The organism is Paracoccus sp. PAMC 22219, from assembly GCF_000787695.1.
Lineage (GTDB): Bacteria > Pseudomonadota > Alphaproteobacteria > Rhodobacterales > Rhodobacteraceae > Paracoccus.
Window position 1 is genome coordinate 1 of sequence record NZ_BBPH01000002.1, and the last position, 86,576, is coordinate 86,576.

At 61.8% G+C, this 86,576-nt stretch carries 79 protein-coding genes, 1 tRNA gene and 5 pseudogenes; 49 read left to right on the forward strand and 36 right to left on the reverse strand.

Annotated features, from left to right (window positions below):
• Positions 1–94 precede the first annotated feature (94 nt).
• Positions 95–835 (reverse strand): AraC family ligand binding domain-containing protein, encoded by a 741-nt coding sequence (locus tag TY51_RS00755; RefSeq protein ID WP_042244608.1) that lies wholly within the window; start codon positions 833–835, stop codon positions 95–97.
• 44 nt (positions 836–879) lie between these two features.
• Here TY51_RS00755 and pobA point away from each other — a divergent pair, with 44 nt between their 5' ends.
• From pobA to TY51_RS00775, 4 genes are read left to right on the forward strand one after another with little or no spacing between them, the layout of a single operon-like run.
• A complete protein-coding gene (gene pobA / locus TY51_RS00760) occupies positions 880–2,046 on the forward strand; it encodes a 4-hydroxybenzoate 3-monooxygenase (RefSeq protein ID WP_042244610.1) in 1,167 nt (388 codons plus the stop codon).
• 44 nt (positions 2,047–2,090) lie between these two features.
• On the forward strand, positions 2,091–3,125 hold the full coding sequence (locus TY51_RS00765; RefSeq protein ID WP_156117811.1) for a TRAP transporter substrate-binding protein: 1,035 nt from the start codon (positions 2,091–2,093) through the stop codon (positions 3,123–3,125).
• The gene (locus TY51_RS00770; RefSeq protein ID WP_042244614.1) at positions 3,122–3,655 is read left to right on the forward strand and encodes a TRAP transporter small permease; all 534 of its coding nucleotides are present in this window, start codon (positions 3,122–3,124) and stop codon (positions 3,653–3,655) included. The genes TY51_RS00765 and TY51_RS00770 overlap by 4 nt, the downstream gene beginning before the upstream one ends.
• Entirely contained in the window at positions 3,645–5,006 is a 1,362-nt protein-coding gene (locus TY51_RS00775; RefSeq protein WP_042244617.1) for a TRAP transporter large permease, read from the forward strand. Before TY51_RS00770 ends, TY51_RS00775 begins: the two co-directional genes overlap by 11 nt.
• 156 nt (positions 5,007–5,162) lie before the next feature.
• Here TY51_RS00775 and TY51_RS20660 read toward each other — a convergent pair whose 3' ends face one another.
• The 4 genes from TY51_RS20660 to TY51_RS00790 form a co-directional block, all read right to left on the reverse strand.
• Positions 5,163–5,441 (reverse strand): SH3 domain-containing protein, encoded by a 279-nt coding sequence (locus TY51_RS20660; RefSeq protein WP_081994633.1) that lies wholly within the window; start codon positions 5,439–5,441, stop codon positions 5,163–5,165.
• A gap of 114 nt (positions 5,442–5,555) precedes the next feature.
• Positions 5,556–6,572 (reverse strand): NAD(P)-dependent oxidoreductase, encoded by a 1,017-nt coding sequence (locus TY51_RS00785; protein WP_307533721.1) that lies wholly within the window; start codon positions 6,570–6,572, stop codon positions 5,556–5,558.
• Positions 6,573–6,604: 32 nt separating this feature from the next.
• A complete protein-coding gene (locus TY51_RS21525) occupies positions 6,605–6,763 on the reverse strand; it encodes a hypothetical protein (protein WP_156117812.1) in 159 nt (52 codons plus the stop codon).
• 713 nt (positions 6,764–7,476) lie between these two features.
• On the reverse strand, positions 7,477–8,682 hold the full coding sequence (locus TY51_RS00790) for an amidohydrolase family protein (RefSeq protein WP_042244622.1): 1,206 nt from the start codon (positions 8,680–8,682) through the stop codon (positions 7,477–7,479).
• A gap of 83 nt (positions 8,683–8,765) precedes the next feature.
• Here TY51_RS00790 and TY51_RS00795 point away from each other — a divergent pair, with 83 nt between their 5' ends.
• The gene (locus TY51_RS00795; protein ID WP_042244625.1) at positions 8,766–9,167 is read left to right on the forward strand and encodes a nuclear transport factor 2 family protein; all 402 of its coding nucleotides are present in this window, start codon (positions 8,766–8,768) and stop codon (positions 9,165–9,167) included.
• Here TY51_RS00795 and TY51_RS00800 read toward each other — a convergent pair whose 3' ends face one another.
• The gene (locus TY51_RS00800; protein WP_197054588.1) at positions 9,168–9,833 is read right to left on the reverse strand and encodes a GntR family transcriptional regulator; all 666 of its coding nucleotides are present in this window, start codon (positions 9,831–9,833) and stop codon (positions 9,168–9,170) included.
• 207 nt (positions 9,834–10,040) lie between these two features.
• On the opposite strand from TY51_RS00800, the gene TY51_RS00805 reads away from it, so the two are divergent.
• The 9 genes from TY51_RS00805 (at position 10,041) to TY51_RS00840 (ending at position 22,169) form a co-directional block, all read left to right on the forward strand.
• Complete coding sequence (locus TY51_RS00805) at positions 10,041–10,889, forward strand: ABC transporter ATP-binding protein (protein WP_042244629.1); 849 nt, start codon at positions 10,041–10,043, stop codon at positions 10,887–10,889.
• A complete protein-coding gene (locus TY51_RS00810) occupies positions 10,886–11,659 on the forward strand; it encodes an ABC transporter permease (RefSeq protein ID WP_042244631.1) in 774 nt (257 codons plus the stop codon). Before TY51_RS00805 ends, TY51_RS00810 begins: the two co-directional genes overlap by 4 nt.
• Positions 11,660–11,675: 16 nt before the next feature.
• Positions 11,676–12,368, forward strand: a complete 693-nt coding sequence (locus tag TY51_RS00815; RefSeq protein WP_231558830.1) for an ABC transporter substrate-binding protein — start codon at positions 11,676–11,678, stop codon at positions 12,366–12,368.
• On the forward strand, positions 12,365–12,691 hold the full coding sequence (locus TY51_RS22985; protein ID WP_231558831.1) for a hypothetical protein: 327 nt from the start codon (positions 12,365–12,367) through the stop codon (positions 12,689–12,691). Before TY51_RS00815 ends, TY51_RS22985 begins: the two co-directional genes overlap by 4 nt.
• 23 nt (positions 12,692–12,714) lie before the next feature.
• Complete coding sequence (locus tag TY51_RS00820) at positions 12,715–14,229, forward strand: gamma-glutamyltransferase family protein (protein ID WP_081994643.1); 1,515 nt, start codon at positions 12,715–12,717, stop codon at positions 14,227–14,229.
• Between the two features lie 694 nt (positions 14,230–14,923).
• A complete protein-coding gene (locus TY51_RS00825) occupies positions 14,924–16,399 on the forward strand; it encodes an ATP-binding protein (protein WP_197054589.1) in 1,476 nt (491 codons plus the stop codon).
• 4 nt (positions 16,400–16,403) lie between these two features.
• A complete protein-coding gene (locus tag TY51_RS00830) occupies positions 16,404–19,145 on the forward strand; it encodes a Z1 domain-containing protein (protein ID WP_042244636.1) in 2,742 nt (913 codons plus the stop codon).
• The gene (locus TY51_RS00835) at positions 19,138–20,085 is read left to right on the forward strand and encodes a PD-(D/E)XK motif protein (protein ID WP_042244638.1); all 948 of its coding nucleotides are present in this window, start codon (positions 19,138–19,140) and stop codon (positions 20,083–20,085) included. Before TY51_RS00830 ends, TY51_RS00835 begins: the two co-directional genes overlap by 8 nt.
• Complete coding sequence (locus tag TY51_RS00840; RefSeq protein ID WP_042244639.1) at positions 20,085–22,169, forward strand: AIPR family protein; 2,085 nt, start codon at positions 20,085–20,087, stop codon at positions 22,167–22,169. Before TY51_RS00835 ends, TY51_RS00840 begins: the two co-directional genes overlap by 1 nt.
• A gap of 6 nt (positions 22,170–22,175) precedes the next feature.
• Here TY51_RS00840 and TY51_RS00845 read toward each other — a convergent pair whose 3' ends face one another.
• Positions 22,176–23,666, reverse strand: coding sequence for a DNA cytosine methyltransferase (locus TY51_RS00845; protein WP_042244642.1), 1,491 nt, complete (start codon positions 23,664–23,666; stop codon positions 22,176–22,178).
• A gap of 90 nt (positions 23,667–23,756) precedes the next feature.
• Here TY51_RS00845 and TY51_RS00850 point away from each other — a divergent pair, with 90 nt between their 5' ends.
• Complete coding sequence (locus TY51_RS00850; protein ID WP_042244645.1) at positions 23,757–24,221, forward strand: very short patch repair endonuclease; 465 nt, start codon at positions 23,757–23,759, stop codon at positions 24,219–24,221.
• 337 nt (positions 24,222–24,558) lie between these two features.
• On the opposite strand, the pseudogene TY51_RS00855 reads toward TY51_RS00850, so the two are convergent.
• Positions 24,559–24,760: pseudogene (locus TY51_RS00855) on the reverse strand (glutaredoxin); the annotation flags it as partial.
• A 1,113-nt stretch (positions 24,761–25,873) separates the two neighbouring features.
• On the reverse strand, positions 25,874–27,448 hold the full coding sequence (locus TY51_RS00860) for a gamma-glutamyltransferase (protein ID WP_042244649.1): 1,575 nt from the start codon (positions 27,446–27,448) through the stop codon (positions 25,874–25,876).
• A gap of 338 nt (positions 27,449–27,786) precedes the next feature.
• Here TY51_RS00860 and TY51_RS00865 point away from each other — a divergent pair, with 338 nt between their 5' ends.
• Positions 27,787–29,100 (forward strand): MFS transporter, encoded by a 1,314-nt coding sequence (locus TY51_RS00865; RefSeq protein WP_042244650.1) that lies wholly within the window; start codon positions 27,787–27,789, stop codon positions 29,098–29,100.
• A 125-nt stretch (positions 29,101–29,225) separates the two neighbouring features.
• Here TY51_RS00865 and TY51_RS00870 read toward each other — a convergent pair whose 3' ends face one another.
• The 3 genes from TY51_RS00870 to TY51_RS21535 form a co-directional block, all read right to left on the reverse strand.
• The gene (locus TY51_RS00870; RefSeq protein ID WP_042244652.1) at positions 29,226–30,005 is read right to left on the reverse strand and encodes an isocitrate lyase/phosphoenolpyruvate mutase family protein; all 780 of its coding nucleotides are present in this window, start codon (positions 30,003–30,005) and stop codon (positions 29,226–29,228) included.
• Positions 30,002–30,664: a GNAT family N-acetyltransferase gene (locus tag TY51_RS00875; RefSeq protein WP_042244655.1), complete on the reverse strand. Its 663-nt coding sequence runs from the start codon at positions 30,662–30,664 to the stop codon at positions 30,002–30,004. Before TY51_RS00875 ends, TY51_RS00870 begins: the two co-directional genes overlap by 4 nt.
• A gap of 111 nt (positions 30,665–30,775) precedes the next feature.
• Positions 30,776–31,723 carry a GlxA family transcriptional regulator gene (locus TY51_RS21535; protein WP_042244656.1) on the reverse strand — a complete coding sequence of 316 codons (948 nt, stop codon included), beginning with the start codon at positions 31,721–31,723 and terminating at the stop codon, positions 30,776–30,778.
• 99 nt (positions 31,724–31,822) lie between these two features.
• Here TY51_RS21535 and TY51_RS00885 point away from each other — a divergent pair, with 99 nt between their 5' ends.
• From TY51_RS00885 to TY51_RS00895, 3 genes are all read left to right on the forward strand, one after another.
• On the forward strand, positions 31,823–32,746 hold the full coding sequence (locus tag TY51_RS00885) for a 3-keto-5-aminohexanoate cleavage protein (protein ID WP_042244659.1): 924 nt from the start codon (positions 31,823–31,825) through the stop codon (positions 32,744–32,746).
• Positions 32,743–34,161, forward strand: coding sequence for a carnitine 3-dehydrogenase (locus tag TY51_RS00890; protein WP_042244661.1), 1,419 nt, complete (start codon positions 32,743–32,745; stop codon positions 34,159–34,161). The genes TY51_RS00885 and TY51_RS00890 overlap by 4 nt, the downstream gene beginning before the upstream one ends.
• Before the next feature lie 75 nt (positions 34,162–34,236).
• On the forward strand, positions 34,237–35,190 hold the full coding sequence (locus TY51_RS00895) for a GlxA family transcriptional regulator (RefSeq protein ID WP_231558837.1): 954 nt from the start codon (positions 34,237–34,239) through the stop codon (positions 35,188–35,190).
• Here TY51_RS00895 and choX read toward each other — a convergent pair.
• Positions 35,158–36,096 carry a choline ABC transporter substrate-binding protein gene (gene choX, locus TY51_RS00900; RefSeq protein WP_042244664.1) on the reverse strand — a complete coding sequence of 313 codons (939 nt, stop codon included), beginning with the start codon at positions 36,094–36,096 and terminating at the stop codon, positions 35,158–35,160. The genes TY51_RS00895 and choX overlap by 33 nt on opposite strands.
• Positions 36,097–36,429: 333 nt before the next feature.
• Here choX and TY51_RS00905 point away from each other — a divergent pair, with 333 nt between their 5' ends.
• Positions 36,430–37,449 (forward strand): purine nucleoside permease, encoded by a 1,020-nt coding sequence (locus tag TY51_RS00905; RefSeq protein ID WP_052649633.1) that lies wholly within the window; start codon positions 36,430–36,432, stop codon positions 37,447–37,449.
• Positions 37,450–37,670: 221 nt separating this feature from the next.
• Here the strand turns inward: TY51_RS00905 and TY51_RS00910 are convergent, their stop codons facing one another.
• Both TY51_RS00910 and TY51_RS00915 read right to left on the reverse strand, forming a co-directional pair.
• Positions 37,671–38,147 carry a nucleoside deaminase gene (locus TY51_RS00910; protein ID WP_042244666.1) on the reverse strand — a complete coding sequence of 159 codons (477 nt, stop codon included), beginning with the start codon at positions 38,145–38,147 and terminating at the stop codon, positions 37,671–37,673.
• Positions 38,148–38,281: 134 nt separating this feature from the next.
• Complete coding sequence (locus TY51_RS00915; RefSeq protein WP_042244742.1) at positions 38,282–38,938, reverse strand: SOS response-associated peptidase; 657 nt, start codon at positions 38,936–38,938, stop codon at positions 38,282–38,284.
• 160 nt (positions 38,939–39,098) lie between these two features.
• Here TY51_RS00915 and TY51_RS00920 point away from each other — a divergent pair, with 160 nt between their 5' ends.
• The gene (locus tag TY51_RS00920) at positions 39,099–39,857 is read left to right on the forward strand and encodes an ImuA family protein (protein WP_042244669.1); all 759 of its coding nucleotides are present in this window, start codon (positions 39,099–39,101) and stop codon (positions 39,855–39,857) included.
• Entirely contained in the window at positions 39,775–41,295 is a 1,521-nt protein-coding gene (locus TY51_RS00925; protein ID WP_042244671.1) for a DNA polymerase Y family protein, read from the forward strand. Before TY51_RS00920 ends, TY51_RS00925 begins: the two co-directional genes overlap by 83 nt.
• A gap of 192 nt (positions 41,296–41,487) precedes the next feature.
• Here TY51_RS00925 and TY51_RS00930 read toward each other — a convergent pair whose 3' ends face one another.
• The 6 genes from TY51_RS00930 to TY51_RS00950 all read right to left on the reverse strand — a co-directional run bounded on the left by TY51_RS00930 (position 41,488) and on the right by TY51_RS00950 (position 47,055).
• Positions 41,488–42,447: a YihY/virulence factor BrkB family protein gene (locus TY51_RS00930; protein WP_042244674.1), complete on the reverse strand. Its 960-nt coding sequence runs from the start codon at positions 42,445–42,447 to the stop codon at positions 41,488–41,490.
• 788 nt (positions 42,448–43,235) lie between these two features.
• The gene (locus tag TY51_RS00935; protein WP_081994634.1) at positions 43,236–43,811 is read right to left on the reverse strand and encodes a thermonuclease family protein; all 576 of its coding nucleotides are present in this window, start codon (positions 43,809–43,811) and stop codon (positions 43,236–43,238) included.
• Between the two features lie 158 nt (positions 43,812–43,969).
• Positions 43,970–44,362 (reverse strand): DUF4112 domain-containing protein, encoded by a 393-nt coding sequence (locus TY51_RS20670; RefSeq protein ID WP_081994635.1) that lies wholly within the window; start codon positions 44,360–44,362, stop codon positions 43,970–43,972.
• 240 nt (positions 44,363–44,602) lie between these two features.
• Complete coding sequence (locus TY51_RS00940) at positions 44,603–45,067, reverse strand: VanZ family protein (protein WP_052649638.1); 465 nt, start codon at positions 45,065–45,067, stop codon at positions 44,603–44,605.
• 398 nt (positions 45,068–45,465) lie between these two features.
• The gene (locus TY51_RS00945; protein WP_156117815.1) at positions 45,466–45,984 is read right to left on the reverse strand and encodes a hypothetical protein; all 519 of its coding nucleotides are present in this window, start codon (positions 45,982–45,984) and stop codon (positions 45,466–45,468) included.
• 285 nt (positions 45,985–46,269) lie between these two features.
• On the reverse strand, positions 46,270–47,055 hold the full coding sequence (locus TY51_RS00950) for an SDR family oxidoreductase (protein WP_042244678.1): 786 nt from the start codon (positions 47,053–47,055) through the stop codon (positions 46,270–46,272).
• Between the two features lie 372 nt (positions 47,056–47,427).
• Here TY51_RS00950 and TY51_RS00955 point away from each other — a divergent pair, with 372 nt between their 5' ends.
• The 3 genes from TY51_RS00955 (at position 47,428) to TY51_RS00965 (ending at position 49,818) form a co-directional block, all read left to right on the forward strand.
• On the forward strand, positions 47,428–48,747 hold the full coding sequence (locus TY51_RS00955) for a sodium:proton antiporter (protein WP_042244680.1): 1,320 nt from the start codon (positions 47,428–47,430) through the stop codon (positions 48,745–48,747).
• A 170-nt stretch (positions 48,748–48,917) separates the two neighbouring features.
• A complete protein-coding gene (locus tag TY51_RS00960; protein WP_042244682.1) occupies positions 48,918–49,313 on the forward strand; it encodes an Imm8 family immunity protein in 396 nt (131 codons plus the stop codon).
• A 55-nt stretch (positions 49,314–49,368) separates the two neighbouring features.
• The gene (locus TY51_RS00965) at positions 49,369–49,818 is read left to right on the forward strand and encodes a hypothetical protein (RefSeq protein WP_042244684.1); all 450 of its coding nucleotides are present in this window, start codon (positions 49,369–49,371) and stop codon (positions 49,816–49,818) included.
• A gap of 332 nt (positions 49,819–50,150) precedes the next feature.
• Here TY51_RS00965 and TY51_RS00970 read toward each other — a convergent pair whose 3' ends face one another.
• From TY51_RS00970 to TY51_RS00980, 4 genes are all read right to left on the reverse strand, one after another.
• On the reverse strand, positions 50,151–50,453 hold the full coding sequence (locus tag TY51_RS00970; protein ID WP_042244686.1) for a hypothetical protein: 303 nt from the start codon (positions 50,451–50,453) through the stop codon (positions 50,151–50,153).
• 60 nt (positions 50,454–50,513) lie between these two features.
• Complete coding sequence (locus TY51_RS00975) at positions 50,514–50,813, reverse strand: hypothetical protein (RefSeq protein WP_197054590.1); 300 nt, start codon at positions 50,811–50,813, stop codon at positions 50,514–50,516.
• 111 nt (positions 50,814–50,924) lie between these two features.
• The gene (locus TY51_RS21545; protein ID WP_156117817.1) at positions 50,925–51,281 is read right to left on the reverse strand and encodes a hypothetical protein; all 357 of its coding nucleotides are present in this window, start codon (positions 51,279–51,281) and stop codon (positions 50,925–50,927) included.
• 55 nt (positions 51,282–51,336) lie between these two features.
• Complete coding sequence (locus TY51_RS00980) at positions 51,337–52,086, reverse strand: SDR family oxidoreductase (protein ID WP_042244690.1); 750 nt, start codon at positions 52,084–52,086, stop codon at positions 51,337–51,339.
• A 226-nt stretch (positions 52,087–52,312) separates the two neighbouring features.
• Here TY51_RS00980 and TY51_RS21550 point away from each other — a divergent pair, with 226 nt between their 5' ends.
• Both TY51_RS21550 and TY51_RS00990 read left to right on the forward strand, forming a co-directional pair.
• Complete coding sequence (locus TY51_RS21550; RefSeq protein ID WP_156117818.1) at positions 52,313–52,474, forward strand: hypothetical protein; 162 nt, start codon at positions 52,313–52,315, stop codon at positions 52,472–52,474.
• Positions 52,475–52,705: 231 nt separating this feature from the next.
• The gene (locus TY51_RS00990) at positions 52,706–53,014 is read left to right on the forward strand and encodes a DUF1153 domain-containing protein (protein ID WP_042244695.1); all 309 of its coding nucleotides are present in this window, start codon (positions 52,706–52,708) and stop codon (positions 53,012–53,014) included.
• A gap of 35 nt (positions 53,015–53,049) precedes the next feature.
• Here TY51_RS00990 and TY51_RS00995 read toward each other — a convergent pair whose 3' ends face one another.
• A complete protein-coding gene (locus tag TY51_RS00995; protein WP_081994636.1) occupies positions 53,050–53,880 on the reverse strand; it encodes a TRAP transporter large permease subunit in 831 nt (276 codons plus the stop codon).
• 490 nt (positions 53,881–54,370) lie between these two features.
• Between TY51_RS00995 and TY51_RS21555 the strand changes: the two genes are divergently transcribed.
• The 9 genes from TY51_RS21555 (at position 54,371) to TY51_RS01035 (ending at position 61,926) form a co-directional block, all read left to right on the forward strand.
• A complete protein-coding gene (locus TY51_RS21555) occupies positions 54,371–55,036 on the forward strand; it encodes a hypothetical protein (protein WP_156117819.1) in 666 nt (221 codons plus the stop codon).
• Positions 55,037–55,433: 397 nt separating this feature from the next.
• Entirely contained in the window at positions 55,434–55,619 is a 186-nt protein-coding gene (locus tag TY51_RS20675) for an AlpA family transcriptional regulator (protein WP_081994637.1), read from the forward strand.
• Positions 55,619–56,725, forward strand: coding sequence for a helix-turn-helix domain-containing protein (locus TY51_RS01005; protein WP_042244700.1), 1,107 nt, complete (start codon positions 55,619–55,621; stop codon positions 56,723–56,725). The genes TY51_RS20675 and TY51_RS01005 overlap by 1 nt, the downstream gene beginning before the upstream one ends.
• A gap of 521 nt (positions 56,726–57,246) precedes the next feature.
• Positions 57,247–57,699 (forward strand): DUF2924 domain-containing protein, encoded by a 453-nt coding sequence (locus TY51_RS01010; RefSeq protein WP_042244702.1) that lies wholly within the window; start codon positions 57,247–57,249, stop codon positions 57,697–57,699.
• Positions 57,696–59,018 carry a recombinase family protein gene (locus tag TY51_RS01015; RefSeq protein WP_042244704.1) on the forward strand — a complete coding sequence of 441 codons (1,323 nt, stop codon included), beginning with the start codon at positions 57,696–57,698 and terminating at the stop codon, positions 59,016–59,018. The genes TY51_RS01010 and TY51_RS01015 overlap by 4 nt, the downstream gene beginning before the upstream one ends.
• Entirely contained in the window at positions 59,015–59,410 is a 396-nt protein-coding gene (locus TY51_RS01020) for a hypothetical protein (protein WP_042244706.1), read from the forward strand. The genes TY51_RS01015 and TY51_RS01020 overlap by 4 nt, the downstream gene beginning before the upstream one ends.
• Positions 59,411–59,562: 152 nt before the next feature.
• Entirely contained in the window at positions 59,563–59,877 is a 315-nt protein-coding gene (locus TY51_RS01025; RefSeq protein WP_197054591.1) for a hypothetical protein, read from the forward strand.
• Between the two features lie 140 nt (positions 59,878–60,017).
• Positions 60,018–60,695, forward strand: a complete 678-nt coding sequence (locus tag TY51_RS01030) for a UPF0149 family protein (RefSeq protein ID WP_042244710.1) — start codon at positions 60,018–60,020, stop codon at positions 60,693–60,695.
• A 163-nt stretch (positions 60,696–60,858) separates the two neighbouring features.
• Entirely contained in the window at positions 60,859–61,926 is a 1,068-nt protein-coding gene (locus TY51_RS01035) for a nitronate monooxygenase family protein (protein ID WP_042244711.1), read from the forward strand.
• A 578-nt stretch (positions 61,927–62,504) separates the two neighbouring features.
• On the opposite strand, the pseudogene gfa reads toward TY51_RS01035, so the two are convergent.
• Positions 62,505–63,068: pseudogene (gene gfa, locus TY51_RS20680) on the reverse strand (S-(hydroxymethyl)glutathione synthase); the annotation flags it as partial.
• Between the two features lie 396 nt (positions 63,069–63,464).
• Complete coding sequence (locus tag TY51_RS01045; RefSeq protein WP_042244715.1) at positions 63,465–64,556, reverse strand: aldo/keto reductase; 1,092 nt, start codon at positions 64,554–64,556, stop codon at positions 63,465–63,467.
• A 98-nt stretch (positions 64,557–64,654) separates the two neighbouring features.
• Between TY51_RS01045 and TY51_RS01050 the strand changes: the two are divergent.
• Both TY51_RS01050 and TY51_RS23860 read left to right on the forward strand, forming a co-directional pair.
• Positions 64,655–65,209, forward strand: a pseudogene (locus tag TY51_RS01050) (LysR family transcriptional regulator); the annotation flags it as partial.
• 43 nt (positions 65,210–65,252) lie between these two features.
• Positions 65,253–65,531: a LysR substrate-binding domain-containing protein gene (locus tag TY51_RS23860; RefSeq protein WP_255351374.1), complete on the forward strand. Its 279-nt coding sequence runs from the start codon at positions 65,253–65,255 to the stop codon at positions 65,529–65,531.
• A 291-nt stretch (positions 65,532–65,822) separates the two neighbouring features.
• Here the strand turns inward: TY51_RS23860 and TY51_RS01055 are convergent, their stop codons facing one another.
• Together TY51_RS01055 and TY51_RS21560 are read right to left on the reverse strand one after the other, a co-directional pair.
• On the reverse strand, positions 65,823–66,809 hold the full coding sequence (locus TY51_RS01055) for a cation diffusion facilitator family transporter (protein ID WP_042244716.1): 987 nt from the start codon (positions 66,807–66,809) through the stop codon (positions 65,823–65,825).
• Entirely contained in the window at positions 66,809–66,979 is a 171-nt protein-coding gene (locus tag TY51_RS21560) for a hypothetical protein (RefSeq protein WP_156117820.1), read from the reverse strand. The genes TY51_RS01055 and TY51_RS21560 overlap by 1 nt, the downstream gene beginning before the upstream one ends.
• Before the next feature lie 123 nt (positions 66,980–67,102).
• On the opposite strand from TY51_RS21560, the gene TY51_RS20685 reads away from it, so the two are divergent.
• The 4 genes from TY51_RS20685 to TY51_RS01070 all read left to right on the forward strand — a co-directional run bounded on the left by TY51_RS20685 (position 67,103) and on the right by TY51_RS01070 (position 72,449).
• Entirely contained in the window at positions 67,103–67,477 is a 375-nt protein-coding gene (locus tag TY51_RS20685; protein WP_307533769.1) for a MerR family DNA-binding protein, read from the forward strand.
• A gap of 355 nt (positions 67,478–67,832) precedes the next feature.
• The gene (locus tag TY51_RS01065; RefSeq protein ID WP_042244719.1) at positions 67,833–68,756 is read left to right on the forward strand and encodes an HNH endonuclease; all 924 of its coding nucleotides are present in this window, start codon (positions 67,833–67,835) and stop codon (positions 68,754–68,756) included.
• Between the two features lie 307 nt (positions 68,757–69,063).
• Positions 69,064–69,945, forward strand: a complete 882-nt coding sequence (locus TY51_RS20690; protein WP_081994640.1) for a putative phage abortive infection protein — start codon at positions 69,064–69,066, stop codon at positions 69,943–69,945.
• A 320-nt stretch (positions 69,946–70,265) separates the two neighbouring features.
• Complete coding sequence (locus tag TY51_RS01070) at positions 70,266–72,449, forward strand: AAA family ATPase (RefSeq protein WP_081994641.1); 2,184 nt, start codon at positions 70,266–70,268, stop codon at positions 72,447–72,449.
• A 740-nt stretch (positions 72,450–73,189) separates the two neighbouring features.
• Here TY51_RS01070 and TY51_RS01075 read toward each other — a convergent pair.
• The 4 genes from TY51_RS01075 to phaC form a co-directional block, all read right to left on the reverse strand.
• Positions 73,190–73,279 (reverse strand) — tRNA-Ser (locus tag TY51_RS01075).
• 42 nt (positions 73,280–73,321) lie between these two features.
• Positions 73,322–73,900 (reverse strand): polyhydroxyalkanoate synthesis repressor PhaR, encoded by a 579-nt coding sequence (gene phaR / locus TY51_RS01080; RefSeq protein ID WP_042244723.1) that lies wholly within the window; start codon positions 73,898–73,900, stop codon positions 73,322–73,324.
• A gap of 138 nt (positions 73,901–74,038) precedes the next feature.
• On the reverse strand, positions 74,039–74,494 hold the full coding sequence (locus tag TY51_RS01085) for a hypothetical protein (RefSeq protein WP_042244725.1): 456 nt from the start codon (positions 74,492–74,494) through the stop codon (positions 74,039–74,041).
• A 176-nt stretch (positions 74,495–74,670) separates the two neighbouring features.
• Positions 74,671–76,563, reverse strand: a complete 1,893-nt coding sequence (gene phaC / locus TY51_RS01090) for a class I poly(R)-hydroxyalkanoic acid synthase (protein ID WP_081994642.1) — start codon at positions 76,561–76,563, stop codon at positions 74,671–74,673.
• Between the two features lie 134 nt (positions 76,564–76,697).
• Here phaC and phaZ point away from each other — a divergent pair, with 134 nt between their 5' ends.
• Both phaZ and TY51_RS01100 read left to right on the forward strand, forming a co-directional pair.
• Positions 76,698–78,044: a polyhydroxyalkanoate depolymerase gene (gene phaZ / locus TY51_RS01095; RefSeq protein ID WP_042244727.1), complete on the forward strand. Its 1,347-nt coding sequence runs from the start codon at positions 76,698–76,700 to the stop codon at positions 78,042–78,044.
• 90 nt (positions 78,045–78,134) lie between these two features.
• Positions 78,135–78,608, forward strand: coding sequence for a pyridoxamine 5'-phosphate oxidase family protein (locus TY51_RS01100; protein WP_042244730.1), 474 nt, complete (start codon positions 78,135–78,137; stop codon positions 78,606–78,608).
• On the opposite strand, the gene TY51_RS01105 is transcribed toward TY51_RS01100, so the two are convergent.
• Complete coding sequence (locus TY51_RS01105) at positions 78,590–79,339, reverse strand: carboxylesterase (protein WP_042244732.1); 750 nt, start codon at positions 79,337–79,339, stop codon at positions 78,590–78,592. The genes TY51_RS01100 and TY51_RS01105 overlap by 19 nt on opposite strands.
• Complete coding sequence (locus TY51_RS01110; RefSeq protein ID WP_231558834.1) at positions 79,336–80,202, reverse strand: MFS transporter; 867 nt, start codon at positions 80,200–80,202, stop codon at positions 79,336–79,338. Before TY51_RS01110 ends, TY51_RS01105 begins: the two co-directional genes overlap by 4 nt.
• Before the next feature lie 538 nt (positions 80,203–80,740).
• On the opposite strand from TY51_RS01110, the gene thrS reads away from it, so the two are divergent.
• From thrS to TY51_RS01135, 5 genes and pseudogenes are all read left to right on the forward strand, one after another.
• Positions 80,741–82,687, forward strand: coding sequence for a threonine--tRNA ligase (gene thrS / locus TY51_RS01115; protein WP_042244734.1), 1,947 nt, complete (start codon positions 80,741–80,743; stop codon positions 82,685–82,687).
• A 191-nt stretch (positions 82,688–82,878) separates the two neighbouring features.
• Positions 82,879–83,085, forward strand: a complete 207-nt coding sequence (locus TY51_RS01120) for a cold-shock protein (protein ID WP_042244736.1) — start codon at positions 82,879–82,881, stop codon at positions 83,083–83,085.
• A 74-nt stretch (positions 83,086–83,159) separates the two neighbouring features.
• A pseudogene (locus TY51_RS24435) lies at positions 83,160–84,622 on the forward strand (AMP-binding protein).
• The gene (locus TY51_RS01130; RefSeq protein ID WP_042244738.1) at positions 84,619–85,248 is read left to right on the forward strand and encodes a DsbA family oxidoreductase; all 630 of its coding nucleotides are present in this window, start codon (positions 84,619–84,621) and stop codon (positions 85,246–85,248) included. The pseudogene TY51_RS24435 and the gene TY51_RS01130 overlap by 4 nt, the downstream one beginning before the upstream one ends.
• Positions 85,249–85,303: 55 nt before the next feature.
• A pseudogene (locus TY51_RS01135) lies at positions 85,304–86,523 on the forward strand (multidrug effflux MFS transporter).
• Positions 86,524–86,576 lie beyond the last annotated feature (53 nt).

The following is an 86,576-nucleotide window of genomic DNA, read 5'->3' on the forward strand; positions in this document are numbered from 1 at the left end:
CTTCGCCTTGAACTCAGGGGCGTGCTGCTTTCGTTTCGACATCGTCGATCTCCCTCGTGATGAAGATCAGCAGACAGCAAAAACAGAGCTTACGTCAGTGTCCAGATTTCGGGGGGCACCTCAGACCGGTGGTTTCGCGGCAAATCCGAGCCAGGTTTCTAACCGATACTCCCAACTCAGATGAGTATCGCTGGATCGTCCAATGACTGACATGGTGGCGGGCCACCAAGTCGAGGAACGAGGCCAATCTTGGGTCGCGGCGGCCCAGCCCCATTTGCTGCTGCGCCTGCGCCAGAGGCTCAAAAATGGTGCAGAAAATCTGCGCCACTACCGCACGCAGCCGCAGATGCCGCAATAGCTTCCTGCCGTGCCACTCCTCGAAAAGGGTCGGAAACAAGGACGAAAGTCCGGCCGGAGCTGTCGCGTTGAAGTGCCGGCCGACAAAAGACGCAAGCTCGCCATTGTCGGCAAAAAGCTCAGGGTGAGCATCGATGGGCAGGGTCAGAACCCAGCCTTCGGTCCCTGCATCGAAGGTGAAGCCGTGAACTGTGCCGGGAGGGATGTAGAGGATGCAGGGCGGCTCTGGCCGGTTTGTCCCTCCTTCGATCTCCACTCGGGTCACGCCGCGCTCAAGCAGAAACACCTGTGCAAGGTGCGCATGGCGGTGCGGACCGATGTGCCAGTCAAGACCGGCTGCGCGATCCACGATCCTCTCGAGGTGCATCACATCCGGGAATGGCGTGTTCTCGCCATAGAGGTGCCACGCGGGAATGGATGTCACAATAAGGCCTCCATGGCTCAAAAGTGCCAGAAGTTTCCCGATTTGTCCATTCATCTGGGTGGAACTGTCGCCTAGCCTTTTTTGAGGGAGAACGGAACATGCGCACGCAGGTTATCATCATCGGCGGCGGCCCATCGGGTCTGCTGCTGTCGCAACTGCTGAACCGTGCCGGTGTCGCCACCGTGGTGCTGGAACGGCAAAGCCGGGATTATGTCCTTCAGCGCATCCGCGCGGGTGTTCTGGAACGTGGCACCGTCCAGCTGCTGCACGACGCCGGTGCGGGTGCGCGTATGGCCGCCGAGGGGCATCCGCATCACGGGTGCTACCTTACTCAGGATCAGCACCTGTTCCGCGTGGATTTCACCGAACGCTGCGGCCACGCGGTGATGGTCTATGGCCAGACGGAAGTGACGCGCGACCTCTATGATGCTCAGGACGCCATCGGGGCCACGCATATCCACGGCGTCCAGAATGTCACGCTGCACGATCTGAAGACGACCGCGCCCTCTGTCACCTTCGAAAAGGATGGCATGCAGCATCGGATCAATGCGGATTTCGTCGCAGGCTGCGATGGTTTTCACGGTGTCAGCCGGGCATCGATTCCCGAGGGGGATCGATGCGAATACGAGAAGGTCTATCCCTTCGGATGGCTGGGGGTCCTGTCGCGCACCCCGCCAGTGATGGACGAACTGGTCTATGCCAACCATCCACGTGGCTTCGCTTTGGCGTCGATGCGCAACGAAACCCTGTCGCGGTACTATATTCAGGTGCCACTGACCAACCGGGTCGAGGATTGGTCCGACGACGCGTTCTGGGCAGAGTTGCGCGCACGGCTGCCGCAGGAGGTGGCAGAACGGCTTATCACCGGTCCCTCGATAGAAAAATCAATCGCACCGCTGCGCAGCTTCGTGTCCGAGCCAATGCGGTGGGGGCAGCTGTTTCTATGCGGCGACGCGGCGCATATCGTGCCGCCGACAGGCGCGAAGGGGCTGAACCTGGCGGCCTCGGATGTCAAATATCTTTCTGACGGACTGATCGCGCATTACGCGGGCGATGACAGCGGCATCGACGGCTATTCGGACCGTGCGCTACGGCGGGTCTGGAAAGCGATGCGCTTTTCCTGGTCGGTGACCACGATGATGCACCGCTTTCCTGACCAGAGCCCTTACGACCAGCGCATGCAGCAAGTGGAACTGGACATGCTGGCCACCTCAACCGCGGCCCGGCAGGTTTTTGCAGAGAATTACACCGGGCATGATTTCTAGCACAGACTGCGCGACACACAGGACCATCAAGGGAGGAACCGATGATGATACACTCGAAAGCCAACATAGCGGCACTGCTGGGGGGCGTGCTTTTGGCACTTCCCGTGACCGCGCAGGAATTCACCCTGACGCTGCACCATTTTCTGGGCGCGCAGGCACCGGCGCATATCCAGATGCTGGAACCTTGGGCCGAGCGGATTGCAGAGGCCTCGGATGGGCGGGTGCGGATCGAAATCTATCCGTCGATGACGCTTGGCGGGCGCCCGCCCGAACTGATCAATCAAGTTCGCGACGGCGTCGTCGACATGGTGTGGACGCTGAACGGTTATACGCCCGGCCTGTTCCCGCGTTCTGAGGTGTTCGAGCTGCCGAATGTCTTCGAGAACGATCCCGTCGCAATCAATCTGGCGATGCGCGCCATGATGGCCGATATCGAAGAGGATTTTGCCGGAACCGAGGTGATGTTCCTGCACACCCATGCCGGAAACGCGATCCAGACAGGCAGCACCGATGTGCGCGCACCCGCCGATCTGGTGGGGCTGGATCTGCGGACCCCGTCGCGCACGGGTGCATGGGCCATCGAGGCGCTTGGCGGCAATGCCATTGCCATGCCGGTCCCGGAATTGCCTCAGGCCTTGCAACGCGGCACCGTCGCCGGTGCGCTGATCCCGTGGGAAATCATCGCGCCGTTGCAATTGCAGGAGCAGACCGACTTTCAGATCGAGGGCCATGACGGCTACCGGATCGGCACGTCGGTCTTTCAGGTGTCGATGAATCAGGCACGGTGGGAGGAGCTGCCCGAGGACATCCAGCAAATCTTCCGCGACAATTCGGATGAGGCGTGGCTGGCCGAAGTCGGCCAGATCTGGCGCGCCGCCGACGACTACGGGATTGGCCTCGCCACGGAGGCCGGTAACACACACGTCACCCTGACAGAGGATGAGACCGCTGCGTTTCGAGACGCTTTGGAGCCGGTCGTGCAGCGTTGGATCGACGACGTGACGCCTCAGGGCGTGAACGGTGCGGCCCTTGTTGCCAATGCACGCGACACCATCGCGGCGCAGGCCAGCGCGCAATGAGTGAAGGTCGCCGCCAGCACCCCGGCCAATTTCTGGCTGGGGTGCTGCGCCGCGCGATCACGGGCTGGGCCCTGATCGGCGGCATTCTTCTGCTTGCACTGGTCGCCGTGAACGTGACGGCCGTAGGGTCGGGCATCGTCGGTTACCGCATCACCGGGGATTTCGAGATCACCGAGATGCTGGTCGCCATCGCCGTGTTCTGCTTTCTGCCCTACTGCCAGATGACAGACGCCAACGTTACTGCTGACATATTCACCGCGCGGGCATCTGCGCGTTGGGTCGCAGGCTTTCGACTTGCCGCTTCGCTGGTCGCACTGTGCTTCGCGCTGCTGCTGTTCTGGCGCATGGGGCTGGGCCTAGGTGATCAGCGCCAGTTCGGTTACCGCACCACGATCCTGCAGATCCCGATCTGGTGGGCTTTCGTGCCGATCCTCGTTTCACTCGCGCTGCTGGTCGCAGCTGCGGCGCTGACGGTTCTGGATAGCGGTCGCCATGTCATCCGGCCGGAAAAGGCGCCCCATGTTCAGTGATCCCATCCTTCTCGGCAGCCTTGGGCTTGTGGCGCTGCTGATCCTGATCGCACTCCGCATGCCGATCGGCTACGCGATGATTCTGGTCGGCGCAGGCGGGCTGTCGCTGGTCACCGGTCCGACGCTAGTGCTGAACCAGCTCAAGACACTCGCCTACGGGCAATTCGCGACTTACGATCTGTCCGTCATTCCCATGTTCATCCTGATGGGTGCGCTGGCGACAAAGGCCGGCTTCTCGCAGGCTCTGTTCCGCGGCACGAATGCCTGGTTCGGCTGGATGCGCGGGGGCACCGCAATGGCGGGGATCGCGGCCTGCGCCGGGTTCGGCGCGGTTTCCGGCTCGTCACTGGCCACGGCCTCGACGATGGGCAAGGTCGCGCTGCCAGAGTTGCGCCGCTATAATTACTCCGGCGCGCTGGCCACGGGCTCTCTGGCCGCCGGGGGCGTTCTGGGCATCCTGATCCCGCCGTCGGTCGTGCTGATCATCTATGCTATCCTGGTCGAAGCGAACATAGTCACCTTGTTCATGGCGGCACTGATCCCCGGTCTTCTGGCAGTCGTTTTCTTTCTGGTGACCATCGCGATCTATGTCACGATCGTCCCCGAGGCGGGACCCGCCGGCGGCGCGGCAGACCGCGCCGAGTTTCGCGCAGCGTCCATCGGTGTCCTGCCGGTGCTGCTGATCTTCGCGCTGGTCCTGGGCGGGATTTATGGCGGCCTCTACAATCCGACGCCTGCGGCGGCGATTGGTGTCTTCCTGGTCTGGCTTTTCGGTCTGATCCAGGGCCGGATCACGTGGGCGGGCATCCGTGACTCGCTGATCGAGACCGCCTCGACGACCGGAATGATCTTCCTGATCCTGCTTGGCGCCGAGTTGATGAAGATCTTCATGTCGCGGGTTCGGCTCCCGCAATACACCGCAGAATGGATCGGCACCGTGGGAATGGAGCCGTTCACGATCCTGCTGCTTCTTCTGCTGGCGCTGGTGCTCCTAGGGTGCATGATGGACAGCCTGTCGATGATCCTTCTGGTGATCCCTTTCTTTTGGCCGGTCCTGGTCACGTTGAATGGCGGTCCGATGCAGGGTGCCGAAGGCTCAGGCTTCGGGATGTCCACGGACGATCTCAAGATCTGGTTCGGGATCCTTGCGCTGGTGGTCGTCGAATTGGGTCTGATCACACCGCCCGTGGGCATGAATGTGTTCGTCATCTCGGCGCTCGCGAAGGATGTCCCGATGAGCGAGACCTTCAAGGGCGTCATGCCGTTCTTTCTGGCCGAAATCGTTCGCGTGGGGTTGTTGCTGGCGTTCCCGGCGCTGGTCCTGTGGTTGCCCAGAGTGCTGTCGGGCTAAATCATGCTGAGCATAGCCGACGGGGCACTGGCAGGATCTCGACATGTCACACGCGGGCTGCGCATGTGCTGCTGCTGTCTCGAACGACCCATTCCAAGGTTGTCAGTTCAGCAAATGACAAGAGTAACGAACGACGTACACGGGCAGATGTCGCTGTCAGCGATGCCCCAGATATTCTGCGGAGACATAGCCCGATATGCCAGGCCTGTCGGTGAGAGCGACGCGGCACCAGACCTTACCGTTGTTCGTCACGCAATTCTGGCGGGTCAGGCGCGTTCCGTCTGGCAGGCCGATGATGATGGCGTAATCGAGACCGGGGCCTTTGCGAAGCTTCAGGAGATCGTCTGGCCCAGCGCCCTCGACTACAGCACCAGAACCAACTGCGCATCCCGCGGCAATCAGGAGAGCGAGAAGCGCAGCAAAATAAGTTCGCATTATATGACCTGCATCGTTTTGCTGTTCCTACGGCACATTTACGATGGATAACAGCAGGTCTGCAGGCGCTTGGTCAACCGGGGTATCGCAACCGCAACGCCCCGGTAGATCGGATCATACGTCCACGTAGTTCCGCCACGGGTGTGCCTCTTGAAACCCTAGCACCTCGCGGATCTTGCGATTGGACAGCGGGGCCTCGTCCTTGCCCATCGGTCGGGTGATCGGCGTATTGGGCGCATATTTGGCTAGAAACTCTGCCGTGGGCATGGTGGCGGTGATGGTGTCGTTCACCGCATTGAACACCTGATAGCCAAGCCCGTCCTTCTGCAGGCAAAGATGCACGATCTCGCCCAGATCACGGGCATCGATATAGCTCCAGGCGTTGCGCTTGCGGCTCATCGGGTCGGCCAGGTAGGCGGGAAAGTTGTCGTATTCATGCGGCTCGATGACGTTGCCGATCCGCAGGGCATAGACATCGGCGCCATAGCGCATGGCAAAGGCGCGGCCGGTCTTTTCGTTGACCACCTTTGACAGGCCATAGCTGTCCATCGGGTCGCTGTCGTAATCTTCTTCCAGCGGAAATGAATGATAATCCTTGTCGCCCTCGGCAAAGCAGACGCCATAGGTGGTTTCCGAGCTGGCGAAGATCACCTTGCGCACCCCCAGCTTCATCGCCGCTTCCAGCACGTTGTAAGTGCCGACGGTGTTCTGCGCGAAGGTGGTGTTGTCGGGATTGATCATCACCCGCGGCACGGCCGCGAAATGCACGATGGCGTCGGGGGCCTTCGGGGGTGCGCCTTCCTCAAAACCATCAAAGCCGAAATGGGTGGTAAGGGCGTTGAAGACCTGGCCGCTGTCGGTGATGTCGGCGATCAGCGTGTTCACCCCCGGAAGGTCGAGCGGCTTGAGATCGACGTTCAGTATCTTGTAGCCCCTTGCCAGCAGATGGGGCACGGCATGGCGACCGGCCTTGCCTGTGCCGCCTGTAAAAACGATGCGTTTGGTCATGTGTCTCTCCGCGTCCATGCGTCCATCTGATAGCCCTGCTTGGCACGTGCAGGCCAGCATTACCCATTCCTTCGTAGCATCGGCGCGAAAAAGCACTCCGCTGATGCGGCCGTTCTTCAGCATGAACGCTGCGCCATTGACTGTGGAGACATTCCTCAGAGGGACCGGAGGACACCCGTCACTACAGTTTTCTGGAAACTCTCGATTTCGCAGGAGCGTTGTTCAAAAAGGGCGATTTCGCTGTTCGGGCCCAACTGCCAGGCGATGTCCACAGGCGTCGGCACGGCATCTCGGTCGTGCAGCTGCACTGCCATGGGGTCAACCTCACCCGGATTGCGCGCCAGGCCCTGGTCAATAACATCATTCGCCTGATGGGCTGTCGAGGCAACGTTTTCACACAAGGACAACTCGGGGTGATACGGGACGCCCTAGAAGGTGCCGTTCGCGTGGCGGTTCTCGACGGCCTCGATCAGTATGTCGGGGCTTGCGGCCAGACTGCACCCGCCCGGGGGGCAGGCGGATCACAATGCTGGAATGCCTTGGCAGGCGTCGCCGTCCAAGTGGTGGGCCTGCCGTCAGGCATTGGATACCTTGCGTCCGCTTCGGGCCTGGTGCAATCGCGGGCAACGGTGATCTCGGCGCCCGGGGGCGGCGCGGACCGGTTCAGTGCCCCGCAATGTACGAGGCCGTGTCCAACGCGATCCTTGGCCGCCGGCGGCGCAAGGCCGCACGATAGCTTTCCTGCGAAACCTGCCTGGCATAACTGCGGCGCTGGTTCCAAAGCGCCGGCGTCTAACCGCATACGACAAGTGTGATACGGCACAATGGCGGGCCAGTACTGACGAACACGTTAGAAAAAACCCGTTGCAGGGCCTCGCGCCCGCCGCTGTGTCCATCGGCCACTCACGGCGCGATGCTGGTGCCGGCGAATGGGGCATTTGCGGCGATCAAGCGTTCTCCTAAGCCGCCGAAGCATTCCATGCTGACGGCAATTTCGCGCATGAACGTCACTGGAGCGATCCCGGCTTCAGGGACGCAGCAATCGCGCAGCGGGTCGATCAAAGCTTTGGCGGCCAGCCTTGAAGCCCATGATGGGAGAGGCAATTGTGGCAAGGCCCTCGTCGGCGCTCGCGACGTCTAGCACGATCAGGTCGGCGTGATGCCCGACCGAAAGCCCATAGTCCGCCAGCCGCAAAATGCGGGCCGGGCCTTCGGTGATCATCCGCAGACAGGCCGGGAAATCACCCGCCCCCAGATGCATGAGATTGGCATAAAGGTTCGCCATCCGCAGCAGAGAGCAATCGCCATAGGGGGTGAACGGATTCATCACGTTGTTTGTCGCGACCGCAACCGTGACGTCGTCCAATAGATGCAGGGGCGCCACGCCCCGGGGGGCGCGGTGGCCCTGATCCATGCCGTTCAGATAAAGATCGGTCGCGGGCAAGGCGGTCACGGCCACATTGGCCTTTGCCAGCATCCCGGCATGCGTGGCCAGAGAATGGTCTTCCATCACCGCCAGCTTGGTCACATGCCCCAGATTCACGCGCCCTTGCCAGCCCTGCCGGATCGTCCGGTCGCAGATCGCCCGGATATGAGAGCCTTCGGGATCCAGATCGAAATCCAGATGAAAATCCAGATCGACATCGTGCCGCGCGGCCATGTCGAACAGGATATCGATCTGTGCCATGGGATCGATGTCCGTGTAGGGGCAGCCCCCCAGCAGGTCGGCGCCCAGGTCCAGCGCCTGTTCTAACAGGGCCCCGGTTCCTGGATCGTTGGTCAGACCCTCCTGCGCAAAGGCGCAGACCTGCAGATCCAGCGCAAAGGCATATTCGGCACGCAGCGCCAGCACCGCCTGCAGGCTTCGCAGCCCGGCACGGGGATCGACCTCGACATGGCTGCGCATATGCATGGTGCCCTGGCTGATCGCGGCCTCGATGACCCGTGCCCCGCGGGCATGGACGTCGGCCACGGTGAAGTCGCGCTTGAGGGTACTGACAGCGGCAACGGCCTGTTGCACGCTGTCGACCTGTCCGCAGCGACACAGCAACCCGGCCTTGTCCAGATGGATATGCGCTTCGACCAGACCCGGCAGGACAGTGCGACCGCCGAGGTCACGAACCTCTCGTGCCTTACCGAGGTTGTGGCCAAGGGCTGCGATGCGCCCGTCGACAATACCGATATCTGACGCACCTTGCGGCAAACGGGCGTTGGTCAGGATGAGGTCGAGCATGGTTCTTGAATCCGGGGGGAGCTTCTGTATTCTTCTACTGTATGCACTTACACGACAGGCTTACAACAAGAGAGCGGCCCGGAATGGATCAGAACAGTGAACGCGACCTGCAGGCGGTCAAGGATTACCTGGCGGCCTCGATGGCTCCGGACCCAGTGCGGGCGGCACAATTCGTGGCGCCGGGGTTTGTCTGCCGCTTCACCGGTGGGCGCCGGTTCGACACGCCCTCGGGTCCGACCGGTTTCAATGCCACACGCTATGCCTGGGTCAAAAAGCGGATCGAGCGCTATGACGTCGTGCCGGCGGGAGACAAGACGATCGTTTACAGTCTGGGCTATCTGTATGGAGAGTGGCCGGACGGGACGGGTTTTGACGGCAATCGCTATATAGACCGCTTCACGGTGCAGGACGGGCTGATCCTAGATACCGATGTCTGGAACGACAGTGCGGAATGGATTCTGGACCCCTCTATCGCCAAATCCTGATCAGCCCTTTGCATAGGGCTGCAGGATATTGACCAGATCGCGGCTGCGGCTGCGATCGCCTGACAGCAGGGCACGCGTGGCCACCGCCTCCAGATGCTCGGCCATCATGTCGGCGGCCTTGTCCGCAGGGCCACGCGCAATAAGGTCGATCAGGGCCAGGTGCTCGCTGATGGCGCATTCCGACGAATGGGGCCGGGCCAGCGCTGCAAGGGAAAGCCCGGCCCGATAGCAGATTTCCGTCACATAGCGCACAAGGATCGGCTTGCTGGTCATCTCGGCCAGACGGATGTGAAACTCGGTCGCCAGACGGATAGAGGCGCCATCCGGCCCGTGCCGCGCATCGTGTTCCTGCTGCACGATGTCCTTCAGCACGGCGACCTGATCTGCGGACAGATGCCCCGCCAGATGCTGCACCACCTGCCGTTCCAACGCCACGCGGATGTCAAATATGTCGCGCGCATCGGCAGGCGTGGGTGCGGTCACGGTCGCGATGCGATTGCGGCGCAGATCGACCAGCCCCTCGGCCGCCAGCTGTCCCAGGGCGTGTCGGGCGATGGTGCGGCTGACGCCAAAGCTTTCTCCCAGGGCATCCTCGGGCAGGCGGTCGCCGGGCAGCAGCGCCCCCTCGATGATGGCGCGGCGGATACCTTGGCAAATGGCCGCCATTCGGTCACCGCCGACAGTGCGGGCGCCAGTCGTCATAAGATCGCCCTCCATTCCGGCAAGCTCTCCAAAACTGCGGAAAGTTTCAGCATCGGCGCTCTGACCATCATGAAGCGGCATTCCCGGATTTGCGGGATTGCCGATTCGCCAGCTAAGTCTGCGCTATAAAGTGTATGCACTTTTGCCATGCACCTTTGACAAGGGAACCTTATGAACCCGGATTCTGCACAGATCGCTCCGGAACGAAAGCGAGCAGCGGTCGAACTGTCGCGCGCCTCGGTCGACTTCGGACAGGGCGCGGATCGCGTTCAGGCGTTGCAGCCGACGGATCTGCATTTGGACGAAGGCGAGTTCCTGGCGCTGGTTGGTCCGTCCGGATGCGGCAAATCAACGATTTTGAAACTGGTCGGCGGCCTGACCCGCCCATCCGGAGGAGAGATCATCGTGGGCGGACGCGAGGTCGCGGCCCGGGCGCTACGGGTCGGCATGGCGTTCCAGAACCCCACATTGCTGCCATGGCTGACGATCGAAGAGAACGTCATGCTGCCACTGAAGATCGTGCGCCCGTTCCGTCAGGACTACGCCCGCAAGAAGCGTGGCGAATACCGCGACCGCGTCCACGCGTTGCTGGCCGATGTCGGTCTGGAGAAGTTCGCAGGTCACTACCCGTGGCAGCTGTCGGGCGGCATGCTGCAGCGCGCAAACCTGTGCCGGGCGCTGATCCACGAACCCAGCCTGCTGCTGCTGGATGAACCTTTCGGTGCGTTGGACCAGTTCACCCGCGAGGAGCTGTGGGGCACCATGCAGGATCTGTGGATCAAGCGGCGCCCCACTGTGATGTTGGTCACGCACGACCTCAAGGAGGCCGGGTTCCTTGGCACCAGAATCTGCGTGATGAGCGCGCGCCCCGGCCGCATCATCGACGACAGCCCTGTCACATTCCCTCGTCCGCGCACGGTCGAGATGACCTTTCAACCCGAATTCGTTGCCCTGAACCAGCGCCTGCGCGAACGCATCATCGATGCCCGCGGCGAATCCGCCCAGAAGGTCGCATTATGAAATACGCCATTCGTCGTCGCATGTGGTCCGCCGCCCTGATCGTAGCCTTTTTCGTGGGGTGGGAGGTGCTGTGCTTGGCCCTTGGCGTTTCCGACCTGGTGGTGCCTCGCCCTTCACAGGTGATGGCGACGCTGATCGCGCGCTTCCCGGTGCTTTGGCCGCATATCCTGCAGACGCTGTGGACGACCATGATCGGGTTTGGCCTGGGGGTGGTCGTTGGGGTGGTGATCGGCGCACTGATCGGCACATCGCGTGTGGCCTATGACACTGCCTATCCGCTGTTGATCGGGTTTTCGTCGATCCCAAAGGTCGCGGTGGTTCCGATCTTCGTGCTGTGGTTCGGCGCGGGGCCGGTCCCCGCGGTCCTGACCGCGTTGGCCATGTGCTTCTTTCCGATCGTTGTAAACATCGCCACCGGCCTTGCCACCACCGAGCCCGAGATGGAGGACGTGTTGAAATCTCTGGGCGCCAGCAAGATGGACCTGCTGCTGAACGTGGGGCTGCCGCGCACCATGCCTTTCTTCTTCGCCTCGCTGAAGATTGCGGCCACCTATGCCTTTGTCGGCACCGTGCTTGCCGAGACCGTCGCCTCGAACAAGGGCATCGGCAACGTGATGATGAGCGCGTCCTCGAACTTCGACGTGCCGCTGGTCTTTGCCGGATTGTTCATCCTCGCCTTCCTTGGGGTCGCCCTCTACGTCCTGTTCTCGCTGATCGAGGGCCGGGTTGTGGGCTGGGCGAACCGCCGCACCGACCTGTCCCCCTCCTGATCCGAAAGGTTTTCCGATGCTGAAATCCCTGCTTGCCGCCGCATCCCTGATCGCGCTGGCCTCCCCCGCGCTGGCCCAGACCGACATCCGCTTCACCCTGGGATGGAAGACCCAAGGGTCGGACGCGCCCATCCTGCTGGCCCAGCAAAAGGGCTATTTCGAGGAGGAGGGCCTGAACGTCACCATCGACCAGGGAGAGGGTTCCGCCGCTACCGTCACCCGCATCATGTCGGGCACCTATGATGCGGGCTTTGGTGATATCAACGCCATCATCCAGAACGCGGCCGAACGTCCCGACCAGACCCCGGTCATGGTCTATCAACTATGGAACGATCCGCCCTTCACGATCGTAACCCGCAAGGAAAGCGGCATCGAAAGCCCCGCGGACCTGGAGGGAAAAACCCTTGGCGGTGCTCCCGGCACGCCCACGACCAAGCTGCTGCCAGTCTTCGCGCGCATGAATGACGTCGATCTGGACAGCATCATCATCGAAAGCCTGGCTCCGAACCTGACCGAACCCATGCTGATCCGCGGCGATATCGACGGCGCGATGGTGTTCAACATCACCGCCTGGTTCAACCTGATCAACAACCGCCAGGATCCTGCCGCCGATTTCAATTGGCTGAATTTCGGCGATCACGGCCTCGACCTCTATGCCAACGGGGTCATGGTCTCTCAGGCGATGATCGCCGACAATCCGGACGCGTGACCGGCCTGGTCCGCGCGATCAACCGCGCAGCGGTCGAGATCGCGCAGGACCACGAGGCTGGGGCTGATGCCGTCCTGGCGTTCGACAACCTCGCGAACCGCGATCTGGAAATGGCGCGGATGATGTTCTCTTACGAAAACCTGATCGCGTCGGACGAGGTAACCCGGATCGGCTTGGGTGACCTGGACGACGACCGCCTGTCACGCGCGATCGACATCGTCGCCGAGGGCTATCAGCTGGAAACGAAGCCCGATGTCGCCCAGGTTTTCGACCGCAGTTTCCTGCCCCCGCAGGACGACCGTCAACTGGTTCTGGCCGACTGATCATGGTCGCCGCATTGCAGCCAATGGTGACCAGCCCGCACCCCCTTGCGACCAAGGCCGGGGCGGATGTCCTGCAGCGCGGCGGCACCGCGGCCGAGGCTGCGGTGGCGATGGGCGCCGTTCTGACGGTGGTCATGCCACATTTCTGCGGCTTGGGCGGCGATGCGGTTTGGCTGCTGGCCGACCGCGACGGCTGGTCGACCACCCTGATGGGCATCGGCCAAGCGCCCGCCGTTTTGCCGGATCTGCCGGACGCGCTTCCCTTGCGGGGGCCGGGCGCGATGCTGACGACCGCCTGCGCGGTCGACAGTTGGGACCACGCGCTGCGGCTGTCGGCCGCGCGATGGGGCGGAACCATGACTCCGGACGCGTTGCTGGCAGCCGCACTGACCCTCGCTCGCGATGGATACAGACCCGGTGCCAGCCAGAGGTTCTGGCTTGATTTCCGAGCCGCGGACTGGCCGGACTGGCCGGGCTTTGCGGAGCAGTTCGCCACCGGCGGGGACGATCTGCTGCGGCAACCGCAGCTGGCCGAGATCCTGTCCCTGCTGATCCGCGATGGGCTACGCAGCATCTATGACGGGCCGGCCGCGCAGCGCATCGCCCAAGGCTTGGGACACGCTGGTGCGGCGCTGACCGCTGCCGACCTTGCTGCCACGCGATGCCGCGAGGCGCAGCCTCTGGCCCAACCCTATCGAGACCTGACGCTGCTGGCGCCGCCGCCACCCACGCAAGGTGTGACGACACTGGCGATCATGGGCATCCTCGACCGGCTGCCGATGCCATCCGACCCTGCCGCCCGCACGCATCTGCTGGTCGAGGCCGTCAAGCAGGCCTTTCTGGATCGCGACCAGATCGCCGATCCCGATCATGCCGACGTTGATCCGCTGGCCATGCTGGCAGCGCCGAGACTAGACGCCAAGGCCGCCGCAATTTCCACCGGTAGGGCGCTGGCATGGCCGCAGACCTTCAAGCACGGCGACACCGTTTTCTTCGCCGCAACCGATGCAAAGGGATGCTGTGCAAGCGTTCTGCAAAGCACCTACTTTGATTGGGGCAGCGGCTGCGTGATCGGTGATACGGGGATCATCTGGCACAATCGCGGTGCCAGCTTCTCGACCAGTTCGGGCCATCCAAACGCCATCGTACCGGGAAAGCGGCCATTCTACACCCTTAACCCCGGTATCGCGCTGAGACATGGAATGCCGCATCTGCTTTACGGAACACAGGGCGCGGACGGTCAGCCCCAGACGCTGGCCGTCCTGTTGACGGCTCTGATTGATCTCGGGCTCAAGCCGGCCGAAGCACTGGCACAACCGCGATTCCTTCTTGGCCGTACCTTTTCCGACAGTCGCGATAGTCTCAAGATCGAGGAATCCTTGGGCTCGGCAGTCATTTCAACCCTGACCGTTCTTGGCCATGAGACCGCCGCATTGCCCGCTCTGTCCCCGATTTTCGGCTGTGCGGGCGCGATTCACATCGATGTGACGGGTAGCTCAGGGGCGCATGACCCGCGTGGAGAAGGGACTGCGCTCTGACAAGTCATCGTTCAAAAACGACGCCAGAGATTAACTTCGCTGCGCCAATACCTCTGTCCGAGCGGGGCGCTATCCTAACTGGAAATGCATCCGCAAGCCCGCCGAAGTCCCCTTCGCCGGCCACCCCAGCTTTAGCGCCAAGACCCGCAATGCACTACGACTGAAACCGGACCACCCGATAGGGGCAGGCCATCAATATGGACCGATATGCTCAAAGTAAGGGCCCCCGAATCTTGTCGCTCGCATCCGGCACCCTCGATACAAACCAAAGGTCCTCCGATCACGGATGCTGCTAATACGTCAAAGACAGAGCCATCCTCACCATCAACGGTCAGACCCTTGATGCTGGCACGCCGGTTGATGACTATTTTCTCCGGTTCGCCCTCCATTTCTTGCTTCACAATGCTCCAACGGGTGTTTTGATAGAGAGCGTCATCCATATTCCCAAAGGGTTGTATTGGTTCGGCAACCGCGTCGCGTCGGACCCAAGAATTCCGCACAGGTGATGCTGCATCCCTCGGGTATGCGGAACTGGCTGGTCAGGACCTGCTCCGGACGCAGGGCCGGCGAGGGTCAGGGTGGGCAGGCTTGACAGACATGATTTGTACTTGAAGCAGATTCGACCCAAGAATTGCTTGACGCAGCGGGCCGAGATGAGGAACGTCGGGTATCGCTCATACAAATGATTCATGACATGAATTTAAAGAGTCTGGCGGACGCTACTCCGCATGCCGCCTCCCTGATAGAGGGGATGCGAGATTTCGGCTATACACTTGAGACGGCGATGGCAGATGTCATCGATAACTCGATCACCGCGGGAGCGACGGCGGTCCATATCGTCGCTGACACGATATCCGACGCCCCATGGATCGCGATTGTCGATGACGGGTCGGGAATGACGCGGGAGGAACTGATCGAGGCGATGCGGCCTGGATCGCGCAACCCTCTCGAACAGCGCTCGACACACGACTTGGGCCGCTTCGGTCTCGGGCTTAAGAGCGCGAGCTTTTCGCAATGCCGGATGCTGACAGTCGCAAGCCGACGGAATGGCACCACCACCGCCGCGACATGGGACCTTGACGAGGTGTCCAGGAGCAACCGTTGGGAGGTGCAGGTAGAGGGGGACCCCGTCTCCTTGCCAGCGATCGAGCAACTGACCGAAAGCGGCACCATCGTTCTCTGGCGCAAGCTGGACCGCCTGTCGACCAACGTCCGTCACGAAGCCAAGAGGCGCGCGTCGGAGATCAATGCCGCCCTGTCCGGCGCGGAACACCATCTGCGCCTGTGCTTCCACCGATACATGGAGGGGTCGAAGCCGCAGCTGAAGCTGTTCCTGAACGGTCGAAGGCTGGTGCCGCTGGATCCGTTCGCATCGAAGCACCCCGCAACGCAGGCCGGTGAGATCGACCCGATCCCCTATGCGAACCAAACGATCTTCGCCCAATGCTTCACGCTGCCGCATCATGGTCGGATGACGAAAGCCGAGTGGGGTCAGATCGGCGGACCGGAAGGTCATCTGCGGTCTCAGGGATTCTACATATATCGCGAGCGCCGGCTGATCATCGCCGGGGGGTGGCTCGGGCTTGCCCGCGCGAGCGAGCTGACCAAGCTGAGCCGCGTCCGGGTCGACATCCCGAACACGATGGATGCCGACTGGAAGATCGACGTGCGTAAGGCATCGGCGCAGATGCCACCCGTTGTCCGCGATCGGTTGAGACGTATCGTCGAACGAATGCAGGGCACGTCCAAGCGGACCTATCAGAAGCGCGGTCGCAAATTGGTGGACGAGGCGAACATGCCGCTATGGAACCGGTTCCAGAAGGACGGAAGCATCATCTATCGTCCCAATGCCGATCATCCGGCCATCGAGGGGTTCGCGCAGGCCCTGCCCGAGGAGTTTCGCAACGGCTTCCGCACCTGCATCAGGCTGCTCGGTGCCGGATTGCCAGTTCCCGCGCTCCACGCCGACATGCTGGGTGGCGCCGAAAGCGTCGAGGCGGATCAGACGGAGTTCGAGGATGTCGCGGAGTCGGTGGAACAGGCCGTCAGGACACTTCTGGCGACCGGCATGACCGGAAACGACGTGCTGCAGGTGCTATGTTCGACCGAGCCGCTCATTCGTCACAAGGACCAGATTCGCGCGATGCTCGACGGGATGCAGGAGAACTGAGGACATGACCAACCAGATCGCTCACCTCGACTCGGTGATCTCTCAATCGCTGGCGCATCACCGCAAGACGGGCGATGAATTGCGGGGCATGATTGCCAACTTCAACGTCCTTCTGGGCATCGGCGCGGACGAAGCGGCCCTTGAGCAGCTGGCCCGGGACATCGAAAGCCGGTTCAGCGTCACCATGGGCCTCGGGGCGATGGTCGCCGACGCGGACTTTCAGCCGTGGCTCGACGACGCGAAGGCCTCGATCGCGCCATTTTACTGGGACCGCTACAAGAAGCTGCTGCTGAAGAACGGCCTTCCTCAGGACGTGGTGACATCCACCGACGCCATCACGGAACGGATCCTCGGCCGGCTGGGCAATCCGCGGCTGGAGGAGCAATGGGACCGACGCGGAATGGTCGTCGGGCATGTCCAGAGCGGGAAGACCGCGAACTACACCGGCCTGATATGCAAGGCAGCCGATGCAGGCTATCGGTTGATCATCGTCATCGCGGGCATTCACAACAACCTCCGCAACCAGACCCAAGAGCGTATCGACGAAGGCTTCATCGGCCGCGATACCGGCCGCACGGGGCAGAAGGGAAACCATGCGATAGGGGTCGGCCTCTTCGACGACCGTCACGTCCCGGTCAGCCTGACCAACACCAAGCGGGACTTCCACAAGGAGACCGCGTCGACGAACACCAGCCAGATCGATTCCTACAAGGTCCCGGTCGTCCTGGTGATCAAGAAGAACCCGAGCACGCTGAAGAACCTTCTCGACTGGCTCAAGGACAACAGCGCGAGGGGCGACGAACAGATGATCGATCAGCCGATGCTGCTGATCGACGACGAGGCCGACAACGCCTCGATCAACACGAAATACGCCAAGGAGGAGGTGACGAAGATCAATGGGCAGATCCGCGATCTTCTCAAGACCTTCCGCCGCAGCTGTTATGTCGGATACACGGCGACGCCCTTCGCGAACATCTTCGTCGACCCCGACCAGTATGACGACGCGCTGAAGGAGGATCTGTTTCCCAAGCACTTCATCATCGGCCTCGATGCCCCTACGAACTACTTCGGCGCAAGCAAGGTCTTCATCGACGGACTGCCCGAGGACGGTCCTCCGGTCTGGCTGCGGCACATCACGGACAACGCGGATGTCCTGCCCGTCAAGCACAAGATCGACCAAGACATCGCCGATCTTCCGCCTTCGCTCATCGAGGCGCTGCGCGCATTCCTCATCGCGCGCACGATCCGCAACCTCAGGGGCCAGGCGTCGAAGCACTGCTCGATGCTGGTCAATGCGAGCCGTTTCACCGCCGTCCAAGGCAGGATCCGCAACCGCATCCACGAACGTCTATCCGACATCCAGAACGCGGTCCGGATCAACGGATCCTTGAGCACCCGAGGGCTGGCCGATCCCGAGATCGCAGCCCTGCATGATGTCTGGCGTAGGGAATACGCAGACACCGGGTTCGCGTGGGACGACGTCCAGGCGACGCTGCTGGATGCCATCGCCGCGGCCAAGGTCGTGGAGGTCAACAGCCGGGGCAACGGGCTGGACTATGCGCCAACCGGCGAGATCGGTCAGACAGTGATCGCCGTAGGCGGCTATTCCCTGTCGCGCGGCCTGACGCTCGAGGGGCTGACCGTCACGTGGTTCCTGCGGAATACCATGATGTATGACACGCTGATGCAGATGGGGCGTTGGTTCGGATATCGAGGCGGCTACGAGGACCTCTGCCGGATCTGGATGCCGACAGACGCGATCGACTGGTATGCCCATATCGCCGAGGCTTCGGAGGAACTGCATCTCGAGCTCAAGAGCATGGAAGACGCCAAGCTTACACCTGCCGATTTTGGGCTGGCCGTCCGTAGCCACCCGTCCGCTCTTCTCGTGACTGCGCGCAACAAGATGGGGTCAGGGCAGAAGGTCGTTCATATCGGCCTCTCGAATGCTTGGGTCGAAACTGCCAAGCTGGGCGTCGGGGATGTTGATGCCAACCTAGACCTTGCGAAAAAATTCCTTGATCAGCTGTCCGCAGCCGGGTTCGGACCCGATAAGGCGGAGGATCCGAGTGGTGGGCGTTTGCTACGGGAAGTGCCTGTCGATCTGATCGAGCGGTTCCTCCTAGGATGGCGCAATCATGAGGCTGCGTTCCTGACACAGACCGCGCCGATCCGACGCTACATCGATGCCCGCAAGGACAACGAGCTGAAGCATTGGGACGTATTGATCGCAAGCGTCAAGGGGGAAGAACTGCCGTTTATTCACTCGAACTGGAGCATTGGGCCCCAAGTTCGGAAGATCGATCTTGGCGATCTTGAGAAAGGCCTGCTGTCGATCAGTGGCAAGAAGGCCAGAATCGCGTCAAGAGGTGTGGAGAAGATCGGCGTTTCAGCTGACGCCACTACCGCGGCCGAGGCAGCTTATCGCAAGACTTTTAACAAAAAAGAGAGGGACGAGAGCAGCAGCATCAACTATCCGGATAAGATCTATCGCAAAGTGCGCGAGCAGCCGCTGTTTGTGCTCCAGATCGTTAAACTGCGCGATAAATACTACGGCAAAGATGACAAGCTCCTGCTGTCTCTTCCAAGCAACTTTCCCAAATCCGTCGTGGTGGGCTGGGGGATGAGCCTGCCGATCTCCAGCATTCCGGGAGAGCGCGTCGAATATATTGTCAACGCGCAGAAGTTCCGCGAGCTCTATGGAGATGACGACGATACCGACGACGAGGGCCTCATCGATGGCTGAGACCCCTTGGGACGACCTGGCCCCCGACGCCGGTCGCCGGTTGGACGGCCGTGGCCGTCACGACATCTTCTGGGCGAGAATGCCGGACGGTGCGCCTGGACTCGTGCTGAGGCTTGGCGAGGGAGTGGACGAAGTCCACCCGCTTCCGCAGATGCGGAACCTGACGCTTTCCTACCGGACGCTCGAAGGGCGCGGCAATCTCTGCATCTCTCTTTCGGATCGGGGTCAGGTCGACATCTTCGAGACACTCTGCCGCGACGTCGCCGCCGCGGCCGAAGCGACTGACAGCCCCACCGCCGCAGTGTCGCGCGCCGTCCAGCGCACCCTGCGTTGGCACCATCTGCTGCGCAGTGGCAGCGCGGGCGGCCTGACCTTGGAGGAGCAGCGGGGCCTCGTCGCCGAGCTTGCGGTGCTGCGCTACCTGGCCCGGTCATGCGGTCCCTTGGCAGCGGCCGAAGCCTGGAAAGGCCCCGAGGGGAGCGCCAAGGATTTCGAGCTCGCCTCGATGCACGTCGAGGTCAAGGCAAGACGCGGGGCAGCCCATCCGAAGATTGCCATATCCTCGGAGGTGCAGCTTGAGGCGGTCGAAGGATTCGCACTGTATCTGCATGTGATCGACGTGGACACGGCAATGGCGACGGACGGGCTGTCATTGGCCGACCATGTCGAGATGACGGGAGCCCTTTTAGCGTCGGATCCGGCAGCCGTCGACATGTGGGAGCGGCGCATCGCTGCGACAGGTTTCCGCCCGGAGGACGTCGATGAAAGACGCGTGTGGAAGACCGGCACATCTCGGACATACGAGGTCCGTGACGGCTTTCCCCGTATGACCCCTCCGCTGCCGCTCGGCGTGGAGAACCTGAAATATTTCATCAATCTGCACGCCTGCGCGCCTTTCGAAGTCACCCAAGACGTGCTGTCGCCCGCGAGGATCGCCTGATGTCGGATCTTGACGAATTCCACCGGAGCTTCATCGCCGACATCCAAGGCGATGCGGATGCGTCCGGGACCTATACGCAGGAAGCCTTCTTCGAACGGATCGGCGAGTTCCTGACCGAGGCCGGCGAGATCGATCAGGCGGACTACGCCCATTATGAGTGGACCGATAGCTTGGATGACGAAATTCAGGTTACGGGTTCGGGCGGAGATCCAACTGAATCCGAGGGTGTTCTTGCACTTATATTGTGTGATTTTCAGATCACCCCGGAGGTGAGAACGACGCGTGCCGTCGACCTGAAAGGACAGTTCAAAAAACTTGTATCTTTTTTGCGTAATGCCCGGTCCGATCAGTTCCGGGACCAGATGGAGGAGACGAGCCAAGGAGCCGGTCTTGCCGATCTCATCGCGACGCGGTGGGGTCGGATAGTCAAGATCAAGCTGATCTACGTCACGAATTCGGATAATCGTGCGCGCGTCGACGCGACGCCTGCGGGCGAGATCGACGGCAAGCCCGTGACCTACAACGTCTGGGACCTCAAGCGACTGCAGGGATACGCCGAGCAGGGCAAGGCACGTGCCGACATGACCATCCGGTTCAGCGAGGATTTCGGTGCCGGCGTGCCGGTCCTGAAGGCGTCGGGATCGGACGCCGCGCTGGAGAGCTACATCGCCGTGATTCCCGGGCGTCAGCTTGCGGAGATCTACGATGTCTGGGGCGCGCGCCTGCTGGAATCGAACGTCCGCAGCTTTCTTCAGGCAAAGGGCGGGGTGAACCGGGGCATCCGCAGGACGATCCTCGAGGAGCCGCACATGTTCCTGAGCTACAACAACGGTCTTGCCGCCACGGCCGAGGAGGTCGAGGTTGAGCAGACCGACGATGGTCTGCTGCTCAGGTCGGCATCCAACCTGCAGATCGTCAACGGAGGACAGACCACGGCATCACTGCATGCAGCAGCCAAGGCCGCTGGTGCCGGGATGGATGACATCTTCGTCCAGATGAAGCTGAGCATCGTTCCCCCGATTCTCTCGGAGAACGTCGTCCCGCGCATCTCGGAATACGCGAACAGCCAGAACAAGGTGAACGCGGCCGACTTCTTCGCGAACCATCCCTTTCATGTTCGTATCGAGGAGCTGTCGCGGAAGCTGCTCGCGCCCTCCGGGGATCGTGGATATCGCGAGACGAAATGGTTCTATGAGCGCGCGCGGGGACAGTATGCCGATGCGCGCGGCAAGATGACCGAGGCCGGGAGGAAGCGGTGGGACGCCGAGTTCCCCCGGTCGCAGTTCTTCAGCAAGACCGATCTCGCCAAGTTCGAGAACACGTGGAATGGCCAGCCGTTCATCGTCAGCCAAGGGGCGCAGAAGAACTTCGCGGCCTTCGCACGCTCGATCGAGAAGGTGTGGGGCAAGAGCGGTGACAGGGTCGATGATGGCTGGTTCAGGCACCTGATCGCAAAGGCGATCATTTTCCGGAAACTGGAAAAGCTCGTCTCGGCCCAAGCCTGGTATGAGGGCGGTTACCGGGCGAACATTGTGACCTATGCGATCGCAAAGGTCGCCGCCGACATGGCTGCGCGGGACAAGGTGGTGGATCTTGCGCGGGTCTGGCGCACGCAGGACGTGCCGCCTGCGCTGGAGGAAGCGTTGCTGACGGCGGCTGCCGAGGCTCAGGAGGTGATCACAAGCCCACCCGCCGGAGTGCGCAACATGAGTGAATGGGCCAAGAAGCAGGCGTGCTGGGAACAGTTCCGCAAGCGGAAGCTGTCCTATCCCGAAGGCCTCGAGGACATGATCGTCGATCCGGAGGAGGTCAAGGAGACGGCCCGGGACGAGAAGACCGACCGCAAGCTCTCGGAGGACCTCGTCGATCAGGTTCGCGTGCTGGAGCTGGGCGGGGAGTTCTGGGCCAAGGCGCAGGCTTGGGGGCGGGAGCGGCGACTGCTCAGCCCTGCAGAGTTCGGCGTGCTGGGAATCTGCGCCAAGATGCCCTCGCGCCTTCCGACCGAGCGGCAAACGAGCATGGCGGTCTCCGTCCTCGCGCGCCTCGAGGACAACGGCTTCATCCGCGACGCTGCGGACGCCTGACACGGTTCAGGGCAGCAATGCCCTGACCGCCTTGGCGATCTGCCACGCCAGGTATGGGGGGACGGCGTTGCCGACCTGATGATATTGCATCGTCCGCGGCCCGCAAAAGAAGTAGTTGTCGGGAAAGGTCTGAAGCCGCGCCGCCTCGCGGACCGTCAGCGACCGGCACTGGGTCGGGTCGGGGTGGATGAAGTAGTGTCCATCCTTGGAGATGTGGCTGGTGACGGTGGTGGATGGCCTGATCCCGGCTTGGGTCCTGAAGCGGTCGGCGAAATCTCCGCTCTCACGGTTCCTGTGCTCGGGCTGCAGCCAGTCCGGGAACTCCGACAGCTTGGGCGCGCGCCCGGTGACCTTCGTAAATGTCGAGGAGAAGAGGTAGCGCCCTAGATCTGCGGGTATATGCCCCCGCGTGTCGTGATGCAGGACAACGTTCAGGTGCGGGTCGCAGAGCCATCCGTCCAAGGGCGCAGGCGGCCTCTCGTCGCCGGGCCGAATGGCAACGCGATGATCCGGCAGCGAGTTGGACCGTGCGACCTGGCGCAGCAGTCGCGCAAGATCCGGGGACAGGGTGTCGAGTGCGGCGATCCGTTCGGCATGATCGCGGACGGCCCTCTGCCAAGCAGCGCAGCTGTCCTCCTTTGAGAGACCGCTGCGCAGCGCGGGCATCCCGCGAAGGGCCTCATCGACCGTCACCGCGCCGGAATGAGCCAGAAGCGTCGCTCCTGAGAAAACCCGCGTAAGGACATCCCTGCGGACGCCCAGGATGATGACCCTGTGGCGCGCCTGCGGAACACCATGCTCTTCGGCACGCACGAGAAAGTCACGTGCCGGAGCGCGGGAGCCGTCCGCCGGAGAAGGCACCGTCAGCGGCAGCAGGCGGTAACCGTCCGCAGCCCCCTCTAGATCGTCAAGGACGCGCGTAAATATCCCGCCGCCGTCCACCTTGCTGGAGAGCATACCCTTGACGTTCTCCATGACGAAGGCGGCAGGTCGTAGACGTTCGAGAATGCGGACGTATTCGCGATAGAGATAGTGCCGTTGATCGTCCTCGGCGACATAGCCCTGCTTGCCCTTGTTCCGCGATCGACCAGCCAGCGAATAGGCTTGGCACGGCGGACCACCGATGAGGATCGTGTTCCCGCCGAACTCCTCCCGCGTTTTGTCCAATGTATGGGCGATGCTCTCGAACACGCCCGGTTTGCCCAGCACGAGCTGTCTGACCTCGCTGCAGGCGGCCTGCCAACGATCGGGATGGCGCTGCAGCATGGGCCCAAAACCTCCCCCGCCTTCGAGTGCCCGGTAATATTCATCTGGCAACCCGTCCTCGAAGCATCGCAGGAACGATCGGAGACGCAGCGTGGCAACCGCATGCTGGTCCATCTCGACCGACATGCGGATCTCCATCGGCATCCCCGGCTCTCGGCCAGCCCGGGAGAACCCTTCCCCTAGGCCACCGGGACCGGCGAACAGATCAATGATCCCGTAATTGATGGTCATGGCATCCCCCGCTTTTCGATGCCGTCATAGCGGAAAAGTTCATGCCCGCGCCAGGTGGAAACGACGGACCGGAAGCCCCATGTCGGACATATGACCGACGTGATGGACAGACAGACCCGCTCCAAAGTTATGGCAAGGATCCGTGGACGTGACACCAGGCCCGAGTTGCTCGTTCGCAGGTCTCTTCATGCCATGGGGTTCCGCTTCCGGCTCAATCAGCGCAGGCTCCCGGGCTCACCAGATATCGTGCTAACGAAGTGGCGCACCGCGATCTTCGTCCACGGATGTTTCTGGCACCGACATCACGGCTGCCGCAAAGCGACGACTCCGTCGACGAATGTGGACTTCTGGGTTGCCAAGTTCGAGGCGAACATGGCCCGGGACCAGCGGGCCCTCGATGCATTGGCGGCCTTGGGCTGGAGGACTGCGGTGGTCTGGGAATGCGCCGTGCAGAGGTCCAGTGCGCCATCCACGCTAAGCAGTCTTGTCGATTTCATAAGAGATGGCACGGCCGACAGGATCGACATCGGTGGTGCCGGCGCACCCGTTTCCTGAACCGGCGGCTAGAGAACTTGCGCAGCGAGGTGGCTGCTGCAGGTGCTGACCTAAAACATCAAGCGGATGGTGGCGCTGATCGGCATCCGATTGCCGCTTCGTATCCTCTTGCTGTGCCGCCGGGACGCTCACTCCCGACTTCCGGCTCGAACCACAGGGCCAGTAGCCAAAACAGACAGCAATACTATAACTCCCCGGAAGCGCACCGCTGCGTTGGTCGGTTTTGAAAAAGCCCCAGCCGTTAGCTTCGCTTGTTGGCCGGCATGCGGCTGCACTACATGCTGTTGTCTCCAACCCACGTGAGCAGTCGGCGGCAGAACTGTGAAAGGCACCCTATTCAGTCTCCGAAGGCCATGAGCGTGACCAGCATCCAGATCGCCATGGCGATCACAATCAGGTTCTCAATCAGTGAGACGAAGCCCAAGGGCACGTTGCTGTCGCCGCCGACGCAGGGGCATCTGATCTCGCGCCTGTCGACATAGACCACCTTGCATACCGACACCGCGCCGACGGTGCCGCTGGAATAGCGCGACCGGGATCCACAAGATCCTGACACCCCGGAGCTTCGACAGGCGTGAGGCATAGGGCATTTCTCCGACGAAGGACGGAGCATCCCGATCGACATCGACGGCGCTGTTGGGCTGGCCCCTAATGATGACCGGCCGTTCGGGCCGCATAGCCGGGGCAGAACCAATGAAAGCGAGGTAAGCAAGCCGCGCGTTTCCCTTACTCGACGCAGGGACCGACCTGACAAGCGGTCGTTCCCTGCCCTTTCCGGACCACCGGGATCACGGACAACGGGCCACAACATGGATTTTGGCTGCACCCGGCCGAAAGGGGCTGCCGCCGAAAAGTAGCCGAGGCCACTTGTGCTTAGTCTGAAGAGAACGCCGTGACAAAGCAGGCGTTCATTTTGCTCTCATGCTCTATCAGGTCTCAAAGCCGCCAACGTGTTAAATTTGGCCCGACGACAACAGCGGCCAGGAACCGGCCTTCGTGCTTCCATCGTCAGATACTGTCTTTCGAGACGCCATATCGTGCTGCGACCTGTTCGACAGTCAGGAAGAGGTTGTCGGGCGAGACCTGCATGTTCATCGTGTGATTGCTCCTTGCGATTTCCAAGGCATGACCTTCCTACCTAGGGGTCATAGGCCGCAATCCAGAAACCCTCGTTTGGAACCCTCAACTTATTCCCACCAGCCTCGGAACGGGGGGCGAACCGGAAGCATCACCAAACGATGTTGGTAAGGACGTTGATATCCGAAACTCCCTACGTAGGAAACCTGGCAGTAACAAGTATTTATAGAGTTCTTGGCGGAGGGATTGGTACGGATATCAAACTCTCTTTAAGGGCAGGGTTGGCTGCGGACTTGTCCGTCTTCTAGTTGGTCGAACCAACGGATTGAGGCGCGGTTCATTCTCAAAAGGGGAATGATGTACTCGTTGTACGAGTCATCGAAAATGCGCCACGAGATGCACGCCGTTATGGAACGACACGCCATAATCGTCCATCGGTGGAGGAAACGGCTCTTGGTCGATTTCTTGACTACTGCCCCCTCGGCGATCCCTTCCGATGATATGAATTAGCGCGTAGTGCTGGCTGATGTGACATGTTTCCAGCTTCGCAATCTGCATGGAACGGATAGTGCCAATCATCTTACATGCTCGTGGACGGCATCGCCCCATGGGCTCATGATTTCAGTTGCGCCGCAGTTGCGTCCCGCCTGGCGCATCACACCTGCGGGCACGGCAAAGGCATAGGGATGGACCGTCCGCTTGGCGGTCGTCACCGGACCAAAGGCGGCCAGTGCCTGCGCCACTTCCGGTGGCAGATCCTCGTCTAGGACCGTGCCTGTCGCGGCAGAGGCATCGATGCGGGGGGTGTGGAACGCCTCCTCCAGGTCCATGCCGAAATCCACCATGAAGCTTACCAGGTTGGCTACCGCGGGCAGGATCTTGCGGCCGCCCGATGCGCCGATCGCAAACATCCGGTCGCCCACCTGCCCAACGGTCGGACAGACATTCATCAGGCATCGCTTTCCCGGCGCCAACGAGTTCGGTTTACCCGGTTCGGGATCGAACCACATAATACCGTTGTTCAGCAGCATCCCGGTCTGTCCAGACACGACATGACTGCCAAACATCGACAGCAGCGTCTGCGTCACATTCACCATGTTGCCGTGCCGGTCCACCACACTGAAGCTGGTGGTACATGCCGGGGCGCGCGGGCTTTCGCCCGTATCGCCCGCATGGGCAAGACGATCGCGATAGGCATTGCCCAACCCCGACGCCAGCGCCGCATAGCTTGCCGCAGATGGCGCATCGCCTGGATCGAACGCGGCCTGCATCTGCTGCAGCGCCTTGACCAGTTCGGCCCCGGCGGACAGGCCCGACGGGGCATGGATCACCGCATCCCTATAACGAACCGTCCGCGGCGCAGCTGCCTGTGCCTGATAGGTGCTCAGATCCTCCATCGACAGGCTGCCGCCCTTGGCCCGCACATCCTCGACCAGCATACGGGCAATGTCGCCGTGATAGAAATCCTGAGCGCCGTGATCGGCCATCCGCCGCAGCGTGGCAGCGTGGGCACGCTGGTCCAGCCGCGCCTCGGATGCCGTGGTCCAGCCTGAGATGTCAGGCCATTGCCCATCCGCTAGAAACATTGCTGCCGCATCAGGGTCCTGCGCCAGCTGACGAGCGGTGGATGCGATCAGCAGGGAGGAATACCAATCGAGCAACATCCCCTCCTCTGCCAGCGCCACGGCGGGGGCGAGCAGATCGGCCCAGTCGCTTTTGCCGTAACGCTGATGGGCCAGCGCCATCCCCGCGACTGTCCCAGGCACAGCGACGGAGGTCGCGCCATAGATGTTGCGGTCGTCCTTGACGCGCGTCCAAGGGAACAGGTCAGCGGCCTGTCGCCCGGGCTCCAGCGGATAATCGGCGACCTCCAGACCGACGGGCGCACGCATCCCGAATTCGATTGTCTCAGCCCGCTGCTCGTCCGCGCGCCACAGTGTCATCATGCCGCCGCCCATCGGCCCCGACATCCACGGCTCGACCACGCCCACGGCAAAGGAAGTCGCGACCGCCGCGTCCATCGCGTCGCCCCCGGCGGCCAGGACGGCGGCACCCACTTCAGCTGCCTTGCGGTGCTGGGAGGCGATGACGCCGCCATCGGTCCAAACGACCTCCTTGCGGATGCGCTGCGTTCTGGAAAAATTCGTCATGCTATAGCCTTGTGTTGTCAACGACGCGGCGGACGTGGGACGCCCCCCTGCACCACCTGACCGCGTCAGACCGCGTCATGCAAGGTCGAGCGTGGCAGGACCGGCGTGTTGGACATGCGCGGCAAGGTCTATGGCGGCAGAGGTAAGGGCACGTACGCGCCGTCCCTCGCTGAACTTGACACTCGCGGACGCACGGTTGATTGAGCACCCGCCGTTCACGAAGGAATGGTAGCACAATAACCTCCCCCGTCCGGGCCCGCGCAAGGGTTGCATCATTGGCGCCGGTCAAGACCGCACGGGGCGAATGTTCCTGAAATCCTCCGCCTTATGGACCCGTCATGAAATCCGACCCAAGACAAGCCTCGCAGCCGGGAGCGTCAACCCGCCCGGCTCCCATCAACACGCCAGCCCAAGTCCTGACTGCCAGCGTCATTGGCACGACGATCGAGTTCTTCGACTTTTATATCTATGCCGTAGCTGCGGTTCTGATCTTTCCGTCTCTGTTCTTTCCGGGGTCCGATCCCACAACGGCATTGCTGGCCTCCTTTGCCACCTTCTCGATCGCGTTCTTCGCCCGACCCCTGGGAGCAATCGTCTTCGGCCACTACGGCGACCGCATTGGCCGCAAGGCGACGTTGGTAGCCGCGCTGCTGACGATGGGCGTGTCAACGGTCACCATAGGCCTGCTGCCAACGTACGAGCAGATCGGCGTCTGGGCACCCTTGCTGCTGGCGCTGTGCCGCTTTGGCCAGGGTTTCGGGCTGGGCGGCGAATGGGGCGGTGCGGTTCTTCTGGCGACGGAAAACGCACCCGAAGGCAAACGCAGCTGGTACGGGATGTTCCCGCAGCTGGGTGCGCCCGCGGGCCTCCTGCTGTCATCTGGCTTCTTCTGGGTCCTGCTGCACTTCATCACGCCTGAAGAGCTGCTGGCCTGGGGCTGGCGGTTGCCGTTCCTGTCGTCGATCCTATTGGTCGGGATCGGCCTGTGGATCCGCCTGTCGATTACTGAAACGCCCGAATTCGCCGAAGCCGTGAAGAAGGAAAAGCGCGTTGCGGTCCCCATTGCCGAGCTATTCCGCAATCACAAGCTGAGCCTGTTCCTGGGGACATTTGCAGCATTGGCAACCTTCGTCCTGTTCTACTTGGCGACTGCCTGGCTCTTGTCGTACAACGTGAAGGTCTTGCAGATCCCGTTCAAGGATGCGCTGCTGATCCAGATCTACGGATCGATCGTCTTTGGTCTGACGATCCCCTTCGCCGGAAAGATCGCCGACCGCACGGGACGCTATGGCTTCCTGATCGTCGTCACGATCCTGATCGGTGCATTTGCCCTTTCGTTTGGCCAGCTGATGCAGGGCAGCGCCGAGAACGAAGCGAGCATCTATCTGTTCGTCACGATCAGCCTGGTGCTGATGGGCCTGACCTATGGGGTGATCGGGGCGGCGCTGGCGGCACCGTTCCCGGCACAGGTACGCTATACCGGATCGTCGCTGACGTTCAACTTTGCCGGCATCTTCGGCGCGTCGCTGGCCCCTTACGCGGCAACGTGGCTGCAGATGAACTATGGCATGGCCGAGGTGGGCTATTACCTGCTCGCGGCGGCGGTGATCTCGCTGGTCTGCATCGTGGCAACGGGTCGCGACAAGATTTGATTCCCACGGGATGATACTGCACCTCGCGCGGAGGCGCGGGGTGCAAACGAGGCGCGGTCCATCCTGCGGGTACCTGCTGTCAGCAGTGCGGGCGTCCGCAATCTGCACATTCATATTGATCGTCGTCAGCGCGCCGTGCGAAGGGCGTCGGCCTCGCAACGCTGCAAGATCGCGGTCGCGTCGTCTACGGCTGCCCATGCGCGCTTTGCGAGGCTGCCGCCGACACTACATCGCCGGACCCCAAGCGCTGCCAAGTTGCGGATGCCATCATCGTAATCGTGCACGACAACGTTAACTGGCTTCGGCGCAATGGCGGCAACCAGTTCCGAGACCGCCCCCGCATCTCGGATGAACGGTACGAACAGGCAATCCGCACCCGCATCGGCATAAGCCACCGCCCGGGAGATGCTGTCTGCGACCGACATGCCGGGCACCCGAAAGTTCTCGTTGCGGCCAATCAGCATGACCGTGGGATCCAAGGCGTCAATGGCCGCACGCGCGGCACGAATACGTTCGACCGCCACGGGGGTGTCGTACATCGAGGTGCCGGACCAGTCCTCGATCGACAGGCCCGCGATGCCCGTCGCGACGGCGCGGGCGACGTTACGCGCGACGTCCTCGGGGTGATCCGCGAAACCGTTCTCGAAGTCGGCGTTCACCGGCAGCGGCGTGGCGGATACAAGGACACGCAGATGTTCCAGCGTCTCTTCCAGGCCAAGCGCACCATCGTCCATGCCCGCGGCCCAAGCCGCACCGGCGCTGGTCGAGGCGATGGCGCGAAACCCGGCCCTTGTCAGGCGGACGGCGCTGCCGGGATCCCAGGCATTGGGCAACAGGAAGAAACCACCGTCGTGCAGGCGCCGGAACGTGGCGCGTCTTTCGGTGATCGTCGGAGCGATGGTCATCGCAGGAACTCCTCCAGCTTGCGCAACTGATGGCCTTGGGCGTCGAAATTGCCCGGGGCCAGCCACGCCAGGTAACCGGGGCGCAGATACTGCCAATCCCGATCGGTTATCGCGAACCATGCGGTGTCGCGACTGGCGCCCTTGACGACCATGTGCTGGCGGAACACGCCCTCGGGGCGAAACCCAAAGCGCAGGGCGGCACGCTTGGATGGCACATTCTGATCGTTGCATTTCCATTCGAAGCGACGATAGCCCAAGGTGAAGACGTGGTCCGCGAACAGGAACAGCGCCTCGGTCGCCATGCGCGACCGCTGCAGCGCGGGGCCCCACATGATGCTTCCGATCTCCATCACGCCGTGGGTCTGGTCGATCCGCATCAACGCCTGCCGGCCTTCGGTGCGGCCAGTGGATGCGTCGGTGACTGCGAAGAACATTGGATCGATGGACGCCGAGGCCGTCCCGATCCAATCCGTGAATTCTGCGCGGCTTTTCGGAGGGGCCTCGAACAGCCAGCGAAATCGGTCCTCCGCGCCCTCGGCCGAAGCAGCCTCGTAAAGCGTATCCGCATGGCGCGGCTGCAGCGGCTCCAGCCGCACGTATCGCCCGGCAAGGGGCGCGTGTTCGGGACGCGGGGGTGATGACCAGTCCGTCAGTTTCATGTCCCTTACCCTTTCCGTGCAGTGCCGCATCGTGACCCATGCCGGACTATTGTTCCACCCTGCGCGGATGCCAAGCCGTGGCCCACGCACGTGCATGGCTGACGGAACCGTTCAGGACGCGCGACCGGGATCGCCGGGGCGGCGATGACGAGCCCGGCCGATCGGATGGCCATAGGCCCGGCGGAAAGCCTTGCTTAGCGCCGCGGCATCGCAATACCCGCAGCGCAGGGCGATGTCGTTCAGGCTCAGCGTCGTGCCACTTGCCAGATCCTGGGCGCGGGCCAGCCTGAGCATCCTGAAGAACGCCCCTGGAGGCATGCCCGCATCGGCACGGAACAGGCGGTCCAACTTGCTTACCGACATGCCCCCCCTCTCTGCCAGAGTGGACAGCGAGGCAGGGTCGTCCACGGTTTCGACCATCAGGTCGATGACCTTGCGCAGGCGCACCGATCCGGCGCGCGCCACGCGCAACAGGTCGTCGGGCACATCGCCCCGCGGGTTCCGGTGATCGTGCAGGAACATCGACGATGCGGCGAACGCGTCGGTCTTACCGAACCGCTGTGCGATCAGCGACAGCATCAACGCAAAGGCATCGGACGCGCCCCCGCAGGTCCACACCCGACCGGTCGTTACGTGGCCGACGGACATGACCTGCACTTGGGGAAACGCCTCGGCAAACTCGGGAAGCAACGACCAGTGAAGGGTCGCCGCTTGACCGTCAAGCAGCCCCGCCGACGCCAGGACCCACGGCCCGGTATCCGCACCGATGATCTGCAGGCTGCGGCGCGTGAGATCGCCAACCTGTCGCCGCGTCGAACCTTCGGCGTGGGCGCGGTGGCCATAGCCCGCCACGACGATCAGCACGTCAATGGTACCCGGATACGGCGGATCCGGCGTGACCAGCAATCCGCTGGAGGATCGCGCCGGCGCGTCGCCTGCCGTCAGGATCTGCCAGCCGAGATCCGCCTGTCCCCGATCGCGGACAGCGCGCAGAGGTTCCAGCAAGCACGAAAGCACCATGTTGGAGAAACCGTCAAACAGAAGAAAGGTGACACGCATGGCAAATGATGACGTTCCCGGACAATGCGGTGACAGACTAGGACATGCGGCGTGCGTATGAAAGCCATAGCCTTGGCGTCGACGGAACAGGAGCCTGCAATGCCGCTTGCCATGACCAAGGACGTTTTCATCACCTGCGCGGTGACCGGATCGGGAGCGACCCAGGATCGCTCGCCCCATGTGCCACGCAGCCCACGCCAGATCGCGGACAGCGCCATCGCTGCGGCCAGAGCGGGTGCGGCGATCGTCCATTGTCACGTGCGCGACCCGGACACCGGCGCACCCTCGCGTCGTCTGGATCTCTATCGCGAAGTCACCGACCGCATCCGCGACGCGGACGTTGATGTTGTCCTGAACCTGACGGCGGGCATGGGCGGGGATATTGTCTTCGGCCCGACTGAGGCCCCGTTTCCCGTCAACGCGCAGGCCACCGACATGATCGGCGCGACCGAGCGGATGGCCCATATCGCCGAATGCCTGCCCGAGATCTGCACCCTCGATTGCGGCACGATGAACTTTGCCGAGGCCGATTACGTCATGACGAACACGCCCGGCATGCTGCGGGCGATGGGGGCGATGATGACCGCCTTGGGCGTCAAGCCCGAGATCGAAGCGTTTGATACAGGTCACCTGTGGTTCGCCAAGCAGCTGGTCGCGGAAGGCACGCTGACCGGCCCGGCGCTGGTGCAGCTGTGCATGGGCGTGCCGTGGGGCGCGCCCAATGACCTGAACACCTTTCTGGCGATGATAAACGCGGTGCCGTCGGACTGGTGCTGGTCGGCGTTCAGCCTCGGGCGCGACCAGATGCCATATGTCGCAGCCGCTGTGCTGGCGGGCGGCAACATCCGCGTAGGGCTGGAGGACAACCTGTGGCTTGGCAAGGGACAACTTGCCACGAACGCCCAACTGGTTGAGCGCGCGGTCACGATCACCGAAAACATGGGCGCCCGGATCATCGGCCCGCAGGCTGTGCGGGAAAGACTGGGGCTGGTCAAGCGCGCGCCTGCCGGGGTGGCGGCATGAAGGCCGCGATTGTCGGCGGCGGCGTCATCGGTGGTGGGTGGGCTGCGCGGTTTCTGCTGAACGGCTGGGACGTCGCAGTTGCGGACCCCGACCCGCAGGCGGAACGCAAGATCACCGCGGTGCTGGACAACGCCCGGCGGGCGCTTCCCGCGCTTTATGACCGCGCCTTGCCCCCCGAAGGACGTCTGACATTCCATGCCGATCTGGCTACGGCGGTCGCCGGCGCGGACTGGGTGCAGGAAAGCGTTCCCGAGGTCTTGGAGGTCAAGCACCGCATCCTGCCGATGATCGCGGAGGCGGCTGGCCCGAATGCGATCATCGGGTCCTCCACCTCGGGCTTCAAGCCGTCCGAACTGAACGCGGTGGGCACCGGGGCCATCGTCGCCCATCCGTTCAACCCGGTCTATTTGCTGCCGCTGGTCGAATTGGTCGGTGATGCAGACACCTGCGCTCGGGCAGCGGACATCCTGCGCGGTATCGGCATGTATCCCCTGACCGTCCGCCAAGAGATCGACGCCCATATCGCCGACCGCCTGCTGGAGGCCGTCTGGCGCGAGGCACTGTGGCTGGTCAAGGACGGCATCGCCACCACCGCTGAGATCGACGAGGCGATCCGTATGGGCTTTGGCATCCGCTGGGCGCAGATGGGCCTGTTCGAGACTTATCGCATCGCGGGTGGAGAGGCAGGGATGGCGCATTTCATGGCCCAGTTCGGCCCTGCCCTGTCCTGGCCCTGGACCAAGCTGATGGACGTGCCGGAGTTCAACGATGATCTGGTCGATCTGATCGCCACGCAGTCCGACGCGCAATCGGGCCACCTGTCGATCCGTGAACTGGAACGCCTGCGCGACGACAACGTAGTCGCCATGATCCGCGCCCTGCGCCGCACCGGCAGCGGCGCGGGGGGCGTCGTCACGGCGCACGAAGCCGCCTTGCCCGATGCAGGGGAGCGGGACGGCCTGCCCGTCACCGTCACGCGGCAGGTTCCCTCCAGCTGGACCGATTACAACGGCCACATGAACGAGACCCATTACCTGGAGACGTCATCTCTGGCGACCGACCGCTTCATGCAGATGATCGGGGCCGATGCGGATTACATCGCGTCCGGCCGCAGCTATTTCACGGTCGAAAGCCATGTTTGCCACCTGAACGAGGTGCACGCGGGCGATCGCCTGACGGTCACCACGCAGGTTTTGGCGGGCGCTGGCAAGCGGTTGCACCTGTTCAACCGGATTTGGCGTGACGACGTCCTGGCCGCCACGGTTGAGACGATGCTGCTGCACACCGATCTGTCCACGCGGCGCACCTCGGACCCGGATCCGGCGGTGGCGGCACGCCTGTCGGACTGGGTCGCCCGCCATGCCGCGATGCCTGCCCCCAAAGGAGCGGGCAGGTCCGTGGGTCAGCGGCCTTGAGATCGGCACAGGACAGGATGGTCCGGAAGTAGGCCTTGGATGGTGTTCCAGCGAAGCGACCAACCCTTGACGGCGATGATCCTGATCCTGCCAGACGCCTCGCTGATGAGCGTGGCGGCGACGCTTGACCCGATGCGCGCGGCCAACCGCGTCTTGGGGAAGCAGCCCTATCGCTGGCGGATCGTGTCAGTCGACGGCGCACCTGTCCGCACAAGCTGTGGGCTGACCCTGCAAGTCGAGGGTCCGCTAGCCACGCAGAGCGATTGCGACCTGCTGATCGTGGTCGCGGCCTTCAACGTTGCGCATCATGCGACGCCCGCCCTGTTGGCGACTCTGCGTCAGGCTGCACGGCGCGCCCGAATGGTCGGCGGCATAGAGGCCGGCAGCTGGGTCCTGGCAATGGCCGGACTGCTGGATCAGCGCAATGCCACGACCCATTGGGAGGATCTAGAGGATTTCGCCGCCCGATTTCCGCAGATCCGCGTGATCCCGGACCGATGGGTGGTGGACGGGCCGGTCTTTACCACAGGGGGCGCCGCCCCGGCGCTGGATTTCATGCTGGCCCTGATCCGGGCGCGGCAAGGGACCAGTTCGGCGCTGAACGTGGCCAGCGTCTATGTCTATGACGAGGTGCACCTGTCAACCGACGCCCAGCCGCTTGTCTCGCTTGGCCGCAACAGCCACCTTGACCGGCGGCTGGCCCGCGTTGTCGCCATCATGGAACAGCATCTGGACAACCCGCTGTCGATCCGTGAGATCGCCGGCCGCACTCGATGTTCGACCCGCACGCTGGAAGGGCTGTTCCGTAATCTCGTCCAGACCTCGCCTGCCGCCTATTATCTGGCGCTGCGCCTGCAATCGGCGCGCAGGCTGGTCGCGGACACCAACCTGCCCATGGCCGACATCGCCGTGCGTACGGGGTTTTCGTCAATTGCATCGCTGTCGCGCGCCTTCAGGCGGCGGTTCGGGCAGCCGCCGACGGCTGCCCGGCGCGGATCAAAGATCCAGAGCAGTCGTCACGGCGGCTAGTCCAGGCTGACCGTCGACGGTCGTGACACCTTCCAGCCAGCCATCCAGCACGGCGCCGTTTTCTGTCAGCCAGCGCGTGGCCGCGTCGCGCGGCTCCAGTCCCTCGTCGAGGATATAGGACATCATGATATCCTCGGCCTCGACAGTGAAGGCCAGGTTGGCCAACAGCACGCCCAGGTTGGGACATTCGGCGGACAGACCCTTTCGAGTGTTGGTCAACACCGTCGCCTCGCCATCGTTGGGTCCGAACATGTCGTCGCCGTCGGTCAGGTATTCCAGGTCATAACGTACGTTCATCGGGTGGGGCCGCCAGCCAAAGAACAGGATCGCATCCTCGGATCCGATGGCGCGCTGCACCTGCGCCAACATGCCCTGCTCGCTGGATTCGACAAGTTCAAACTCGCCCAGGCCAAAGCTGTCATCCTCGATCATCTTCAGGATCGTGGTATTGGCGCTGCTGCCCGCCTCGATGCCATAGATCTGACCGCCCAGCTGGTCCTGGAACTCCGCGATGTCGGCATAAGTCTTCAGCCCCGCATCATAGGTGGCCTTGGGAACGGCAAACCCGATCAGCGCGCCTTCAAGATTGGGTCGGATCACCTCTATGTCGCCGGCATCGACCAAGGGTTTTTGTTGCGGCTCCTGCAAGGGCATCCAGTTCCCCAGGAAGATATCCGTGTCGCCCTGTTTCAGCGATTCAAACGTCACCGCGACCGACAGGATCTGAATTTCCGGTGTGTATCCCAACGCTTCCAAGACGATTGCTGCAGCGCTGGTCGTCGCAGTGATGTCCGTCCAGCCGACATCGGAAAAGCTGGGTGCCAAGCATGCTTCAGGCTCGGCCGCATGGGCAGTCGACAGCGTCGCGACCGAGACGAGCGTTGCAAGAATGACCGTGTTTTTCATGATGTGCTTCCTCCTGTGGTGGCTGACTTCGTGAGAAGTGCCTGTTGGCTATCGTGAGACAGTAGCGCATTCGGCTTGAACGACTTATCACTGAGCGAACCATATTTGCCCAAACGCGAAGAACTAGCTCTGTCGACACTTAACTGGTGAGGAACGAGTGACGATGTTTCGGGGAGTTAGGCTTTGTAGCCGTCAAAGCCGCCCGAGATTTGCACAAACTGCAAAGAAAATGGCCATCAGTGTGACGTCGACGGGTTGCGGTATGCGCTGGTTCTGGCTTGTCCGACCGGACAGGGCTAGGCCCATCGAGATATCTGGACCAGGAGATGCGCCATGACGCCGACCACCCTTACCTGCAGCGCTGCCATCGTGGCGGCGCTGTCTGCGGTCCCCACACTGGCCGCTGCAGAGGCATTCGCCCCGAAAGTCTTGGTCATGGCCATGTTCGAGGCGGAAGCAGCCCCGTGGTTGAAGACCCTGGATCTGCCCAACACGATCACCGTTCCCGGCCTGCCCAAGGATCATGATGCGCTGTCCTGCAACGCGGATCTGTGCGTCATGACCACAACGATGGGCTATGCCAACGCAGCCAGCTCAGCCATGGCGGTCGGGTTCTCGGATCTGCTCGATTTGTCGCAGACCTATGTGTTGATCGCGGGCATTGCCGGCGTGGACCCGGAGAACGGCACGCTTGGCTCAGCGGCGTGGGCGGATCACGTTGTGGATGCGGGGTTGGTCCATCGCATCGACAGCCGCGATGCACCTTCCGACTGGACTAGCCAGATCGTCGAGCTGGGCGCCAAGGTGCCTGGCGAGAAGCCGGGCTGGACAGCGGGGAGCGAGGTTTTCACGCTGAATCCGGCTCTGGTTTCTGCTGCAATGGATGCAACGCGCGACGTCGAACTGGCGGACAGTGACGATGCGGCGGCCTATCGGGCGAATTACACTCAGAATGCCGCAAAGGGGGCGCCGCAGGTGATGGTTTGCGCCTCGGTCTCGGCCGACACCTACTGGCATGGCGATACCATTGCGCAAGAGGTCGCCGACCACACCGCCCTGCTGACCGACGGGGCTGCCGATTACTGCATGAGCCAGATGGAGGACAACGCCACCCTGACCGCACTCACGCGTGCAGCTGAAGCGGGCCGGCTGGACATGGACCGCGTGGCGATCCTGCGGACAGCCTCGAACTTTGACCGCGCGCATGACGGGCAGGACACCGCCGCATCGTTGTCGGCAACCTCAGGGGGCTTTGGACCCGCCACCGAGAATGCTTTTCGCGTCGGAAACGCGTTCGCATCGCTGATTATCGAAGATTGGGACCGCTTTGCAGAAGGCGTTACCGCAGATTGATCATGGCGGTGGCGGACGCACAAAGTTGCGTCCGCTGCGCTTCCGCTATGCCCCGCATAAGGAGGAACTCATCCAAACTGATCTGGCGATAAAGGCCACACGCAGTCTGGCAGGTCATTTCTTGGCCGCCAATGGTTGAGGAGGGTTTGGTTGCGCGACCGTCACGGGTCAGTTTGCCCCTACGAAACCAGCGGCGGCGTGATCGGCGCTCCCCTTCAGCTTTAGCCGGAATGTGACCGGATATGGAGAGCGCGGACCTGCATCGCAAACTCCTCGAAAGGGCCTTCCACAATCGTACCACTGATCACCTCGCTGATTGGCAGCGGCCGGACCCGGAACGTAGGAACTCCCAGTTCGGCAAGCCATTCCGTCATCTGGGCTGCCGAGCTTGCATAAACGATCCGCCCAAGTCCAACCCAGCCATGGGCGGCCGCGCACATGGGGCAGTGTTCGCCCGAGGTATACACCGTGGCCGTGGCACGATCCTTGGCATCCATGTTGTTCGCAGCCCATCGGGCGATGGCGAACTCCGGGTGCTGCGTGTGGTCGCCCCCTCCGATGCGGTTATGGTCTTCGAACAGAACATGACCCTTAGAGGACACAAGCACCGAGCCGAATGGCTCATTACCGCTGTCCAGCGCTTCAGACGCAAGGTCGACAGATCGCTGCAGGTGCTTTCGGTCCGTATCGTGGATCATGGGTCTTCCTTCTCGTGCGCTGAACTGAATTTCACGGAGACCTTGCTGCTGGTACAGCAATGCAAGCCAGGCGATGGCCAATTGACGTTACTGCGTCCCTCGCTCTGTGGATCCACAGACGTCACCCGATAAGATTACACGCCCTTACGGCATTGGACCAGATTGCCATCCGCCAACGGCCTCTGCAACGCCTTGGCGTCTTTCCAGTCCGCCGTGAGCCAGACCTCGATTTCCTGCGGCGTCGTCAGGATCACCGGCATCGCTTTCGGATGGACCGGCTTCACCACCGCATTCGGCTCGGTCGTCAGGAACCCGAACAGCCGGTGCTCACCCGGCCTCGGGCTGCGGTTCGACCCGCGCGTTCCATGCCATGTCGTCCAGATCCCGGCGAAAACGAACAGTGGCTGCGTTTCATCCAATGCGAACCAGCACAGAGGTTTGCGCCTGGTCACAGGATCAGGGATCTGACCGTATTCGGAGAAGGCGGTGGCCGGGATCACGCATCTGTTCTCGGGGCCAAGCCAGCGGCGCCAATGCGGGCTTGTCGTGTTGCGAATGTTGGTCACGCCGGTATCGGGCGCGTCCGGTGTCTTCAAAAATTGCGGCGGGGTGGGCATCCCCCAGGTCATCCGCGACAACTCCCGCCCCGCCGCCGTCTGCCGGACCACCGGTGCCGCGCGATCGGGATAGACATCGAGATCAGGTTCAAGATTGCCGGCGGCATCATAGGTGATCCTCACGAAGTCCCGGATCGCCTGCTGGTTTGTCGTCAGATTATAGAGATTGCACACGATCCTGGTCCCCTTTTCCATCGATCAGCATAGCGGAATTCAATGCGCTCGCACGTCCCCGATCACGATGCTCTCCCCGGCGGTTGACACATTGTCGCAATAGGAACAAAACAGGAACTATGATTCCGCAACTATGACGTGAAAAGCAGCCTAACTTACTATGACCGACGCCGTTCCCCGTCCCAACATTGCCGCCCTGCGGGCCCGCATTGCCCATCTGGAGGGTGCGGAAACGCATGCGCGCAAGGTGCTGCCCTTCGGCGTCGACGCGCTGGACGGCCGCCTGCCGCAGGGTGGACTGGAGATGGGATGCCTGCATGAGGTGGCGGGCGGCGGCAGGGGAGCGCTGGACGGGGCGGCGGCAGCCTGTTTCGCGGCGGGCATTGCGGCCCGGCAGCCTAGGCCCGTGCTGTGGTGTGTGACGCAGGCGGATCTCTTTGCACCGGGGCTGGAGCAGGTGGGCCTGTTCCCCGATCGGGTGATCTATGTCGAGGCGGGGGATGAGAACGCCGTGCTTGCCTCCATGGAGGAGGGGCTGCGGCATGGTGGCCTCGGCGCTGTGGTCGCCGACGTTGCAAGTCTGTCGATGACAGCCTCGCGTCGATTGCATCTTGCAGCCAAGGCCTCGGGAACCATTGGCATCGCGCTCCGCCGCTGGCGGCGGGAAGCGGATGCCAGCGATTTCGGCCAGCCCACAGCCGCGATGACGCGCTGGCGGGTCTCGGTGCTGCCCTCAGCGCCCTTGCCCGTACCGGGCATCGGCCGGGCACGCTGGCTGATCGAGCTGATCCGCGCGCGGGCCGGCGAATCCTTTGATCTCGAGCTGGAGGGCTGCGATGGCACGGGTCATCTCGGTCTGCCTGCCCCTGTGGCCAATCGACCGGCGACGCAGGCAGGCAGACAATACGGCCTCGGCTGAGGCGCCGCTCATTCTTGCAGGACGTGTTGGCAACCGCCGCGTGATCACGGCGGCATGCGAGCTGGCCATTGGTCAGGGGCTCCGCATCGGCATGCCGGTCAGCAAGGCGCAGGCAATGGTTCCAGACCTGCGCATCGAAGCAGCTGATCCGGCGGCTGATCATCAGTCCCTTGAGCGGCTGGGCCTATGGCTCTTGCAACGCATCGCGCCCATCGTCGCAGTCGATCCTCCGGATGGCGTGGTTATCGACGTCACCGGCGCAGATCATCTGCATGGCGGCGAGGAGGCGCTGTTGGAGATGCTGCTTGGTCGCCTGACCCTGTCGGGGATCACCGCGCATCTTGCCATCGCTGATACCTGGGGCGCGGCCCATGCTCTCGCCCGTCACCACCGCAAGACCAAGGCGTGTATCGCCCTGCCCGGCTCCACGGCATCAGTGCTGGCCCCGCTGCCTCTGGCGGCTTTGCGGTTGCCACCAGCCACCGTGGCGGGGCTGCTGGATCTGGGTTTCGCCACAATCGGGGATCTGATCGATACGCCCCGGGCGCCGCTGACACTACGCTTCGGGCCAGACCTTTGCCGCAGGCTGGATCAGGCGCTGGGCGCTGTTGGCGAGCCTATCGATCCCCTGCGCCCTGAGGGGCTAATCGAGGTGCGCCGCAGCTTTGCCGAACCCATCGGGGCTGCCGAGACCATCGCCCGCTCTATCACCAGGCTGGTGACCGACCTCTGCACGGCACTGGAGGCCCGGGGTGAAGGGGCCCGGCGGCTCGACCTGCTGTGCTGGCGCGTCGACAACCGGATCGAGACGGTCCGAGTTGGATTGGCCGTGGCGCAACGCGACCCCAAACGCCTGACCCGGCTCCTCTGCAACAAGATCCCGAGCATCGATCCGGGCTTTGGGATCGAGATCATGACGCTGACGGCCGCCTTGGCCGAGCCACTGGTCCCACGGCAGGCCACCACCCTTCTGGAACAGGCCCCGCCCGACATCACCGATTTGGTCGACATGCTGTCCAACCGCGTCGGCCACCGTGCTGTCTATCGTCTGGCGCCCGTGGCGAGCGACGTACCGGAACGATCGGTTACACGGATCGGCGCGCTGTCGCCGGATCAGGGCATCGGCTGGCCCGGGCATTGGCCACGTCCCTCGCGCCTGCTGCCTCGGCCCGAGCCTATCGATACGATGGCACTGATGCCCGACCATCCCCCAAACTGGATCTCGTGGCGCGGTATTCGCTACCGGGTAGTCCGCGCCGACGGGCCGGAGCGGATCTTCGGCGAGTGGTGGAAACGCGATGCCGAGGCCAAAGCCGTGCGCGACTATTTCTGCATCGAGGACGAAGCTGGCCACCGTTTCTGGATCTTCCGCGCCGGGGACGGAGAGGACGCGACCACAGGTTCTCACTGCTGGTTCATCCATGGAGTGTTCGGATGAGCAGAGCACCTTGCGTATGTCGTTCCTACGCCGGGCATCTTCAGCCGAGGAACTGTTCGCTGCTGCAGCGTTCTTGGGCTGCCAAGCGATGGCCTTGGCCAACAGAAACAGCTTGGCCGATATCGATTGGGCGCATGAGGCGGCCAGGAAGTGCGCCACTTCGCTATCAGACATCACGCCATGTAAGACCGATCATGCCTCGTCGTGTTTCGTATCAGCATCGCGAAGGACGCGAGCGAGCCGCCGGATACGGAGCGCGCGGTTGAACTCTCCACCAAAGATCAGGACCAGGGCGGCGAGATACATGAAGTAGAGGGCAGCAACGATACCGGCCAAGCCGGCGTAGTAGCTTGCATAGCTGGCGAAGCTGCGCAGGTAGAACGAAAAACCCGCTGCGAGGGCTGACCAGATGGCGAGGGTCAGCAGGACACCGGGCCATATGTTCGAGAAGCGGGTGCGGCGCGCTGGGAGGAGCACATGCGCCCCGAAAAGCGCTGCCATCAGGATAAGTCCCGCCGCCGGATATCGGATCAGCGTGAAAGTCACCGATGCCGGCTCGAACCCAGGCATGAGTGTGTGCAGGATAGAGCCAACCCGTGGCGCAATGACCAAAAGGTAGCCTACCAGAACGAGAACCAGACTGGTCAGGATGACGACCACCACCTGCACTGCGAAGAGCAGGAGTACCGAACGGGTCTCGCGAATCCCGTAGGCCCGGTTCAGCCCCACACGCACGCCGTCCACCCCACCAACGGCAAACCAGATCGTCAGCAGGATACCGAGGCTGAGCACGCCTCCTCGCGGCACGGTCATGACTTGCTCCACCTCGGATACAATCGGCCCGGCCAGCGAATGCGGGATGATTGCAATCAGAAACTCGATCAGACGGTCGGCCATCGACCGATCGCCGATGTAGGCAGTGAGTGAACTGGTAAAGATAAGGAACGGAAAAATCGCAAGAAGCGCACGGAATGCCACGTTACCTGCCAATCCGAATGCGTCGTCGCTCCAGAGCCTGAGGACCGCCTCGCGTAGGACTGCTCTGACGGCGCGCCAGCCGGTGCCGTGTAACAGATCCTCCGGATGCTCGGTCAGAACGCCGTGTGTCAGGACTTTGTCGCGCCCAGCCTCATGACCCGACTTTGCGTTCATGCATCGGCTCCCGTCTGCAACCTGCGTGCCTTAAGACTTACCGTGATATCTCTTAATCCGCCACTGCTTGAAGACGAACCGGACGTGCGCAGCACATTTTACTGCTTTTGATTGGCAGGATCATGGGCGAGTGCTGATGCTGCTTGTTCCGCACCGCTCGCCAAAGTGGAACGGCCCCTACTCGCATTGTGCAGGAGTGATCGCCGAGCCCGCCAACCAGATCGCCCTTGAGATCAACATCTCCTCCGGTGACCGACCACTAGGGAATGCACATATATAACTGCGGTTCTAGAAGAGGAACGGAACGGTCTGTAGCCAGCGCTTCCCGATCTGGTGCGCGGCAGAAGAACGCGCACGTTGGGAGGATAAGCAGGCGTGTCTAGTGATGATTGCAAAGCCTTCTCCCTGAAGGATCAGAATGCTGCCCATCTTGGGTCCTTCCGGTGCAGTGTCATATGCGGCGGGCTTAGGCGCGTAAGAGCTTCAGTTGCAGAGAAAATAACGGGGTTCGCACCTGAAGTTCGCGGTTCGCGCTTCTCACACGCACACGAAACTAGGCGTCGCGCCGTGACTGGAACCGTCCCCACCGTGACCAGCAGGGCCTCTCTTCTTTTCGGCACGCAGGCAGATCTGACGAAGCGATGATGGAGATGGTGTGGTCAAAAAGGATCGCAAGCGAGATACATCGTTGGCAGCGTTGCAATGAGTGTGCGTCCGTTCTCTTTCACCCAACGCGGCTATGCATGACTGTTCGACTCGGGCTGAGGACCTCTGGCACCTTTTGGGTCCTATCGTCGGCTTTCGCGCCAGTCCCACGGCATGACGAACTCGCTGCTCCAGATCCCCCGCCGCGCCGCCCGCGCCACTGCCTCCTCCGGATCATAGATCGCGCCGCCGTATTGCCGGTAAGCCACGGCCCAGCCGTTCTCCACCATCCACGCGTTCAGGTTTTCTTCCCCGGCCCAGCAGGTCGCGACGCTTCTCCCATAGCGGTCGATATCCTGCTCCTCGCATCTGACCTGCCGACCGGCAATCGTGGACACGAGTGAGTTTTCGGCAATCGTCCCACAGGCCCAGGTTCGACCGTCGCGCTGACAGGTCTGTGCTGCTTCTGGTGCATCAATGCCGTAGAGCCGCACACGGGAGCCCGCAACGTCTATGGTATAGCCATCGATGACCTCGACGTTCCCTGCCTGTCGATTGGCCGGAGGCTTGTCGCTGACGAAGTCCTGCAGCAACGCTTCCAGCACCTGGCGCAGTTGGGGATGGTCGTCGCCAATCAGGAACACCGCAGCAACAAGGGCAATGACGGCTAGCCAGACCCTTGGCTTGGCATGACGTTTTGTTCTGCGGCGCGTTGTCATGCCGGCGGTGTGGTTCAGAGTAGCAGCATCGGCAATACCAAAGCTGCGTTTCAGACCGCTTGCGGAGACGTTTCTTTATCACAAGTGGGAGCGTGTAGGTTCCGATCGCCATACACCAAGCAAGCCGTTTCTAATCACGAGCGTCCTGAAGGAAAATCCTACGATGACATATCGTTATCGCGACCAGCTTTTACCACGTCAGAGCTGTGGCGATTGAGATGCGTACGCAGAATGTCGACGTTTCGAAGGTTGGACTTGAACCAGGCATCGAAGACGCTTCCAAAAACAGGGATGCTGCCGAATGTTGTGTCCACGACGACATTGACCCCCTGCCGAACGATCTTATGCGCGGGAAGTCCCATTCGATAGCTTTCGATAACAATCCATGCAGCTGGCAGCATTGCAGCGGCGTCGCCAAGGCCTGGCAGCAAGCCTGCGATGGCATCGTATCCGACCCGGAAGCGACTGCCAGGAATCCGAAACACCGAATCCAGTTGGCCGGAAAGCCGTTCAAGACGTTCAAAGCGAGCCGTATGCAGATCATCTTCCATGATGCTGCAAGCACGATGGCAAGGTCTTGGTTCCCTGGCTGCGGGTCGGCGTACCGAGTTGCTTGAAGGCCAGCGTAGGTGCTTCGCCCTACCCTTTTGCGGAGTACCAATGTTGCGGTCGAAAGAGCACAATCATCTAACACCAGCCTTTTTTGGAGCTATACATTTGGTTCCTTCGTTTCAGCATGCTGCCTTACAGCCCGAATAGGATACCAGATCGACCTGTAGATCCTGCGACAGTCAGACTTTTGCAACGAAGCAAACTGAATCAGCAAGGAAGTGGGAGCTAAACCAGCTCACGTGGCGGCTGCCCTCGTGCTGCTTCTCCGACGGTTCAGCGGGCGTGGAGACAGAACGAGCCAAGGGCGCAATGCGCGCAACAGTCCGGCCAACGGCAACGCCGATGCCAAGCCCGATCAGGTCCGCAACCCAGTCAGCGAGGCTACGGTCCCGCCCGACGAAAGGTTGTACGATTTCGATCAAACCACCAAATGTCATGTAGACAGGTACAGTCAGGATAAGCCAGCCCGGTCGGAGAAACGCGATCGGGAGCGCGAGCACCGCGAACGCGACCACATGGTAAACTTTGTCAGATTGCGCAATCGGCCCCAACGGCGGTGCGGATGCCGGTGTGAGCGTCAGGACTGCAATTGCAATCGCGATCAGGGATGAAAGCCCGATGGCTAGCTTCGATTGAGTGGGCATGGGCTCTCTTCGTTCAAGATATCTGCTGTGCCGGATGCACCTGCATTTTGGCCTTACACAATCAAACGGACGAAGACAGGACTGCCTTGGCTGATTTAGTCAAAGCTGAACAAACGCTATATGCGATAGGTGCTGGATTACCTGATGCTGCTGCAAAACGAATTGAGGAAAAGAAGCGGCTCCCGGATGTGATCCGGGAGCCCGCGCATATCGTTGGCCATGCGCCTTTGTCTTACTGCCCGTGCCTCCGATCTTTTCTGCCGAAGTGCGCTCAACTACTGAGGTAGTTCTTATTATTAATTTCTGCTTAAGGTTAACTAGACGCTATGTCTAACGTTATTTCTGTAACGCGATCATATGCACACTCATACAGGTGCATCATCTCGGAGAGCGACCAATTACCGGGCATTGCGATAGCGCATGCGGTTTTCCGGATGGACAACGCGACCCTCTCTCATCGCCTGCAACACGGCCACCCTATGGGCTGCCAAACGGGCGGCGTATCCTGCCCTGGAGAAGTATTCAGGCTGGAACAGGATCATGCCATTCTCATCTGCCACGAGGTGAAAGTCGCGACCGATGCCAAGTCCCCGGTGCGCGGGAAACACGATGGGAACGTGGTTGCTGACACCGCCTGCGAGTGCGCCGTTCTCTGTGCAGACCGCCAGGACGATCGCATTCACACGGAAAAAGAGCACATCTGAGCGTTGGCTGAAGGGCAGCGTAATCGCCGAGGCCGGGTTCCTGATGAACTCTGTGTGGGCGTCACCGATTTCTTCGGCTGCGACATACAGTTGCAGGCGGTCGGCACTGCTCATATCGGTGTCGTCGATGATCCAGGCATCCGATGGAGCGAAGGCCTCCAGAGGCAATGTGGCGAGCCGTGGTGGCTGGTTTTGCATGTGCGATCGGGTCATGTGCCGGGCCTCAGCTCTCTTGGACGATGATCTTCATGAGACCATGAAAGCGCAATACCTTCCCGCACCCCGGTCCGGTTCACCCTCCGCTTCCGGCTCAGCCTTACATCCGAAAAGTAGGGACATCACCGATACTTTGCCGGCCACTTGGGACTGCCCGTGGATCTGGTCGCCATTGCCTGCACTCAGTTGGGCCCGTGAACCTGCAGTGTCGGTCATCGACTGATCGGATGATGAAAACGGAGAACGATGAGAGCCGCGCCAGCGCCCGACGCCCCTAATAGCCTAACTTCCGGGTGCGGCGGCCGAACCTGCTAGAATGCCCCCATCGATCGTCAGTTCAGCCCCGGTCATGTAGGCCGCCTCGTCCGATGCCAGCATGACCGCCAGTGCAGCCACCTCCTCGGGCCTTCCAAAGCGGCGCAGGGGCGTGTCGGCCACCATTGCCGCTTCCCGCTCGCTGCGGTCGGGGCCATTGCCCAGCATCGGTTCCCACATCGGCGTCATGACCGCCGCAGGATGGATCGAGTTGCACCGGATGTTCAGGCCCTGCCCCGCGCAGTACAGCGCCACGCTCTTGGTGTGATTGCGAACGGCCGCCTTGGAGGACGCATAGGCTGCCGCCATCGGGATACCGACAAGCCCAGAGCGCGAGGAGATGTTGATGATCGATCCCGTGCCTTTAGGCCTCATGGCGCGGATGGCGTAGCGGCAGCCAAGAAAGGTTCCGTCCAGGTTGACGGCATGAACGGCGCGCCAATCTGCAAGCTGTGCATTCTCCGGGTCATGAGCCGGCGGAACGGATCCCTCAAACCCGGTGATCCCGGCGTTGTTGACGACGATATCCATCGTCGGGAACTGGTTGGCTACCGCGCTCCAGTTCGCTTCGGAGGTCACATCGAGATGGGCGAAGGTCCCGCCGACCGCGTGCGCTGTGGCTTGGCCACCATCGGTATCGACATCAGTGACAATGACATGCGCCCCCTCATCCGCGAAGGCTTTTGCTATTGCCGCGCCGATGCCGCGCGCCGCGCCCGTCACGAGGGCTGTCTTTCCGGAAAGTCTGGGCATGGGAGATCCTTCGAGTGCAGATGATTGGTTGAAGCGACGCGTCGCCTGCAAGCACGCGGCCTTCCACTGATGTATTTCCGGGCTACCGGAGACGCTTGTTCATCGTCATGTACTCCTCATCGGCAGGTTCATGGCTTGGTTCGCAAGTTCGGGAGTTCACGTCCCGACGGAATGACAGAGGCACTCGTTGAGTCACCCCTCGACCTGATGAGCTATGTTCAGACCGCTGGAACCATTCACCAGCATCACGGTTGGATGCCGGGACACATTGCATCGTGGTAACACCACACGTCGTCCGAACGCGATACACACCTCTCCCTTTCTCTTCCCTCTATCGAACCCTGCTTTCGGCGCGGTTTCGAAAGGCGACACATGTTTGAAACCCTGACCCAGCCGCCTGATCCCTATATCCTCCTGCTGATGGGGTTGGGGCTGCTGATCGCGCTTGTCGCTTGGTTGCCTTTGGCATTGCGACGTCTTCCTCTGTCCCTGCCGATCGTCTGTATCGGCCTTGGCATGGGGCTGGGTGCCATCCCCGGATTTCGGTTCGACCCCTCCCCCCTTGAGCACCCCGAGATCGCCGAACGCTTTGCCGAATTCGTGGTGATCATCGCGCTGATGGGCGCGGGCCTCAAGATCGACCGCGTGCTTGGTCTGCGCTCATGGATGATTACCTGGCGGCTGATCTTTCTGACGCTGCCCCTGGGGATCGCGCTGATCGCTGTCCTGGCGGGGACATGGCTGGCCCTGCCATGGGCAATGGCGCTGCTGCTCGGTGCGGTTCTGGCACCGACGGATCCGGTCCTGGCATCGGACGTGCAAGTCGGCCCCCCGAAGACGGGGGAAGAGGACGAGGTCCGTTTTGCGCTGACATCCGAAGCGGGCGTGAACGACGGAGCTGCCTTTCCCTTCGTCCATCTGGCGATCGCCCTGGCGGCTGCGTCCGTCACGCACGAACCTTGGGTTCTGGACTGGCTGACCTACAATGTGGTTTGGGAGATCGGCGTCGGCATTCTGGGCGGCTATCTGGTCGGGCGGTTGTTCGGCTGGATCACGTTCCACATCCCGGCGGAAAGCAAGCTGGCCAAGACCGGTGACGGGCTGATCGCGCTGTCGGCGACGTTCGTGTCCTACGGGTTGACCGAGGTGATCCACGCCTACGGCTTTCTGTCGGTGTTCGTCACGGCGCTGGCGTTCCGACAATCCCATCGCGACCACGACTTCCACAAATCCATGCACGACCTGATCGAGCAGATCGAGAGGATCTCGATGATGCTGCTACTGCTTCTGTTCGGGGGTGCGATCGTCAACGGGCTGCTGTCCCCGCTGGTACCCATGGATATCGCGGCCGCCCTGGTGATCCTGCTGGTCATCCGGCCGGTCACGGCCCTGATGGGGATGACGGGCATTGCGGCGCCATGGCACGAGAGAATGACCATCGCATTCTTCGGCATCCGGGGCATCGGGTCGTTCTATTACCTAGCCTATGGTCTGAACCAAATTGATGATTTGCAACACGCGGCGCGTCTTTGGGCGATCGTCGGTCTGGTCGTGTTGATATCCATCATCATGCATGGCCTGTCGGTCACGCCGATCATGCGAACGTTGGACCGGCTGCAGGGCCGTGATCCCGATGCCGATGATGCCGTGCCGCCACCAGGCTTCCAAGGACCGGGCGGCGATCCGCGCTGATGGTCCGAGGCGGACATACCATCGGTGCGCAAATCATCCCCGCGGCAATGCTGCTCACCTTCGTCTGCAATTCCACTTCTGTTTTTCCCAAACCAGGAACGTTGAAAGCATGCAAAGTTGACGTCAGCATCAGTCATGAACGATCAATTACGCAACGCACAAGGTGAGGAATGAAAGCACAGGTAGTTCGCATCTCGATTCAGGACGCGCGCGGACAGCCCTACCAGCCCGTGGATCCCAAGTGCTTTTCTGCGCTTCTTGTCGCGACCATCGGTCCTGAAGGAGGCGAGGACGGCGATATCTTCTATGCGACGGTGTGTTCGCCGTCGTGGTTTGCCGACAACGTTCTGAGATCGGCACGGGAAGATCCAACTCACGAGGATGTCGACCATGGCCCGACATTCGGCAGGCACTACATGTTCGACAATTCATTCGACGAAGACGCCATCCTGGCTGCTGTCAAGTCGTGGGTGGCAAGCCAAACGGCCGATACCTGGCAGGCTTTGGCCGTGAGGCTCTCCCGGAACCTGGCATGGGAGTTCGAGGATTACCAATCATTGTCATGAGCCGTCATCTGATGAGAACGTATGACGGATAACCAAACGAAAGCGGATCAGATGAATGGGAACGAGCTTCATCAGCATACCCTCTGGCGACAAGCATCTGTCAGCTTCGCAGAGCGTCAGGACGGGAATTTGGGTCAACGATTCCATCCTGCAACTGGTGCTGCGATTGTTGGTGCTGCATGTGCCCGAGCCGCCGCCCGGTGAAGTGGGAGTGGAGTCCAAGGCGATCCGGGATCAGTGGCTGCTTGCCTCAGGCGTCGCATTCACGGGGTGTGTTCCCCACGAACTGGACACAATCTCGACGAGCGCAAACGGTCTGTTGATCATTCGTGGCGCCTTGAAATCACTCTCCGCCGCGATGAACGACATGCCCGCAGAACTGCCCGGGCCGTTGTTCTCGCTTCTGGGCATGGGGGAGCCGGCGACAGCCAGTATCAGAATACAAGATCTGCAGTCGACGGTAGCCGATATCCTGTCCCTGCTGAATGTCGACCGCGAAGACTGACTCTAAATATACAACAGGTTCATGCCGCAGGTCCACGACGGCGCTGCCGTCGGGATCTCAGCCAGAAGTACAAAAGGATCGCTCCGGTTACAAAGCCAGCACCGATACCGGCAATAATGGCAAAACCGATGAACAGCATTTCACCACCCCGCGCGTCTCCCGTAGCGGCTTCGAGCGCGATCAGGGCGCCGCTTAGACCCAGGACGGCGCCCGCAATCATCAACGCCACAATGATACCGAGGCTGCCAAAGGCAATCAGAGGCGGTCCCTGCAGGCAGTGATCGGACCTGCTTCGTCAAGGCGTTCTCCTCCACACTTGCTGCTGTTGAGCTTTAGGGCGCATCATCAACGACGATATCGCAATCGGGGTCTACGCCCGTGTCGCGGACGGTATCATTACACTCATCCAATGCCGACTGACGGGTGGCGTCGCCGCTCCACATGGCCCACGCTGCCGTGTCACGCGATCGGGCGACAAAGATCGGGCCATCCATCTCGTCAGCACCTTGCGCGAGCGCATACATGACATCGTGAGAGAGGTTCGGCGTGTCGGCGTCCCACTCCTCCGGTACGATCTGACCGATCAGGCGACAAGTGGAGGCGTCGTCCGTGCGCTCTTCCTCGCAATCGCTCATCGCGGCCTGCTCGGCGGCCTCCAGCGAATGAAGCTTTGCGCGGATGCGGATCGCCAGTTGCTATGAATTCGCAGGCACATGTGCGGCTATCGCTCCGAAGAAGTGGTCTTCGCCAATCGCCTCAATGGTCATGGTGCCAATGTCCTGCACGGCTTGGGGTGTCAGACCCTCATCAAGGATGACCAGCCGATAACGTTCGGGGTCGGGGAGCAAGGCGAGGGTCTGTTCCGTTGTCAGTGAGGCTTCCGGTCTCGGCGATTGGGCCGACACTGCGGATGGAACCATGACCACACCCAAACCGACGCTCGCCACCACGCACATGAAAGGCACCATCCGACTGCATTTAACAGACAGGGTCATATCATTTCGAGACATCCGCCAACCTTCCCTTCTCTGACCGTGGTCCAGCCTGCGAACCGCAGTGGTCCCGTTCCTCATAGTTGTTACTCGGAGACAGCGGTCAATGCCTGTTCAGAACAGCGCCGAATGACGGGCATCACGTCCGTATGGCACGAATGACTGGCGATCGCGTTCTTTGGTATACGGCGCATCTGGTCTATCTAATGATCGCCCTATGGCCTGAACCACGTCGATGATCTGCAACACGCGGCACGTCTTTGGGCGATCGTCGGTCTGGCCGTGTTGATATCCATCATCATCCACGGCCTGTCGCTTACGCCGATCATGCGAACGTTGGACCACGTGCAGGGCCGCGATCCCGATGCCGAAGATGCCGTGCCGCCACCAGGATTCCAGGGACCGGGCGGTGACGCGCCAAGATGGCACGGCCGTATGTGGCTGCATGACGGCTTTATCTGGGATCGGCATCGGAATTCGGGCATGGCCGGAGAGCCGTCACAGCCGCGCTCACTGCCGCGCCTGCTTAGGAAATCAGACCCACGCGCCGGCGTATGCCTTCGTCCCGCAACGACACTTCGGAACCCAGAAAAGCGTCGGCATCCGGTCCGCACATCCACAACAGCGCACGCGCCGGCCATTCCGGCGGAATATGCACCGACCAATCCAACTTGCTGATCGGGTTGACCCCGCTGCCACGGATTGCTGCCTGCATGTCGGTGGCCACGGTGCCGGGCGACAGGCTGATCGCACGAATGCCGTCCGCCCTCGCCTCCAGGTCCACCGCGCGGGTCAGCATCAACGCGCCTGCCTTGCTGGCGCAATAAGCACTCCACCCCTCCTGCGGGGCATGGGCGGCGCCGGAACCAACTGTCAGGATCGTGCCACCACCAGCAGCCCGCATCACCGGCAGCGCGGCCCGGATGCCATGGAACACTCCCTTCAGGTTGACGTCGATCGCCTGTCCCCAGGCATCAGGATCGGCATCCGCGATGCTGGCAATCGGCCCGATGACTCCGGCGTTATTGATCAGGACATCCAACCGCCCGGTGCGATCGCAGAATGACGTCACCGACCGCTCCAGGTCCGCGGCACGCGCAACATCACCAACCAGAACCACGCCGCCGATCTCGTCTGCAAGCGTGGAGACCGCCTCCTCGTTCCGGGCCATAAGGCCGACCACCGCCCCCGCCTCGGCAAGGACCCTGGCCGTCGCCGCGCCGATCCCCCGGCTTGCCCCAGTAATCAGAACCGCTTTGCCTGTCAGATCGACCATGGCTCAATTCCTTCTCTGCATTCCAATGACAGGGCCACACCCAGGACGCCGGCCCCATGAACAGGGAAACCCTATGATATCGCCACGCGCACCCCAAGATGCTGGTGCGGTGCAACTTGAAGAATCCTGCACACGCACGCCCACAACCTATGCGAAAAGGCAGGTTCTCACGACGCCCGGTCTCGGCTAGTTAAATTTGTACAGTTTATTGAGTTGGATTTTTCCCATGCCCCAGAACCAGACCGATCTGCGTCCAATCGTTTCGGCGAAAGACCTGGCGATGATCCTTTCCGCCATCGGTGCCTACTCTCACAACACCGAGTTTCGCGACCTTCGGGACAGGCTGCAGCACCAGGCCGTGACATGGGGTGTGTTCAGGGCAACCTGACCATGACCAGCGAGATGCCAACGGCCCGGCGCCCCGAATGGTGGCCGATAAGACATGTGTCGTAGTAGGACAGATTCTGCGCTTCGTGCAAACCGTCGGCGCGTTGACCCATGCTGCATGCCGCGAACAAGAACAGCCTCTCCGAAGATAAGCGACCGACAGCCGCTTCGCTGACTTCGGATTGGAGTTTGCCCGCATCGATCCCGTCCATCGTAATGTCAGAGGTTCACCATGTTCGTCAGAAAGTCGTCCCGTCCCCGCACCGTCAAAATCGATGACGGCAACATCCTGAGCGTCGCGGATCTGCCTGATGCAGACACGCGCTGGGTGGCATCGCGAAAGCAGACGGTGGTTCTCGCCGTCTCGCATGGCCTTATCAGCCGGGAGGATGCACTGAAGCGCTACAGACTTTCGGACGATGAGTTCAGCTCTTGGTGCCGCGCAAGTGCCGCCCATGGCAAGGTCGCCCTGACAGTGACCGCCCTGCAGAAACATCGGCAGCCGCGGAATGACACTGCGGCAGACATTTCTTCAGAGTAGTCACCTTTAGCAGGAATTCGTGGGTATCTGGCTCGTTATCCGCTTACGGTTACGAAGATCAGGGCCATACCCAGCACCAATCCTGCAACCCTGTACATCGGCCTCTGCAGGCCGATGATCGCGTAGGAGATGGCGATGCACCCGCCGCCCACCAGACCGGCGGAAAGCAGTGCGGCGCCCGGGGCCTCAGCCAGTCGGATCAGGTCCGGGCGCGCGATCATGCCGAGGGGGATCAGATAGAGCCCCACACCGAGTGCCATTGCGGTCATGGCCACACGCAGCCAGTTCTCCTGCGCCATTCCGGCCGCAATGAAGACAGCGCTGCAGACGGGAGGGGTGATGGTCGAGAGAAGCGCGAACCAGAACACGAAGAGATGCGCCTGCAGCGGCTCGAGACCAAGCGTGGTCAGCGCCGGCCCTGCGACCGAGACGCAGATCACGTAGGCCGCAGTCGTCGGCACCTCCATGCCCAGAACGAGACAGGCAAGTGCGGTCAACAGAAGTGACGGCCACAGACCACCGTTCGACGCCGACAGGATCAACGAGGTGATCTTGACCCCAAAACCGGTGATGGCAAGCACACCCAAGATAATCGAGGCGCATAGGATGATAGCCGCGATGAGCGACACCTGTCGCGCGGCACCGGCCAGCACCACCTCGGCCCGGCCCGCCGCACGGCGCAGCGACGGAATGGAAAACAGCGCCCGGATTTCCTCAAACTGCGGTGCGGTCCGGCCTTCAAAGGCGCCGTTTCCGGCTTGCGCATCCGCACCCTGTGACGGAAGCGCGGTGAAGACATAGTCGGCTCCACGCGCGCGGACTTCCATGACGTTCTGCACCGACCCCTGGCTTTCCTCGACCGTCATTACCAGCTGACCATCTTAAGCGGCCTTGATGCCCTCGGCCAGTTCGACGCCATCTGGCAATATGACGTTCCGGTTTTGGCCGATTTGTAAGTTTGCCGCGTCTCCGCCTGCGCCGCCCCTGCCGCCAGCAGCAGCCCCCAACAAGTACAGCCCATGTCCAATGTCGCATTTCATTCCCCTTCGTTGTCAGACGCGCAATGAACGGGGAGGGAGAAACGGGTGTCATGGTCGGAGTCTTTGCCGCGCCTAGCCTAACCTGCCCAAACAACGGAAAGGCGCCAGACTCACTCGCCGCTTCTCAGGAAGTCAGCCGGCGCCTTCCGATAGCCGGTTTTTCTTAGTGTGCGGTTTCCGATGCCAAGCTTACTTTCACAACGCCATAGCCGTAGCTCTTATTGCTTGCGCCGCTCTTAAGGCCTTTGATGTCCTTGACGTCCACCTGCTCAAATCATGCCAAATGTCCACAAGGCCAAAGAAGCAAGGATACCTCGTGACCCTCTTGGAACGAAAAGAAGCTGTTGAATACGCTATCCAGGAGCTGGCGGAGATCTTGAGCTCCGAAGCTATTCGGGGTGCGCTAACTCCGGAAGAAAGGAAATGTGATGAGCATTGTGAAGCGCTTTGGAAGCTACGTAAAGACAGCGCGACAGCAAGACACTTCGCAACTCTATCCGGCTTGGATCTGATCCAATCACAGAGCATCATTGCAAGGCCGACCGATAAGGCGTCGGATTTTTCCGGGGACGCGGTCGTCCAAGACCCGTACCTAACGTACGTCCTTCATCTTCTGGCCACTTCCAGCAGCGACGTAACTAGTTTTGATAGCCTGTTTCGCCATGCAGCTGAACTCTACCGCCACGGTGAATGGCCAGTTCCCATACTGCGGGAGTTTAAAGACGATGTCGATTTTCAAGAGAGATCCAGACCATACAAAGACGGGAGGCAGAAAGACGTCGTGGAGCGCGAGTACTTCATCAGCATCGTGATTTATGAGGTTCACCGGATTTTTAATGTGCCGCCAACACGAAATGATGCTTCGGAACATCGTGACAGTGCCTGCGATATCGTTGCGGAGGCAATGACAGTCCTTCGAACAAGACCAAACAGCTTCCCGGGCGTAAAGCGAATTTGGATGAAACGGGCTCTTGTGGTCTGAGGAAGTGTATCCCGGATGAAAACTAAGAGGCGGGCCTAGCGTTCAGCGGGTCCAAAGCGTCGTGCGTGTCGCGAAAAGGGAAGAGGCTTAGTAAGGCCCTTCAGAAACTCACGCTGGGCAACTTCGACTGCACTTCGCGACCGTCAATCCCTCGACCGTCATCGATTACGCGTCAATCCAGACGAGGTGCCGGGTCACATCTGGCGTGCGTCCCAGCGCCGCCGCACCCACCCCAGGATAAAGGGCATCTGCTGGAACGCCCGGTGTACTTTCGGAACGGGGCCGCTCTTGAGATCTTTCGTGGGTCAAAAACTACCCCCCAGTTATTGATCCACGCGTCATCGTGGATCGTTCGTTAGCGTCCTTCAAGATCGCAACAGATACTTGGAGCACCAAGATGGACGAGGAAATCTGGCGGTTGCCGCGCGTCACCGCGACAATCGGAATGGGACGCAGTTGGGTATACAGAGCTGTGCCGCAGGGGCGGTTTCCGGCTCCTGTGCGTCTTGGCGCCAGGGCAATCGGCTGGAAGCGCAGCGACGTTCAGGCCTGGCTCGACAGCCGTCAGCGGAGGACGCTGTGATGAAACACCAATTGCACCCCGCAGCCCTTTCTGCAGAGAATATCGCTATAGGTGGCGACGCAACGAGACCTGCCAATTACGAGAAGCAATCTTCAGACGCGCAGAAGCCGATCATTCAGATGCCGGCGGAAACGCGGAAGCGGCGCACGATACCCGGCAACACTCCCGCGACTGATTGGGCCCATGCTGTGGCGATGCTGCGCTCCACACAGCGGATGGTCCTGGTTGTCGTTGCGCGTCACTCAGACCGATATGGCGTCAGCTGGTGTAATCAGAAGACGCTTGCGGTCGAGTCAGGCTGCAGCGACCGTACGGTGCGTCGGCTACTCAAGGAGTTTGAAGTTCGCGGCCTCATTCGCCGCGTAGGCCGCTTGGGCCTGCATGGCGCACAGGTTTCGGACCTAGTCATAATCGTCGGTTGGCCGGAACGGACACTCATCCCCGATACTGGCCATCCGAACCCCAGAATCGCATTGAAGGAGACGCGCGAGACGCGGTTTCTATGGTCCGTCAACCGTGCTCAGGTGCGGACACCCTTTCCGGGGGGTGCGGAAATAGCGCCCGACCAGAACAAAGACACTATAAATACTACTACTACGGCACAGCTCGAAGAGATCCTGACAACCTGCTTCGAGGCGCTTGGGGCATTGGCTACTGCAGAGAACAGGCAAAACCTGGCGGACGATCTTCCAACTCTACAATCGTGGCTCAACAGAGGCATTGACCTGCATCTCCACATCCTTCCAGTGCTTTCTGAGAAGGCGAAGGGCAGCGGAAAGATTCCACTCCTACGCACTTGGCGGTACTTTGAGGTTCCGATCGGTAAAGCTGTGAACAAGATGCCGGTGAAATCGAAGTGCGCGTCGACCAGGACCAGGAGCGTACAGCTCAAAGCAGAGGTTCCGAAGAAGGCAGGGGCTCCTGAGACGGTAATCGACAAGCCTGATGTGCAGCTCCCGGTGGTCAAGCCTTCCTCAAAGCGGGTACCAGCTGATCAGCTGCAGATCCCCTACCCTGCTAATGGAAAGGAGCAGACCGAATTAACGATGGCAATCGCTGCGCTCGCCGCAAGCCGCAAATTACGCTTTCACAAAGGGGAGGAGTAGCTCGTGCGCATCATAGTTCCGACGTTGGAAACGGTGCGTATTCGACAAGCAACGTGCCCCCTTCTCGGGTCCTTCCTGCGCAGTTTCGTATGCGGAGGGCTTAGGCGCGCAAGTTTTCCAGTTCCAGCAAATACGTCGGGGTTTCCACTTGGATGGTGGTTTCCACGGTGGAGGTTTCCACTGGCACAGGCGTTTCCAATCGGCGGGTTTCCATTCCGTTTCGAGTTCCCGCCTCCACACCTCGCCCTTGTACCAGAACTGGCTCTGGCAGCCGCTGGCTTGTCTCACCCTGAGCGAGGACGTGTGAAATGACCCGTGGCTCTAACCCCCTTCCCGCTGGCCGTATGACCGCGCCCGAGCGCCGGCGCGAACTTTGCGCTCTCCTCAGTCTTGGGCTTGTGCGGCTCCGCATGCGCAACAGCGACTTTACGGAGACAGTTCGCAACGGCGTCGATCCAGCGACTACACATCCGTTCCGGACAGAGCGGTAGTGGTGGGCAACAAAAGCAGAGAAGAAGCGAATGACAAAGCTTGATCCCATCCCCGCACGCCTGGCGGCCCTCAAGGACACCCCTACGGTCGACCTGAAGAAGCAGTGGCGCGAGCTGTTCGACAGCGCGCCGCCGCCCTACAACCGCCGCTATCTGGAAAGCCGACTGGCCTACCGCATTCAGGAGCTCGCCTATGGCGGCTTGAAGTCTGAGACGATCAGCCGTCTGGGGCGCCTGGGCGATGAGCTGGACGGCGGTGACCGCAAGACGAGCCGCATCCGCACCGACCTCATGCCCATTGCCGGAACGCGGCTGATCCGCGAGTGGCAGGGCACCGAGCAAGTCGTGACTGTCACCTTGAACGGCTTTGAATGGCAGGGTCGCCCCTACAAGTCGATCTCCGCCCTCGCCCGCGCAATCACCGGCACGCAGTGGAATGGCTGGGTATTCTTCGGCCTAAAGAACCACAGGAGCCGGGCATGACCAAGCCAGTTGTCAGGAAGCTCCGCTGCGGTGTCTACACCCGCAAGTCTTCCGAGGAAGGACTAGAGCAGGAGTTCAATTCGCTGCACGCCCAGCGCGAAGCCTGCGAGGCCTATATCGCCTCGCAGCGATCCGAGGGCTGGGTGCTGGTCCGCGACCAGTATGATGATGGTGGCATCTCCGGCGGCACGCTGGTGCGACCTGCCCTGCAACGCCTCCTAGCCGACATCGATGACGGGTTGGTGGACGTGGTGGTGGTCTACAAGATCGACCGGCTTTCGCGCTCGCTAATGGACTTCTCGAAGCTGGTGGAGGTGTTCGACAGGAACGGCGTGACCTTCGTCAGCGTCACCCAATCCTTCAACACCACCACGTCCATGGGGCGGCTGACTCTGAACATTCTGCTGTCCTTCGCCCAGTTCGAGCGTGAGGTGACGGCGGAGCGCATCCGAGACAAGTTCCGCGCCTCCCGCATGAAGGGGATGTGGATGGGGGGCAACACCCCGCTGGGCTATGAGGTCAGGGACCGCAAGCTGGTCGTCCGCAAGGAGGATGCCGAGCATGTGCGGTGGATCTTCACCCGCTTCCTTGAACTTGGCTCGGCGACCGAGCTGGCACGTGATGTCGACAGCCGCAATATCAGGACTTCCCGTGGCAACCGGATCGACAAGAAGGCCATCTACCGGATCCTCAACAATCGGGTCTATCTCGGTGATGCCGTGCACAAGGGTGAAAGCTATCCTGGCGAGCACGTGGCGATCATCGACCAAAGCCTCTGGGACAAGGTCCATACCATCCTCACCGAGAGCCCGCGCATCCGTGCTGCCCGCACCCGGGCGCAGACGCCGGCGCTGCTAAAGGGATTGATCTTCGGCCCTGACGGCGCCGCCTTCTCCCCCAGCCACACCCGCAAGGGCGGCAGGCTCTACCGCTACTACGTCAGTCAGACGGTGCTGAAGCACGGTGCAGGCGCTTGCCCTGTCGGCCGCGTGCCTGCCGGGGAGATCGAGGCGGCCGTCATCGACCAGCTACGTGCCGTGTTCCGCCAGCCCGAGATCGTCGCCGGCACCTGGAAGGCTGCCCAGGAGCAGACGCCGGCGCAGGACCGAAGCATCAGCGAGCGTGACGTCCGGGAGGCGCTGTATCAGCTTGATCCGCTTTGGGACGAACTCTTCCCGGCTGAGCAGGCCCGTATCGCGGCGCTTCTCGTCGAGCGGATCGATATCGGCCTCGCAGGGCTGAACGTCCGACTGCGCATTGATGGGCTGGGCGGCCTCGCAGATGAAATGCGCGCGGGGAAATCGGAGCAGGCAGCATGAACCAGATCGCGCCGATCCAGGACGTTGTCGCCCTGCATGTTCCGTTCCGCGTGGTAAAGCGCGGCGGGCGCAAGGAGATCCGGCCGCCGGAGGGGGTCCCTCAGACGCGCAGAAGCGATAGCACCCTGGTCAAGGCGCTGGGCCGCGCCTTCCGCTGGAAGCGCCTGCTTGAGAGCGGTGACTTCGCCACGATAGGCGAGTTGGCCGAGCATGAGCGCATCGCCCATTCGTACATGACCCGGGTGCTGCGGCTCACGCTGCTTGCCCCTGATCTCGTCGAGGCGATCCTCGATGGCACTCAGGGTCCAGGGATGACCCTGCCCCGGCTGCTGGAGCCGTTTCCATCAGACTGGGCCGCCCAGCGAACACACTGGCCTGCAGCGCAGCAGTAGCTGCGGCCTCACAGGTTCCCGTCCCCATACCGCCTGACCAGGGATAATCGCCCGCGCAGGTGTCCCCCGATCTTCGAGGATGATCGGCAACGCCTTCAGGGCGAACGATGCCGGGCATCCTCCTGGATACCCCGAAACGTCAACAAAGGAGTATGACGATGAACACCTTTCCACCTCTTCCCTGGATGGACCCCGAGGCCATGCAGCATATGGTGCAGCAGCAAAATCTGCATCTGTGCGGCTGCCTGACCGTGCTGGCAAGCTACGCCGAACCCGACGGCACGATCGCCTATCCGAAGGCCGTTAAATGTCTGGAAGCTGCTCCGGAGATGAATGAGCGGAAGGCGAAGACGTCCCTGTCCCGCCTCGTCGAAGCTGGTTGGGTTACCCAGACAGACGAGGTGGTATCCATCACGGGATATGGGAGCAGCACAGCGCCGGACTACGTCCGCAAGACGCCGGACTGAACGAGGCGCGAAACGTGTCCGCGTTTAGCCATGAAGCCGCGCCTCAGGGCGCGGCTTGCTTATTGTGTCCGTACCCAGTGCTGGATTGTGCCCTGATAACGGGATGGGTATTCAGTGCCTGGATATGAGGGAGACCCGCCGTGAGCCGTTCAGAAAAGCACCTTGATCATCTCGACGACCTCCTGGCGGCCGTGTCGCAAGAGAACCTTCCGATGACAGTCAGCGAACTTGATGGCTATGTCACCGGCATCCTTTCCTGCCCCGACCTCATACCGCCCTCGGAATGGCTCCCCCATGTCTGGGGCGAAACCGGCGATGCTGGATTCCCTGATCTGGCCACCGCCGAAGCAACGATCTCTGCGGTGATGGCCCACTATAACGCGGTCGCTTCGGATATGGCAAAGACCCCATGGATCGAGCCAATCTACGAGGTTGATCCGCACAGTGATGAAACGCTCTGGGAGGTTTGGATCGACGGGTTCACCCGCGCGTTGCGCCTACGCCCCGACACCTGGCAGGCATTGCTCGAACAGGCTGATGACGAGACCAAGTCGTCCCTGATCTTCCTGATGGCCCTGCAGGACATCAATGAAGAGAAAAGCAAGTTCACCGAAGACGAGATCGACGCTATTGATCTTGAGGCTCCCGACCTGATCCCGAACTGCATCGCCGCGATATTGCTGGTGTCCCGCCCAGAGATCGTCATGAAGGCCGACAACCTGTCCCACGCTCCTGTCAGGGGCACCCGTCCGGGCCGCAACGAACTTTGTTCCTGCGGTTCAGGTCGCACTTACCAGCAATGCTGTGGCAAGAGCTGATAATGAGTACACAGTACCTGCCGTACGTCCTGGGGTCTTCCCGCTGGACCGGATCGTCGCGCCACGCCACCACCTACAGAGCGGCACCATTTTCGGCATAATCGTCTTGCGGTCTTGATCTGTGCTTATTCTCTCGCGCATCCTGCCGGGGGAGGAGAAGCCGATGAACGCCACAACAGAGTTTATGGATCTGCTTCAAGTCAAGTACCCGATCCTGCAGGCACCGATGGCAGGGGTGGCGACGCCGGCAATGGCAGCAGCCGTCTCGAATGCCGGCGGGCTGGGTGCTTTGGGTCTCTGTGCCGCGAGTCCGGAGATGGCCCATAAGGCTATCAAGGAGGTGCAGCAACTGACAGCTGCATCCTTCAACGTAAACTTCTTCTGCCACGAAAAACCAGCGCGCGATCCCGTCGTCGAGGCGGCTTGGATTGCAAGGGCGGTGCCGTTGTTCGAACGGTTCGAGGCAGAGCCGCCAACGGAACTTCGCGATATCTACAAGAGCTTCTGCGACACTGACGCCTATCTACATCTCCTACTTGCGCTGCGCCCGCGGGTGGTGAGTTTCCATCTCGGCCTGCCTCGGCCCGACCAGATAGCAGCGCTGCGTGCGGCCGGGCTGGTTCTGATAGGCAGTGCAACGTCGCCTGCTGAGGCCCGTGCCGTCCAAGCGGCTGGCCTGAATGCCATCGTTGCGCAAGGATGGGAGGCCGGCGGCCATCGCGGCGTCTTCGATCCAACTGCGCCGGACGCATGCCTCTCAACACGAGACCTGCTGCGCGCGATCCTGGACGAAGTCTCTCTTCCGATCATCGCGGCCGGCGGGATCATGGACGGCCGCGACGTTCGCCGGATGCTGGACCATGGTGCGGCTGCAGTGCAGCTGGGCACCGCCTTTATCGGTTGCCCGGAGAGCGCGGCGGATGAAGGTTACCGTGAGAGACTTGCGCTTGGCGGTGACACGGTGATGACACGTGCAATATCCGGCCGCCCCGCCCGCTGCCTGGGCAATGCCCTTACCCAGTGGACAGAAGACGCCGAACCTGCAGACATCCCGGGTTATCCCTGCGCCTACGATCTGGCCAAGACGGTCAACACCGTCGCGAAGGCCAAGGGCGCCACGGCATACGGCGCGCAGTGGGCAGGTTCCCAAGCATCACGTGCGAGAAGCCTTCCGGCAGCTGAGCTGGTGGAGACCTTGGCCACAGAGATGACGGACCGGGCACAGGCGTAAGTGGGTACCCGGCCCTTTCAAGAGATCTTGGGAAAGGGTTCAGGGACTGCTGCTCGCTGCTATTGCGCTGCCTGTGACGATTGTGACGGGCGCAAGGTTTGCAGTCTATCCGTGTCATGTCATCGGTCGCAGGACGTTCGGCTGGTAACCGCTAGATTATGACTAGGCGACGGTAACCCCGTTGGACGCACCGAACCCGATACTCTCACCCCCTCCAGAAATTTCTTCAGATTGAGTGATCATACACGACAGGGAAAGCCACACTATCCAATGGCGCGCTGAACGCCGCTGTGAGCGGCAACCACGAACGCTGATAGCCTAAAGCGCCGTTGCGCTCAAAAGGCTTCCCCGGACCAACGAGACAGATACCATCCGCCTCGTTGCTCCGGCTGATTACAGACAGCTTATCGCCTGGCGGTGCCGAAAAGTTTGTCCAGCAACCGGGTAAGGATGGATCCGCTTTCTCGAGCGGCAGGCGTTGGAGCAGAGTTCTGCTGCGGCGGCGGAGACGTGGTTTTCTTTGGCTCAGCAGGTGCTGCCGTCACGCTTTGATTTGCCTTTGGAGCATGCGTCGCATGTCGTTTAGCAACGTGTGCCGAAATGGCATCCATAAGCGGCGGTGACAACGTATCATAGGGCTTCAGGCCCAGCTCTCGTAGCCGTCCCCGGATGCCGTTCATCCGGGAGGGATCAACCCCGGACTCGATGACTGAGCTGACGAAGGCCGCAAACTCAGGCGCTGACCACCCCTCGTCTTTCGAAAGTTCAGTATGGACGAAGTCCAGCCCGAAAAATGGATGATCCTTGTTCTCGATCCGGCCATACATATGCACACCACAATCGCGGCAGGCGTGACGCTGGATTGGTGCATCCTTGTTGACCACGTGCAACTTGTCGCTGTTCTCCAACAGTTCGATTGCGTCACGGGACACCACGGCCACCATACTGAAGATGGCTCCGTCGGGCTTCCAACATTTGGTGCATCCGCAGACATGGTTGTGCGCGGTTTGCGCACCCACGCGGACTTTCACGGGATTGCTGGCGCAATGACAAGTTAGGACGCTTCCGGAAAAATCGGGTTTGCCTCGCCTTATGCCATTGTCGACGGCAGGATGAATAAGCACACTTTCAGTGTTCGCCATGGCCTTCTCCTCCGATGACCTGATCAGTTCAGTTTCATGCGAGTGGATAGGGTGGACAAGCTGGCAGAAAGTCTAAGGTCCGGACGTTGGCCGAGCCATCCGGTTTACAAATAATCTCCGCCAGTAGCGGATCACCATTCGTAAGCCTGCCCATTGGAGCATGCTCTCCGTTCTGGCGCAGTGGCTTTCATCTCTCTGCCGCGTCGGACCGTTTCCTTACGGCGCCCAGATCATGGCCCGACGCCGTGAGGGTGGGATGAAGTCAGGTATCAAAATCCAGCTCTTATTTGCAGCACATTTCATTACAGGATCGTATACTGGTACTGGACAGAACAATTGCCGCTGCGTTGCGATCGGTGAACCCCGGGATGGCTTCCCTTCCCGATCCACCCGTCATCACCACGGTGTCACGGATTGTCCGCCGAACAGCACCTCCCGTGGAAGCTGGAAAATGAAATAGGGGTTCAGCGACGGCAGCGCACTGGCGTCGTCCAGCCGGGCAAGCTGTTCGTCGGACAGCGTCACCTGCAGGGCGGCGATGTTGGCCGTTACCTGTTCCGCACGGCTGGCGCCCATCAGCAGCGTGGTCGCACCGCCCCGCGACAGGACCCATGCCAGCGCGACTTGCGCCATAGGCACATCCAGTTCGGCGGCAACCTCGCGCAGGACGTCGACGATGGAAAAGTTGCGTTCGGTGAACAGCATGCCGCCATAGGGGTTGTCTCCGCTCAGACGGTCGCTGCGACCCGCTTCCGCATCCATCGCGCGGTCCGGGACCGCCGCGGCCCGGTCCGATTGGGCCAGCATGTCGCGGCCATACTTGCCGGTCAGCAACCCGCCGGCCAGCGGGCTCCAGGGCATGATGCCCAGACCGAAATGCTCGGCCATCGGTGCCAGGTCCAGCTCGACCCCGCGATCGATCAGCGACCAGGCGTTCTGCAGCCCGATCGGGCCCGGCAGCCCCTGCGCCGCCGCCAGGGTCGCGACTTTGGCGACATACCAGGCAGGCGTGTTGGAGAACCCGTAATACAGGATCTCGCCCCGTGCGACGGCAGCCGAAAGGGTCCTCAGCACCTCCTCGGGCGGCGTGGTGCGATCCCAAACATGCATCCAGTAAAGGTCGATCCGGTCCGTCCCAAGGCGGCGCAGCGACCCCTCGATCCCCAGCCGGATGTTGATCGCGCCGTTCCCGCCATGCAGCGGATGTCCCTGCGCACGGGCAAAGCCGGATTTCGTCGACAGGACGATCCGGTCGCGCAGGCCGCTGTCCGTCAGGATCCGGCCCAGCATCCGCTCGCTCTCTCCGCCGCTGTAGACGTCGGCGGTGTCCATGACGTTTCCGCCCGCCGACACATAGGCGTCGAAGATCGCACGCGCGGCGGCCATGTCGCTGCCCCACCGGCCTGCGCCGAAGGTCATGGTGCCAAGCGTCAGCGGGCTGACGATCAGCCCCGAACGCCCAAAGGTCCGATAGTCGGTCATCTGCATGATCTGCTCCTGAATGCGGCGATGACGTGATCCTAGGCTGGTCCACGGGGCAGGATTAGCCGTTTCCTTTCGCATGAGCCTGTGAGCATTCTTCATGAATGGCCCGACTGAACCTCAACGATCTTGCGGCGTTCGCGACCATCGCCCGCACGCGCAGCTTTACCGCCGCCGCGGCAGAACTGGGCGTGTCGCCCTCGGCGCTCAGCCATGCGATGCGCGGGCTGGAGGAGCGGCTTGGCCTCAGGCTGCTGGCGCGGACGACGCGATCGGTCGCGCCGACAGAGGCCGGCCTGGCGCTGCTTGAACGTCTGGCCCCGGCGCTGGCGCAGATCGATGCCGGGGTGGAGGCGCTGTCGGAATGGCGCGATGCCCCGGCGGGCACCGTGCGGCTGACGACGTTTCACTGGGTCGCATCCACGTTGCTGTCCCGCCGGCTGCCGGGTTTCCTGACCCGCCATCCCGGCATAACGGTCGAGGTGAACGTCGACGACGGCCTGCGCGACATCGTGGCGATGGGTCTGGATGCGGGCATCAGGCTGGGCGAAAGCGTCGAGCGGGACATGATCGCCGTGCGGATCGGCCCGCCCCTGCGCACGGTCGTCGTGGCCACGCCCGCATATTGGGACACGCATGGCCGCCCTGCCCATCCACGCGATCTGCTGCATCGGCTATCGCAACTTGGGCAGCGGCACGCTGATGCCGTGGGAGTTCGAGACGGATGGCCGGGCGCTGCGCCTTCAGGTTCAGGGGCCGCTGATCTGCAATTCGTCCGATCTGGCGCTGGCTGCGGTGCGCGCGGGATGCGGCGTCGGCTGGACGATGGCGGAGGATGTCACGCACGACATCGCCACCGGGCAGCTTGAACAGGTGCTGGACGACTGGTCCCAACCCTACCCGGGGGCGTTCCTTTATCACCCCAGCCGCCGTCAGGTTCCGCCGCCTCTGCAGACCTTGATCGCGTATCTGAAGCAGTAGTCAGTCTAGTAAGGAAGGTAGACGTTCTAAAGGAGGGTCGCGAGGGTCAGCACCGCTTATCTTAGCCCGTCATTGCCGCATACCATTTCCGCCGACCAGTCTACCTCTTGTCGCACTCCACGCGACCCAAAGCTGCCTTCGCGGGAAATCGCAACACTACAGCGCTGCCTCGCCAAAATGGCCATTCGTGCAGGGCGCAGCTACTCCGACTGTCGACGCTCCGCCGTGCGCGATGACTGATCTACTCGGACATATCCGCGTGACCGTTCCAGCCTTGTGGCATTCGTCCCTTTATCGCTCCCGCGCTAAGCCCTCCACCACCTCGACGGTCACATGCTCCATTCCGGTCGTCTCGCGCACGCGGGCCTTCACGGCACGGCGCACGTCATCTGCCACCGCGCCGGGCGCGAGCTCGACCTCCAGCGTGGCCATCGGTCGTTCCTGCGTGATCGACCAAGCGTGGACATGATGGGCCCGGGCCACGCCGGGCAACTTGGCTTCCAGATCGGCCGCGACCGCACGAGCGTCGAAGCCTACAGGCGCTCCTTCGAGCAAGATATGGCCGCTTTCGCGCATAACGGCCCAAGCCGAGCGCAGGATGATGAGGGCCACGAGCACCGACAGGATCGGGTCGATGGGGGTCCAACCTGTCCAGATGATAATGAGCGAGGCCGCAATCGCCGCGACCGAGCCCAACAGATCGCCCATCACATGGAGGGAGGCGGCACGTACGTTAAGGTTATCGCCCTCAGCGCGACTGAGCACCCAGAAGGCCAAAATATTCACAACAAGCCCGCCCACGGCGACCCAGAGCATCAGCCCGCCCAGCACCTCATGGGGATTGCGCAAGCGCTGGATGGCCTCGAAAAAGATCCACCCCGCGATGGCGAACAGCGTGAGCCCGTTCACGAAGGCCGCCAGCACCGAGAAGCGGTCGAAGCCGAAGGTCCGTTTCCAATCCGCTGGCCGCCGGGCCAGGCGGAAGGCAAACCATGCCAGCATCAGCGATGCGAAGTCGGTCAGCATATGGCCCGCATCAGCCAAGAGCGCGAGCGATCTGGAGATGAGCCCTCCGATGATTTCCGCTCCCATGAAACCGCCCGTAAGGGCCGCGGCAATGAGGATAGCGCGTTCCTTGGAGCGGCGCGCCTCGGGCGAGTCATGGGCCGTGAGGGTCGGGCCATGCGAATGACCCCCATGCCTATTGTCGTGCCCGTGACTATGGCTGTGTCCATGCCCGTGCGGATGATCGTGCCCGTGGTTGTGCCCGTGTCCCATCAGCGTACCTCCGCCCAGTGACCCAACTCCGCCACGGGCACAAGTGTGTAGGCAGCACCAATGTTGGTCAGACGCGCAAGGTTGGCCCGGCCCTCGACTGCGAGCAGTTTGCGGATCGCAGAGGCGTCGCGGTTTAGAACTTCGGTCAAGGGGACGTATTTCACGGTCATGGCGGCATTCTTGATTCGCTTCGTCCCCGAGAGATATACGATCTACAGCAACTGTAGGTTCAAGAAGTAATTGCGATACACGGCCATTCCATCGGCGCGCTTTCGAAGCGCACCGGCGTGAAGGTGACAACGATCCGCTTCTATGAGGGGCGTGGCCTCCTGCCCGATCCCGGTCGCACGGGCGGAGGGCAGCGTCGCTACGGTGACGCCGAGTTGGATCGGCTGTCCTTCATCGCCCATGCCCGGCAACTCGGCTTCAACCTCGACGCCATCGCCGAACTGATCGCTTTGCAGGAAACGCCCCAGACAGCCCATGGCGACGCGCAGCGCATCGCGAAGGATCGGATTTCCGATATCCGGGATCGGATCGAGCGGCTTCGGCGGCTGGAGATGGAATTGATGCGTGTCGTGAATGCCTGCGACGGTCGGTCCGACGGGCAACCGTGCCGAGTTCTGCACGCCCTCGCCGATCATCAAACTTGCGAAGGCGAGCATTGAGACGGAGCTGATGGGGGCAGCCCGTCGATAAGGAGGTGGGAGGCATCTTCGGTTTGAGTGAGGGTAGAGCGGCAATCAGGTTTCAACGACGCGATCCCGGCCCATAGCCGCCGGTCAGCTGTCTAGTAATGCCGCGGCGCGGCTGCGCCAGACCGGTCACTTATGGATGCCCGGACCGGATAGACTTCCGAGGACTAAACACACAACCGGTATAAGCGCTAAACCAACCTCAAGCTTCATACCGACCTTCAGCTTCGCATGAGACTGCCGACCATCGATAATCTGGCCTAACAGTGAGCGGCTCAGTTGATCCCAAAGAACTTGCATCCTGTGAGGTTACAGGTTTCCTAGTCGGATGGTTAAACTTGTTCTCCTTCACAAGGCCAACTCAATTTATGAGGATGAGCCGGATGTCGTTTATGATTTTCCGCGCTCTTATCTTCGAGCAATCAACGAGGCTGTAGGTGACTGGATCATCTATTATGAACCGGTGAAGGCTGGGCCTCGCGGCTATTTCGCGGCGGCGAAGATCGAGCACGTGATCCCGAAGCCTGGCTCGGACGGGCGCTTTCTTGCAATGATCGAGCCGGGCAGCTTCCTACCATTCGACCAAAGCGTGCCGCGATTGATTGCTGGTCGGCCGCTGGAGGAGGCACTGACTGAGCCCGACGGCTCGCCGAAGAAGGGAGGCGCGGTGCAACTTGCAGTGCGCAGGCTGACCGCGGCTGATTTCACGCGCATTATAGATCTCGGCTTACCGCAGGATCTGGAGCAGATTGAGGCAACGCGCTACGATCCAAAGTTGCCTGGCCTTAACGATGGGGCGGAGCCCTTCGCGAGGCCTGTGCTTGAGCGACTCACCCGCCGACCTTACCGCGACGTAGCATTTCGCCGAAAGGTGCGAGAGGCTTACGGTTATCGCTGTGCGATGTCGGGCCTGATGCTGCGCAACGGCGGCGGACGGCCGGAGGTGCAAGCGGCGCATATCCGGCCGGTGGAGAACAGTGGTAGCGACTCGGTGCGGAACGGCCTGGCCCTGTCAGGGACCTTGCATTGGATGTTCGACCGCGGGCTGATTTCAGTCGCGGATGACTGTGAAACGATCCTCGTCTCTCATAACAAGGTGCCCGGTGAGGTTGTCAGCAGGTTGCTGGCGGGGGATGGTCGATTAATAAGGCCGGTAGACCCATGGAATGCACCGCACCCCGAAAACCTCCGCTGGCACCGTGAGAATATATTTGGTCGAGGGCTGTATGAGGGGTCCGCTGCTACAGTGTAACCGCGAGCGCAGCCCAATATGTCTGGACCACCCCGTTCACGCACATGCGGCCCATTGCCGTCATTCATCACTTGACCAACGCCGCCGTACAGCTTCCTCTAATTGGACGTTCGCACTTGGCACAGCGAGAACCATCTAGCAAAATCTGCTATGCGAGACCTACCTGACGCAAGTTGCGCGCACACGGCACACGCTGTGCCTGCGGAGTGAGCCGGAAGGAAGGAGAATGACACTGATTGTTCGATGAAGCTATTTAAGCATTTCCGCTTAAGATCACATTTCATGTTCGCAGTTTGAAAGGGTCGATATGACTGAGTTCCTGAAGAGTATTCCCAATATATTCCCAGCTGCAAGTGATCTTCAAGATTACGCCCAATACGGAGACTACTTCGGCGGGGTTTGGGGAACGGCCATATCCATAATGACACTACTCGTCGTTTTCATTACATGGCGTTCCACTCGTCGCGCTTCTCGACACCAAGCAATCACATCTGTTCTTTCGGAAATGTTAAAGACGCATGATGCTATTCTACTGAAAGATAAAGAGGGAAATTCTTCACAAAAAGGAGTTTCGGCTGAATTTCTTGGAGAGTTTTATGCAATTTATAAGATTGTGAAGAAACACTTTTCGAGTAATTCCGCTTCTAAAGCCAATGATTTAATAGATATTTCGTTTACATTTACGTTTTATGGTCCAAATACGGATGCCGCGCACAACCTAGCAGTCTACGGAGTTTCGAATATAAAAGACGTTCAGGACCAAATATCGACTGTTAGAAATACAGTCGGATATAAGTATAAATTTAAGGGTTTCCAGAATGTACTCTCTCACTATTTTAGAAATTTGTTTGGAATGTACTACCTGATAGATCAAGCAAATATATCCAAAAAAGAAAAGCTTGATCTGGCAAAAATAATCAAAGCCAAAATGTCAAATTATGATCAGGCAGTTTTAGCGCTGAATTCAATATCACACCTTGGATGGGATTGGGAAGAGCGAGGCTTGCTCAAGAAGTATCGTCCGTTCTCAAACATCCCGCGAAGATTTTTTAGCTTCGACGATGAGTTTGACTTGAGTGAAAGATTTCCTGATCTGCGCTTTGAGTGGGAAGGATATGGCTCAAGAAATATTAGAATTAGGAGATTCTCATTTTTCAATAATTCCATAATAGTGAAGTCGAAACGCTAGAATATTACTTTGCACAGTTGGAGAATTGAAAGCTGCGAATTAGTGGAGGCTTATGCTTCTTATTAATTTCGTAAACCAGTTGCGTACCTAAGTATCAAAAATCGATAAATTTTAAGTCTATGAAGCCGTGGGATCTTTCTGTAACTCTGGATTGACGAATAGCATCACATCGTGGATCTTCATCATATTTAAGGGTGATTCCGCTAGGTCGATCTGATCAGGGAGCGTGTCGTCTACCAACATAGGGCTTCATCGCACAGCAATTCAGGATGCTTAGCTTTTCTTAACCACTGCTAATACGCGGGAGTACTGTTTATATAATGTTAACATCTTTAGATATACGTTCCGTAGCTTCATTTTGCGAAGCTGGCGTTAGGCTAGAAGGCCTCGGACAGTGCAACGTCATCTTCGGACCAAATGGTTCGGGCAAATCGACCATCAGTCGGGCGCTCTCAAATTTGTCGTCTTTTCCGTCCTGCAGAGTTGCATGGGCCTCGGAACCAAAAGATGTGATTGTGTTTGGACGGGACTACATAGCCCGCAACTGCCACCCGTCACGGGCGATGCCAGGCATCTACACCCTTGGTGGTGACGCGGATGCGGCGCGGGAGGTGGAGCAAAAAGAGAGCGAACGAGAGCACCAACGGACAAAGTCGAAAACTGCGAAGGAGTGTTTAGAGGGACAAGAAGGCCAACCGGCACTTGACTCTGAGAATGAGACGTTCAGCAGGAATATTTGGAATAAGCGAAGGGAGGTGTGGACGTCATACAGGTCGCTAACATTCGGTCCCACATGGAGCGCCGAGGCTCGCTTTGCATCCGCCTACTACGCGCGAGCGGAACAGTGGACAGGCGAAGAACCACCGGCCCGCACCGGCCTTCTTGACCAGGGTAAGACCTTTGAACACGACCCGCCGATGGCTGCCGAGCGTCTAACTTTTCCTCCCAAGCCGTCGGTCGAGAACTCCGTCTGTGAGCGTCTTCGTAAACCTCTCGTACCGGCGAGCGATCAGCCAATCGCCGAATTGGTTGCAGAACTCGGAAGCGCCGATTGGGTTAAGGCGGGCCTGCCCCTTTTACACCAATCTTCCAGTCGCTGTCCATTTTGCCAGCAGCCAGTCGACCAATCCCTTTCTAGTCGCATCGCTGAAATCTTCGACGCGACTTACGAAAGCGGGATCGACGCGATCCGTAGGGCCCGCACCATTTACGCTGACGAAGTCGAGGCTATCGACAAGTGGATTGCCGACATGTCCGGTTCGCCACATCTTGATGCTGGTGCGAGCAAGGCATTTTCCGCTTGGGTTCTACTTCATCAACGCAATCTAAGCGCTTTCGACCGTAAGCTGTCAGCTCCGTCTTCCAAAATCGAGTTGGAAGCGGAGGGAGAAACTTTCGGGATGGTCCTGTCTTTCATAACAGAGGCTAACGCCAAGGCTGACCGCCAGACGAACTTATCCGAGAACTTCGCCCTCGAACGCTCTGCTTGGCAGGAGGCGGTCTGGAGCCGCTTCATCGCAGACACTCGCGCCGACTATACGAGCCACGACGCACGCCGAAAGCCACTTCTGAAAAAGGTTGAGGGTCTCCGGGGCTCGATCGCGCAGCACGAGGCCAAAATCGCCGAGTTGGATCGAGAGATCGCCGAACTTCGGCGTGGTATCACAGGCATTGAAGCAACCGCCGATGCAATTAACGACCTGCTGCGACTTCAGGGTCATAACAGCTTTCACCTTAGCCCCACATCGGGAGATGGCACCTACGCGGTTCATCGCGCCGACGGGTCTTCGGCTGGCGATACGCTTTCGGAAGGTGAGCAATCTTTTCTAGCCTTCGTATATCTCTACTATCATTTGTCAGGCGACCACGACAATGCGGCAGAAAACATAGGACGTGTTGTGGTGATCGACGATCCGATGACAAGCCAAGACGCCGCCGCTGTGCATACGGTCGCGGCCATGGTCCGAAAACTATTCGAAGACGCGTGTGCGCCGGGCGGCCGGATTTCTCAGGTCATTGTCTTAACGCACAATGCGCATTTTCATCACGAGATCAGTAGCTACTGGAAGGGCAAAGCCCCAGCACCAAAACATTGGATCCTCCGAAAATCTACGGGAGTGTCATCCGTGACGAGTCATGGAACGAATACTCCTATCATGACAGCCTATCGAGCGCTTTGGGACGAGGTGAATGATTCGGCGACGGTGCCGGTTGTACTCTGCAATACGATGCGGCGCATTTTGGAGCACTACTTTAGATTCATCGGCGGCATAGACTGGATGTCAGGCCTTGACGATCTTGATGGACCGGACGCCTTTGCCTTCGGTGCGCTCCGGCGATCTCTTAATGACGGGTCTCATGGCTACCTCGGCTCGGAGGAATTCTACTTTGATGCCGACGCGGGCGAACGCCTTCGTAGCGTTTTTCATCGCGTTTTCGATTTTCACGGGCAGGGTCCACATTATGAGATGATGTGTGCTACCAGGAAATTGCGCGAATCGTAGGGTTAATTAGAAATTGATTTAAGGGCGCACCTACTCATCGGAAATGCATAAAGTACTCCGATCTTGGTCCACTCTGGATCTTTGCTGAAAATTTGGGATTGGCACGACTGTGAGCTTCCGGAATTCACCCTCCGCGTTGGTAAGGCGCGTAACAAACCTTGGACCGTTTGAGTATCCGCTATAAGCTAATGCCGCAGCGGCGATGCTGCACCGCCATAAAATGGCTTTCCGCCCTACAGGTCGACCACGGCGCTAGTGTTGCTGCAGCGCGAACGAACGACCGCTTGCATGTCAGGGGCCTGATCCTTGCTGCACCACTTACAGGCCGCTTTCCGCCCTTCGCGTCGCCGTTGGTTTAGTGTCGATCCCTTACTTACCAAGCAGCCTGTATTTCCGCAGGGTGCGCCGGTGCAGGCTTCGATCATCCCTTTCAGTGGGGTCGCTCCGCCATCTCTCGGAGCCGTAGTGTGCGGATGCGGTTCGACCAGAGATCCTTCAGCCTTAGAAGACCCTTATATCCAACGCCACAGGAGAATTGAAAAAGATCGCATGTTTTCAAATTATTGCAAGCTAACCACCGTTCCGTCGCAGTCATCAGCTTTAGAGAAACGCGTTCGCTAGAGAGCAAAATGAAGCCTACCTGCGCCGGGACCGGTGAAGACCTCGCGTTCTATAAACCCTGAATACAACGAAAAAATCCGGCTGGTGCCGGACTTCGAGAGAGGTTCGTTTAGGGCATTTGGCGGAGCGAGAGGGATTCGAACCCTCGAGACGGTCTCCCGCCTACACACTTTCCAGGCGTGCGCCTTCGACCACTCGGCCACCGCTCCGTGGGGCGGGTCTAGCCCGACGCACGGCGCGGTGCAAGGGGATCACAGCTTGGAAACGCGCTTTTGCAGTTCGGCAAGCTGACGGCGGATCTCGGCAATGTCGCGCTCGTCTTCGGGGGCGGCGGAGCCTGCCGGAGGTGCGGGCGTGCCATCCTCGCGCTCGGGGCCCGAGGCACCGCCGCGCCAGCCGCCCATCATGGCCTTGAGGAACATCTGCTGCTGACGCTGCAGCGCGTCAAACCCGGGCATCGAGGCCATCGGATTGGGGATCGCGGCCATGTTCTCCATCAGTTTGGACTGACCCTCGCGCAGCATCTCGAAGCTGGCGGCCAGAAACTGTGGCACGACGGATTGCGCGTTGGTCGTATAGCTGCGCACCAGGTCGGTCAGCACATCCAGCGGCAGGACGCTTTCGCCCCGGCTCTCATGTTCCGCGATGATCTGCAGCAGATACTGTCGCGTCAGATCGTCGCCCGACTTCAGGTCTATGATCTTGACCTCACGGCCATCGCGGATGAAGCCCGCGATATCCTCCAGCGTGACATAGTCGCTGGTCTGCGTGTTGTAGAGGCGGCGGCTGGCATAACGCTTGATCAGCAGCGGCGCAGTCGATGCGGCCATCCTAGTATCCTTGAATTTATCCTGGCCGCCATGATGAATTCTGCACCCGCAAAACGCAAAGGAAAAAGCCCCGGCGCGTAAATGCGAACAGGGGCGACCGAAGTCGCCCCTGCCCCGTCAGTCCTGGTGATCAGCAGATCACTTGTCGGTGGCAGCCGTGGCGGCCTTCTTGACGGCGGTCTGGGTGTCGCGGGCGGCCTTCTCGGCCACCTTCTGCGCATCCGAGGCCATGTCCTTGCCAGCGGTCAGCATCAGGTCGACGGTGTCCATCTGGACCTTCTTGGCGACTTCGGCATAGGCAGCCATGTGCTCGGCGGCCATTTCGGCTGCGGCCGAGGCGAAATCGCTCATGGCCTTGGCGTATTCGGACGGATCCTGCTTGACGGCAGCCAGTTCGCCCATGCGCGAGATCGAGTCCTTGGCCCAACGGGCCGAAATCTCGGTCGAACGCTCAGCGGCGCTCAGCGCGACGCGGGCCAGCTTTTCGCCCATCATGGACTGCGACTTCATCGCGTCCTGCATCGAGCTGGTGTCGATGGGAAAGTTGGCCATCATGTCCTGCATCGTCTTGGTCATATCGGGGGTCTTTGCCATGTCGTTCACTCCTGTGATGCAGCGACCGAGAGACAGAGGGAACGGGTCGCTGCGATCCATTCCATGCACCCAATATGAATGCTGCACTGCAGCATTTCAAGTATTTTTTCTGCAGCGCGGCAAAAATCCGGTGGGCTGGCGCAAGCCCTTGGAAAGGCACATGCGCCAGCCCCGCCTCAGCTGGCGCGTTCGTGGACGTACCGGCCGGGGGCAGGATCCAAGCCGGTTCCGGGGTCGCGCGCGGGCACCATGGGCCCCGCCCTTTCGGCCAGCCAAGCCCCCCAGGTCGGCCACCAGCTGGACTGCTGGAACGTGGCCGCGTCCATCCAGTCCTGATGGGTGCCCTCGAACCCGTGATCGCTCAGATAGTGGCCATATTTCTGCCGGGTCGGCGGGTTCACGATGCCCGCGACATGCCCCGATTGCGACAGGATGAATGTCTTGTCCTTGGATCCCATCTGCGCGACGCCGCGCCAACAGTCCTTCCAGGGGGCGATGTGATCGGCCTCGCAGGCAACGGAACACAGGGGCACCGTCACGTCGGACAGGTGCAGGCGATGGCCCAGCATCTCGAACCCGTCGGTGGCAAAGGCGTTCTTCTGGCACAGCCCGCGCAGGTACTGCATGGCCATGCGCCCCGGCAGGTTGGTGCTGTCGCCGTTCCAGAACAGCAGATCGAAGGCCGGTGGCGTCTCTCCCATCATGTAGCTGCGGATGGCGGGGCCCCAGACCAGGTCGTTGGCGCGCAGAAAGCTCATGGTGCGCGACATCAGCTGGGCACGCAGCAGGCCGTGGCGCTGGACCTCGGCGTCGATGCCGCCGACAAAATCGTCCTGCAGAAAGCTGGTGAATTCGCCCTGATCCGAAAAATCGGTCAGCGTGGTCAGCAGGGTGGCCGAATTCACGCGCCGATCACCCTTCTGCTTCAACAGCGCCAAAGTCAGCGACAGCGTCGTGCCCGCGATGCAATAGCCCACCGCGTTCAGCCGCGCCTGCCCGGTCAGGGCCTGCACCTGGTCCATCGCGTCCAGATAGGCCTCGACGTAATCCTCCATGCCCGTGTCGGACAGGCTAGCATCGGGGTTCTTCCAGCTGACGACGAACAGCGAATGCCCCTGATCCACCAGCCAGCGGATCAGGCTGTTCTGGGGTTTCAGATCCAGGATGTAGAACTTGTTGATCCAGGGCGGAAAGATCAGCAGCGGCAGCGTATGCGCCTTGGGCGTGGTCGGTGCGTACTGGATCAGCTCGAACAGCGGCGCGCGATAGATGACGGTGCCGGGCGCCGTGCCGATGTTCTCTCCGACCGTGAAGGCGCGGCGGTCGGCCAGCGACACGATCATCTCTCCGCCGTGCTGCTCGACGTCGCGGACCAGGTTCTCCAACCCCTTGACGAGGCTCTCTCCCTCGGTCTCGACGGCCTTCTCCAGCGCGTCGGGATTGGTGGCCAGGAAATTGGTTGGGGCCATCATGTCGATGATCTGCGCGGTCATCCAGTGGACCCGCTTGCGGGACACATCGTCGGGCAGATCCAGCGTGGCGGTCGCGTCCTTCAGCGCGCGGGCATTGGTCAGGTACTGCTTCTTGATCAGGTTGAAATACGGGTGCGTCTGCCACAGCGGATTGGCGAACCGGCGATCGGCGGGACTGTCATCCTCGGGTGCCGTCAGCTGTCCCGTGGCCATCGCCTTCTGGGCGCGGGCATAGTTCGACAGGGTCTGACCCCAGAACGTCACCTGCGTCTCGATCATCTTGGCGGGGTGTTCGGCCAGCGTCTTCAGAAAGGCGTTGGCGGCGGTCAGGTACAGCTCTGCGCCCGGCCCCTCGACACCGCGATTGGGCGGGCTGCGGTCAGCCAGCGCCGACATCAGGCGGTGGCCCAGGGTCTCGATCCGCTCGATGTTTTCGGCCAGCTTCTGGACGGTGGGCGTCGTCGGCGCGGGCTTGGCCACCTCGACCTCGGGCGCCTTGGCTTCGGGTTCGGGCTTCGCGCGCGTCTTTGCGGTTGTTACCGGTTTGGCACGCGATTTGGCAACATTTTTACCCGTCTTGTCCGGCTGTCTTGCCATGATCCGTAATCCCCCCTACGTATGGGGTCATGATATGCGCAGGGCAGGCAAGGCGTAAACCCGGCTTCTGACCCAGTTCCCGCCGCCCCTTTGCGCGCTTATCATATGCCGCGGCGCAGCAAATGTGGGGTTACATGTCGGTCAAAGGTCTTCGCGGCATCGTGTCCTATGACGCGATGGAGACGATTCGGAACACGAATGAATGGATGGGCGCGACCGCGCGGGCGATCGGATCCTATCCGGCCTTCGCGCTGATCCCCCATCCCGCGTTCCGCATGCTGGGTGCCTGGGGCCGTGTCACCGAGCGCAGCTTTGCGCGGATGGTGATCAAGCCCGATTGGGAAATCCCCCCCATCGCCGGAGAGGACGGACAGGACCACGTGGTCTATGTCGAACCCGTCGTGCGCCGCGCCTTCGGCGATCTGATCCATTTCCGCGTCGCCCGGCGCGAGCCCCTGCCCCGCAAGGTGCTGCTGGTCGCGCCGATGTCCGGCCATTATGCGACGCTGATGCGGTCCACCGTCATGTCCCTGCTGAACGACTGCGAGCTGTATGTGACCGATTGGCACAACGCCCGCGACATTCCCGTCAGCGAAGGCAAGTTCGACGTCGAGGATTACACCCGCTATCTGGTCGATTTCATCCGCCACCTTGGCCCCGACGTGAACGTCATCGCGGTCTGTCAGCCCGCGCCGCTGGCCCTTGTCGCAACCGCCATCCTGGCGGAGGAGGACCCCGCCGCCCAGCCGCGCACCCTGACCCTGATCGGCGGCCCCGTCGATCCCGACGCCGCCGCGACCGAGGTGACCGACTTCGGAAACCGCATCACCATGGGAGAGCTGGAGCATCTGGCGATCCAGTCCGTGGGCTTCAAGTATCGCGGCGCGGGGCGGATGGTCTATCCGGGGCTGGCCCAGTTGTCCTCGTTCATCACCATGAACATGCAGACGCATACCCGCGCCTTCATCGAACAGATCTATGCCGAGGCCCGCGGCACCGCCAGCGAGGGCGACAAGCACAACAAGTTCTATGACGAATATCTGGCGGTCATGGACATGACCGCGGAATTCTATCTGTCGACCGTCGAACGCATCTTCAAGAACCTGGAAATCGCGCAGAACCGCTTTACCGTCGAAGGCCGGCCCGTCGACATCGGCAAGATCACCGACGTGGCCGTGATGACGGTCGAGGGGGCCAATGACGACATCTCGGCCCCCGGCCAGTGCGTTGCGGCGCTGAACCTGTGTTCTGGCGTGCCCGATGCCAAGAAGGTGCAGCACCTTGAACCCGGCGCGGGCCATTACGGCATCTTCGCGGGCAAGTCGTGGCGCCTGAACATCCGCCCGCTGGTTCTTGATTTCATTGACGAGAATGCGGCCCTGCCGGACAGTGTCAAGCCTCGGCGCAAGCGCAAGGTCGGGGGTGCGGCCGCCGATTGCGGCGTCAACGATCCGATCCATTCCGACAACGTCGCGGTCTGATATCCGTGCCGCGGGACGGGGGGAACCCGGTCCCGCGCATCGTTGTTTATCCCTCGATCGCCGCCAGATGCGGCACGAAAGGATTGCACGATGACCGACCACAATCACCAGTTCTGGAGCCGTCTGGACGACATCAACAGCGGCATGCTGGGGGTGACCCAGGATGCGCGGCTTGTGCCGATGTCGCATTACACCGACCGCAAGGTCAGCGTTTTGTGGTTCATCACCGCCAAGGACACCGATCTGGCCCGCAGCGTGGCATCAGGCCCGCAAGAGGCGATGCATGTCGTCAGCGACGGCGGGCAAGGCCTCTATGCCCGCATTCACGGCACGCTGTCGCTCTCCGACAACCGCGCCAAGCTGGACGAGCTGTGGAACGCCGTGGCCTCCAGCTGGTTCGAGGATGGCAAGCAGGACCCCGATGTCCAGCTGCTACGTCTGGACCTGTCCGAGGCAGAGGTCTGGGCCACCGGCGGCAGCATGTCGTTCCTGTACCAGATTGCCAAGTCCAAGATCACCGGCGACAAGCCCGACATGGGCGACCACTACACCCTGACGTTCTGAACCACCTCGCCGATCGTCGCGACGATCAGGTCCAGACATTCGGGCGAGGAAAACCGGTGGTCGGCCCCCTTTACCAAGGTCAGCCGCACATCCTCGCCCGTCACATGGTCCAGCAGATCCATCGCCCAGGATACCGGAACATCTTCATCCGCCGTTCCCTGCAGCATCCGCACCGGGAACGGCAGGTCCAGCGGCCGATCCAGCACCAGTTGCTGACGACCGTCCTCTATCAGCCGACGTGTCAGGATCAGCGGTTCGCCATATTCGCTTGGCAGGGCGACACAACCTTCTTGCGCCAACACCCGCCGCTGTTCGGCTGAAAATCCGGCCCAAAACCCGCGCTCGGTGAAATCCGGTGCCGCGGCGATTGTGACCAGCCCGGCGATGCGGTCCGGGATGGCACGCGCCATCAGCAGGCTGATCCAGCCTCCCATCGACGACCCGACCAGAATCTGCGGCCCGTCGGTCAATGCCCCAATCGCCGCGCGGGCATCCGCAGCCCAGTCCGCGATGCAGCCATCCTCGAACGCGCCGTCGCTGGCGCCGTGGCCCGAATAGTCGAACCGCAGGAACGCCCGCCCCTGCGCCGCAGCCCAGTCCCGCAGATGAACGGCCTTGGACCCCTGCATGTCAGACCGAAAACCGCCCAGAAACACCACGCCGGGCCCCTGCCCGTCCAGACGCTCATAGGCAATGCGCCGGCCCGCATCCGTCGTCAGATAATCCGTCATTCGCTCACCTCGTCCAATCCCCGTGCGACCCAGGCCCCCAAGGCCGAAGCCGCTGCAAAGGCCGCCACGGACCATTCCGCACCCAGCACCGCCAGCCCCGCGGACGCGGCCCCGGCGACCAGCAGCACGACGCCCACCACCAGGTTCGACACCGCGGTATAGGCCGCGCGCTGATCCGCAGGCGCCATGTCGACCAGATAGGTGGTCCGCCCTTGCCGCACCCCGTGATAGGCGATCATCAGGCCGAACAGAACCACCGCGATGGCCCCCGGGGCCTGTGCCAGCCCCATCGCGGCCAACGTCAGGGCCAGCGCCAGCGCCACGGCCCCCGCCACCCCAGACCAGATCAGCACGCGCCGGGCCGACCGGTCCGACATCCGCCCCCAGACCCAAGACGACAGCAGCGACGCCAACGCCGAAGCCAGCACCAGCAGCCCCAGTTGCTGATCGCCATCGCCCGCGGCCGCCAGCACCAGCAGGTAGGGCGGCGCCAGCGCAGATCCGACCAGCAGAGAGCGCGCGATGATGAACCGCGCCAGCTGCCCGTCCTGTCGCACCAACCGCAGCTGCCCCAGGGATTCGGACAGGCTCAGGACCTCCTCGCGCGGCTGCGCCTCTTCGGCCAGCGTTGCAAAGACCGCGCCCGCCGCGATCCACACCACCCCCGCCAGCGCGACCGCGCCGATGACCAGCACCGCCCGGTCCAGCGGCTGCCACAGCAGCAGGCCCGCAAAGACGATCACCCCGGCCGCGCCCACGCTGCTGGCGAAGCCGGTGGCCGCGCCGCGCCGTGATTTGCCCACCGTCTTGCCCAGCACGTCCTTGTAGCTGGCCGAACAGACCGACCGCGCCAGCGCCAGCACCGCCAGCGCCGCGATGATCGCGATACCCGCCGCAGCCCCTGCATCGTCAGCGCGATCGCCGCGATGGCCAGCGCGGCCAGACCCTGCACGGCGCTGCCCACCGCCCAGGCCCATTTGCGCCGCGGCAGCGCGCCGATGGCCCCGGCAGTGAACAGCTGCGGCAGCAGCGATCCGGCCTCGCGCACCGGGACCAGCAGGCCGATCACCCCCGCCCCCGCGCCCAGATGGGTCAGCAGCCAGGACAGCACCAGTTTCGCATCGACCAGCCCGTCGCCCAGCTTGGACGCCGCCAAGGATATGATATGGCGCAGGAAATTGCGCGGCTCGACCTGCTTCTGGGCGTCGGACAGGCCGCCGTCGCTGTCGGGGTCCTCGACCAGACGCTCGAACAGCTGGTCCTCGAAATCGCTGTGGTGGCTCATGCTGGCATCCCGTGTGTTGCCGTAATCTTGACTAATTGGGCGGGCACGTCCATGCCTGCCTGACCATAACCCGCAACCGGGCGTTCCGTGGGCGCCAAACCGACGAGGAGGACATCATGTCCCAGATCACCCTCACCTTTCCCGATGGCAATGCGCGCGACTATCCCGCCGGCGTGACCGCCGCCGAGGTCGCCGAGAGCATCGCGCCCAGCCTTGCGAAACGCGCCATCTCCGCCAGCCTGGACGGCAACCACATCGACCTGGCCTGGCCGATCACGGCCAGCGGCCAGATCGCCATCCACTCGATGAAGGACGAGGCGCAGGCGCTGGAGCTGATCCGCCACGATTTCGCCCATGTCATGGCCCGCGCGGTCCAGGCGATCTGGCCCGACGTCAAGGTCACCATCGGCCCGATCCGCGATCACGGCTGGTTCTATGATTTCGACCGGTCCGAGCCCTTTACCCCCGACGATCTGGGCGCGATCGAGGCCAAGATGAAGGAGATCATCAACGCCCGCGAACTCGTCCGGACCGAGATCTGGGACCGCGACCGCGCGATCGCCCATTACAAGGCGGCGAACGAGCCCTTCAAGCTGGAGTTGATCGACCGCATTCCGGATGGTCAGGACCTGCGCATGTATTGGCACGGCGACTGGCAGGACCTGTGCCGCGGCCCGCATCTGCAGAACACCGGGCAACTGCCCGCCGACGCCTTCAAGCTGACCCATATCGCCGGGGCCTATTGGCTGGGCGATGCGACGCGGCCCATGCTGCAGCGCATCTATGGCGTGGCCTTCCGCAACCGCGACGACCTCAAGGCGCACATGACCATGCTGGAGGAGGCCGCCAAGCGCGACCACCGCAAGCTGGGCCGCGAGATGGACCTGTTCCACATGCAGGAGGAGGCGCCGGGCCAGATCTTCTGGCACCCGAACGGCTGGAACATCTATACCACGCTGCAGGATTACATGCGCCGCAAGCAGCGCGCCGACGGCTATGTCGAGGTCAACACCCCGCAGGTCGTCAGCCGGAAATTGTGGGAGGAATCAGGGCATTGGGAGAACTATCAGGAAAACATGTTCATCGTCGAGGTCGATGAGGAGCATGCCAAGACCAAGACGATCAACGCCCTGAAACCGATGAACTGCCCCTGCCACGTGCAGATCTTCAACCACGGCCTGAAATCCTATCGCGACCTGCCGCTGCGCATGGCCGAGTTCGGGTCGTGCAACCGCTATGAGCCGTCGGGCGCGCTGCACGGCATCATGCGGGTGCGCGGCTTTACCCAGGACGACGCCCACATCTTCTGCACCGAGGACCAGATCGAGGCCGAGACCAAGAAGTTCATCGACTTTCTGGCGGGCATCTATTCCGATCTGGGCTTCGACGGCTGGCGCATCAAGCTGTCCACGCGCCCCGAAAAGCGCATCGGGACCGAGGAAAGCTGGGACCGGGCCGAAGCCGCCCTTGGCAACGCCTGCAAGGCCGCGGGCCATGACTACACGGTGTTCCCCGGCGAAGGTGCCTTCTATGGCCCCAAGCTGGAGTTCGTGCTGACCGACGCGATCGGGCGTGACTGGCAATGCGGCACGCTGCAGGTGGACCCGAACCTACCGGAACGGCTCGATGCGGAATATGTCGGCGCCGACGGGCACAAGCACCGCCCCATCATGCTGCACCGCGCGGTCCTGGGCAGCTTCGAGCGGTTCATCGGCATCCTGATCGAGAACAGCGCCGGCAAGCTGCCCTTCTGGCTGGCCCCGCGCCAAGTGGTCGTGGCCTCCATCGTGTCGGATGCGGATGCCTATGTGCATGAGGTCGTGGCCGCCCTGCGCGCCCAGGGCATCCGGGCTGAGGCCGATATCCGCAACGAAAAGATCAACTACAAGGTCCGCGAACATTCCGTCGGCCGCGTCCCCGCAATCCTGGCCATCGGCATGAAGGAGGTCGAGGATCGCACCGTGTCGCTGCGCCGCCTGGATGCGCAGGGCAGCCGCACCGTGACCCTGGACCAGGTCGTGGCCGACCTTGCGGCCGAGGCCACGCCCCCGGACCTGCGCTGACCCCTGCCTGCGTCAAACGCGGCATGACGGGGCCGCGTTTGACTCTTGCGTTTTGCAACGATTCGGGCATCCTCTCAGTCGCGTGAGCGAAGACTTTCTACCGCCTCCCTCTTGGGCAGCCGGAAGACCGAAAGCGGGCTGCACGGCCTGGCGCAATCCTGCGTCGGGATGACTTGAAGGAGAATACGGTTATGGCGACCGGAACGGTAAAATGGTTCAACTCGACCAAGGGCTTCGGCTTCATCGCGCCCGATGACGGCGGCAAGGACGTGTTCGTGCACATCTCGGCCGTGGAACGTGCCGGGCTGACGGGCCTTCAGGACAACCAGAAGATCGCGTTCGAGCTTCAGTCCGGTCGTGACGGCCGTGCCTCGGCCAGCGATCTGAAACTGCTCTGATCCGCCATCGCGCGTGATCCGGACGGCCCGTTCGCGCGGGCCGTTTTTTATTGGGCGACAGGCAGGGCACGGGGATGAACCTGGCGGAACATGTGCTGCGCGCGGGACGCGATGTCCCTGACAAGCAGGCCCTGGTCGTCATGGGGCCTGACGGCGCGGATGTCTGGACGCATGGCGACCTGCGCCGCGCTGTGCTGAGCACTGCCACGGGCCTGCTGCGCGCAGGTCTGCGCCCCGGCGACCGGCTGCTGATGCGGCTGGCGAACCGTCCGGCCTTTCCGATCGCCTATCTGGGCGCCATCGCCGCGGGCGTGATCTCTGTACCGACCTCTGCCCAGCTGACCGCGCCGGAAATCACCCGCATCGCCGCCCGCATCGCACCGGCGATGATCGTGGCGGGCGCGGGCGTGCCCCTGCCCGACCATCCCGCCCCGGTCCTGGCCGAGGCCGATCTGGACAACTTTGCCACGCTGCCACCCGCAGACTTCGCCCAAGGGTCCGCGGATCGGCTGGCCTATGTCGTCTTCACATCGGGCAGTTCTGGACAGCCGCGGGCAGTGATGCACGCCCATCGCGCGATCCTGGCGCGGCAGGCGATGATGCAGGTTGGTACGGGCTGCGCGCCGACGACCGGCTGCTGCATGCCGGGGCGTTCAACTGGACATTCACCCTTGGCACCGGGCTGCTGGACCCGTGGACCGTGGGCGCGACCGCGCTGATCCCGGCAGACGGCACCCCGATCGAGCGCATCCCCCTGCTGGCCGCCCGCCACGGCGCGACGATCCTGGCCGGGGCGCCCGGCGTCTTTCGCCGGATGCTGCGCGCGGACTGGCCGCCCATCCCGACCCTGCGCCACGCCCTGGCCGCCGGAGAACGCCTGGACCCCGCCCTGCGCGCCGCCTGGACCGCCCGCACCGGCACCGACCTGCACGAGGCGATGGGCGCGTCCGAAATCTCGACCTTTCTCTCCGGCAGCCCCGACCGCCCCGCACCCATGGGCACGGCGGGCTTTGCCCAGCCCGGCCGTCATGTGGCGATCCTGGGCGATGACGGCCCCCTGCCGCCCGGACAGCCCGGCGCGCTGGCGGTCCGGCGCGACGATCCTAGCCTGTTCCTGGGCTATCTGGACGATCCCGACGCCACGCGCGCCTGCTTTCGCGGCGACTGGTTTCTGACCGGCGACATGGCGCAGGCCGACGACCGTGGTGAGATCACCCTGCTGGGCCGGGCCGACGACATCATGAACGCAGGCGGCTTCCGCGTCGCCCCGCCCGAGATCGAGGATCACCTGTCCACCCATCCCGGCGCGGGCGACGTGGCCGTGGCGGAACTGCCCACCGCGCCGGGGGTCAGCATCGTCGCGGCCTTCTGGACCGGTCCCGCGACGCCTGCGCAGATGCAGGCTCTGGCCCAGGACGGCCTTGCCCGCTACAAGCAGCCCCGCGCGTGGATCCCGCTGGACGCGCTGCCGCGCACGCCCACCGGCAAGATCAACCGCCGCGCCCTGCGCGAGGCGCATCGCAAGGACCGACCATGACCCGCCTGGACATCTTCGCCGATCCCGTCTGCCCCTGGTGCCTGATCGGCAAGGTCGAGCTGGACCGCGCCCTGGAAAGCCGCCCCGACCATCCCTTCGCGATCACCTGGCACCCGTTCCGCCTGAACCCCGCCATGCCGCCCGAAGGGATGGACCGCGTGGCCTATCTGCGTGCCAAGCTGGGCGATCAGGTCGATGCCGCCACCCGCGCGCTGGCCGAACGCGCCGCCGCCCTGGGCCTGACCCTGAACCCGTCGCCGCGCGAACCCGACACGACAGACGCGCATCGCCTGATGCACTGGGCCGGGCTGGAGGGCGCGCAGACCCGCGTCATGGCCGGCCTGCTGCGCGCGCATTGGCAGGACGCGCAGGACATCGGCGATGCGGACACCCTGACGGCGATCGCCGGGGCCGCCGGCATGGACCCCGCGTTGACCGCCCGCCTGCTGGCCAGCGACGCCGACCGCGACGAGGTCGCCCGCCGCGAATCGCATGCCCGCCAGCGGGGCATCTCTTCGGTCCCGACCTTCATCGTCGCGGATGCCCATGCGGTCAGCGGCGCCCAGCCTGCGGCATTGTGGCAGGGCGTCATCGACGAGATCATGGCAGCATCCCGCCAGGGTTAACTTGCAGACTCTGCAAGATGGGCCTATCTGAGGGTCTGACCCAATCGGTGACCCCATGACAGACGTTTCCCACGCCGGGCTTGCGCCGCAGCGCCGCCTGCCCCTGCCCGAATTCATCGCGATGCTGGCGTTCCTTTTCGCCACGATCGCCTTTTCCATCGACGCGATGCTGCCCGCCCTGCCCGACATCGCGGCCGACCTGACGCCCGACAACGTGAACCGCGCCCAGCTGATCCTGACCACCTTCGTGGCCGGGATGGGGCTTGGCACGCTGTTCGCGGGCCCCATCTCGGACGCGATCGGCCGCAAGCGCACGATCACCATCGGGTTCGGCATCTACATCGCCGCGACCATCGCCGCGCTTTACGCCGACTCGCTGGAATTCCTGCTGATCGCGCGGTTCGTTCAGGCTTGGGCGCCGCCGGCCCGCGCATCGTGGGCTTGGCGCTGGTCCGTGACCTCTACGAAGGCCGCGAGATGGCCCGCATCAGCAGCTTCGTCATGATGATCTTCATCATGATCCCGGCCGTCGCTCCTTCGCTTGGCGCCGGAATCATCGCGATCTCCGACTGGCACGGGGTGTTCCTGGCCTTCATCGCCTTCGCCGTGATCGGCGCGCTGTGGCTGAACATCCGCCAGGCAGAGACCCTGCCCCCCGCCGCACGCCGCCCCCTGCGCGTCGGCACCCTCTATGCCGCCGCCAAGGAGGTCCTGTCCGACCGCCAGGTGATGCTGGCCACGCTGATCCTGACGTTGGGCTTCGGGCAGATGTTCGGCCTGCTGTCATCCGCACAGCAGCTGTTCGGCGAAACCTATGGCAAGGGAGAGAACTTCCACCTGTGGTTCGCCGCCATGGCACTGCTGTCAGGGTCGGGAACCATCCTGAACGCGACCTTCGTGATGCGCTTCGGCATGCGGCGGATCGCGAAATGGGCTTATGTGATGCAGACCATCGTGTCGGGCGTGGCGCTGACGCTGATCCTGTCGGGCGTCCTGCCGCAGGGTCTGGAGTTCCCGCTGTTCTTCTTCTGGGCGGTCAGCGTGTTCTTCATGGCCGGCGTGACCTTCGGCAACCTGAACGCACTGGCGCTGCAGCGGATGGGCCATATCGCGGGCATGGCCGCCTCCATCGTGGCGGCGATCTCGACGCTGGCCGCGGTGCTGATCGCGGCACCCGTCGGGCTTCTCTACAACGGCACGGCCATTCCCGCGATCACCGCGACGCTGATCTGTTCGGGCATTGCCTGGGCGCTGATGCGCAGCCTGAACGACTGAAGACGGGCGGGCCTTTCGGTCCCGCCCGTTCCTCATGGCACCGTCCGCGGGGG

What these genes read in the sequence shown, in the direction of transcription:
- TY51_RS00910 (WP_042244666.1), bottom strand. Translation starts at nt 38,147, where the DNA reads ATGATCCACGATACGGACCGAAAGCACCTGCAGCGATCTGTCGACCTT.
- TY51_RS00920 (WP_042244669.1), top strand. Translation starts at nt 39,099, where the DNA reads ATGACCGACGCCGTTCCCCGTCCCAACATTGCCGCCCTGCGGGCCCGC.
- TY51_RS00785 (WP_307533721.1), bottom strand. Translation starts at nt 6,572, where the DNA reads ATGCTGAAGAACGGCCGCATCAGCGGAGTGCTTTTTCGCGCCGATGCT.
- TY51_RS20675 (WP_081994637.1), top strand. Translation starts at nt 55,434, where the DNA reads ATGGACGAGGAAATCTGGCGGTTGCCGCGCGTCACCGCGACAATCGGA.
- phaZ (WP_042244727.1), top strand. Translation starts at nt 76,698, where the DNA reads ATGTCGGTCAAAGGTCTTCGCGGCATCGTGTCCTATGACGCGATGGAG.
- TY51_RS01120 (WP_042244736.1), top strand. Translation starts at nt 82,879, where the DNA reads ATGGCGACCGGAACGGTAAAATGGTTCAACTCGACCAAGGGCTTCGGC.
- TY51_RS21535 (WP_042244656.1), bottom strand. Translation starts at nt 31,723, where the DNA reads ATGCGTGTCACCTTTCTTCTGTTTGACGGTTTCTCCAACATGGTGCTT.
- TY51_RS00935 (WP_081994634.1), bottom strand. Translation starts at nt 43,811, where the DNA reads ATGACAACGCGCCGCAGAACAAAACGTCATGCCAAGCCAAGGGTCTGG.
- TY51_RS20660 (WP_081994633.1), bottom strand. Translation starts at nt 5,441, where the DNA reads ATGCGAACTTATTTTGCTGCGCTTCTCGCTCTCCTGATTGCCGCGGGA.
- TY51_RS21525 (WP_156117812.1), bottom strand. Translation starts at nt 6,763, where the DNA reads ATGGCAGTGCAGCTGCACGACCGAGATGCCGTGCCGACGCCTGTGGAC.
- TY51_RS00845 (WP_042244642.1), bottom strand. Translation starts at nt 23,666, where the DNA reads ATGACCATCAATTACGGGATCATTGATCTGTTCGCCGGTCCCGGTGGC.
- TY51_RS20690 (WP_081994640.1), top strand. Translation starts at nt 69,064, where the DNA reads ATGACTGAGTTCCTGAAGAGTATTCCCAATATATTCCCAGCTGCAAGT.
- TY51_RS01015 (WP_042244704.1), top strand. Translation starts at nt 57,696, where the DNA reads ATGACCAAGCCAGTTGTCAGGAAGCTCCGCTGCGGTGTCTACACCCGC.
- TY51_RS00905 (WP_052649633.1), top strand. Translation starts at nt 36,430, where the DNA reads ATGACGCCGACCACCCTTACCTGCAGCGCTGCCATCGTGGCGGCGCTG.
- TY51_RS01105 (WP_042244732.1), bottom strand. Translation starts at nt 79,339, where the DNA reads ATGACGGATTATCTGACGACGGATGCGGGCCGGCGCATTGCCTATGAG.
- pobA (WP_042244610.1), top strand. Translation starts at nt 880, where the DNA reads ATGCGCACGCAGGTTATCATCATCGGCGGCGGCCCATCGGGTCTGCTG.
- TY51_RS20670 (WP_081994635.1), bottom strand. Translation starts at nt 44,362, where the DNA reads ATGGAAGATGATCTGCATACGGCTCGCTTTGAACGTCTTGAACGGCTT.
- TY51_RS01005 (WP_042244700.1), top strand. Translation starts at nt 55,619, where the DNA reads ATGAAACACCAATTGCACCCCGCAGCCCTTTCTGCAGAGAATATCGCT.
- TY51_RS00755 (WP_042244608.1), bottom strand. Translation starts at nt 835, where the DNA reads ATGAATGGACAAATCGGGAAACTTCTGGCACTTTTGAGCCATGGAGGC.
- TY51_RS00835 (WP_042244638.1), top strand. Translation starts at nt 19,138, where the DNA reads ATGGCTGAGACCCCTTGGGACGACCTGGCCCCCGACGCCGGTCGCCGG.
- TY51_RS01055 (WP_042244716.1), bottom strand. Translation starts at nt 66,809, where the DNA reads ATGGGACACGGGCACAACCACGGGCACGATCATCCGCACGGGCATGGA.
- TY51_RS00940 (WP_052649638.1), bottom strand. Translation starts at nt 45,067, where the DNA reads ATGCCCACTCAATCGAAGCTAGCCATCGGGCTTTCATCCCTGATCGCG.
- TY51_RS00815 (WP_231558830.1), top strand. Translation starts at nt 11,676, where the DNA reads ATGCTGAAATCCCTGCTTGCCGCCGCATCCCTGATCGCGCTGGCCTCC.
- TY51_RS00930 (WP_042244674.1), bottom strand. Translation starts at nt 42,447, where the DNA reads ATGAACGCAAAGTCGGGTCATGAGGCTGGGCGCGACAAAGTCCTGACA.
- TY51_RS01065 (WP_042244719.1), top strand. Translation starts at nt 67,833, where the DNA reads ATGGTTAAACTTGTTCTCCTTCACAAGGCCAACTCAATTTATGAGGAT.
- TY51_RS21545 (WP_156117817.1), bottom strand. Translation starts at nt 51,281, where the DNA reads ATGCCGATCCCAGATAAAGCCGTCATGCAGCCACATACGGCCGTGCCA.
- TY51_RS00870 (WP_042244652.1), bottom strand. Translation starts at nt 30,005, where the DNA reads ATGACCATCGCTCCGACGATCACCGAAAGACGCGCCACGTTCCGGCGC.
- TY51_RS00945 (WP_156117815.1), bottom strand. Translation starts at nt 45,984, where the DNA reads ATGACCCGATCGCACATGCAAAACCAGCCACCACGGCTCGCCACATTG.
- phaC (WP_081994642.1), bottom strand. Translation starts at nt 76,563, where the DNA reads ATGGCAAGACAGCCGGACAAGACGGGTAAAAATGTTGCCAAATCGCGT.
- TY51_RS01085 (WP_042244725.1), bottom strand. Translation starts at nt 74,494, where the DNA reads ATGGCAAAGACCCCCGATATGACCAAGACGATGCAGGACATGATGGCC.
- TY51_RS00800 (WP_197054588.1), bottom strand. Translation starts at nt 9,833, where the DNA reads ATGGCGGCCATTTGCCAAGGTATCCGCCGCGCCATCATCGAGGGGGCG.
- TY51_RS00885 (WP_042244659.1), top strand. Translation starts at nt 31,823, where the DNA reads ATGCCGCTTGCCATGACCAAGGACGTTTTCATCACCTGCGCGGTGACC.
- thrS (WP_042244734.1), top strand. Translation starts at nt 80,741, where the DNA reads ATGTCCCAGATCACCCTCACCTTTCCCGATGGCAATGCGCGCGACTAT.
- TY51_RS00775 (WP_042244617.1), top strand. Translation starts at nt 3,645, where the DNA reads ATGTTCAGTGATCCCATCCTTCTCGGCAGCCTTGGGCTTGTGGCGCTG.
- TY51_RS00860 (WP_042244649.1), bottom strand. Translation starts at nt 27,448, where the DNA reads ATGACGAATTTTTCCAGAACGCAGCGCATCCGCAAGGAGGTCGTTTGG.
- TY51_RS00960 (WP_042244682.1), top strand. Translation starts at nt 48,918, where the DNA reads ATGAAAGCACAGGTAGTTCGCATCTCGATTCAGGACGCGCGCGGACAG.
- TY51_RS00925 (WP_042244671.1), top strand. Translation starts at nt 39,775, where the DNA reads ATGGCACGGGTCATCTCGGTCTGCCTGCCCCTGTGGCCAATCGACCGG.
- TY51_RS00970 (WP_042244686.1), bottom strand. Translation starts at nt 50,453, where the DNA reads ATGAGCGATTGCGAGGAAGAGCGCACGGACGACGCCTCCACTTGTCGC.
- TY51_RS23860 (WP_255351374.1), top strand. Translation starts at nt 65,253, where the DNA reads ATGCCGTGGGAGTTCGAGACGGATGGCCGGGCGCTGCGCCTTCAGGTT.
- TY51_RS00765 (WP_156117811.1), top strand. Translation starts at nt 2,091, where the DNA reads ATGATACACTCGAAAGCCAACATAGCGGCACTGCTGGGGGGCGTGCTT.
- TY51_RS21550 (WP_156117818.1), top strand. Translation starts at nt 52,313, where the DNA reads ATGCCCCAGAACCAGACCGATCTGCGTCCAATCGTTTCGGCGAAAGAC.
- TY51_RS00825 (WP_197054589.1), top strand. Translation starts at nt 14,924, where the DNA reads ATGAATTTAAAGAGTCTGGCGGACGCTACTCCGCATGCCGCCTCCCTG.
- TY51_RS00990 (WP_042244695.1), top strand. Translation starts at nt 52,706, where the DNA reads ATGTTCGTCAGAAAGTCGTCCCGTCCCCGCACCGTCAAAATCGATGAC.
- TY51_RS00810 (WP_042244631.1), top strand. Translation starts at nt 10,886, where the DNA reads ATGAAATACGCCATTCGTCGTCGCATGTGGTCCGCCGCCCTGATCGTA.
- TY51_RS00890 (WP_042244661.1), top strand. Translation starts at nt 32,743, where the DNA reads ATGAAGGCCGCGATTGTCGGCGGCGGCGTCATCGGTGGTGGGTGGGCT.
- TY51_RS00975 (WP_197054590.1), bottom strand. Translation starts at nt 50,813, where the DNA reads ATGACCCTGTCTGTTAAATGCAGTCGGATGGTGCCTTTCATGTGCGTG.
- TY51_RS00850 (WP_042244645.1), top strand. Translation starts at nt 23,757, where the DNA reads ATGACCGACGTGATGGACAGACAGACCCGCTCCAAAGTTATGGCAAGG.
- TY51_RS21560 (WP_156117820.1), bottom strand. Translation starts at nt 66,979, where the DNA reads ATGACCGTGAAATACGTCCCCTTGACCGAAGTTCTAAACCGCGACGCC.
- choX (WP_042244664.1), bottom strand. Translation starts at nt 36,096, where the DNA reads ATGAAAAACACGGTCATTCTTGCAACGCTCGTCTCGGTCGCGACGCTG.
- TY51_RS01045 (WP_042244715.1), bottom strand. Translation starts at nt 64,556, where the DNA reads ATGCAGATGACCGACTATCGGACCTTTGGGCGTTCGGGGCTGATCGTC.
- TY51_RS00840 (WP_042244639.1), top strand. Translation starts at nt 20,085, where the DNA reads ATGTCGGATCTTGACGAATTCCACCGGAGCTTCATCGCCGACATCCAA.
- TY51_RS00795 (WP_042244625.1), top strand. Translation starts at nt 8,766, where the DNA reads ATGGATCAGAACAGTGAACGCGACCTGCAGGCGGTCAAGGATTACCTG.
- TY51_RS00830 (WP_042244636.1), top strand. Translation starts at nt 16,404, where the DNA reads ATGACCAACCAGATCGCTCACCTCGACTCGGTGATCTCTCAATCGCTG.
- phaR (WP_042244723.1), bottom strand. Translation starts at nt 73,900, where the DNA reads ATGGCCGCATCGACTGCGCCGCTGCTGATCAAGCGTTATGCCAGCCGC.
- TY51_RS01025 (WP_197054591.1), top strand. Translation starts at nt 59,563, where the DNA reads ATGACGATGAACACCTTTCCACCTCTTCCCTGGATGGACCCCGAGGCC.
- TY51_RS00820 (WP_081994643.1), top strand. Translation starts at nt 12,715, where the DNA reads ATGGTGACCAGCCCGCACCCCCTTGCGACCAAGGCCGGGGCGGATGTC.
- TY51_RS01130 (WP_042244738.1), top strand. Translation starts at nt 84,619, where the DNA reads ATGACCCGCCTGGACATCTTCGCCGATCCCGTCTGCCCCTGGTGCCTG.
- TY51_RS01100 (WP_042244730.1), top strand. Translation starts at nt 78,135, where the DNA reads ATGACCGACCACAATCACCAGTTCTGGAGCCGTCTGGACGACATCAAC.
- TY51_RS00770 (WP_042244614.1), top strand. Translation starts at nt 3,122, where the DNA reads ATGAGTGAAGGTCGCCGCCAGCACCCCGGCCAATTTCTGGCTGGGGTG.
- TY51_RS00965 (WP_042244684.1), top strand. Translation starts at nt 49,369, where the DNA reads ATGGGAACGAGCTTCATCAGCATACCCTCTGGCGACAAGCATCTGTCA.
- TY51_RS00955 (WP_042244680.1), top strand. Translation starts at nt 47,428, where the DNA reads ATGTTTGAAACCCTGACCCAGCCGCCTGATCCCTATATCCTCCTGCTG.
- TY51_RS01020 (WP_042244706.1), top strand. Translation starts at nt 59,015, where the DNA reads ATGAACCAGATCGCGCCGATCCAGGACGTTGTCGCCCTGCATGTTCCG.
- TY51_RS00790 (WP_042244622.1), bottom strand. Translation starts at nt 8,682, where the DNA reads ATGCTCGACCTCATCCTGACCAACGCCCGTTTGCCGCAAGGTGCGTCA.
- TY51_RS01070 (WP_081994641.1), top strand. Translation starts at nt 70,266, where the DNA reads ATGTTAACATCTTTAGATATACGTTCCGTAGCTTCATTTTGCGAAGCT.
- TY51_RS00950 (WP_042244678.1), bottom strand. Translation starts at nt 47,055, where the DNA reads ATGCCCAGACTTTCCGGAAAGACAGCCCTCGTGACGGGCGCGGCGCGC.
- TY51_RS00995 (WP_081994636.1), bottom strand. Translation starts at nt 53,880, where the DNA reads ATGACGGTCGAGGAAAGCCAGGGGTCGGTGCAGAACGTCATGGAAGTC.
- TY51_RS00805 (WP_042244629.1), top strand. Translation starts at nt 10,041, where the DNA reads ATGAACCCGGATTCTGCACAGATCGCTCCGGAACGAAAGCGAGCAGCG.
- TY51_RS00865 (WP_042244650.1), top strand. Translation starts at nt 27,787, where the DNA reads ATGAAATCCGACCCAAGACAAGCCTCGCAGCCGGGAGCGTCAACCCGC.
- TY51_RS00875 (WP_042244655.1), bottom strand. Translation starts at nt 30,664, where the DNA reads ATGAAACTGACGGACTGGTCATCACCCCCGCGTCCCGAACACGCGCCC.
- TY51_RS00980 (WP_042244690.1), bottom strand. Translation starts at nt 52,086, where the DNA reads ATGGTCGATCTGACAGGCAAAGCGGTTCTGATTACTGGGGCAAGCCGG.
- TY51_RS00895 (WP_231558837.1), top strand. Translation starts at nt 34,237, where the DNA reads ATGATCCTGATCCTGCCAGACGCCTCGCTGATGAGCGTGGCGGCGACG.
- TY51_RS01035 (WP_042244711.1), top strand. Translation starts at nt 60,859, where the DNA reads ATGAACGCCACAACAGAGTTTATGGATCTGCTTCAAGTCAAGTACCCG.
- TY51_RS01010 (WP_042244702.1), top strand. Translation starts at nt 57,247, where the DNA reads ATGACAAAGCTTGATCCCATCCCCGCACGCCTGGCGGCCCTCAAGGAC.